This window comes from Micromonospora sp. Utrum1 (assembly GCF_057197805.1).
In genome coordinates this window covers 2357286-2468294 of sequence record NZ_CM170071.1, presented here as the reverse complement: position 1 = coordinate 2468294, position 111009 = coordinate 2357286, and the positions used below count along the sequence as shown (strand labels likewise).

Below are 111009 nucleotides of genomic sequence, written 5' to 3'. Positions count from 1 at the left end.
CACCGAGCAGCCCGCGGATCGCCGCGCCGAGCGCCGCCGGGTCGCGGGCGGGCACCAGGTCGCCGGTCCGGCCGGGCACCACCGTGTCGATCAGCCCGCCCACGGCGGTGCCGATCACCGGTACGCCGCACGCCATCGCCTCCAGCGGGGTGAGCCCGAACGGCTCGTACCAGGGGGCGGCGACCAGCACGTCGGCCGACCGGTACCAGCGCCCCATCTCCTCCCGGGGCACCGCCCCGATCACCTTCACCCGGTCGGCGATCCCGCAGGACTCGGCGAGCGCCCGCAGCCGCAGCGCGTACGGGTCGGTCTCCAGCAGCCCGGCCGGCGGGCCGCCGACCACCACGCACTCGGCGTCCGGCACCAGCGCGGTGGCCCGGATGACGTCCTGGAAGCCCTTGCGCTCGACCAGCCGCCCGACGGTGAGGATCCGGGGGCGGTCGCCGTCCCGTTCGGCGACCGGGCCGAGCGGGACGAAGGTGGACAGGTTCACCCCGGACGGCACGACGGTCATCCGGGACCGGGGCACCCCCATCCGGACCAGCTCGGCGACCTCGTCCTGGCACTGGGCGACCACCCGGTCCACGGAGCGGCCCAGCCGGCGCTCGTGCGCGACCCGGCCCGGTGGGCTGGTGTCCTGCGCGCCCTGGTGGCGGCGCTTGACCGTGCCGAGCGCGTGGTACGTCTGCACCACCGGCACCCCGGTGCGCCGCGCGGCGGCCAGCCCGGCCAGGCCGCTCATCCAGAAGTGCGCGTGCACCACCTCGGGCTGCCAGTCGCCGGTGCGCCACCTATCGGCCAGCCACTCCCCGAACGCCGGCATGTACGGCAGCAGGTCGTCCTTGGCCACCGGCTCGGCCGGCCCGGCGGGCACATGCACCACGTCGTACCCGTCCGGGGCGCGGACCCGCACCGGCAGGTCCACCGCGTCCAGCCGGGTGTGCACGCGGACGTCGTGACCGGCGGCCGCGAGCGCGGCGGAGAGCTCCGCGACATGCGTGTTCTGGCCGCCGGCGTCCTCGCCGCCGAGGACGGCGAGCGGGCTGGCGTGCTCCGAGATCATCGCGATGCGCATACTTCCTCCTCCAGCAGCCGGTCCCAGTCGGCGAGGAAACGCTCCAGGCCGTAGCGGTTCCGGGCGGCGGTCCGGGCCGCGGCGCCCGCCAGGCGGGCCGCCACCGGGTCGTCGAGCAGGCCCCGGGCCGCCTCGACCAGCACGTCCACCCGGGTGGAGAGGGCGCCGGCGGACGGCGGCACCGCCTCCACGGCCTCGGTGGTGGCCAGCGCGACCACCGGCATCCCCATGGTCATGGCCTCGACGAGGCTCAGCCCGAGCGAGGTCCACCGGCACAGGTGCAGGTACGCCCGCCGCTTCGCCAGCTCGGCGTGCATGGCGTGCTGCGGCACGTCGTCGTGGCTGGTCAGCCGGTCCGGCGGCAGGCCCAGGTGGTCGGCGAGCCCGGCCACCCTCATGCCGTAGACGTCCAGCGGCGCCAGTTCGGCGAAGCGGGCCAGCAGGTCGGTGCCGGTGACCCGCCAGCGGCGCACCGGTTCGTTGATGACCACGGCGAGGCGCTCCAGCTCGCCGGTCCACTCGACGGCGGGGGCGACCACCCCGTGCTCGACCACGGCGGTGCGGGTGCCGCCGTTGTCCCAGAACAGCTCGTTGAAGTGGGTCACGTGGGTGAGCAGCAGGTCGTCCCGGCCGGCCATCGGATGCCGGTTGTTCGGCACGTCGCCCTTCGGGGTGTTGTGCTCGACGTAGACGGCCGGCACCTCCCGGCCGACCCGCCGGCCCAGCCACTCGCAGGCCAGGTCGAACTCCTCGGGCCGCTGGAGCAGCACCACGTCCACGTCGGCCCGGCGCAGCTCCGGCGGGGTCACCTCGACGGCGCTGTCGGGCCACGGGTAGGTCCGCGCCCGGCCCAGCCCGTACGGGCCCCGGTCCGGGGTGACCGGCACCAGGTAGCGGTGCTTGCCGTGCACGAAGGACGTGGTCCAGGACCCGTGCACGTGCCACACCAGGACGTTCATCCGACCACCCCGCCGGGGACGGCGACCAGCGGCTCCGGCGCGCCGGCGGGCACCCCGAGCAGCCGCAGCGCCTCCAGCACCCGGCCCGGCTCGACCGCGGACAGGCAGGGGTGGCCGGGGACCGGGCAGCGCATGGCCCGGGTGTCCCGGCAGGCCGCCCCGGCGTTGCCGAGCCGCACCGTCGGCACCCGGTAGGGCCCCCACTGTCCGAACGGGACGGTCGGGGCGAAGAGGCTGACCACCGGCACGCCGAGCGCCGCCGCCAGGTGCGCCGGGCCGGTGTTGCCGACCACCAGCGCGCCGGCCCGGGCCACCACCGCGGCCAGCTCGCCGAGGCCGGTACGCCCGCCCAGGTCGAGGCCGCCCGCGGCGGCGACCTCGGCGGTCAGCTCCCGCTCGTCGGGCCCACCGGTGACCACCACCCGGTAGCCCGCGGCGCTAAGCACCCGGACGATCCGGGTGGCCAGCTCGAACGGGCAGGCCCGGGTCTCCGCCGAGGAACCGGGGTGCAGCACGACGTAGCCCGGCTCGCCGGCGGCGGCCGGGGCGGGGGGCAGCCGGTCGGCGCGCAGCCGCAGCCCCGGCTCGTCGCCGGCGGGCAGCGCGAAGCCGGCCGACGCGGCCAGCGACAGCGCCCGCTCCGGCTCGGGCACCCCGACGGGGACCCGGTGTCGCACGTCGAGCAGGGCGCCCGGGTAGTCGTCGCTGATCGCGCTGATCCGCGGCACCCCGGCCATCCGCAGCAGCAGCGCCAGCGGCAGCGCCGACTGGTGGAAGGAGGTGAAGACGACCGCCTCGTCCGCGCGTACGGCGGCGAGCCGGTCGACCAGGGCGCGCATGGCCGCCGGGTCGACCGGCGGGGCGGGTGCGTCGATCCAGGGCAGCGGCGACTCGATGATCTCGTCGACGCCGGGCAGCAGCTCCGCCGCCGCCCGGCCGCGTGGCCCGCAGAGCAGCACCACCCGTTCCGCCCCGGCCGCCACCGCGCGGATGCCGGGGCCGGTGACCAGCACGTCGCCGGCCGCGTCGCTGCGCGCCACCAGCACGGTGCCCCGCCGGGGCGCCGGCTCCGGCGCGGCCACCAGCCGCATCCGGCCGAGGATGGTGGCGACCGCGTCCGGCAGGTCGGCGGCGACGGTCGGCGCGGCGGCCACCTCGGCTTCCCGGGTCGCCGGGGTGGGCACCATGATCCCGGCGGCGCCGGCCGCCGCGGCGGCGGCCATGTCGGCGCCGATGTCGCCGACCAGGACGCAACGGGTCGGTGTGGTGCCGAGCGCCCGGGCGGCGGCGTGCACCAGGCCGGGGGCCGGCTTGCGGCAGGCGCAGCGGTCCGGCTCCCCGTGCGGGCAGACCTGCCAGCTGTCGAAGGGCCCGAGCAGCTCCTCCACCCGGGCGTTGACCCGGCGCAGGTCCTCGGCGGTGAAGCAGCCCCGGGCCAGGCCGGACTGGTTGCTCACCACGGCCAGGCGCAGCCCGGCCGCGCGCAGCCGGTCAAGCGCCTCCCGGGCGCCCGGCACCGGGCGGACCTTCCCCGGGTCGCCGTTGTAGGGCACGTCCTCGATGAGCGTGCCGTCCCGGTCCAGCAGCACCGCGTCGTACAGGCCGGACGGGAACCGGTCAGCACCCGGGTCAACCCGGGCTGACCTGCACTGATCCCGCTCGTGGTCCCGTCGCACGGGCGGCGGGTTCCCGACCCCCCGAGGAGTAAACATCAACTTCGGCGGAGCCGCCTCCGCCGGTGCCGTACGGCCGGTCCGCAACCCCGCTCGCGCCGGCCCGGTCCGGCGTTACCCGCCGCCGGAGAGAAGCTAACCCGGCCGCTGTTAGCGGTGGTCCGGGCGGGGGTATGGGGTTGCGGTGGCGATTGTGGAGAAAGTGATCGACGCGTCCCCGCAGCAGGTGTTCGCCGTGCTCGCCGACGGGTGGACGTACAGCGACTGGGTCGTCGGCACGGTGCACGTCCGGGACGTGGACGACTCCTGGCCCCGGGTGGGCAGCCAGCTGCACCACAAGGCGGGCCCGTGGCCGCTCTCGCTCCAGGACACCTCGACGGTGCTGGAGTGCGACGCCCCGCACAAGTTCGTGGTGCGCGCCGGGCTGTGGCCGGCCGGCGAGGCGATCGTGGTGTTCCGGCTGGAGCCGCTGGACGGCGGCCGGACCCGGGTCACCATCGGCGAGGAGTTCGCCGCCGGGCCGCTGCGCTGGGTCCGGAACAAGCTCAACGACCTGCTGCTGCACCAGCGGAACAAGGAGACGTTGCGCCGGCTCTCCGACATCGCCACCCGGCAGAAGGTGGACCAGTGACGCAGCGGGTGGCCATCACCGGGGCGAGCGCGGGCGTGGGTCGCGCGGTGGCCCGGGCGTACGCGGCGCGCGGCGCCCAACTTGCCCTGCTGGCCCGGGGCGCGGCCGGGCTGGCCGCCGCCGAGCGGGACTGCCGCCGGCGCGGCGCCGCCGACGTGCGCACCTACGAGGTGGACGTCGCCGACGCGGGCGCGGTGCAGCGGGCCGCCGACGACGCGGTGCACCACTACGGCGGGCTGGACGTCTGGATCAACGACGCGATGGTCTCGGTCTTCGCGCCGGCCTGGGAGATCACCGCCGCCGAGTTCCGCCGGGTCACCGAGGTCAACTACCTGGGCACCGTGCACGGCACCCTGGCCGCGCTGCGCCACATGCGCGCCCACGGCCGCGGGGCGATCGTGCAGGTCGGCTCGGCGCTGGCCTACCGGGGCATCCCGTTGCAGTCGGCGTACTGCGCGAGCAAGCACGCGGTGCAGGGCTTCAACGACTCGCTCCGGGCCGAGCTGCTGCACGACTTCCCCGGGGTGAAGCTGACGATGGTGCAACTTCCGGCCGTCAACACCCCCCAGTTCTCCTGGGTACGCACCCGGCTGCCCCGGCATCCGCAGCCAGTGCCGCCGATCTTCGCGCCGGAGGTGGCCGCGCGGGCGGTGCTCTGGGCCGCCGACCACGGGCCGCGCGAGCTGAACGTCGGGGGCCCGACCTGGAGGGCCCGGCTCGGCAACGTCCTCTTCCCCGGCCTGCTGGACCGGAAGCTGGCCCGGGACGGTTACGACAGCCAGCAGACCGACGCCCCGATCGACCGGGCGGCCTGGCGCGACAACCTGGACCGGCCGGGCGACGACGAGCGGGACCGCGGCGCCGAGGGGGTGTTCGCCGACCAGGCCCGCCGGCACTCGGTCGCACTGTGGGTGAGCACGCACAAGCCCGCGGTGTCCGTGCTGGCGCTCGGCGGGCTGGCGATGGCGGCCGGCGGGTTGGCCCGGCGGCTACGCTGACCGTCCGCAGCGGCGGACGTCCCGGAATCCGCCGGGCGGGCGTCTGTGCGGACCGCGCGGAGAGGACTGGCTACCCTCTCAGGTGAACCTGTCGGCCGACCGAGGATGTCCGTGATGATCGAACCCGTGCAGTTGCCCTCTCCGTGGCGCGACGCACGCCTGACCGTCGTCGTTCCGACCTACAACGAGGCGGGCAACCTCCCGGTGCTGGTCGAGCGCCTCCTCGCGCTGCCGCTGCCGGGGCTGAAGGTGCTCGTCGCGGACGACAACTCCCCGGACGGCACCGGGGAGGTCGCCGACAAGCTGGCCATCGAGCACCCGGACCGGGTGACGGTGGTGCACCGCCCGGGCAAGGAGGGTCTCGGCCGGGCGTACGTGGACGGCATCGGGCGGGCGCTCGACGACGGCGCGGAGTACGTCGCGCAGATGGACGCCGACATGTCGCACCCGCCGGAGGCGCTGCCCGGCATGCTCGGTGCACTGCTCTCCACCCAGGCCGGCGTGGTCATCGGCTCGCGCTACGTGCCGGGCGGCGAACTGGACGAGAACTGGCCGCTCTACCGCCGCGCGCTCAGCGGCTGGGCAAACCTCTACGTGCACACCCTGCTGCGGGTACGCATCCGCGACCTGACCGCCGGCTTCAAGATCTGGCGGGCCGACGCGCTGCGCGACATCGGCCTGCAGCGGGTGCAGTCCAACGGCTACAGCTTCCAGGTGGAGATGCACTACCTGGCCACCAAGCTGGGGCACACCATCCTGGAGGTGCCGATCCGCTTCGAGGAGCGCCGCGAGGGCGCCTCGAAGATGACGACCGCCACCAAGATCGAGAGCGCGCTGATGCCGTTCAAGCTGCGCACCCGGCACCGCAACCTGGACAGCTGACCCCACCGCCGCCTCCCGCACCGACTTGGCCTCACGCTGCGTCATGATGACGCAGCGTGAGGCTTTGTCATCAGGCCACCACAACGCGGCGCCGGCTTTCGGTCGGGCCGGGCGCGAACGGGGTGCGCCACCCCGGGCGGCCGGCAGCCGCGCGCGAACGGCCCGGCGATCGGGTCAGCGGTAGACCGTGCGGTGGGCCGCGCCGATCACGCCCGCGTACAGGTCGCCGGTGAGCGCCCGGTCGCGGGCCAGGGCGGCCCGGGCCGCGTTCGCGCCGGGCGCGCCGTGCACCCCGCCGCCGGGGTGCGCCGAGGCGCTGGCCAGGAAGAGCCGGTCCACCGGGGTGTCCGCGCGGCCCAGGCCGGGGATCGGCCGCAGGAAGAGCTGCTGGTACGCGGCCGCGGTGCCGCCGCCCACCGCGCCGCCGACCAGGCTCGGCTCGGCGGCCTCCAGGTCGGCCGGGCCGGCCACGTGCCGCCCGACGATGAGCGAGCGGAAACCCGGGGCGGCCTCCTCCAGCACCTCCTCCATCCGCGTCACGTGCCCGGTGATCTCCTCGGCCCGCCAGTGCCGGCGGAACGGCAGGTGGGTGTACGACCACAGCGACTCGGTGCCCGGCGGGGAGTGGCTCGGGTCGGCCACCGACATCTGTCCCAGCAGCAGGAACGGGTGCCGGGGCAGTTCGCCGCGGGCCAGCTCCCCCGCGTACGCGGTGAGCCCGTTCAGGTCGGCGCCGAGGTGCACGGTGCCGGCGCCGGCCACCGCCCGGTTCTTCCACGGCACCGGCGCCGACAGCGCCCAGTCCACCTTGACCGTGGAGCCGTCCCACTGGAAGTGCGCGAGGTCCTCGACCAGCCGGGGCGGCAGCGCCGCCGGGCCGACCAGGTCCAGGTAGAGCGCCGGGGCGGGGACGTCGGCGAGCACCGCCCGCCGGGCCCGCCAGTCGGCGCCGCCGGCGGTGCGAACCCCCATGGCCCGGCCCCGGGCGGTCAGCACCCGGTCGACCCGGGCGCCGTACTCGATCCGGCCGCCGCGCTCGACCAGCCGGGCCACCAGCGCGTCGGTGATCTTCTGCGCGCCGCCGATCGGCACCGGCCAGCCGACCTGCTGGCCGAGCATGGCGAGCAGCCAGCCGTACACCCCGGAGCCGGCCTCCTCGGGCGACAGGTCGGTGTGCAGGGCGCAGCCGGCCAGCAGCGCCGGCCCGCCCTCGCCGGCGAAGAGTTCGTCGCCGAGCTTGCGTACCGGCACCACGAGCCGACGGGCCAGCCGCAGCGCGCCGGAGACCTTGAGCCGGCGCAGCAGGGTCAGCCCGCCCCGCACCGGCGGGAACGGGCTGGTGATGGTATCCAGCATGGGCTCGGCCACCTGGCACCAGTCCGCGTACGCGTGCCGCCAGCGGTCGCCGTCGCCGGGGGCGAACGCCTCAAGCGAGGCCGCGGTGACGTCCAGGTCCCGGTTGACCACGGCCGCGCGGCCGTCCGGAAGCAGGTGGGCCAGCACGTCCGGGGCGTGGGTCCAGGACAGCCCGTGCCGCTCCAGGCCCAGGTCGCGCAGCACCGGGGAGGCGTAGCCGAGGGGGTAGAAGGAGCTGTAGAGGTCGCTCAGGTAGCCGGGGGCGGTCACCTCCCCGGAGCGGACCGCCCCGCCGGGGACCTGGGTGGCCTCCAGTACCAGCACGTCCCAGCCCGCGTCCGCCAGCAGGTTCGCGGCCACCAGCCCGTTGTGCCCGGCCCCGATGACGACGGCGTCCGCGGTGGAAATCATCCGATCCGCCTACCCGTCCGGTTACCGGGCGAAACGCGTTTGCCGGGCCGGGGTCGGGGCATCCACTGCCGCATGTACACGGTTGCGCAGCTCATAGGTGGAGTCTGGGGTGCCGGTGGTGCGGGGGGCGAGCTGGTCGTACACGATCCGGCCGACGGCTCCCCGGTGACCACCGTGCCGGTGGCGACGGCGGACGAGGTGGCCAAGGCGGTCGAGGCCGCCCGGGGCGCGGCGGCGGAATGGGCGGGGACCGCTCCGGCGGAACGGGCGGCGGCGCTGCACCGCGCGGCGGACGCGGTCGAGGCCGCCGCCGACGAGTTGGCGCAGGCCACCACGGCGGAGATGGGCAAGCCGCTGGACGACGCGCGCGGTGGCGTGGCGGCGGGCATCGGCACCCTGCGACAGTACGCCGAACTCGGCCCGGTGCGGGGCGGGCGGACCCTGCACGGCGCCCCGTCCGCCCTGGACTTCATGGCCCCCGAACCGCGCGGCGTGGTCGCCGCGATCACCCCCTGGAACGACCCGGTGGCGGTCTCCTCCGGCCTGCTCGGCGCGGCCCTGGTCACCGGCAACGTGGTGCTCTACAAGCCGAGCGAGCGCACCCCGGCGACCGGCTGGCTGCTCGCCCGGGCCCTGGACTCGGCGCTGCCGGCCGGGGTGCTGTCGCTGCTCACCGGTGGCGCGGAGGTGGGCGCGGCGCTGGCCGGCCAGGAGGTGGACGTGGTCGCCCACGTCGGCTCCACCGCCACCGGCCGGGCGATCGCGGCCGCCGGGGCCCGGACCGGCGCGAAGGTGCTGCTGGAGAACGGCGGCAGCGACCCCCTGGTCGTGGACGCGCACGTGGATCCGGTCTGGGCGGCCGAGCAGGCGGCGCTGGGCTGCTTCGCCAACGCCGGGCAGATCTGCGTCGCGGTGGAGCGGATCTACGTGCACCGGGACGTGGCCGAGGACTTCGTCGACGCGTTGGTCGAGCGGGCCGAGGAGCTCGCCGTGGGCCCGGGGCGGGACCCGGGGACCCAGCTCGGGCCGCTGGTCGACCGGCGGCACCGGGACCACGTGCACGGGCAGGTCACCGCGGCGGTGGCCGAGGGGGCGCGGGTGCGCACCGGCGGCGCCGTGCCGGACGGACCGGGCGCGTTCTACCCGGCGACGGTGGTCAGCGACTGCCGGCACGAGATGACGCTGGTCCGCGAGGAGACCTTCGGGCCGGTCGCCCCGGTGGTCGTGGTCGACTCGTTCAGCGAGGGGCTGCGCTGCGCGGCCGACTCCCCGTACGGGCTGGCCGCCACGGTGCTGACCGGCTCGATGAGCCACGCCCACCGGGCCTGGCGCGAGCTGCCGGTGGGCACCGTCAAGGTCAACGCGGTGTTCGGGGGCGCGCCGGGTGGTGCCGCGCAGCCGCGCCGCGGCAGCGGCCAGGGTTTCGGGTACGGCCCGGAGCTGCTCGACGAGTTCAGCACGACGAAGGCGGTGCACATCGAGGCTCCGGGCGGCGGCCACTGGTGAGCGGGCCGACGGGAGCCCGGGACCTGCGCGGTCCCGGGCTCCGGTGTCGTCGCCGGCCGGTCAGCGGCCGCCGCGGGCCTCGCGGGTGGCGTTGTTGTTCGCCTTCTCGATCGCCTTGACCAGCTCCGGCTTGGTCATCCGGGACCGGCCCGGCACGTCGAGCTTCTTGGCCACCTCCATGAGGTGCTCCTTCTTGGCGTTGGCGTCCACCCCGCCGGCCGTGGGTGCCCGCCGGGCCGGGCCGCCGCCGGCCGCCTGCCGGTCGCTCGGGCCCTTACGCCCCTTCGGCTCCCAGTGGTCGCCGACCTTCTCGTACTCGTGCTTCACCGCGGCGAAGGCGGTGCGGTGCGCCCGCTCCCCCTCGCCGTACGTCTCGACCGCCGAGTCGTGCGTCTTCTCCCAGGTTCGCTGCGCCTTCGCCGGGGAGCGCCGCAGCGTGCTGGGCAATACCTCGCGCCCGGGCATCTCGTCCTCCTCCGTCTGCATGGATTCCCTACTCGTTCCCGCCGGTCCGAAGCACAAACCGGCACCCGGTTTGTCGATTTGCCGGCCGGGGTACCGCCGGGCCACGTGCCGGTGGTGCGCCCGGCGCGCGGAGGAGGCGGTCATGACGGCGACGACGGACGCGGCAGCCGGTGGCCGGCAGCGGGCCCGGATCCCCCGCCGGGTACGCCAGTTGAGCTGGGCGACCTGGCGCGGGGTGCTGTTCCGCAGCGGGCGCAACTTCGTCAAGGACAACTGCGCCGACTGGGCCGCGGCGCTCACCTACTACGGCGTGCTGGCGCTCTTTCCCTCCACCATCGTGGTGGTCGCCCTGGTCGGGCTGGTCTCCGACGGGCCGCGCACGGTGGACACCGTGATCGACCTGGCCCGCGAGATCGGGGCCGGTTCGGTGGTGGGCAACGACGCCTTCGTCACCGTGGTGCGCAACGTGGTCGAGCAGCGGGGCTCGGCGAAGGTGCTGCTCAGCTTCGGTCTGCTCGGCGCGCTCTGGTCGGCGTCCGGCTTCATCGGCGCGTTCACCCGGGCCTCCAACGCGATCTACGGGGTCGAGGAGGGGCGGCCGTTCTACCGGCTGCGGCCGCTGCAGATCGGGCTCGCCGCGGTGTCGCTGGTGCTGCTCGCCGGGGTGGCGCTGGGGCTGATCGTCAGCGGCCCGGTCACCGACTTCGTGGGCGACCGGCTGCACGCCGGCGGGCTGACCCGCACGGTGTGGACGGTGGCGAAGTGGCCGGTGCTCGCGCTGGTGGCGATGATGCTGCTGTCGCTGCTGTTCTGGATCGCACCGAACGTCCGGCAGCCCCGGTTCCGCTGGCTCACCCCGGGCGGCGCGCTGGCCCTGCTGGCCTGGGTGGTGGCCTCCTTCGGCTTCGGCCTCTACGTGGCCAACTTCGGCTCGTACGACGTGACCTACGGCAGCCTGGGCGCGGTCATCGCCTTCCTGGTCTGGCTCTACCTGTCGAACTGCGCGCTCATGCTCGGCGTGCAGGTCAACGCGGAACTCCAGCGGGGCCGGGTGATGCAGGCCGGCGTCGAGGATCCGGGCGAGCCGGTGCTGGCGCCCCGCGCCCCGGCCGCTTCCTGACCGGCTTCGCCCGATTCGAGGGGCGATGACCGGCTCGGCCAGCCGCCGTCGGTTTACCGGCGGCCCTCTCGGGCATGTCTGTGGGCATGGAACGTGCCAGCAGCAAGCACTCACCCAGGCTCGACGAGCAGATGAGCAGCGAGGTGAATGGCCTGATCCAGGGGCCGGGTACCGGAGGCTCCCGGGTGGAGGAGCACCGCGTGCCGGAACCGGCCGGGGAGGACCAGCCCGAGGCCACCACGGCCCCGGCGGGCGAGCTGCGCACCGGCGCCCCGAAGGGGATGAGCTCGGAGGACGTGGAGGGCCGCAGCCGCCTCGGCCGGTTCATCACGATGTCCGCCCTGCCGGGCGACCGGGAGACGCTGGTGGCCAACGCCCGGGAGAACGAGGCGCCGGACGACATCGTGGCGGCGCTGCAGAGCCTGCCCGAGGGCACCCGTTACCAGACGGTTTCCGAGGTGTGGGCCGCGCTCGGGCACAAGAACGAGACGACGCGCTGGTGAGCGGATCGGCCCACGGTCCGGGAGCAGACACCGGCGGACAGGAGGAAGACTGACATGAGCGGCGTTATGGAACACGTGGACGTGGCCGTCCCGGTCCGCACCGCCTATGACCAGTGGACGCAGTTCGAGGAGTTTCCGCACTTCATGGAGGGTGTCCAGGAGGTGCGGCAGCTCTCCGACACGATGACCCACTGGACGGTGGAGATCGCCGGCGTGAAGCGCGAGTTCGACGCCGAGATCACCGAGCAGCTGCCCGACGAGCGGGTGGCCTGGCGCTCCACCGGGGGCACCGAGCAGGCCGGTGTGGTGACCTTCCACCGCCTGGACGAGGGGAACACCCGGGTCACCCTGCAGCTGGAGTTCGAACCGCAGGGCATGGTCGAGAAGGCCGGCGACAAGTTGGGCGTGGTGGACCGCCGGGCCAAGGGAGACCTGGCGCGGTTCAAGACGTTCATCGAGCGGCGCGGTCAGGAGACCGGCGCCTGGCGCGGCAAGGTCGACCGGCCGACTCCCTGAGTCGCCGACCCCCGGGTACGCGAACCTCGATGGCCGCCGGTGTTCCGGCGGCCATCGCCGCGTCCGGGGGCCGTTTGCGATCATCCGGCCCGGGTACCGCAGGGGAATGACCGACAATGACAGCCACGTGTGGCGCGACGAGGAACGCACTCCCCTGCGCGAGCTGGACCGGGCGATCGCCCGGTCGACCCTCGACGGGCAGGCGGACGATGTCACCGGCAACGACGCCGGCGAGGAGGCCGCGTTCGGCCACGGGCCGGAGGCGGTGGACCGGGGCGCCGGCCCGGAGGCCGAGCGGCGGGAGATGACCGACGCCGACCGGGCGTACCGGCCGTCGACCACCGGCCGGACCGGTCCGGACACCATGTGAGCCGTCCTTCGGGAGCCCGGAGGACGCGCGGTCGGCGGTCGCTCAGGAATCCGGGCGGCCCCGGCGGGCGCCGGCGGCGTGCAGGGCGATGAGCGCCAACGCGAGCGCCACCAGCGTCGGGCCGAGCGTGGCCACCGAGACCCGGGCCAGCAGCACCCCCACCGCGGCCGGCACCAGGGCGGCGCCGAGGCCGGCCGCGCCGATCTGGAGGCCGATGGCCCGGTCCGCGTGGTCGCGGCCCACCCGTTCCGCGGTGGTCAGGGTGAGCAGCGGGAAGACCGGTGCCGCCGCGAAGCCCACCACCAGCAGGCCGGCGACGGTGACCCAGCCCGGGGCGGGCAGCGCGATCAGCACCGCTCCACCGGCCATGCCGAGCAGGCTGCCCCGCAGCACCCGGGCGGTGCCGAGACGCTCCGCCACCACCCCCTGCACCACCCGTCCCACGAAGAGGCTGCCCCAGTAGCCGGAGACGCAGAGCCCGGCGACCGCGGCGGAGAGCCCGCGCCCCTCGGTGAGCAGCAGGAACGCCCAGAGCCCGGTGGACACCTCGATCGCCACGTAGACGGCGAAGGCGGCCCCGCCGAGCCAGACGGCCGGCAGCCGCAGCGTCGCGCCGATCGAGGCCCGCCGCGCAGCCGCGCCGGCGGGCTCGCCGGGCACCACCTGTGGGGCGATCGGGTCGGGCGGCAGGGTCGCGCCGGCCGGCGGGCCGCCCCGCCACAGCCGCACGGTGAGCGCGAACGCGGTGGCCAGGGCGAGCTGGGCGGCGGCCACCAGGGCGTACCCCCACCGCCAGCTCAGTCCGGCACCGAGCACCCCGGTCATGATCAGGGGCCCGATCGCCACGCCGAGCCCGAAGAACGCGTGCATCCAGTTCATGTGCCGGGGGCCGAAGGCGGCGGCCGCGTACGCGTTGAGCCCGGCGTCGATCGCCCCGGAGCCGAGCCCGAGCACCAGCGCGAAGCCGACCATGACGGCGAGCGCGGGGGTGGACGCGTACCCGGTCAGGGCGACGCCGGCCAGCAGGGTGCTGCCGGCGAGCAGCCAGCCGACGCCGAGCCGGGCCAGGGTGAACCCGGCGAGCACGCTGGAGGTCAGGTAGGCCACCGTGCCCGCGGTGAGGACCACCCCGACCGCCTCGGTCGGCACGTCCAGGTCCAGCCGGATCGACGGCCAGCCGACCCCGATCAGGCCGTCGGGCAGCCCCAGGCTGACGAAGGCGAGGTAGGCCAGGAGCAGCAGGGCCGGGCGGGGCGGGGCGGGGGCGCGGGACACGAGAGCCCATCCTGCCCAGCCCGCACCCGTGCCGGCGGACCGGGTGCGGCGGCGGTGACCTGATGCTCAGCCGAAAGGACAAAAAGGAAGATACGGACGGCCGGTAAAACGGACAGCCCATCCAGAATCGGCCGAACGGCTGACGGCGATGCCCCCACCCCGCGTAAGACTTTCGGGATGCAACAGGGCTCCGGTTTCCTCTCCCAGCGTCAGCGCCGCCTGGCGTGGCTCGGCTTCCTGCTCGCCGCGATCCAGGCGCCCGTCGCCGCCAAACTGGTCGACGACAGCTCCTGGCTGTTCAGCCTCGTGGTGGCGCTCATGGTGGCGACCGTGATCATCGCCGACGACGGCGCACGCCGCCGCCCGGCACAGGCCCGCTCCTCGGACTGATCAGCCCTCGGCGGGGCGCGCCTCGTGCCCCGGCCGCCCCTGGCTGCGGCGGCGCTCCTTCATCTCCGCCTCGTAGAGGTGCCGCCGGCCACCGACCAGCTCGTCGCGGGCCTCCCGGTCCAGCTCCCGGAAGAGCGCGTAGTACCCGTCGTCGAAGTCCTCGACGATCTGGAAGGTCCAGCGTCCCGCGATGACGTTGCGTCCGAGCAGGTCCTTCTCGATCCGCTCGGCGAGCTGCGGGTGCCCGGCGGAGCGGAACAGCGCCACGGCGTCGTCGAGCATCAGGTCGGCGTGCCCGATCAGCTGGTGCAGCGAGTAGAGGTGCCCGCGGACCCGCTCGACGCACTCCAGCGCCTCGCTGAGCTTGCCCAGGGCCTCGACCGTGGCGTCACTCACGCCCGCCGGCCGGCGGTGCGCCTGGTCCGGTCCGTCGACCTGCTGTCCCATTCCGTTCCTCCGCGGGGTCGGCTGCGCGGTCTGCGCGGTTTCCCTTCTGCCCCCGGACGCGCCGCTCAATCCCGGCGGGCGAGGCCGGCCGTCGCCCGGCCGACCCGGGCATCGGCCGGTCGGCCGAGGTCGGCCCGCTCGCGGCGGGACTAGCCTCGGTCACCATGCGCGTGCCGAACAACCGGGTGGCGACCCGTTCCGCGGCGGTGGCCGCGAGGTCCAGCCTCACCACGCTCACCGCTGCCGTCGGCACCGCCGGCCTGGCCGCGGCCGCCGCCAACCCCGGCCTGCTGGCCGCGGTCGACCAGCACGCCGCGGCCGTCCGCGACAGCCTGGACGGCGACCGCCGCCCACTGACCGTGGCGGCGCTCGCCGGCTACGCCGAGGGGGTGCGCGACGCGGCGCGGGAGAACGGCTGGCAGCCGCCGGTCGAGCCGATCGACTGGTCGGAGCCGGACTGGCTGCTCACCCGCCTGCTCGCGGTCTGCCTGCTGACCCGCGCGCTGGACCCCCGCGACCTGGCCTGAGACACGGCGGAGGGCGCCCGCGATCGCCCGCGGACACCCTCCTCGCCCTGTTCTCCTCAGCCGTTCGGCCGGCGGAACTGCTGGGTCTCGTCGCCCACGTTGCCGGACTGGTACGTGCCCTGCGCGCCGGACATCGACGACTGCGGCATGACCGGGGTGGGCTGGCCGCCCCGGTCGGCCATCTGCCGCTCGTAGTCGCTGCGACCGGCACCCTGCGCCTGGCGCTGCTCCTTGAACGCCCGGGACTCCTCGGCGGCCCGGTTGAGCCACCCGTCCCAGCGGGCCTGCATCGGCTTGATGAGACCACCCCCGACGCCGACCACCAGGATGCCGGCGATCGTGCCCAGGAACGCGATGAGCACCGGCGTGGTGACCGTGGTGGCGATGCCCACCTGGTTCAGCGCGGCGATCACGCCGAGCGCCAGGATGAAGACCGCCGCCAGGTCGGCCAGCACCCGGCCGTACGAGAGCCCGCCGAGCGCGCCCGAGACGAGGTCCCGGACCGCGTTGGCGATGGCCGCGGCGATGACCACGATGATGATCGCCACGAAGGCCCGCGGCAGCCACGAGACGATGCCGCGGATCAGGTCACTGATCGCGTTGGGTCCCCACACCCCGAAGGCGAACTGCAGGGTGAACAGCAGGACCGCGTAGTAGGCCAACTTGGCCAGGATGTCGCTGGCGTCGTACCTGGTGCGTTCGAGCGCGCGTTTGATGCCGCCGCGTTCGACGGCCCGGTCGAACCCCACCCGTTCCAGTGCCGCGTCCACGATTTTGAGGACGGCTCGGGCGATGAGCCAGCCCACCACGAGGATCGCGATGAACGCGATGGCCCTCGGGATGAAGAGCAGCACCGACCTCCAGAAATCGGTCAGGGCGTCACCGATGTCGGCCTGCCCGACCGCGAGGGTTTTCGGCATGTTGTCCCTCCTGTCGCGTGAACTGCGCCGCCCGCATACCCGGTGGTTTCGGCAGCACGCCGGGCCGACCCCGCCAATTTCCCGACATGCCCGACCGAACCGGCCGTGACCTGCCCTGGCACCCGCTCTGGGACCGGCCGGCGGTCGACGCGCGCGGCTGATGGAAACCTGACAGCCAGGCTCCGGTTAGGCTGCGGTCATGCCAGGCACCCTCGGGCGGGTCCCCACGCCATCTGCCCCCACCCCGGGAGCGCCCGCCGGGTCGGGCGCCACCGGGTCGGGCGCGGCCATCGTCCTGGCCCACCCGTGGGCGGACACACCGCTCGGTCCACCGGAGGGCTGGGACCCGGCGGTACGCGCCGTGGTCGACCTGGTGCTGGCCTCGCCGGTGCCGATGGCGCTGCTGTACGGCGAGGACCTGGTCCTGCTCTACAACGACGGGTACGCGGAGCTGATCGGCGAGCGGCACCCGGCGGCGCTCGGCCGGCCGGCGGCCGAGGTGTTCGCCGACCTCTGGCACGACCCGGTCGCCGGCGAGGTGGTCAGCCGGGTCTACCGGCGGGGCGAGCCCTACCTGGAGCGGGAGGCGGTGCTGCCGGTCGACCGGCACGGCGCCGGTCCCGCCGAGCCGGCGGTGTTCACCCGCGGCTACTCCCCGGTCCGCGACTCCACCGGCCGGATCATCGGCGTGCTCACCGTGGCCGCCCAGACCACCCAGGTCACCCGGCAGTTGCAGAGCCTGAGCGACTTCGCGGCCGCGCTCTCCGGCACCCTCACCCTGGACGACGTCGCCCGGGTCACGCTGCGCTACTGCCTGCACTCCTTCGACGCCGACCGGGTCTCGTTCCTGGTCGACGAGGGCTCCGCCTGGCGGATGGTCCGCCGGGTCCGGGGTGAGCTGCTGGACGAGGCCGACGAGCGGCTGCCGCCGCTGTGGCGGCGGCAGCCCGCCGACTCGGCCGTCCCGATCGTGGTCACCGCGCGCAGCGGCGTGTCGTCCTTCGTCTCCGACGGCCAGCCGCTGCGGGACACCGCGGCGGACCGGCACGACGAGAAGATCCGGGCGCTCGCCTCGCTGCCGCTGCGCTCGACGGTGATCCGCGGCGCGCTCACCGTCGGCTACCAGGCCGCGCACCCGTGGTCGCCCGCGGAGCGGGCGCTGCTCGCCGCCTCGGCGGAGCTGGTCGGCCAGGCCGCCGAGCGGGCCCGCCGCTTCGAGACCCAGCACGGCACCGCCCAGCTGCTGCAACGCAGCATGCTCCCGGAGCAGCTGCCCGACCTGCCCCGGCTGCGGATCGCCGCCCGCTACGACCCCGGCGTCGACGGCAACGCGGCCGGCGGCGACTTCTACGACGCGTTCGTGCTGCCCACCGGCGCGCTCGGCGTGGTGCTCGGCGACGTGGCCGGGCACGACGTGCAGGCCGCCGCCCGGATGGGCCAGGTACGCGCCGCGCTGCGCGCGCTGGCCCTCTCCGACCCCCGGCCGGACACGGTGCTCGGCGGGCTGGACCGGCTGGTCGCCAGCCTGGGCGTCGAGGGCGGCACCCACGAACTCTTCGTCACCGTGGTGTTCGGGGTGGTCGAGGCCGACCGGGAGCGGATCACGCTGGCCAGCGCCGGCCACCCCGCGCCGCTGATCCGGCGCTGCCCGCCCGAGGGCGAGCCGGTCGCCGAGTACGTCGAGGTGCCGCCCGCACCGCCGCTGGGCCTGGGCGGCCGTCCACGGACGGTCACCGTGCCGTTCCGCCCCGGCGACACCCTGCTGCTGTTCAGTGACGGGGTGGTCGAGCGGCGCTGGCAGGACCTCACCGCCGGGCTGGCCGGGCTCGGCACGGCGGTGACCGCCGCGAGCAGCGGCGACCCGCGGGCGCTCTGCGCGGTGGCGACCGCCGCCGTGCCGGGCGCCACCGAGGACGACGTGGCCGTGCTGGCGGTGGAGCACGCGGTGAAGCCGAGCCGGTCGGCCAGCATGGAGGTGCCGGCGGAGCCGACCGCGCCGAGCCGGGTCCGGCACTGGATGACCGCCCAGCTCACCGACTGGCAGGTGCCCGAGGCGGTGGTCGGCGCGGCGGTGCTCTGCACCAGCGAGCTGACCACCAATGCCCTGCTGCACGCCGGCACCGCCGCCCGGGTCGAGATCGACCTGAGCGCCGAGCGGCTGCTTGTCTCGGTCGCTGACTCCGGCACCCGCGGGCAGGTGACCCGGGCGCAGACCGACACGCTGAGCAGCCGCGGGCGCGGGCTCGGGCTGATCGAGGAGCTGAGCGACGCCTGGGGCACCGACCCCACGGTGCGCGGCTCGACGGTCTGGTTCGAAATCCTCATCCCCGCCGGGTGAGTCGCGCGTCGGCGCCGGCCCGGGCGGGTAGAAGGGGAGCCATGCCTGACGACAACCGCTGCGGCGTCCTCTTCGACGTGGACGGCACCCTGGTCGACACCACGTATCTGCACACGGTGAGCTGGTGGGAGGCGCTCCGCCAGGGTGACCACCGGGTGCCGATGGCGCGGATCCACCGGGCCATCGGGATGGGTTCGGACAAGCTCCTCGACCACCTGCTCGGCGCCGAGCGGGACCGGGACGCGGACGGCAAGCTGCGCGACACGCACGACGCCCTGTACGCCGAGTACTGGGAGCGGCTGGCGCCGCTGCCCCGGGCGGTGGACCTGCTGCGCGCCTGCGCTGCCCGCGGGCTGCGGGTGGTGCTGGCCACCTCGGCGGCCGAGCACGAGGTGGCCGCCCTCCGGGCCGCCCTCGACGCGGACGACGTGATCGACACGGTCACCTCCTCGGCCGACGCGAAGGAGAGCAAGCCGGCGCCGGACATCCTGGAGGCCGCGCTGGCCCAGTCGGGCCTGGCCGCCGAGCGGGTGGTGTTCGTCGGCGACTCGGTCTGGGACGTCGCCGCCGCCGGCAAGCTGGACGTCCCGTGCATCGGCCTGACCTGCGGCGGCACCAGCCGCGGCGAGCTGGCGGGCTCCGGCGCGGTGGCCGTCTACGACGACCCGGCCGGCCTGCTGGACGGCCTGGCCGACAGCGCCATCGCCACCCTCACCGATCCGGCGAGGTCGGTTCGCGCCCCGGGCCGGGCCGGTGACACGGTGACCGGTCCCACCGGGGAGAAGACGGACACGGAGGCATAGCCCACCCCGCTACGGGGCACTGGTGACCACCTGCCCGCACGGTGCGCGGCGGAAGGGTGGTGCCGTGGAACCGGTCGATGTCGCGTTCGCCCTGCTGGGCGTCGGCGCGCTGCTGGCGGGGATCCTGCCCCGGGTGCTGGAACGCCGGCCGCTGTCGATGCCGATCGCCTTCCTCTGCCTGGGCATGCTGGTCTTCCTGCTGCCCACCGGGCTGCCGACCCCGGACCCGCTGCGCTGGCCGGAGCTGACCACCCACCTCACCGAGGTCGGCGTGATCGTCGCGCTGATGGGCGCCGGCCTGAAGATCGACCGGCCGTTGAGCTGGGCGCGCTGGGCGTCGACCTGGCGGTTGCTGGCCGTCGCCATGCCGCTGTGCATCGTCGCGGTGGCGCTGCTCGGTTGGTGGTGGGCCGGCCTGGTGCCGGCCGCGGCCCTGCTGCTGGGCGCCGCGCTCGCCCCGACCGACCCGGTGCTCGCCTCCGACGTGCAGGTGGGCGAGCCGACCGACGTGGAGGACTCGGAGGACGAGGTGCGCTTCGCGCTCACCTCCGAGGCCGGGCTGAACGACGGACTGGCCTTTCCCTTCGTGTACGCGGCCATCGCGATCGCCACCACCAGCCTCGCGCCGGCGGACTGGCTGGCCCGCTGGCTCGCCGTCGACGTGCTCTACAAGCTCGCCGTCGGGGTGGGCGGCGGGCTGCTCATCGGCTGGCTGCTCGGCAAGCTCTTCTTCCGGGCCCCGAGCCAGCTGCGGCTGGCCCGGCACGCTGAGGGCTTCCTCGCCCTCGCCGCGACCTTCCTGGCGTACGGGCTGGTCGAGGTGGTCGGCGGGTACGGCTTCCTGGCCGTCTTCGTAGCCGCCCGGGCGATCCGGGCCGCCGAGCGCACCCACGAGTTCCACTCCGTGCTGCACGACTTCGCCGAGCAGGTCGAGCGGCTGCTCACCGTGCTGTTGCTGCTGCTCTTCGGCGGCGCGGTGATCGGCGGCCTGCTCGCCCCGCTGACCTGGCCGGCGGCGCTGGTCGGGCTGGCCCTGGTCCTGGTGATCCGGCCGCTGGCCGGCTGGCTGTCGCTGCGCGGGGCGCCGGGACGCCCGGCCGAGCACTGGGTGATCTCGCTGTTCGGCATCCGCGGCGTGGGCTCGTTCTACTACCTGGCGTACGCCACCAGCAGGACGGAGTTCCCGCAGGCCGAGCTGGTCTGGGCCACGGTCGGCCTGGTGGTGGTGGTCTCGGTGGTGGCGCACGGGATCGCCGCCACCCCGGTCATGCAGCTGCTGGACCGGGCGGGCGAACGGACCGGGGATCCCTCAGAGCGGGGCCGGACGGACGAACCCGCCCTGGGCGGCGTCGGCGGCTGACCGGGGCGCCGGCACCCGGGCGGCCGGCAGCTCCAGGCGCAGCCGCACGGTGGTCACCCCGTCGGCGACGTGCACGTCCACCAGGTCGCAGAGCCGGTGCACCAGGAGCAGCCCCCGGCCGCGCACGCTGGCCGGCGGCGGCGGGATCCGGCCGGCCAGGGGATCGGCCAGCTCACCCGGGCCGGTCACCTCGCAGACCAGCTCGCCCGCGGCGGCCCAGCACCGCGCGACGGCCGGTCCGGCGCCGTGGGTGAGCGCGTTGGAGGCCAGCTCGGTGACGGCGATCCGCAGGTCGTCGACCCGCTCCGCGGCGAGCCCGGCCGCCTCGGCGACGGCGGCGACCGCCGCGCGCAGCGCCGCGAGCCGGTCCGGCCGGACCGGCTCGGTGAGCGCGCCGCCGGGCGGCGGAGGCAGCGGGCGGGCCAGCCGGCTCAGCAGCGCCCGGGGCGGCCGGTAGCCGGCACTGGGCCGGGCCACTCCCCCGCTGACCAGCCGGGGATGGGTCCGGGCGACGTCGGCCAGCGCCCCGGCCGGCAGCCGGGACCGGTCGAACAGGCAGCGCGCGGTGAGCGGCTGGTCGGCGAGACCGAGATTGATCAGCACCTCGTGCTCGACGCAGTGCCGGTACGCGGCCGGCCGCCGGCCCGGCCAGAGCGCCTCCCCGACCACCCGGACCCGGCGGCCGGGGAACCGGTGGACGAGGTCGCGCAGCGTGGCCGCGATGATGGTCGCCGGGTTGCGCCCGATCACCGCCATGTCGGCCAGGTCGACACCGTCGAGCGGGTCGAGCAGCGGCCGGACCAGGGGCAGCCGGTGCGTGGGCACGGCGACCAGCACCGGCTCGCCGGCGGCCCGCCCGGCCTCGACGAACTCTTCGACGGCGGCGAGGTAGTCCTGGTCGTGGGTGTAGAGCAGGGCGTCGTGGCGCAGCCCACCGTCCGGGAACGGCGACCGGTCGAGACCGGTCCCGCCGTCTCCCGGCCGACCGCCGGCGCCGTTCACTGCGCGTACACCTCCCCGACGAACGATACCCGTGGGTGACGGGCCGCCTGCGCGCAGTGGGACCGGTCAGCCACGGTCCGCGAGCAGCCGGGTGGCCAGGGCCCGGCCCAGGTCCCGGCCGGAGCGCCAGGCGCCCTGCACCCGCGGCCGCCCGAAGGCGTCGCCGGCCAGCCCGATGCCGTCGTCGTCCAGGTGGTAGGCACCCTCGCCGCCAGCGGTCGGCTTCGCGTACGTCCAGCGGTGCACGTGGGTCAGCTCGGCCGGCTCGGGCAGGCCGAACAGGTCGCGGACGGCCTGCTCGACGGCCGGGGCGGCGGCGGTGGGCTGGAGCAGATGCCCGGCGGCGAACTCGGGGGTGGTGTGCGCGACCAGCACCGGGGCGGCGTCGCCACGCCGGTCGCCGTCGTCGCAGACCAGGCTCAGCACCGGGTGCCCGTTGACGAACGCGCCCCGGAAGTCCGGCCAGCGGCGCGCGGGGAAGCGCAGCACCGCGGCCAGCGCCGAGGACCAGCGCTGGACCGCCACCGCCCGGGTGGCCGCCGCCAGCGCGGGGTCGAGCAGCAGGGCGGCCTGCGGGCCCGGCATGGCCAGCACCACCGCCTCGGCCGCCCGCCCGTCCACCCGCGGGCCCGGCTCGACCGTCATGACCAGGCGGTTGTGGGCCACCGGCAGGTCCCGGGCCAGGTGTTCCACCAGCGAGCGGAGCCCGCGCGGGGCGGCCCACCGCATCGGGCCGGCCACCTCCTCGCGCCCCCGCGGCCCGTACGCCACCAGCGTGTCGGTCCACTCGCGGGCCAGGCCCGCGGCGCGCCAGCCCTCGACCACCGCGGCGAAGTCGGAGTCGTCGACGGTGAAGTAGGCGGCGCCCAGATCCACGGGACGGCCCGCGAAGCGCTTGCTGGCCATCCGCCCGCCGGTCACCCGGGCCCGTTCCCGGACCTCCATGGGGATGCCGGCCCGGGCCAGCTCGGCGGCGCAGGCCACCCCGGCGATGCCCGCGCCGACCACCACCACACCCGCCCGGTCCGCAGTCACCGGCTGATCGTAGGCGGCGGCCGGCATGAAGACCCCGGGACCGGGGTAGTGGTACACCTGTTCGAGGAGAGGTGATCATCATGGCCGACCGCAGCAACGGCAGCAAGGACCCCGTCAACCCGGACGCCGCCGTCAAGGACCCGGACGACTGGGTCACCGGCGACGAGCCACCGACCGCGGCGCAGGAGTCGTACCTGCACACCCTGGCCCGGGAGGCCGGCGAGGAGGTGCCGGAGGGGCTGACGAAGGCCGAGGCGTCCCGCCGGATCGACGAGCTCCAGGCCGAGACCGGCCGCGGCCGGTGAGTCAGCGCGGGGGCAGGCGGTGCAGCTCGACCCGGTCGAGCCGCCCCGCCGCCACCCGCGCCGTCAGGTAGGTCGCGTGCGGCTGGGCCCGCCGGTCGGTGGGTGAGCCGGGGTTGAGCAACCGCAGCCCGCCCGGGGCCACGCTGTCCCACGGGATGTGGGAGTGCCCGAAGACCAGCAGGTCGCAGTCACCGAAGGCGGCGGCGCAGCGCTCCTCCCGGCGGGTCTTCGGCCCGGTCTCGTGCACCACGGCCACCCGCAGCCCGGCCAGCTCGACCCGGGCCACCTCCGGCAGCCGGGCGCGCAGCGGCGGCCCGTCGTTGTTGCCGTACACCCCGACCAGCCGGCGGGAGCGGGCCTCCAGGGCGTCCAGCAGGGACACGTCCACCCAGTCGCCGGCGTGCAGCACCACGTCGGCGGCCTCGACCGCCGACCAGAGCGGCGCCGGCAGGTCCCGCGCCCGCTTCGGCACGTGCGTGTCGGCCATGATGACCAGCTCCATCCCCCGATCCTGCCCGCCACCGCGCCCGCTGTCGCGCGGGGGCGCGCCCCGTCAGGCGCCCCGGCCCCGGTTCCCCAGCAGGCCACCGTCCATGAGGTGGGTCGATCCGGTCACGTACTCGGCGTCGTCGCCGGCCGGGACGACGGCCGCGCCCGCTCCGCGGTGACCGCGCCGGCCGGCACGGCCGATCGGTCGGTCCGGCCGCGGAGCCGCTCGGCGGCCGCGGTGATCCGGCCCGCGGCGTTGATCAGGCCGATGTGCGAGAAGGCCTGCGGGAAGTTGCCCAGCTGCTCGCCGGTGGCCTCGTCGATCTGCTCGGCGTAGAGCCCGAGATCGTTGACGTGCGCGGCGACCTGGGCGAACAGCCGCCGGGCCCGGCCCAGCTCGCCGGCCTCGGCCAGGCAGGCGGCCAGCCAGAACGAGCAGATCACGAAGCCCGCCGGGTCGTCGTTCCAGCGCCGCAGCAGGCCGTCGCGGGACAGCCGGCGCTCGACCACGTCGATGGTGGCGCGCATCCGCGGGTGGTCGGCGGGCAGGAAGCCGACCAACGGCATGATCAGCACCGAGGCGTCCAGCTCGTCGGAGTCGAACGCGCCGGTGTACGCCCCGACGCGGTCGCTCCAGCCCCGGCCGAGCACCGCCGCGCGCACCTCGTCCCGGGCGGTCGCCCAGCGCGCCACGTCGGCGGGTTCGCCGATCCGCGCTCCGAACCGGACGGCCCGGTCCAGCGCGGTCCAGCACTGCACCTTGGACGACAGGTAGTGCCGCTCGGCGTCGCGCGCCTCCCACATCCCGGCGTCGGGCCGGCGCCACTCCTGCGCCGCCTGATCAGCCAGGGCGTGCAGCAGGTAGCGCACGTCGGCCGACATCGGGTCGAGGTAGTGGCGCATCAGCCACGCCGCGTCGAGGACCTCGCCCAGCACGTCCATCTGCCGCTGCTGCCAGGCGTCGTTGCCGACCAGGACCGGCCGGCTGCCGGCGTACCCGGCGAGGTGGTCGAGGCGGTGCTCGGTGAGGTCCCGCTCGCCCTCGACGCCGTACATGATCGGCACCGGCTCGTCGTCGATCCGGCCCATCGCCCGGGCCACCCAGGTGAACTGCCGATCCGCCTCGTCCGGGCAGGCGGCCAGCCAGAGCGCCTGGAGGGTGAGGCTGAAGTCGCGGAGCCAGACGAAGCGGTAGTCGTAGTTGCGGGCGCCGCACACCTCCTCGGGGAGCGAGGTGGTGGCCGCCGCGACCACCGCCCCGCTGGGCCCGTAGGTCATCCCCTGCACCACCATCGCGCTGCGGCGTACCAGGTCACGGTATTCGCCGTCGTAGTGGTGCAGGCCGGCCCAGGACCGCCAGCCGGCCACGGTGTCCGCCACCGCCTGGTCGGCGTCGGGCAGCGCCGGCGCGCCGTCGCGGTAGGTCGGGGCGTACCCCAGGGTGAAGTGGTGGGTGCTGCCGGCGCGGGCGGTGAACCGCCCGGACGCGCCGCCCGCGCGGCAGGTCATCGGCACGTTGGCGCGCAACTCCAGCCGGCATCCGCCGGCCGTCGCCCCGATCACCCCGTCGGCGTCGGTGAGGTAGGCGCGGACCCGGCCGTACTCGAAGCGGGGCGCGTAGTCGACCCGCATGGGCACCTCACCGGCGAGCCCCTCGACCACCCGGGCGAGCACCCGCGGCGATCGCAGCCCGATCTCGTGCCCGCGCGCGCCGGGCTCCAGCGCCAGCGCGTCGGTGACGGCCACCGTCCCGGTCGCGGTGCGGAAGACGGTACGCAGCACGAGCGCGTCGTCCAGATAGGACCGGGTGCTGGTGAACTCGCCCGCGGGCCGGATGCTCCAGTGCCCGGCGTCGTCGTCGAGCAGCCGCCCGAACACCGACGGCGCGTCGAAGCGGGGCGGACACCACCAGTTGATCGAGCCGGCCCGGTCCACCAGGGCCGCGCTGTGCCCGTCGGCGAGGAAGCCGTGCTCGCTGATCCATCCGGTCGGCACGGCGGTGGCTACCCGGCCCGGCGGCCACCATGCGCGCCCCATCCGTCCCGGCCGACGCGTTACCGCCCGACGGCGGTGGGAACGCGGCGGGTTGACGAAGGAGGATGCTCATGACCAATCCCTCGAGTCCGACCGCGGCCTGGCGGCCGGGGATGCCGGGCAGCGACAACCTCCCGTCCGGTCCGAGCGGCCGTCCGTTGCCGCCGAGCGGGGACGGACACGGGCCGCAGGCCGGCCCACCGACCGTCACGATCGGGTCGTATCCGGACTATCCGTCCGCACAGCGGGTGGTGGACTATCTGGCGGACAACCGGTTCCCGGTGGAGCGGACCGCGATCGTGGGGACCAACCTCACCCTGGTCGAGACCGTGATGGGCCGGCTCACCACGGGCCGGGCCGCCCTGCTGGGTGCGGGCACCGGCGCCTGGTTCGGCCTGTTCATCGGGTTGCTCTTCGGCATCTTCACCGCGGGGAACTGGTTCGCGGTGATCCTGGTGGGCCTGGTGATCGGCGCGATCTGGGGCGCCGTGTTCGGCGCCGTGGCCCACGCCATGACCGGGGGGCAGCGCGACTTCACCTCGGCCAGTTCGCTGCGGGCCAGCCAGTACGCGGTCACCGTGGACGCGGACGTGGCCGACCAGGCCCGGCAGCTGCTCGGCCGGATGCACCTGACCCCGACCGGCGCCACCGCCCGCTGACCGGTCGATCCCCGACGCCCCGGCGCACCGTCGCGCCGGGGCGTCAGCCGTTCAGTGGTAGGAGCGCTCGCCGGCGCGGATCGGGACGTCGACCCGGTTCTCCGGCGGGGCCAGCGGGCAGGCCCACCGGTCGTCGTAGGCGCAGCTCGGGTTGTAGAGGTAGTTGGCGTCGAGCCGGACCCGGTTGCCGGGCAGCACGGTCAGCCCTCGCCCGAAGGTCCCCTTCACCGTGTCGGTCAGGTAGCGCCCACCGCCGTACGCCTCGCTGCCGCAGGTGGCGTCGCGCAGCGGGACGAACAGCCCGCCCCCGTACGCCTCGATCCACCACAGGGTGAGCGGCCCCCACGGCGTCTCGGCGATGGCCACCCGCCGGTATCGCACCACCCCGTCGGGACCGCCGGTGTCAATGGTCTCGGTGCCCGAGGCGGGGCGCAGCGGCGCCTCCACCACCGCGGCCGGGTCGGGTGGGAACCAGCGCAGCCCGGTGAAGCCGGGCCGGTCGGCGGGCGGCAGCGGGCTGCTGGGGTGGCTGCGGAACAGCTCGTCCCGGGCAGCCCGGAAGCCGGCCAGGTCGAGGTCGGAGAGGTAGAGCCGGGCCACCCGCTCCCGCCAGTCCTGCACGTCGAGATCGTCCACCCCCCGACCCTAACCGGCCCGAGCCCACCGGGCCGCAGTTCAGATTCGAAAGTTGCCGCTCGCAAGCATCGGTGTCGCACGGGTCACCACCGCGCGGAGGCCCTTGTTTAAATTTTAAGTAGTGCTACTCTCATAGCCATGACGGAGAGCCTGGACGCCGAGCGGTCGGCCTGCTGGCGGGCGTACATCGAGGCGAGCCAGCGGTTGTTCACCCGGCTCGAGGACGATCTGCGCGTCGACAGCCAGCTGAGCTTCGCCGACTACCACGTGCTGGTGCTGCTCTCCGAGGCGCCGGGGCAGCGGCTGCGGATGGGCGAGCTGGCGGGCCGGCTGGTGTTCTCGCCGAGCCGGCTGACGTACCAGATCTCCTCGATGCAGAAGCGCGGCCTGGTGGCCCGGGAGTCCTGCCCCGAGGACCGGCGGGGCAGCGAGGCGGTGCTCACCGCCGCCGGGCTGCTGACGCTGCGCGAGGCCGCGCCGCACCACCTGCGCTCCGTGCGCACCCACCTGATCGACGACCTCGACGACGCCGAGGTCGCCTGCCTCACCCGGGTCTTCGAACGGCTCGGTCGGCGCCTGGGCGCCGACCGCGACGCGTCGTCCACCCCGGCCGACAACTAAGGAGCCCCGCGATGCCCGCGATCACCGTCGACGACGTCCTCGTCCTGCCCCGCCTGCCGGAGCTCGCCGAGTCCACCACCTACCGCCCGGTCCGCCGGGTGACCACCGCGCCGAGCGGCTACGAGGGCGAGGGCTTCCCGGTCCGCCGCGCCTTCGCCGGGGTCCCGCTGACCGAGCTGGACCCGTTCATCCACCTCGACCAGATGGGCGAGGTCGACTACGCGCCGGGTGAGCCGAAGGGCACCCCGTGGCACCCGCACCGGGGCTTCGAGACGGTGACCTACATGATCGACGGGATCATGGACCACCAGGACTCGCAGGGCGGCGGCGGCACCATCACCGACGGCGACACCCAGTGGATGACGGCGGGCCGCGGCCTGCTGCACATCGAGGCGCCGCCGGAGCACCTGGTGATGAGCGGCGGCCTCTTCCACGGCCTCCAGCTCTGGGTCAACCTGCCCCGGGTGGCGAAGATGAACCCGCCGCGCTACCAGGACATCCGCGGCCGGGAGTCGGCACTGCTGACCACGCCCGACGGTGGCGCGCTGGTCCGGGTGATCGCCGGCGAGGTCGCCGGCCACCGGGGCCCGGGCTCGACCCACACGCCGATCACCATCGCGCACGTGACGCTCCAGCCCGGCGCCGAGCTGAACCTGCCCTGGCGGCCCGACTTCAACGCGCTGGTCTACGTGTTGGCCGGCCGGGGCACGGTGGGCACCGACCGGCGGCCGATCCACCTCGGCCAGCTCGCGGTGCACGGTCCGGGCGACGCGCTGCGGGTCACCGCGGACGCGCGGCAGGACGCCAACACCCCGGCGCTGGAGCTCTACATCATGGGCGGCCAGCCGATCCGCGAGCCGGTGGCGCACTACGGCCCGTTCGTGATGAACACCCGGGCCGAGCTGGTCCAGGCGGTCGAGGACTACCAGGCCGGCCGGCTCGGGGTCATCCCGGCCGAGCGGCTGCCGCACAGCGGCGGCGAGGGCGACCGTCCCTGACCGCTCGAACCGACGGGCGTCCCGGTTCCCCGGGGCGCCCGTCGCCGGTCCTGCGGAGTCGGTGAGCTCAGGAGACGGCGAAGATGCCGGCCACCCCGAGGATCACCATCAACAGGACCGCCACCAGCGCCCCCCGCTCCCCCTCCACCGCCTGCTCGCGGTATTCGGTCACGGTGTTCGTCGTCTCGGCGGGCATGCTGTGGCCTCCTCGGTTTCGCGATCCAGGGGTCGGTGCACCCCCGCGCGAGCACCCCGCCGACCTGGGGCGGTCGGCGTGCGGGGTCGTGCCGGGGGTCCTACCGTGAGGACGTTGTCGACCTCGGGAGGCTGGAACGTGTCGATGCGGGACTGGTTCCTCTCCGCACAGGAACGCGCCAACCCACGGTCTGAGTTACCCGTCTGGACGAGCGGAAACCTCGCCGAGCCGTTGATTCACGGCGGCGCGTACTTTGACCGGCTGGTCAGCGAGGTGGAGCAGCTCCGGGCCGGCGACCACCTCTTCTTCACCGACTGGCGCGGCGACCCCGACCAGCGGATGCGGCCGGACGGGCCGACGGTGGCGCAGCTGTTCGCCCAGGCCGCCCAGCGCGGGGTGATCGTCAAGGGCCTGATTTGGCGCTCCCACCTCGACGCCCTCTCCTACAGCGAGGAGGAGAACCGCGACCTCAGCGAGGCGATCTGCGCCGCCGGCGGGGAGGTGCTGCTCGACCAGCGGGTCCGCCGCGGCGGCTCGCACCACCAGAAGCTGGTGGTGCTGCGCCACCCCGGCGCCCCGGAGCGGGACATCGCGTTCGCCGGCGGGATCGACCTCTGCCACAGCCGGCGCGACGACGCGGCGCACGGCGGCGACCCGCAGGCGGTCGCCATGTCCCCCCGGTACGGCCCGCACCCGCCATGGCACGACGTCCAGCTCGCGCTCCGCGGCCCGGTGGTCGGCGCGCTGGACACCACGTTCCGGGAGCGGTGGACCGACCCGATGCCGCTGGACTCGGAGAACCCGATGGCCTACCTGCGGGACCGGCTGCGCGGCTCCGACCTGAGCCCGGACCCGCTGCCCGACCAGCCCGCCGACCCGCCGGCCTGCGGGCCGCACCACGTCCAGGTGCTGCGCACCTACCCGGCGGTACGCCCGCGCTACTCGTTCGCCCCGCACGGCGAGCGGACCGTGGCCCGCGGCTACACCAAGGCGGTCCGCCGGGCCCGCCGGCTGATCTACCTGGAGGACCAGTACCTCTGGTCGACCGAGGTGGCCGACCTCTTCGCCCGTGCCCTGCGCGCGCAGCCCGAGTTGCACCTGGTGGCCGTCGTGCCCCGGCACCCGGACGTGGACGGCCGGTTGGCGCTGCCGCCGAACATGGTCGGGCGCGCACAGGCCCTCGAGCTCTGCGACCGGGCCGCACCGGACCGGGTGCACGTCTTCGACGTGGAGAACCACGAGGGCACCCCGGTCTACGTGCACGCAAAGGTCTGCGTGGTGGACGACGTCTGGGCCAGCGTGGGCAGCGACAACTTCAACCGCCGCTCGTGGACCCACGACAGCGAGCTGTCCTGCGCGGTGCTGGACGACACCCGGGACGAGCGGACCCCGACCGACCCGGCGGGGCTGGGCGACGGAGCCCGGGTGTTCGCACGGGACCTGCGGCTGCGGCTGTGGCGGGAGCACCTGGACCGGGACCCGGACGGCGGGGCGGACGACGACCTGCTCGACCCGGCTGACGCGGTCGCGGCGATCACCTCGGCGGCGGAGGCGCTGGAGCGGTGGCACGAGTCCGGGCGCACCGGGCCCCGCCCGCCGGGGCGGCTGCGACCGCACCGGCCGGAGCGGCTGTCCTGGCGGACCCGGCTCTGGGCGCTGCCCGCCTACCGGCTGGTCTACGACCCGGACGGCAGGCCGCTGCGGGCCCGGCGCGCCGGCACCTGGTGAGCCGTCGCGAGTTCATCCTCGGTCGGCAGCGGCGCGTCCAGCGCGTCCGGCCGGGCCGGGTACGCGAACGACACCCGGGGCGAGTAGTAGCCCCAGCAGATCTGTAGCGGGTTGGCCGGGCGGAGCGCGTAGACCGGGTGCTCCGGGGCGAGGAACTCCACCGACTCGACCTCGAACGGCGACACCGGCTCGGCCACGTACGGGTAGTCCGCGACGATCAGCTCGCCGTCGCGGGCGGTGACGTAGCGGTGGTGGCCGTTGTAGGCCGCGGTGCCGGTGTGCCCGACCTGGGCGGCGACCTGGATGAGCGGCCGGCCGTCGGCCCACGTCTCGGCGGTGAGCCGCCCGCCCCGGATTTCCACCAGCGTCTCCCCCGTCCCGACGGGGGCGCCCCGGGCGGACGCGTACTGCCGGACCCGCGGGCTGGAGGCGAGGTAGTGGGTCCACCAGCCGCCGGGGGTCTCTCCGTCGGGCGGCTCCATGTCCGCGAGTGAGACACCGAGGAAGGTGAGCGAGTACGCGCCGAACCCGGAGGTCTGGGACTCGTCGTCCACCACGTACTGGCAGAGGAAGACCTGGTGGTCGGGGCGCGGGCGGAGGCCGGCCGGGACGAGCGCCGCGACCGCGTCGGGGTCCGCCGGGAGCCAGCTGAACAGCAGGGTCCGGGCGTTGACGACGAGTTGCGGAGCGGCGGGATCCAGCACGGTGCCTCCGTAGACGTGTACACCTGGACGCTACGGGCGGTCCCGTCGGCGGGACAAGGACGGAAAGGCGACAGTCTGCGACAACTGTCGGGTTTCACGTTGACCGGTCGGTCCGCAGGTTCGTCCGTCCGGGCAGCCGAGCCCGACCGCCTCGCACCACAGCGCGCGTCGGCCATCCGAGGGGTATCTGCCCGGATTAAGGCCCTTCATGCTGTGACACGGCTTAAGTACATCGTACTTTCGGCTAGATTTCCTCAGACCGATCAGGTTAAGGTGGCTTCCGAACGGCCTAACTGAAGCTAAACCGAGGCGTCACGTCTTTTTGTATCGCGGACGAGGTGCAGGGAGGACCACCCATGACCGCGCACACGATCAGCGAGCCGGCGACGACAGCGCCGTCCACCTCCGAGAAGCTCGACCCGCGGGCGCTCACCGACAGCGCCGCCAACCTGCTCAACGCGATGGCGGCGCTGCCCGCCAACCACCCGTCGCGCCCCGCGCTGCGCGACCGGGCGATCGAGGCCTGGCTGCCGCTCGCCAACCACCTCGCCCACCGCTACAGCGGGCGGGGCGAGCCCACCGACGACTTGGCGCAGACCGCCGCCGTCGGCCTGATCAAGGCGATCGACAAGTTCGACCCCTCCCGCGGCGTCGACTTCGCCGGCTACGCCATCCCGACCATTATCGGCGAGCTGAAGCGCCACTTCCGCGACCGCACCTGGGACATCCGGGTGCCGCGTCGCCTCCAGGAGCTGCGGCTGGCCATCTCCGACGCCAACAGCTCGCTGCTGCAGACCCTCGGCCGCTCGCCGACGGTCGCCGACATCGCCAGCCACCTCAGCCTCACCGAGGAGGAGGTCCTGGAGGGCCTGGAGGGCGCCCGCGCCTACAACGCGGTGTCGCTGTCCACCCCGACCGGCGACGGCGACCGGGCCACCGAGCTGGGCGACATGCTCGGCGGCGAGGACGGCGAGTTCGAGCTGGCCGAGCTGCGCGTCGCCCTCGGGCCGGCGCTGGCCACGCTCGACGAGCGCGAGCAGAAGATCCTCACGCTGCGCTTCTACGGCAACCTGACCCAGTCGCAGATCGCCGAGCAGATCGGCGTCTCGCAGATGCACGTGTCCCGGCTGCTAGCCCGGGCACTGACCAAGCTGCGCGGGCAACTCGACGGAACGTACTAGGGGGTGGCGGCGGTGGCCGGGTCGGCGGGCCCGGCCACCGTTGACGTCCACTCAGGCCCGGCCGGCGGTGCGCCGGCCGGGCCGTTCCGCGCTCAGCGCAGCACGCGGTCGCCCGGTCCGACGGGCAGGTGCCGGGACACCGCGGCGCGCCAGCCGGCCAGGCCGTCGCCCGGCAGGTGCCGGGTCGCCGCGAAGGCGGCGGCGGAGGATTCGTCGTACGCCATCATCGCCATGACCGTCACTCCACGCGAGGAACCGGTCACGGTCAATGTGACAAGTGGAACAGGACCCCGCGCCGGCCGCCCCGTTGAGGGTGCGAGAGTGGGTCCGTGCTTGCCGACGTCTCCCTGGACCTGCCGGTCCGGCCGGTGCTGCCGGCGCTGGTCGAGGCGCTGGGCGCGGCCGGCACGGCGGTCCTCGTGGCGCCCCCGGGCACCGGCAAGACCACCCTGGCGCCGCTCGCGGTGGCCGCCGAGGTGCCCGGCCGGGTGGTGATCGCCCAGCCCCGCCGGGTGGCCGCCCGGGCCGCCGCGCACCGGATGGCCGCCCTGCTCGGCGAGCGGGTCGGCGAGCGGATCGGGTACGCCGTGCGTGGCGAGCGCCGGGTCGGTCCGCGTACCCGGGTGGAGGTGGTCACCACCGGGCTGCTGGTCCGCCGGCTGCACCGCGACCCGGAGTTGCCCGGGGTCGGCGCGGTGCTGCTCGACGAGGTCCACGAGCGGCAGCTCGACGCCGACCTGGCGCTGGCGTTCACCGTGGACGCCCGCGGCACGCTCCGGCCGGACCTGTGGCTGCTGGCCATGTCGGCCACCCCGCAGGCGGACCGGTTCGCCGGGCTGCTCGGCGGGGCCGCTCCCGCGCCGGTGATCCGGGCCGAGGCCGCCCTGCACCCGGTGGACCGGGTCTGGGCGCCGCCGCCCCGCCCGGTCGCCGCGCCCGGGGCGGGCCGGGTGGACCCGGCGCTGCTGGACCATGTGGCGGCGACGGTGCGCCGGGCGCTGCGCGAGCGGGACGGGGACGTGCTGGTCTTCCTGCCCGGCGCCGGCGAGATCACCGCCGTGGCCGGCCGCCTGGCCGACCTGCGGGACGCGGTCGCCGTGCTGCCGCTGCACGGCCGGCTCCCCGGCGCCGCGCAGGACGCCGCGCTGCGACCGGTCGATCGGCGCCGCGTCGTGCTGGCCACCGCCGTGGCGGAGAGCAGCCTGACCGTGCCCGGGGTCCGCGTCGTGGTGGACGCCGGGCTGAGCCGGGTGGCCCGCACCGACCTGGCCCGAGGGTTGGGCGCGCTGGTCACCGTGCCGGTGTCCCGGGCGGCGGCCACCCAGCGGGCCGGCCGGGCCGGGCGGGAGGCGCCGGGCGCGGTCTACCGGTGCTGGTCGGAGGCGACCCACGCCCGACTGGCCCCGCAGCCCGAGCCGGAGATCGCCACCGCCGACCTGACCGGGTTCGCGCTGGAGCTGGCTGCCTGGGGCACCCCGGACGGCGCCGGGCTGGCCCTGCCCGACCCCCCGCCGCCGGCCGCGCTGGCCGTCGCCCGCGAGACGCTGACCACGCTCGGCGCGGTCGACGCGGACGGCCGGATCACCGCCCGCGGGCGGGCCATCGCGGCGGCCGGGGCACATCCCCGGCTGGCCCGGGCCCTCCTCGACGGCGCGGAGCGGGTCGGCGCCGACCGGGCCGCCGAGGTGGTGGCACTCCTCGCCGACGAGACACTGGCCGGCGCCGGCGACGACCTGACCGCCCTCTGGCGCCGCCTGCGCACCGCCGCCGACCCGCCGGCAACCGCCCGCTGGCGCGCCGAGACCCGCCGCCTCCGCACCACCCTCCCCACCCCGCCCCGTTCCCGCGATCTTGCAGTTGGCGCCCCGACAGAAGGGACGAAAGCCCCAGGACGCGGGCACAAAGTGCAAGATCGCCGGGCAGAGGGGCTTCCTGATGATCTTGCGGCGGGGTTGCTGGTGGGGTTGGCGTATCCGGAGCGGTTGGCGCGGGTGCGGCGGGCGGGTGGGTCGGCGTACCTGATGGTTGGCGGGACCGCGGCGGAGCTGGTGGGCGGGTCGGGGCTGGTGGGGTCCGAATGGCTGGCGATCGCGGTGGCCGACCGCTCCCCCGGCGCGCCGGCCGCCCGGGTCCGGCTGGCCACCCCCGTTGACGAGGCGACCGCGCGGGAGGCCGGCGGGCCGCTGCTGCGCGCCGCGCGGGAGGTCGGCTGGTCCGGCGGTGACGTGGTGGCGCGGGAGGTGGTCCGGCTCGGCGCGATCGAGCTGGTCGACCGGCCTCTCGCCGCGCCGGACCCGGCGCGGCTCGCCGAGGCGGTGCTCGCCGGGCTGCGCCAGGACGGCCTGGCGCTGCTCACCTGGACGCCGGAGGCCACGGCGCTGCGCCGGCGGCTGGCCTTCTGCCGGCAGGCGCTCGGCGACGAGTGGCCGGACGTGTCCGACGCCGCGCTGCTCGCCGCCGCACCCACGTGGCTGGGCCCGGAACTGGCCCGCGCGCGCCGCCGGGCCGACCTGGCGCGAGTGGACGTGGCGGCGGCGCTGCGCCGGCTGCTGGACTGGCGGCAGGGGGCCCGGCTGGACGAGGTGGCGCCGGAGCGGCTCCCGGTGCCGAGCGGATCGCGGATCCGGCTGGACTACGCCGACCCGGCCGCCCCGGTGCTGGCGGTGAAGCTCCAGGAGACGTTCGGCTGGCGGGACGCGCCGCGGATCGCCGACGGCCGGGTGCCGGTGCTGCTGCACCTGCTCTCCCCCGCGGGCCGGCCGGTGGCGGTCACCGCCGACCTAGCCTCGTTCTGGCGGACCGGCTACCCGCAGGTGCGGGCGGAGCTGCGCGGGCGCTATCCCCGCCACCCGTGGCCGGAGGACCCGACCAGCGCCGAGCCGACCCGGCGCGCCAGCCCGCGCCGACGCTGACCCGGTTACTCGTCGATCACGTCGGCGATCACCACGGTGACGTTGTCGGGGCCGCCGGCCCGCAGCGCCAGGTCGATCAGCTTGGCCGCGCACGCCTCCCGGTCCGGGTAGCCGCCGAGCACCTCGGCGAGGGTGTCGGGGCGGACCACGTTGGAGAGGCCGTCGCTGCACAGCAACCAGCGGTCGCCGGCCCACGGCACCATCGTCGCGTAGGTCGGGGAGACCTCGTCGCCCTGCAACGCCTGGGTCACCACGGCCCGGCGGGGGTGGCTGCTCGCCTGCTCGGCGGTGATCACGCCCTGGTCGACCAGCATCTGCACGAAGGTGTCGTCCCGGGTGACCTGCTTCAGCACGCCCTCCCGGAACAGGTAGGCCCGGGAGTCGCCGACGTGGGCCAGCGCCAGGCAGCTGCCGGTGCGGGCGAAGAGCAGCGCGGTGAGGGTGGTGCCCATGCCCTGGCGTTCCGGGTCCTCTTCGACCGCCTGCCGGATCCCCGCGGTGGCCAGCTCGATGCCGCCCTGGAGGGCGGCGACCAACGCGTCCTCGGGGGTCTCGACGTCCAGCGGCGCGAACGCGTCCATCGCGATACGGCTGGCCAGGTCACCGGCGGCCATGCCGCCCATGCCGTCGGCGACGGCGACCAGCCAGCTGCCGGCGTGCTGGGCGTCCTGGTTGCCACTGCGGATCAGCCCACGGTCGCTCGCCCCGACGGAACGAAGCTTCAGGGTCATGGGAGGCAGCCTGCCAGTTGGAGGGCTCGGTTGTCTCTAGGAGATCAGGACCATGCTACGCGGCGCGGCGAATCTCACTGTCGGCGCGGCGCGCGGCCATCGGACCGGATCGATTGACAGCCGGCGACCGCGCTGGAACCATCGGCCTGATATTGGGAGCGCTCCCAGCTCTCGACCCGTCCCCTGCGCACGGAAGGAACCTCCGTGACCCCATACCGACGTCGGCTCATCGCCCTCGCCGCGGCCACCACCCTGGCGCTCACCGGCGGCACCGCCGGCCCGGCCCGCGCCGAGGTGCCGCCGGACGCCCCCGAACAACTGCGCAACGGCGACTTCAGCGCCGGCACGTCCCCCTGGTTCTCCTACGGCACCGGCGACCTCGGGGTCACCGACGGGCGGCTCTGCACCACCGTCGCCGGCGGCCTGGCCAACCCCTGGGACGCCGGCATCGGGCAGGACGCGGTGCCGCTGACCGCCGGCGCCGAGTATGAACTCTCCTTCGACGTCTCCGCCACGCCCGGCGCCGCCGTCCGGGCGGTGCTCCAGCTCGGCAGCGCCCCCTACACGACGTACGCCAGCGTCGACGCGACCGCGACCGACGCGGCCCGGCACGTCGTCACGACGTTCACCGCCCCCGCCGACAACGCCGGCGCCCAACTCATCTTCCAGGTCGGCGGCAGCCCCGACGCGCAGACGTTCTGCCTGGACAACGTCTCGCTGCGGGGCGGCGAGGCGGCGCCGCCGTACGAGCCGGACACCGGGCCGCGGGTGCGGGTCAACCAGGTCGGCTATCTGCCCGGCGGGCCGAAGAACGCCACCGTGGTCACCGACGCCGCCGAGGCGCTGCCCTGGCAGCTGAGATCGGCCGCCGGGACCGTGGTGGCCGACGGGACCACCACTCCGCGCGGCGTCGACCCGGCGTCGGGGCAGCAGGTGCAGACCGTGGACTTCTCCGCGTACCGCACCCCGGGCTCCGGCTACACCCTGGTCGTCGACGGCGAGACCAGCCACCCGTTCGACATCTCCGGCACCCTCTACGACCGGCTGCGCGCCGACTCCCTCCAGTTCTTCTACGCCCAGCGCAGCGGCACCCCGATCGACGGCGACCTGATCGGGGCCGCCTACGCCCGCCCGGCCGGCCACCTCGGCGTCGCGCCCAACCAGGGCGACACCGACGTGCCCTGCCAGCCCGGCGTCTGCGACCACCGCCTCGACGTGCGCGGCGGCTGGTACGACGCGGGCGACCACGGGAAGTACGTGGTCAACGGCGGCATCGCCACCTACCAGCTGCTCAACGCCTTCGAGCGGACCAGGACCGCGGAGACCGCCGCCGGCGGCGCGGCGCTGGGCGACGCCACCCTGCGGGTGCCCGAGCGCGGCAACCAGGTCCCGGACATCCTCGACGAGGCCCGCTGGGAGCTGGAGTTCCTGCTGCGCATGCAGGTGCCGGCGGGCCAACCGCTCGCCGGGATGGTCCACCACAAGGTCCACGACCGGAACTGGACCGGGCTGCCGCTCGCCCCGCAGGACGACCCGCAGCCGCGCGAGCTGCACCCGCCGTCCACGGCCGCCACGCTCAACCTGGCCGCCGTCGCCGCCCAGTGCGCCCGCCTCTTCGCGCCCTACGACGCCACGTTCGCGGCCCGCTGCGGCGCCGCGGCGAAGACCGCGTACGCGGCGGCCAAGGCCCACCCGGCGGTGTACGCCTCGGCGGCCGACGGCACCGGCGGCGGCGCGTACGACGACACGAACGTGACCGACGAGTTCTACTGGGCGGCCGTCGAGCTGTGGCTGACCACCGGCGAGTCGGCGTACCTGACCGACCTCACCGCCTCGACGCTGCACACCGCCGACGTCTTCGGCGCCGGCGGGGCGTTCGGCTGGCAGAGCGTGGCCGCGCTGGGCCGGCTCGACCTGGCCACCGTGCCGAACGGCCTGCCGGCCGCCGAGCGGACCCGGATCCGCGCCTCGGTGACCGCCGCGGCCGACCGCTACCTGGCCACCGTGCGGGACCAGGCGTACGGGCTGCCGCTGCCCGGTGCGGCCGACGCCTACGTCTGGGGCAGCAACAGCAACCTGGTCAACAACACGATCGTGCTGGCCACCGCGTTCGACCTGAGCCGGGACGCGAAGTACCGGGACGGGGCGGTGCAGAGCGCGGACTACCTGCTCGGCCGCAACGCGCTGAACATGTCCTACGTGACCGGCTGGGGCGAGCAGCACGCGCGCAATCAGCACAGCCGGATCTTCGCCCACCAGCTGGACCCGGACCTGCCGAACCCGCCCGCCGGTTCCCTGGCCGGCGGCCCGAACGCCGCCCTCCAGGACCCGTACGCGGCCAACCTGCTCGCCGGCTGCAAGCCGATGTTCTGCTACGTCGACGACATCAACTCGTACGCGACCAACGAGGTGGCGATCAACTGGAACTCGGCGCTGGCCTGGCTGGCGTCGTTCCTCGCCGACCAGGGCGACGCGGCGGCCGTGCCGGCGCCGACCTGCGCGGTCACGTACACCACCCACGGCAGCTGGCCGGACGGCTTCACCACCCAGGTCACCGTCCGGAACACCGGCACGGCGGCGGTGAACGGGTGGAGCGTGCGGTGGGCGTTCACCGGGGACCAGCGGGTGCGTAGCTGGTGGTCGGCGAAGGTCAGCCAGTCGGGGGCCACGGTCACCGCGCGGAACGAGTCGTGGAACGCCCGGATCGCGCCCGGCGGCACGGTCACCTTCGGTCTGAACGGCACCACGGCCGGCGGCCCGAACCCCAACCCCAACCTGATCACTCTCAACGGCGCCGCCTGCACCGTCTCCTGACCGGCCTGGTGGCCTCCCGGGCGATGGGAGGCCACCACCGCCGGACAGGCGTGATCATGGGGGCATGGCCTACCTTCTCCTGCTCGGCGCGATCGCCGCCGAGGTGATCGGCACCAGCCTGCTCAAGGCGACCGACGGTTTCACCGCGCTCTGGCCCACGCTCGGCGTCGCGGTCGCGTACCTGTCGTCGTTCGGGCTGCTCTCCCTGACGGTCAAGGACATCCCGGTCGGTGTGGCGTACGCGATCTGGTCCGGGCTCGGCACCGCGGCGATCATGGCGATCGGGGCCGCCTTCCTCGGCGAGCCGCTGAGTCTCGCCAAGGTGGTCGGCGCGGGCCTGGTGATCGCCGGGGTGGTGGTGCTCAACCTCGGCGGCGCGCACTGACAACGGAACCCGGCGGGACGCCCGCGGCGCGAGCCGGCGTCAGGCCACCGGCCGGCGCATGGCGACCCGGTCGGCCGGGTCCAGCCCCAGTGCGGCCTCGGCGGCCAGCAGCCCGGCCAGCCCCGGGGTCACCTCGGCCGCGGTCAGCTCCCGGAACCCGCAGCGGGCGTAGTACGGGCCGTTCCACGGCACGCTGCAGAATGTGGTCAGGGTCAGCGCCGGCAGACCCCGCCCGGCGGCCCACCCGGCCACCTCGTCGAGCAGGCCACGGCCGATCCCCCGCCGGGCGTACGCGGGATCGACGCTGAGCTGCTGCACGTGCGCGCAGCCGTCGACCAGCTCGACCACGGCGAAGGCCACGGGCCGGTCCGCGGCGTCGACCGCGACGCGGAGCCGTCCGGCCCGCTGGGCGGCGGCCAGCACCTCCCGCGGCAACGGCGGCATGTCGGCCACGTCCGCCATGCCGATCTCCCGGAACGGGGCGCCGGAGGCCACCTCGATCCGCTGCACCTCGGTCACCTCGTCGGCCCGGGCCACCCTGCTGCGCTCCACGGCCCCCGACCCTGGCAGAGCGACCCGTGCCCCGCGAGCGGATTTCCCGCCCGCACCGGTCGACCCGACGTGCCGCACGCCAGGTCGGCGAGCTGGCGGGGTCCGGGGCGTCCGGACACCGCCACCTCGGCGAGCCGGTGTCGATCGAGCACCCGTGTGACAGGGGTCGCCCGGTTCGGGGCCACGTGCCCGGAGGCGCCCTGCCTAGGGTCGAGGCCATGACCGTCAACGGGGACGTCAGCGTCGATCTCGCGGCGGTGCGCGCCGCCGTCGCCCGGCAGGCCGCCAGGGTGACCGAGGGCATCGCCGACATGGAGCGCTATCTGGCCGCGCAGGTGGCCGACGAGTCGCACCGCGAGGTGACCGGGCCGCTGCTGTCGGGCGCCGGGGCGAGCGGCGTCATCCGGCACCAGGGTGAGGTGCTCGCCACGTGGGGCGATCCGGCCACGCCGGAGATGCTGTTCAGCGGCACGAAGGCGGTCGTCGCCACCGTCGCCGGGGTGGCCTTCGACCGGGGCCTGCTCGACCCGGCCACGCCGGTGCTGGAGACCGTCGACCACCCGTTCCTCGCCGGTCTCGGTGTCGAGGGGATCACCTGGGCGCACCTGCTGCAGCAGACCAGCGGCTGGACCGGGGAGCTGTGGGGCAAGCCGACCGGGGTGGACGCGCAGAGCCGCCGCGAGGGCTTCGAACGGGAGGGGGCGCCCGGCACCGGCTGGGCGTACAACGACGTCCGGGTGAACCTGCTCTGCCTGGCGCTGACCCTGCTGTTCCGCCGGCCGCTCGGCGACGTGCTGCACGAGGCGGTGCTCGAGCCGCTCGGCGCCTCCTCGTCCTGGTCCTGGCACGGGTACGCGGACTCGGTGGTCCACCTCGACGGCGCCCGGGTGCCGGTGGTGAGCGGCGGCGCGCACTGGGGCGGCGGGCTCTGGATCTCCGCCGCCGACCTGGCCCTGATCGGCGAGGTCTACCGGAGTGGCGGCGCCTGGCGGGGCCGGCGACTGCTCAGCGCCGAGTGGATCCGGCGTGCCTGGTCGCCGTGCCGGCTGAACCCCGACTACGGCTACCTGTGGTGGCGCAACGACTCGGGCCGGGTCCAGCCGGGCGCGCCGCCGACGGGCCGCTGCGCGCGCGGCAACGGCGGCCGGCACCTCCTCTGGGTCGACCCCGACCGGGACCTGGTCATCGCCTCGCACTGGGGCGACCGGGTCGCCGAACTGATCACCGAGGTGTCCCAGGCCGTGCCGCCTGTGACGCGATGAACCTCTGGTCACGCGTCTCACCGATCCCGCCCGGGCGACTGCGCACGCTGTCCCTGGCCACGCTCGCCAACACCGTCGGCTCCGGGATGTGGCTCACCGGCGGCGCGCTCTACCTCACCCGGGACGTCGGCCTCTCCCCCGCCTCGGTCGGCGCCGGACTCACCCTCGCCGGCCTGGTCGGGCTCACCGCAAGCGTGCCGCTCGGCGCGCTCGCCGACCGGCGGGATCCGCGTACGCTCCGCGCGCTCGTGCAGCTGGGTCAGGGCGCCGCCGCGGCGGCGTACCTGCTGGTCGACGGCTTCCCGGTGTTCCTCGCGGTGGCGATCCTCGAGATGCTGCTCGCCTCCGGCAACCTGGCGGTCCGCGCAGCGCTGGTCGCCGCGGTCGCCGGACCGCAGGGCCGTGTCCACGCGTTCGCCACGCTGCGCGCGGTGGCGAACCTGGGCATCGCGGTGGGAGCCGGGCTGGCCGGGCTCGCGCTCGCGGCGGACAGCCACCTGGCGTACCAGGTGCTGGTGGCCGGCAACGCGCTCACCTACCTGCTGTCGGCGGCGCTGCTCCTGCGGCTGCCGGCCTACCCGCCGGCGGCCGGTGCTGGACGCGGGCCCGGCAGTCGGCGCCGGAACGGCGCGCTCCGGCCCGGCGCCGCGCTGCGGGATGTGCGGTTCCTCGCCGTCAGCGGCGCCTCGGCTGTGCTCGCGCTGCACTGGACGATGCTCGCGCTCGTGGTGCCGCTGTGGACGGTGACCCGGGCCGGGGCACCACCGCCGGTGGTGTCGGCGGTGCTCCTGACGAACACCGTGCTCACCGTGCTGCTCGCGGTACGGCTCGGCCGCGGGGCCGATGACGCCACCCACGCCGCCCGGTCGATGCGCCGCGCCGGGCTGGTGCTGGCCGCCGCGATGCTGCTGTACGCGGCCACCGCCGGCCTGCCGCCCGCCGCGTCGGTCACCCTGCTGCTGCTCGCGACCGTGGTCTACACGTTCGGCGATCTCTGGCACGGCACCGCCGGGGCCGGTCTGGCGTACGACCTGGCCCCGCCGGACGCGATCGGGGCGTACCAGGGGGTGGACGGCATGCTGGCCGGCCTGTCCCGCGCGCTCGGCCCGGCTCTGCTGACGCTGCTGGTGCTTGACGGCGGCAGGCCGGGCTGGCTGGCGGTCGGGGCGCTCTTCGCGGCCGTCGGCCTGGCAACCCCGGCGCTGACGCGGTGGGCGCTGGCGGCCCGAACAGCGCCGGACGGGGCCGCTTCGGCCCGCACCCCGGCCGGCCGCGCCGGCTGAGCGGGACGGCGGGGGTGAGCAGGTGCCGGTGGCGGATGGCAGCATGGCGGCATGACCGACCAGCAGACGATCGCCATCCGCCCAGGCGGCCCGGCCGACGCCGCCACCGTGCTGCGGTTGTTCGACACCGCCATCGCCTGGCTGGCCGCGCGGGGCCGGACCGGCCAGTGGGGCACCGAGCCCGCGTCGACCGATCTGCGCCGGATCGCCCAGGCCGACGCGTGGGCCATCGGCGGCGGGCTGCACCTGGCGATGCTCGGCGACCGGGCGGTGGGCGCCCTGGTGGTGGGGTCGGCCACCGAGTACGTGCCACCGGCCACCGAACCCGAGCTGTACGTCAACCTGCTGCTCACCGACCGGGCGTACGCCGGCCACGGGATCGGGGCGCGGCTGCTCGCGTACGCGGCGGAGCTGGCCCGGGATCGCGGCCTGGGGCTGCTGCGGGTGGACTGCTACGGCGGGGACGACCGGGCGCTGGTCCGGTTCTACGAGGGCTGCGGCTTCACCGCCACCGACCGGTTCACCGTCGAGCGCCCGGGTCGCGCCCCGTGGCCCGGTCAGGTGCTGGAACGCCGGCTGGCCTGACGGGTCAGCCGATCTCCTCGTCGACGAAGCACCAGCGCCAGGCCTCGCCGGGCTGGACCGAGCGCATCACCGGGTGCCCGGTCGACTCGAAGTGCTTTGTGGCGTGCTGGTAGGGCGAGGAGTCGCAGCAGCCCACGTGCCCGCAGGTCAGGCAGGCCCGCAGGTGCACCCAGTCGTCGTTGCCGATGGCCACGCAGTCCGGGCACTCGGTCGTGGTCGCAGGTTCGGCGTCGCCCGCCTCGGTCAGGTGCTGGCAGCTCACTCGTTGGCCTCCTGTCGCAGCAACGACTCCTCCAGGTCCAGGTCACGGTAGGCGCGGACCAGCACCTCCTCCGGGATCCGCCCGGAGTCGCGTGCGGCCCGGAACACCTCCCGCTCCGCGTCGATCATCTCCTGCCGCAACCGACCGTACGCCTGGGAGGGGGTTTCCCGTGCGGTGCCCCCGAGCCGTTCCCAGGCCACGTTGGTGCGGCTCTGCACCAGGCCGCGCAGCCGTTCCACGACGGCGTCCGGCGCCCCGCCGGCGAGTTCCTCCAGCCGCTCCCGCGCGGCCCGGCTGGCCTGCTGCTGCACGGCGGCGGCGGAGAGGGCGTCCTGCACCGGGTCGTCCGGCGGCAGTTTCGCCGCCCGCGCCACGGCCGGCAGGGTGGCGCCCTGCGCCACCAGGGTCACCACGATCACCGCGAACGCCAGCCAGATGAACAGCTGCCGCGGGTACGGCCGGTCGTCGGCCAGGGTGAGCGGCAGCGCGAGCGCGGCGGCCAGGGTGACCACGCCGCGCATCCCGGCCCAGCCGATGACGAAGGGGACCTGCACCGGGGGCGCCGTCTCCCGGCGGCGGTGCCGGGGCACCAGCCGGGCCAGGTAGGTGGCCGGGACGAGCCAGACGAACCGGGTCAGCACGACGGCGGCCAGCACCGCGGCGGTGATCCCGACCAGCCGGCCGACCGGCTCGTCCAGGTCCCGGACCACCTCGGGCAGTTGCAGGCCGACCAGGAGGAAGACCAACCCTTCGAGCAGGAACTGGATCAGCCGCCAGAACGCGCTCACCTGGAGCCGGGAGGCGGCGGACATCAGCAGCGCCTGCTTGTGTCCGATGCCCAGGCCGGTGACCACCACGGCGACCACGCCGGAGGCGTGGATCTCCTCGGCGGCGAAGACCACCGTGAACGGCACTATCAGCGACAATGCGTTGTCGAGCACCGGGTCGCTGATCCGCTTGTGCAGGTAGCCGAAGACCACCACGCCGAGCAGCCCGACGAGGACACCGCCGCCGGCCGAGACCACCACCTCGCGCGCCACCTCGCCGACCCCGACGTGACCGCCGGCCGCGGTGGCCGCGGCCACCGCCACCCGCAGCAGCACCAGCGCCGTGGCGTCGTTGACCAGGCTCTCCCCCTCCAGGATCGTCACGATCCGCCGGGGCAGGCCGACCCGCCGGGCCACCGCGGTGGCGGCGATCGCGTCCGGCGGCGCCACCACCGCGCCGAGCGCCAGGCAGATGGCGTACGGCACGTCGGGCAGGAGCAGGTGGACGACGGTGCCCACCACGAACGCGGTGAAGAGCACCAGCCCGACGGCGAGCAGCAGGATCGGCCGGAGGTTGAGCCGGAACGCCGGCACCGACGTCTTCAGGGCCGCCACGTAGAGCAGCGGCGGCAGGATGCCGACCAGCACCAGTTCCGGGTCGAGGCGGACCTGCGGGAAACCGGGCAGGAAGGACAGGCCGAGGCCGAGCACGACCAGCAGGATCGGCGCCAGCAGGCCGAGCCGCCGGGCCAGCGCCGCGCCGAAGGTCGCGATCGCGAGAAAGAACACGACCTCGATCAGAGCTTCCATGAGGTACGAGCCTAGGCGGCCCGCGACCTCGCCGTGATCACGCGGGGCTACGGAGTTTCGGCAGCACCTCGGCCCCGAACGTGTCGATGAAGGCGCGCTGCTCCTGCCCGACGTGGTGCAGGGCGATCTGGTCGAAGCCCAGCGCCACGTACTCCTCGAGCCAGCCGACGTGCCGGCCCAGGTCGGCGGAGACGTTGACCGCCGAGGTGACCCGCTCCATCGGCACGTCCTCGCTGACCACGTCGAAATGGTCGGTGAGCTCCAGGTCCCAGCAGACCGGCGGGGCGAAGACGTTGCTGCGCCACTGGTCGTACGCGATCGCCTCGGCCTCGGCCTGCTCGGGCGCCCAGCTCACGTGCACCTGGAGGTGCAGCGGCCCGCGCCCGCCGGCGTCCCGGTAGGCCTCGACCATCCGCCGCAGGTGCGCCACCGGCGCGTTGACGGTGATCAGGCCGTCGGCCCACTCGGCGCACCAGCGGGCGGTTTCGACGCTGACCGCCGCGCCGATCAGCGCGGGCGGCTGCTCGGGCCGGGTCCACAGCTTCGCCCGGTCCACGGTGACCAGGCCGTCGTGGCTGACCTCCTCGCCGGCGAGGAGTGCCCGGATCACGTCGACGCACTCGCGCAGCCGGGCGGCGCGGACGTCCTTGCGCGGCCAGCCGGCGCCGGTGATGTGCTCGTTGCTCGCCTCGCCGGTGCCGAGCGCGGCCCAGAACCGGCCCGGGTACATGGCGGCCAGGGTGCCGATGGCCTGCGCGACGATGGCCGGGTGGTAGCGCTGGCCGGGCGCGTTGACCACACCGAACGGCAGGTTGGTGGCCTGCAGGGCGGCGCCGAGCCAGGACCAGGCGAAGCCGGAGTGGCCCTGCCGGGCGCTCCACGGCGAGAAGTGGTCCGAGGACATGGCGGCGTCGAAGCCGGCCCGCTCGGCGTGGATCACCGCCGCCAGCAGCCGGGAGGGGTGGATCTGCTCGTGGGACGCGTGGAAGCCGAACACCGTCATGGGCGCACCTCCTACCCATGACGGTGTTCGGCCAATCGCGACTACTCGGAGTGCGCCCCGGCCCCGGCGCCGGCCTCCCCCTCGCCGACCCAGACGGTCTTGGTGTTGCAGAACTCCCGCATGCCCACGGCAGACAGCTCGCGGCCGTACCCGGAGTTCTTCACGCCGCCGAAGGGCAGCTCCGGATAGGACGTGGTCATGCCGTTGATGAAGACGTTGCCGGCGTCCAGGTCCACGGCGAAGCGCTCCTGCTCGGCCGGGTCGTTGGTCCACGCGTTGGAGCCGAGGCCGAAGTTGGTGCCGTTGGCCACCTCGATCGCCTTCTCGTAGGAGTCGACCCGGTAGAGGCCGGCGACCGGGCCGAACACCTCCTCGGCCCACATCCGCATCCCCGGCCGCAGGTCGGTGACCACGGTCGGCGGGTAGTACCAGCCGTCGCCGGCGGGCTTCTCGCCGCCGCACAGCACGGTGGCGCCGTTGTCGACCGCGTCCTGCACCTGGGCGTGGATCTCGTCCCGGCCGCCCTCGCTGGCCAGCGGGCCGACGTCGGTGTTCTCGTCCATCGGGTCGCCGACCCGCAGCGCCGACATCCGGGCGGCGAACTTCTCGGCGAAGGCGTCGAAGACGTCGGTGTGCACGATGAACCGCTTGGCGGCGATGCAGGACTGGCCGTTGTTCTGGCAGCGGGCTGTGGTGGCCACGTCGGCCGCCTTGTCCAGGTCGGCCGAGGGCATCACCACGAACGGGTCGCTGCCGCCCAGCTCCAGCACGGTCTTCTTGAGTTCCCGGCCGGCGATCTGGGCGATCGACCGGCCGGCCCGCTCGCTGCCGGTGAGTGTGGCGGCCCGGACCCGGGGGTCGCTGAGGATCCGGTCCACCGCCTCGGAGCCCACCAGCAGGGCGGTGAACGCGCCCTCCGGGAAGCCGGCCCGCCGGAACAGCTCCTCCAGGTAGAGGGCGGTCTGCGGGACGTTGGAGGCGTGCTTGAGCAGGCCGGTGTTGCCGGCCATCAGGGCCGGCGCGGCGAACCGCATGACCTGCCAGAGCGGGAAGTTCCACGGCATCACCGCGAGCACCGGGCCGATCGGCTGCTGGCGGACGTACGCCCGCTTCGCCTTGACCGCGGCGGCGTCGGCGGGCTCGTCGGCGAGCATCTTCGCCGCGTTGGCCGCGTAGAAGCGGCAGGCCGTGGCGCACTTGGTCACCTCGGCCTTCGCGGCCGCGTACGTCTTGCCCATCTCGGTGGTCATCAGCCGGGCGGTCTCGTCCCGTTCGGCCTCCAGCAGGTCGGCCGCGGCGAGCAGCCACCGGCCCCGCTCGGCGATCGTGGTCCCGTGCAGCTGCCGGAAGGCGAGGTCGGCCCGCTCGATGGCCGCGTCGATCTGCTCGTCCGACATCGGGTCGTACGTCTTGAGCACCTGCCCGGTGGCGGGATTGGTGGTGGCGATGGGCATGTCGTACTCCTGTCACTCGAACAGCGAGTGCCGCACGCCCGGCTCCTCGCGGCGGCGTGCGGCGCGGCGGCGCTGGATGACGATCAGGTCGACCACGGCCACCACGGCGAGGATCGCGCAGACGACGCCGAGCCAGGTCACGTCTGCGGCGAACGCGAGCACCGCGAAGACGGTCATGATCACCAGGCCGAAGAGGGCGAGGGCGAGCCGCAGGTTCAGCGCGCTGTACGCGTGGCCGACCGTGCCGCGGGCACGGCGGGGCTGTGATCGCGTCATTCCCTCGGGCTACCCCGGCACGGCCCCGGCTAACCGGTTCCGCCCGGGCGCCCGCGCCCGGCCGCCGGTGGACCACGTGGTCGAGACGCTCGCGGCCGGCGAGGCCGAGCCGGCCGCCCCGCGCCGTGGCGGCGCTGACGGGGTTCCCGAACCGGTCGTAACACGCTCATGTGAACGACGGTTGTCGATGCCGGAAAGGCGACAGAGTCCCCGCCCGGACGGCCGAGGCGCATAGGGTCGACCCGCCGCTTCACGCCACCGGACGGGGACGCTATGCCTCGACGTTGGATCGCCGCGCTGGCCTGCCTCGCGGCGCTGGTCGCGCTCGCCTGCGACGGCTCGGGCTCGGCGTCGTCCCGCCCCTCGGGCTCCGCGCCGGCCGGCGCCCCAAGGGTGCTGACCGCGCTCGGCGACTCGATCACCACCGGCTTCGGCTCCTGCCTGGTGCTGCTGAGCTGCGGACGCAACTCCTGGTCCAGCGGGGACGGCATCCGGGTGCGCAGCCTCTACCGGCGGCTACGCGAGGACGACCCGGGGCTGCGGGCCTACAACCGGGCGGCGCCGGGCGCCCGCGCGGCCGGCCTCGCCGACCAGGCCCGGGCCGCGGTACGGGACCGGGCCGACCTGGTCACCGTGCTGATCGGGGCGAACGACGCCTGCCGCGACGACATCGACGAGATGACGCCAGTGGCCACCTTCCGCCGGCAGGTCGACGCGGCCCTGACGGTGCTGCGCAAGGGCCGGCCGAAGGCGCGGGTGCTGGTGGTCAGCCTGCCCGACCTGCACCGGCTCTGGGAGATCGGGCACACCGAGTCCCGGGCGGTACGGGCCTGGTCGCGCGGGATCTGCCCGGCGCTGCTGGCCGACGCCACGTCGACCGCGCCGGCCGCGGCGGCCCGCCGGGCCCGGTTCCGGGACCGGATCGACGCCTACGACGCGCAACTGTGCGCCGCCTGCCGGGCGTACGGGTCCCGCTGCCGCTGGGACGGCGGCACGGTGCACCGGACCCGCTTCGACCTGGACGAGGTGAACGCGCTGGACTGGTTCCACCCGAACGCCGCCGGCCAGGACCGGCTCGCCGAGGTCACCTGGAAGGCGGCGGGCTGGGCCGACTGAGCGGCGCGGTCAGGGCCGGCGCGGGCCGGGCAGTTGGCTCGGGCCGCCCCGGTAGAGAGCGCGGGCCCGGTCGGCGAGATCCCTGGTGGCCGACGAGTTGGCCCAGGTGCCGAGGATGATCGCGGCGCCGGGGATGACCTTGGCGAACATCCGCTTGGCGGCGCGCACCCCGGCCATCCGGGCCAGCCGGACGCCGAGCTGGAGCATGACCCGGCCCAGCGGGCGCTGCCCGCCCATGCCGAACAGCGCGCCGGCCCGCTCCCGACCGGCGGCCACCCCGAGGGCCAGCCGGGCGCTCTCGGCGACCTTGTGCACCCGCTGGAGCACCAGCAGGTCGGTGGCCCGGTCGGGGTGCACCGGGTCGACGCCGTACGCGGCCGCCACGTGCAGCACCAGCCGGGCCTGGGTCCAGGCCAGCACGCCCACGTCGATCACCGCGCCGGGCAGGCCGGCCGCCCCGGAGACCGCGCCGGAGAGCCGGGCGTGGTTGACGAACTTGCGCACCGCCTGGTCGGCCAGCTCGTCGGCGGGGACGTCGGGCCGCTGCGCCCGCTCCCGCTCGGCCCACTGCGCCGCCTCCGGCCCGAGCCGGCGCACCGCCTCCAGGGCCAGGTGCTCCGGGGCGTACTGCGGGTCGTCGCGCATCCGGTCCCAGAGCGTGGCCGGGGGCGCCTCGGGCGCCTCCACCGGCGCGGCCGGCTTCGGGGGGACGGTGGGCTCGCCGTCGACGGGGGCGGGATCGGTCACGAGGGGGCTCCCGGGGGTCGGTACTTCGGGGGCGGAGCGGTCAGCGCCGGCGGGACGACAACCGGGTGGCGAGCTGCTTGAGCTTCGCCTGGTTCTCCGGCTTGGCCAGCTCGCGCCGACCGCGGTCGACCAGCTGCCGACCGCGGGGCGACCGTAGGAACGCGGTGAGCCGTTGCACCAGTGACATGACGTCCTCCCGTCCGCGGTCCTCTCATGTGTACCCGGGACCGGCAAGTCCCTGGTACCCGGGGCGGCCCTCCGGCAACCCGGCCACGGGTCAGCCCAGGATCTCCTTGACCACCGCGTTGGCGCGCCACTCGTGCTGGGCGTAGGCGTCGGGGAACGCCGAGACCTGGACGGCCTGGGCGGCGACGCTGAGCGGCAGGTCCTGCCAGCCGGGGATCTGCACCAGGACGGAGAGGAACGCCTTGGTGGCGTACTCGGGGTCCATCAGCTCCTCGACGGTGCCCCAGCCGCTGCTCGGCCGCTGCTGGAACAGCCCGACCGAGTCGTGGTCCCAGCCGATCGCCTGGTGCGGGTAGTCCTGCGACTCGGGCAGCACGCCGCTGGCGTAGTTGAGCAGGGTGCTCTCCTGCATGGCGGTGGCCACCGCGATGACCAGGCCGCGACGCGGCACGCCCATCTCCCGGCCGGCCTGCACGATCTTCTTGGCGTTGTTCATCTGGGTCTGGTCCAGGCCGGCGACCGGAACGATCCGGCGCGGCTTCGGCTTCGCCTTGGGCTTGGGCTTGGGCTTGGGCTTGACGCTCGCCGAGGGGCTGGCGGAGGGGCTGGCGCTCGGGGTGGCCGGGGCGGTGCTCTCCCGGGCCAGGCCGCGGGAGGCGGCGTCGACCTCCGCCCGCTGGGCGACCTCGGCCGAGGCGGCCGGGCTCGGGGTGTCGGCGGCCGGGCGGCCGCCGATCTGGGTGAAGCCGCCCACCAGGCCGAGGCAGCAGACCGCCCCGGTGGCCACGGCCATCTTCGTCCGGCCCGGCCGGGCGGCCAGGGGGTTCATCAGGGCCTCGAAGCGGGTACGCAGGAAACCGCGGGAGGTGCAGGGCTCCATGGAAGCGGTCGACTGAACGGTCGAGGGGGTATCGTCCGAACGGTCAAGCGAGCTGTCGAGGCCGTGCTGGTCGTCGAGGGTGCCGTCGTCACGCATTCGACGAGGCTAGGCAGGGCAAACCGGGATCACCCAGGCCCATCGGGTGGCCCTCGCCACACTTTGGGCCGATGGAATCGGACATCCGTCGGCGGCGCGGGGCGGCGGGTGACGCACCTCGCGACCCGGGAAAACCTCCGGTCCGCCCCGGGTCACGCCGCCCCGGGCAGGAACCTCGCACGCTCCCCGGAGCCACCCAGTGATCGACTAACTCGTACTTTCGGTGGATCAGGACCCGGCCCGACAGGGGGAGCTGGCCCGGTGCCGTCGCCGAATTGTGATCATCGTTCGGCCCGTAACGGAATGGACCACGACGGCCGGTACGTTGGCCGAACGGGACGCCGTGCGCGCACGGCCCACCCGTACGCGTCGACAGGAAGGTCCGAACCGGTGCTCGACCCACACGAGCTCTACGAACTCAGCGACGATCTGCCCGACCTCGGCCAACCGGTGCTGATCCAGGCGCTGACCGGCTTCGTCGACGCCGGCAGCGCCACCCGGCTCGCCCGGGAGCAGCTGCTCACCTCCCTGGAGGCGCGCCCGATCGCCCGCTTCGACGTCGACCAGCTCTTCGACTACCGCTCCCGGCGGCCGGTGATGACCTTCGTGGAGGACCACTGGGCCGACTACGACGCCCCCGCGCTGGAGCTGCACCTGCTGCGCGACGACGACGAGACCCCGTTCCTGCTGCTCACCGGCCCCGAGCCGGACGTCCAGTGGGAGCGCTTCGTGGCCGCCGTCAGCGCACTCTCCGCCCGGCTCGACGTCCGGCTCACCGTCGGGCTCAACTCGATCCCGATGGCCGTCCCGCACACCCGCCCCAGCGGCGTCACCGCGCACGCCACCCGCCGCGAGCTGATCTCCGGGTACGAGCCGTGGCTCCAGAAGGTCCAGGTTCCGGCCGGCGTCGGTCACCTGCTGGAGTACCGCCTCGGCGAGCAGGGCCGCGACGCCCTCGGCTTCGCCGCGCACGTGCCGCACTACGTGGCCCAGACCGAGTACCCGGCCGCCGCCGAGGCGCTGCTCGCCGCGGTGTCCCGCAGCACCGGGCTGCTGCTGCCCCGCGACGGCCTGGGCGCCGCCGCCGAGGTGGTGCGGGTGGAGATCGACCGCCAGGTCGCCCAGACCGAGGAGGCGGCCACCCTGGTCCAGGCCCTGGAGGAGCAGTACGACACCTTCGCCCGGGGCCGCGGGGAGAAGAACCTGCTCGCCCCGGAGACCGGCCCGCTGCCCACCGCCGACGAGCTCGGCGCCGAGCTGGAACGCTTCCTCGCCGAACAGACCCGCCCCGGAGACACCCCGGAACGCTGACCGGAAGGTGCGACACCCCGTCGGGCTGACCCGGCGGGGTGGCCGCCGATGCGGCAGGCTGGAGACATGCGCCTGGCGACCTGGAACGTCAACTCGGTGAAGGCCCGCCTCCCCCGGCTGCTCGACTGGCTGGCCACCACGAAGCCCGACGTCGTCTGCCTGCAGGAGACCAAGTGCCCCGACGGGGCCTTCCCGGTCGCCGAGGTGGGCGAGCTGGGCTACGAGGCGGCCAGCCACAGCGACGGCCGGTGGAACGGGGTCGCCATCCTGTCCCGGGTGGGGCTGGCCGACGTGGCGGTCGGCTTCCCCGGCGAGCCGGGCTTCCCCCTGCCGGAGGCCCGGGCCATCTCGGCCACCTGCGGCAACCTGCGGGTCTGGTCGGTGTACGTGCCGAACGGCCGCTCCCCCGACGACCCCCACTACGCGTACAAGCTGGCCTGGTTCGCCGCGCTGCGCGACGCCCTGGAGCCGGAGCTGGCCGGCGGGCTGCCGCTCGCGGTCTGCGGGGACTTCAACGTCGCCCCGACCGACGCCGACGTCTGGGACCCGGCGCTCTTCGTCACCTCCACCCACGTCACCCCGGCCGAGCGGGCAGCGCTGGCCGCGCTGCGCGACCTCGGGCTCAACGACGTGGTGCCCACCCCGATGAAGGGTCCGCACCCCTTCACCTACTGGGACTACCGGGCCGGCATGTTCCACCAGAACAAGGGCATGCGGATCGACCTGGTCTACGCCTCCGCGCCGTTCGCCCGCGCGGTCACCTCCGCGTACGTGGACCGGGAGGCGCGCAAGGGCAAGGGCCCGTCCGACCACGCCCCGATCGTCGTCGACGCCGACCTGGTGCCCGCCGTCGAGACCTTCTGACCCCAGGGCTCCCGGCCCGCGCGGCTCGTTAGGGTGGAGCCATGGCAGTCGTGAAGATCAACGCGATCGACGTCCCGCCGGGCGCCGGCGAGGAGCTGGAGAAGCGGTTCGCGGCCCGGGCCGGCGCGGTGGAGAACTCCCCCGGATTCCTCGGCTTCGAGCTGCTCCGCCCGGTCGCCGGGGAGAGCCGCTACTTCGTCTACACCCGCTGGGAGACCGAAGAGGCCTACCAGGCGTGGGCGCAGGGGCCGTCCCGGGCCGCGCACGCCGGCGGCGAGGGCGGCGAGCCGCGCAAGCCGGTCGCCACCGGCGCCACGCTGCTGGAGTTCGAGGTCGTGCAGCACGTCCCCGGCAAGGGCTGACCGCCTCCCACCTCCGGCACATCGTCGACCAGACGGCGCTCCCGACACGTCGCCGACGACATCGAGGCCAAGCGCCCATCGAGTCGTTGCCGAGGTCAGCTCAACACCCGCGCTACCGCGCGTTCGCGGTCGGCCGCCTTCCGGTCAGCGACTACGAACTTGATGTCGTAGGTGAATCACTCCGGCGGCCGCCGTGGCCGCCGTGGCCGCCGTGGCCGCACTGGCCCGGTCGAGTGAGTGAGTCATCCACGTCATCAAGTTCGTAGCGGCTCGTGGACCATGACCGGCCCCCCTGGGCAGCCGCCAACCCGCGCCGCCAAGCCGCGCCTCGACGCCGCGCCTTCCGGAACGCGCCCCGAGGTCCGGCGTCAGAGGGCATCCCGTTTAGATGTGTAGCGGTGTGTCCGTCTCGGGGTGGTCGTCGCGCCAGGATGGAGTCGTCTCGTGGGTCAATCGCCGGCTCATGTTGTCGATCATGGCCCAGTGGATGTGGGCTCGGGAGTGCTCTGGTGACGTCTCGTAATCGCGGACGAGTCGTCGGTGGAGCATGATCCAGCCGTTGGTGCGTTCGATGGCCCACCGCTTGGGCAAGGGTTGGAAGCCCTTCTGGCCTGGTGTTTTCGGCACGACTTGCACGTCGATGCCGTGGGCGGCGCCGCGGGCGATGGCAGTGGCGCGGTAGCCGGCGTCAACCCACACTGTGCTGATGTGACGGTGGGTCGCGGCGAGGCGGTCGATGACGTCGCGGCCGGCGGCGGTGTCGGAGACGCTGGCGGCGGTGACGATCACCACCAGCAGCAGACCGAGGACGTCGGTGGCCAGGTGCCGCTTGCGGCCCTTGATCCTCTTGCCGGCGTCGATGCCCTGGCTGGCTTCGGGCACGTTGCTGCTGGTCTTGACGCTCTGCGAGTCGATGATCGCCGCGCTGGGCTCCGGGTCACGGCCGGCTGCCTGCCGGACCTTGCCGCGCAGCAGGTTGTGGATCGTCTCGGTGGTGCCGTCAGCGGCCCAGCGAGTGAAGTACGAGTGCACGGTCTTGTACGGCGGGAAGTCGTGGGGCAAGTACTCCCACGCAATGCCGGTCCGGTTGACGTACAGGATCGCATTCACGATCTCCCGCAGGTCATGCACCGGTTTCTTCAGGCCCAGGCCGCCTTGAGCCGCCCGCCAGCCGGTCATGGTCGGTTCGATCAACGCCCACCTGGCATCAGACAGATCGGTGCGATACGGACGGCGAGGGGTCGTCATCCATCGATCATCACGGCGCAAGATCCTCGACTCCAGCAAGGCAGCAACCAGCGTGTATCAGATCAGATCCACACGAGATGCCCTCTCAGGGGTTGCGGGTGTCGAGGAGAGAGGCAAAGGCGATCACGTTGTCCTGGTAGCCGGTGCGGCCGCCGACCCACTCGCCGCCGCAGGTGATCAGCCGCAGCTCCGCCGGGCCGGAGTCGCCGTAGACCCGGTCAGCGGGAAGGTCGGCCTTGTCGAAGTACTCGACGGCGTCGACCTTGAAGGTGACCACGCTGCGGTCCGCCCGGGTCACCTCGATCCGGTCCCCCGGCTTCAGGTCGTGCAGCCGGTAGAAGACCGCCGGCCCGCTCTTGGTGTCGACGTGCCCGACGATGATCGCCCGGCCCGGCTCGCCGGGCACCGCCCCGCGGTCGTACCAGCCGGTCTGGTGGTGCTGGGTCAGCGGCGGGACCGCGATCGACCCGTCCCGCGCCTGGCCGACCGAGGTGACCGGGGCGGTGACCTTGATGGCGGGCACGGACAGGCGGACCGGGAGGCTGGCCGGCTCCCGCGCCCGGGTCGGCTCGGCGCTGCGCCGGCTCGACCCGGTCGCCGCGTCGGCCCAGTCGAACGGCCCGGCGGTCCGGCCCAGCCCGGCGCCGGTGGCGAAGACCCCGACCAGCACCAGCAGCACGGCCAGCGGCGCCGACCACGGGCTGCGACTACGAGCGCGGGCCGCTCGGGCGGTGGACTGGGGTGTGGGGTTCGCGGCCATGGCGGGGCTCAGCGCCGGGCGGCGCCACGGAGGGTGCGGGGCTGCCGGCGGGACGCGGCCACGCCGACCACCGCGCCGACCACGGTGATCCCGAGCCCGACCGGCACCAGCAGCCCGCCGAGGCCGCCGCCGGCGGTGCCGCCGAAGCCGGTCGCCGGCCCGCGGCTGGGCTCCACCCGCTTGACCACCTGGAGCATGGTGGACGCGGTCTGCCCGGCAGGGCACTCCAGCTTGACCCGGTAGTTACCGGGACGGGTGCGTTCCCGGACCATCGGCGAGGCGGTGAGCAGGCCGTGCTGCGGCTGCACCTGGATCCGGCCGAACGCGTCGGAGACGACCGTCGCCGGCACCGAGTTGTCCCGGCAGCTCGCCCGGATGCCGACCAGGAAGCCGGCCTCCACCGTGCTCGGGGTGACCTCCACGAAGATCACGTCGGCGGGCGACGGCTGCGTCCCCGGCTGGCCGGGCGCGGGCTCGGCGGCGCGCAGCGGGAGGGCGCGCAGCGAGACGGTGGGCAGTGAGACGGCGGGCGGGGCGGCCTGGGCGGGAACCGCGCCGACCAGCGGGGCGGTGCACGCGGCGGCCGCGACCAGCAGCGCCGCACGTCCCGTGACTGACCCCATGACCCCTCCCGGCACCCGCGCGGCGGTGTCGGGCGGCGGGCTACCCGTCCTGCCGTACAGGATGAATCCTCTCACCCCCGGCCGCACATCACATCCGATCCGCTCCGCCGGTCGCGTACGCTCGGGTCGCCGTGACCTCCACCGACTTCAGTGCCGCGCCGCCGGCCCACGCCGCCCGTATCCGCACCTTCCACCCGCGTCGCGGGCGGATGAGCGACCGGCAGCGCGACGCGCTGGCCCGGCTCTGGCCCGCGTACGGCCTGGAGATCGACGACCTGGACGGGCCGTGCGATCCGACGGCGCTGTTCGGACGGAGGGCGCCGCTGGTGCTGGAGATCGGCTCCGGCATGGGCGACGCCACCGCGGCGATGGCGGCCGCCGACCCGGACCGACACTATCTGGCGGTAGAGGTGCACACGCCCGGAATCGCCAACCTCCTCGAACTGGTCGAACGGCACGGCCTGGACAACGTCCGGGTGGCCAAGGGCGACGCGCTGGACCTGGTCCGGGCCATGCCGGAGGGCTGCCTGGACGCGGTGCACGTCTTCTTCCCCGACCCGTGGCCGAAGGCCCGCCACCACAAGCGGCGGATCATCCAGCCGGCGCACGTGGCGCTGCTGCGCTCCCGGCTGGCCCCCGTCGGGACGCTGCACTGCGCCACCGACTGGGCCGAGTACGCCGAGTCGATGCGGGAGACGCTGACCGCCGACCCGGGGCTGGTCGACGTGCACGGCGGTTTCGCGCCCCGCCCGGCGCACCGGCCGGTGACCAAGTTCGAGCGCCGGGCGCTGACCGCCGGGCGGGAGATCTTCGACCTGATCCACCGCCGACGCTGAACCCGGTTGGCGCGGCGGCCCATGATCCAGGCACGATGGGAGCCGCCATGACTCTCACCGCCGCGCTGCCGAAGAGCGCCGACCCCGACACCCTCTACGACGCGTTCGCCGGCTGGGCGTCCGAGCGCGGCCTCGACCTCTACCCCCACCAGGAGGAGGCGCTCATCGAGATCGTCTCCGGCGCGAACGTGATCATGAATACGCCGACCGGCTCGGGCAAGAGCCTGGTGGCGATCGCCGCGCACTTCGCCGCGCTGGCCGACGACCGGACCACCTTCTACACCGCGCCGATCAAGGCGCTGGTCTCGGAGAAATTCTTCGCCCTCTGCGAGGTCTTCGGCGCGGAGAACGTCGGCATGCTCACCGGCGACGCCAGCGTCAACGCCGACGCCCCGATCATCTGCTGCACGGCGGAGATCCTGGCCAACCTGGCGCTGCGCGAGGGCGCCCGGGCCGACGTCGGCCAGGTGATCATGGACGAGTTCCACTTCTACGCCGAGCCGGACCGGGGCTGGGCCTGGCAGGTGCCGATCATCGAGCTGCCGCAGGCGCAGTTCGTCCTGATGTCCGCGACCCTCGGCGACACCACCCGATTCGTGGACGACCTGACCCGGCGCACCGGCCGGCCGACCGCCGTCGTCCGCTCGGCGGAGCGGCCGGTCCCGCTCCTCTTCTCGTACGCGATGACGCCGCTGCACGAGACCCTGGAGGAGCTGCTGGCGACCAAGCAGGCCCCCGTCTACGTCGTGCACTTCACCCAGGCGGCCGCGCTGGAGCGCGCCCAGGCGCTGATGAGCGTGAACGTCTGCACCCGGGCCGAGAAGGACATGATCGCCGAGGCGATCGGCAACTTCCGGTTCACCTCGGGCTTCGGCAAGACGCTGTCCCGGCTGGTCCGGCACGGCATCGGCGTGCACCACGCCGGCATGCTGCCCAAGTACCGCCGGCTCGTGGAGACGCTGGCCCAGGCCGGCCTGCTCAAGGTCATCTGCGGCACCGACACCCTCGGCGTCGGCATCAACGTGCCGATCCGCACCGTGCTCTTCACCGGCCTGTCGAAGTACGACGGCACCCGGACCCGGCTGCTCAAGGCCCGCGAGTTCCACCAGATCGCCGGCCGGGCCGGACGGGCCGGCTTCGACACCCTCGGCCGGGTCGTGGTGCAGGCCCCCGAGCACGTCATCGAGAACGAGAAGGCCCTCGCCAAGGCGGGCGACGACCCGAAGAAGCGCCGCAAGGTGGTCAAGAAGAAGCCGCCGGAGGGCTCGATCGGCTGGGGCGAGCCGACCTTCCAGCGCCTGGTCGAGGCCGAGCCGGAGCCGCTAACCTCCAGCTTCCAGGTCAGCCACTCGATGCTGCTCAACGTCATCGGCCGCCCCGGCGACGCGTTCGCCTCGATGCGGCACCTGCTCACCGACAACCACGAGGACCGGGCCGCCCAGCGCCGGCACATCCGCCGGGCCATCGCCATCTACCGGGCGCTGCGGGCCGGCGGCGTGGTCGAGGAGCTGCCCGAGCCGGACGAGCAGGGCCGCCGGGTGCGGCTCACCGTCGACCTCCAGCTCGACTTCGCGCTCAACCAGCCGCTCTCCCCGCTCGCCCTGGCCACCATCGAGCTGCTCGACCGGGAGTCCCCGTCGTACGCCCTGGACGTGCTGAGCGTGATCGAGTCGATCCTCGACGACCCGCGCCAGGTGCTCTCCGCGCAGCAGTTCAAGGCCCGCGGCGAGGCGGTCGCCGCCATGAAGGCCGAGGGCATCGAGTACGAGGCCCGGCTGGAGCTCCTCGACGAGGTGACCTGGCCGAAGCCCCTCGCCGAGCTGCTGGACTCGGCGTACGAGATGTACCGGCAGGGCCACCCGTGGGTGGCCGACCACCAGCTCTCCCCCAAGTCCGTGGTGCGCGACATGTACGAGCGGGCCATGACCTTCCCCGAGTACGTCCAGTTCTACGGCCTGTCCCGCTCCGAGGGCCTGGTGCTGCGCTACCTCGCGGACGCGTACAAGACGCTGCGGCAGACCGTCCCCGAGGACGCCAAGACCGAGGAACTGGTCGACCTCATCGAGTGGCTGGGCGAGCTGGTCCGCCAGGTCGACTCCAGCCTGATCGACGAGTGGGAGCGGCTGCGCAACCCGTCCGACGTCGCCGAGGTGGCCGCGTCGCTGGACGACCGGCCGCCGGCGGTCACCCGCAACGCCCGGGCGTTCCGGGTGCTGGTGCGCAACGCGCTGTTCCGCCGGGTCGAGCTGGCCGGCCTGCGCCGCTGGGACCTGCTCGGAAAGCTGGACGGCGAGCACGGGTGGCACGCGGACGCGTGGGCGGACGCGCTGGACCCGTACTTCGAGGCGTACGACTCGATCGGGGTGGGACCGGACGCGCGCGGGCCGGCGCTGCTGATGATCGAGCAGGGCCGGGAGAAGTGGTCCGTACGCCAGATCCTGGACGACCCGGAGGGCGACCACGACTGGGGCATCAGCGCCGAGATCGACCTGGCCGCCTCCGACGAGGCGGGCGCCGCGGTCGTCCGGATCACCGACGTAGGGGCGCTGTAGAAACTCCGCGAAAACGGGCCGTCCGGGATGTCCGGGCGGCCCTTTTCGTACCCTGGGCGATGTCAGGCCCGTCGATTAGAATGTATGTACTAATCGAGCTTTTGACCTGGGAGGATGCTCGTGACTGCGCCCACCTCCGCCGCCCCTGTCACCCCCTACGCCACCCTCCTCGGGTTCACCCGCTACGTGGACCGCACCGGGCCCACCAAGGCCACCTTCGTCGGGGGCCTGCGCAAGCAGCGGGCCAGCCGGCACGGCTTCAACCCGCACGGCCAGTTCGTCAAGGCGCTCAAGGCCGACGTCGCCTTCCACACCGGCGGCACCCACCTGGCCCAGATCGCCGACCTGGTCAAGCCGCGCTGGCGCCCGCTCTACGAGGCACTGGTGCCCGGCGCGACCACCTGGCTGCACTCGCTCGGCGAGCCGGCCGGCGTCGACCTGGCCCAGACCCGCGACGCGCTGGCCATGCTGGGCGACCTGCCCGTGAAGATCAACCCGCAGTTCGGCGTGCGCTACGCCGACGGTCGCGCCGAGGCGATCCGGCTGCACTTCGACGAGACCCCGCCGAGCGAGGAGACCACCCTGGCCACGCTGCACCTGATGGCCCGGCACATGGACGCGGTCCTGCCGCACGCCGAGCCGGTGCTGGTCGACGTCCGGCGCGGCGAGGCCCACCGGATGCCGGCCGACGTCAAGCCGGAGCAGGTCGAGCAGTGGCTGGCCGGCGAGGCCGCCGCGTTCCGCGCCATCTGGTCCACCGCCGCCTGACCCGACCCGCCACGACGAGCGGCCGCCCTCCTTCCCGGGGGCGGCCGCTCGCTCGTGTCAGCGGTCGACCGGGGACGCCTCGTCGTCCAGCAGGCCGGCGCGCCCGGCCAGGGCGGCGGCCTCCACCCGGGTGGTCACCCGCAGCTTGCGCAGCAGCGCGGCCGTCATCCGCTTGACCGTGCGCTCCGAGGTGTGCAGGCGTTCGGCGATCTCCACCGTGCCCAGTCCGGCGGCCACCGCCCGGAGCAGCCGGCGCTCCTCGTCGTCGAGGTTGACCCCGGGCGTCCGGGTGGGACCGAGCAGCCGCCGCAGCAGGGCCCCGGGCAGCACGGCCCAGCCGTCCATGACGGCCAGCAGCGGCGGCAGCAGTTCCTCGGGCTCGCTGCTCTTCGGCAGGTAGCCCTCGGCCCCGCAGCGCAGCGCCTCCACCGCCGGCGCCGGGTCCGTCGAACCGGACATCGCGAGGACGCGCACCCGGGGGCAGGTCCGCCGGATGGCCGCGATCGCCCGCGCGCCCCCCGGTGGCGGCATGTGCAGGTCCACCAGGGCCAGGTCGGGTAGGCAGCGGCTGACCAGCGCGGCGGCCCCGGCGGCGTCGCAGGTGGAGCCGACCACCTGGGCCCGCCCGTCGGTGGTACTGGCCAGCAGCAGTTCCAGCCCTCGGACGAAGAGCGGATGGTCGTCCACCACGGCCAGCCGGACCGTCCCGTTGGTCATCCCGTTTCCCCCTCTTTCGGGAAGATACAGGGCAAATGTGAGCCGATGTCGGGAAGCTCGGTTCATGAGAGTGTCCCAGCCTGTCTCCCCACGACTGCCGAAGCCGCCCCGGCACGAGCCGCCGGAGCGGGACGAGCGGCTCATGGTCCGGGTGCTCTGTCACGAGCTGCGGACCCCCGTCCAAGCGCTGGCCGCGCTGACCCGGGCGCTCACCGAGGGCCGGCGGCCGCTGACCCCGCCGGAGCGCCGGTCGATCGCCGAGCTGGCCCACGAGCACGCCGTACACCTGCGGGACCTGCTGGACGACCTCGGCGACCCGCGTACCGCCCTCGGTGGCGGCGAGGAGCGGCTGGTCCCCCTGGCCCGGGTGGTCCGCGCCGTGGCGGGCGGCGCGCCCGGCCGCCGGCTGCGGACCCGGGTGAGCGGGACGGCCGCCCGGCTGGCGGTGCCCGAACGGCCGCTCCGGCAGATCCTCACCAACCTCGTCGACAACGCGGTGCGGCACGGCCCGGCGGGCGGCGAGGTGCTGATCCGCGCCACCGCGTGCCCCGGCGCGCTGACCGTCTCCGTGGTGGACCGGGGCGCGCCCGACGCCGCGCTGCTCACCGCGCTCGCCCATCCGGCACCGTCGCCCGCCGGGTCCGGTCTCGGCCTGTGGATCGTCCGCCGGCTCGTCGACTCCCTCGGGGGGACGCTGCGGGTCCGCCGGCCGCGCGCCGGTGGGCTGGCCGTCGAGGTCCGGCTGCCCGCCCCGCCGCGGGTCGGCCCCGCCGGGCCGCCGAACGGCCCCGGCGGGCCGCCGGATCGGGAACCCGGTGGCGACGACACCCCGTGACTCTGAGGAGATTCGATGTTCACGCACATGAAGGACCTGCAGTTCGAGGCGAAGCCGGACGGGCCGGACGCCGCGTTCGCCCGCCGGCTGCAGGAGATTCTGGGCGGCAAGTGGGGCGAGATGACCGTGGCCAACCAGTACCTGTACCAGGGCTGGAACTGCCGGCTGCCCGGCAAGTACAAGGACCTGCTGCTCGACGTCGGCACCGAGGAGATGGGCCACGTCGAGATGATCGCCACGATGATCACCCGGCTGCTGGAGAACGCCCCGCTGTCGCTCTCCGAGGCCGCCGAGGACAACCCGATGGTCGGCGCCATCTACGGCGGGTCGAACCCGGCCCACTTCATCCACGGCGGCGGCGGCGCGCTGCCCACCGACAGCAACGGCGTGCCGTGGAACGGCAACTTCATCACCGCCAGCGGGAACCTGATGGCCGACTTCCAGCTCAACGTCACCGCCGAGGCCCAGGGCCGGCTCCAGGTCTCGCGCCTGTTCAACATGACCGACGACCCCGGGGTCAAGAAGATGCTCCGTTTCCTGCTGGCCCGCGACACCATGCACCAGAACATGTGGATGGCGGCCATCGAGCAGCTCAAGGAGGACGGGCTGGAGGAGATGCCGGTGCCCGACGCGTTCCCGGACTCGAAGGAGTTCACCGAGAAGTTCAGCTACACCTACCTGGACTTCTCGCCGGGCCAGGACGCCGCCGAGGGCCGGTGGGCCTCCGGTCCCAGCCCCGACGGCAAGGGCGAGTTCCGCTACGACCACAGCCCGCGGGCGCACGCCCCGGAGCCGGTGCTGCCGCCCGGCGACCCGCGCCTCTACGGCACCAACCCGGGAATGGCCGGCAAGGTCGCCACCAAGGTCAAGAGCAAGCTCACCTGACGCCGCCGGCGCCGGGCCGACCCGCTCGGCCGGCCCGGCGCCGTCCTTCCGGGAGGTGCCATGTCCACCGCCAACCGCACCCGGCTGGCCGTCTTCGCCCTGCTGACGGTCGCCGCGGCGACCGCCGGGGCGGCGCTGCCGGCGGTCCTGGCGCTCGCCGGCGTCACGGTGCTGATCCCGGTCGCCGACGCGCTGGACCGGAATCCGGCGCCGGAGCCGGCCCGCCGGCCCGCGCCCGAGCGCGAACCCGCCTGATCCGTCCGCCCCGCCAAGGAGCAAACCGTGGTCACGAACGACATCACCATCGCGTCACCGCTGCGGACCGCCCGGGCCCGGGGCCGGGTACGCGGCCGCCTCATCCTGCTCGGGCCGGCCTTCGTGGCCGCCGTGGCCTATGTCGACCCGGGCAACTTCGCCACCAACTCCACCGCCGGCGCCCGCTACGGCTACCTGCTGGTCTGGGTCGTCGTGGCGGCGAACCTGGCCGCCATGCTGGTGCAGACGCTCACCGCCAAGCTCGGCCTGGCGACCGGGCGCAGCCTGCCCGAACTGTGCCGCGAGCGCCTGCCCGGGCCGGTCAACCGGGTCATGTGGGCCCAGGCCGAACTGGTGGCCATGGCCACCGACCTGGCCGAGGTCATCGGCGGCGCGGTCGCCCTCCACCTGCTCTTCGGCGTTCCGCTGCTGGCCGGCGGCCTCATCGTCGGCGCGGCCGCGTTCGCCGTCCTGGCGCTGCGCTCGCGCGGTTTCCGGGCCTTCGAGATCGCCATCGCGGTGCTGCTCGGGGTGATCGTCCTGGCCTTCGCGGTGAACCTGCTCACCGCGCAGCCCGACGTCTCCGCCGCGGCGGGCGGACTGCTGCCCCGGATGCACAACACCGACAGCATGCTGCTGGCCGCCGGCATCCTCGGCGCGACGGTGATGCCGCACGTCATCTACGTTCACTCGGCGCTGACCCCGAACCGCATCCCGGTGGCCGACGAGGCCGAGCAGCGGATCGTGGCCAAGGGCCTGCGGACCGACGTGCTGCTCGCCCTCAGCACCGCCGGCGCGGTCAACCTCGCCATGCTGCTCGTCGCGGCGTCCACCTTCCACGGCAGCGGCATCCCCGGCACCGACACCCTCGAAGGCGTCCACGCCGGCTTGGCCGGCACGCTGGGCGCGGTGGCGGCGCTCGGCTTCGCCGTCGCCCTGCTCTTCTCCGGGCTGGCCTCGACCAGCGTCGGCACCTACGCCGGCGAGGTCATCATGCAGGGCTTCCTGCGCCGCCGGGTCCCGCTGGTGGTGCGCCGGCTGGTCACCCTGCTGCCCGCGCTGCTGGTGCTGGCCGTCGGCGTCGACCCGACCCGGGCCCTGGTGCTGTCGCAGGTGGTGCTGAGCTTCGGCATCCCGTTCGCGCTGATCCCGGTGGTGGCCTTCACCCGTCGCCGGGACCTGATGGGCGGCCTGGTCAACCGCCCGGTCACCACCGCCGCCGCCGTGGTGATCACCGGTCTCGTGGTGGCGCTCAACCTCTTCCTGCTCTGGCAACTGGTCGCCTGAGCTCCGGGCTGCGCCCGGCGCCGTCACGGGTGCCGGGCGCGGTGCAGCAGGTACGCGGTGACCAGGCCGCCGGCCAGCAGGGCCGCCGCCCCCGCCGTCTGCCCGGTCTCCAGCGCCACCCGGAAGGCATCCCGGACCAGCCCGCGCTCGCCGTCCGAGCCGGCGGCGGCCAACGCGGCCGGAAACGAGCCGGCTCCGGCCAGCGCGGCCGGCAGGAGGGCGGCGAACCGCGCGTTGAGCACCGCGCCGAGCACGGCCACGCCAGCCCGGCGGCCAGCGAGCCGGCCCCGAACAGGACCAGCCCGACGAGCAGCATCCGCCGCCGCCCGTACCGGTCGGCCGCGCTGCCGGCGCTGATCAGCAGGCCGGAAAGGACCAGGGCGTACGCGTTGATGATCCACTGGATGTCGCTGGTGCTGGCGCCCAGCTCGGTGGTGAGCACCGGCACCGCCACGGTGAGCACGGTGTTGTCCAGCACCACGGTGACCTGGGCCAGGCAGAGCACGGCCAGGATCCACCAGCGGTGCCGCAGGACCTCCGGCCCGGCCGGGGCGACGGGCGCGGCGAGGGCGCTCACGGCCGCGGGGCGTACGGGGCGAGCGGGTTGGCCAGCGTCCCGACGAACTGGAGCGCCGCCGACGGGTCCGCCAGGTCGACCATCTGCTGGTTGTTGCGCAGTTGCAGCCGGTTCAGGCAGGAGAGCACGAACTCCGGGGCGAACAGGTCGTGTCGATCCGCCAGGTGGGGCACCGATTCCGTGTAGGCCCGGACGCACTCGGCCACGGTCCGCCAGAAGGTCTCCTCGTCGAGGACGCCCTCGATGACCAGGATCGCGTTGAGGTGCCGCAGGAACGAGTCGAACACGTCGGTGAAGACGCAGAGCACCTTCTCGTCCTCGGGCACGGCGGCGCGGATCCGGCGGACCGCCTCCGGCAGGTCGGCCTCCGGGTCCATCACCACGATCTCCTCGGCGATGTCCTTGAAGATCACCCGCTCCACCACGCCGTCGCGGAGCACCAGGATGACGTTCTCGCCGTGCGGCATGAACGCCAGGTCGTAGGCGTGGAGCGCGTGCAGCAGCGGCACCAGGTAGGCGTCGAGGTAGCGGCGCAGCCACTGCGCCGGGGCCAGCCCGGACCCGGCGATCAGCGCACCGGCGAACGAGCGCCCGGCCCGGTCGACGTGCAGCAGCGACGCCATGGTGGCCAGCCGCCGGCCCGGCTCCAGCCCGGGCACCGGGCTCTCCCGCCAGAGCGCGGCGAGCATCTTCCGGTACGGCGAGTACCGGTCGGTCGCCGCCTCGAACTGCCGGTGCCGGTAGCCGATCGCGGCCCGCTCCCGGATGATCGACAGCCCGGTCCGCCGAAACACCGGGTCGGCGGCGATCAGGTCGGCCAGCCAGTCGTTGATGGCCGGGGTGTGCTCCATGTACGCGGCGGACAGCCCGCGCATGAAGCCCATGTTGAGCACCGAGAGCGCGGTCTTCACGTAGTGCCGGTTCGGGTCGGTGACGTTGAAGAAGGTTCGCACCGACTGCTGGGCGAGGTGCTCGTCCGGCCCCTCGCCCAGCGGCACGAGGTGCCGCCGGGCCACCTCGCCGGCGAAGGTGACGGCCAGCTTGTTCCACCACTGCCAGGGGTGCACCGGCAGCAGCAGGTAGTCGGCCGGGTCGAGGCCGAGCCCGGTGAGGGTACGCGCGAAGCCCGCCAGGGTCTCCGTGCCGAGTTCGGCCCGCAGGTGGGTGTCGTAGTCCAGGTCGGCGGCGCAGGTGAAGGTGGTGTGGTTACGGTGTGCGGCGAGCCAGAGCAGCCGGACCGGCTGGCCGGCCTCCGGGGCGTACCGGTGGTGGTCGTGCACGCCGAAGCCGATCCGGCCGCTGTTGGCCACGAAGCACGGGTGGCCCTCGGTCATCGCCGTCTCGATCTGCTGAAAGTCCGCCCTGACCAGTTCGGCCGCGCCCAGCTCGGGCCGGGCCAGCTTGTAGGCGAGGGCGGCCAGGGTGGAGGTGATCTCCTCCAGGTAGACGGGCAGGACGGCGTCGGTGAGGCCGAGCGCGCGGCGCAGCTCCAGGCAGAGGTCGACGGCGTCCAGCGGCACCTCCCGCCCGTCGACGTGCCGGGTCAGGCCGGCGGGGTCGATCCACCAGTGGTTCAAGGTCAGCTGCCGGGCCGCGAAGCGGTACTCGGTGGTGCCGTCGTCGCTGCGTACCCGGTACTGGCCGGCGCCCTGCGGCTCGGGGGTGATCAGCCGTTCGTGGGCGAACTCGGCCAGCGCCTTGCGGACCAGTTGGCGGTTGGCGGCGGCCCAGAGCTCGGGGGTGAGGTGGTCGACGGCGGCGGAGGGGGTGGTCACGGGGTTACCTCTCAGCGGGTGGCGGCCAGGAACTGCTCGCGGGTGCAGACGCTGAGCAGGGCCGTCTTCTCGGGCTTGGTGATCGGGCCGACGACCGTGAAGCCGACGGCCGCGTTCAGCGCGTGCACGGCGGTGTTGCGCACGTCGGGCTCGACCACCACTCGGCGGGTGGCCGGGTCGGCGAAGAGCCAGTCCAGCACCGTGGTGATCACGGCGATGGTGAAGCCGTGCACCGGCGCCTCGGCGGGCGCGCAGAGAAAGTGCATCCCGACGTCGCCCTCGGCCGGGTCGTAGCGGCCGACCAGCTCGACCCGGGCCGGGTCGTAGCGCTCGGCGAGGAACGCCGGCCGGCCCTGCCAGCACCCGAGGTACGCGTCGTGGTGCGGGTGCGCGGCGATCCGCCGGTACTCCTCGGCCACCCGGTCGACGTCGGCGTCCTGCATCATCCAGAACACCGCCTTGGGGTGGGTGACCCAGCCGTGCAGCAGCGCGGCGTCGGTGTCCGGGTCGAGCGGGCGAAGGCTGAACTCGCCGAGGCGCGGGTCGTGCCGGCGGTGGGCGGGCGCGCTCACCGGGTCACCTTCCGTCCGCGACTGGGGGGTCACGAGGGCATCCCGGCGGGCGCGCCGAACTCCTGGAAGGTGATGCTCTTCTCGATCGGGTAGTGCTCGCGGCCGGCCAGCTCGCGGATGATCCAGGAGTTGCGGTAGGCGCCCATGCCCAGGTCGGGCGAGGTGACGCTGTGCGTGTGGGTGCCGGCGTTCTGGAGGAAGACGCCCCGTCCGGTGTGGTCGACGCTGTAGTTGCGGGCCACGTCGAAGCGGCCGTGGCCGTCGAAGCGGAGGCGGTCCCGGATCGGGTCGAGGAAGGCGGGCACCCGGTAGCGGTAGCCGGTGGCCAGCACCAGCCCCTCGGTCTCCAGGGTGAAGTCGCGGCCCTGCTCGACGTGGTGCAGCCCCAGCTCGTACGTCCCGCGCGCCGGGTCGTACGCGGCGTCGGCCAGCTCGGTGTTGGTGAGCAGCCGGGTGGGCACCGGGCCAGCGACGCTCTTCACGTAGAGCAGGTCGAAGATCGCGTTGATCAGCTCCGCGTCGATCCCCTTGAACAGCCCCTTCTGCTCCGCTTCGAGCCGGTAGCGGGTCGGCTCGGGCAGGGCGTGGAAGTAGTCCACGTAGTCCGGGGAGGTCATCTCCAGGGTGAGCTTGGTGTATTCGAGCGGGAAGAAGCGTGGCGAGCGGGTGACCCAGTTCAGCTGGTAGCCGTGGGTGTCGATGTCGGCCAGCAGGTCGTGGTAGATCTCGGCGGCGCTCTGGCCGCTGCCGAGCACGGTGATGCTCCGCTTGCCCCGCAGCGCCGCCCGGTGCTCCCGGTACCGGGAGTTGTGGATCACGTCGCCGCCCAGCCCCGCACAGGCCGGCGGCACGTGCGGCGGGGTGCCGGTGCCGAGCACCAGCCGGCGGGCCCGGTGGGTGACCTGCCGGCCGCCCACCCGGGCGTGCGCCACGTACCGGTCGTCGGTCGGGTCGTACTCGATCGCGGTGACCTGGTGTCCCAACCGGACGGTGGGCAGCTTGGCGGCGGCCCACCGGCAGTAGGCGTCGAACTCGCTGCGCAGCGGGAAGAAGTTCTCCCGGATGTAGAACGGGTAGAGCCGCCCGGTCTCCTTGAGATAGCTGAGGAAGGAGTACGGCGAGGTCGGGTCGGCGAGCGTGACCAGGTCGGCGAGGAACGGGGTCTGCAGGTGGGCGCTCTCCAGCAGCATGCCGGGATGCCAATCGACGTCGTCGCGGGCCTCCAGGAACAGGCCGTCGAGGTCGTCGATCGGGGCGGTCAGGCAGGCCAGGCCGAGGTTGTACGGGCCTAGCCCGACGGCGATGAAGTCGTGGGTCGACATGGGGTTCTCCAGGGGCGGGCGGCCGGTCAGCCGACCGGGCAGGACAGCTCGTCGGCGGTGCGGGTGCGGGCGTACCAGCCGGCGTGTTCGGCGATCAGGTCGAGGACCGCGGCGACGTCGTCCCCGGTGGTCTCCGGGTTGAGCAGGGTGAACTTCAGGTAGTGCTCGCCGTCGACCCGGGTGCCCGCGACGAGCGCGGCGCCGGAGGCGGCGAGCGCCTCGCGGGCGTACAGGTTGGCGTCGTCGACGAGCCCGGCGGCCAGGCCGGCGGGGCGCCAGCGGAACACCAGGGTGCTCAGCGTCGGCCGGGTCACCACCTCGAAGCGGGGATCGGCGGCGAGCAGGTGCCAGGCCTCGTCGGCCCGGTCGACCACCTCGTCGAAGAGCGCGCCGACCGCGTCCGCCCCCATGATCCGCAGGGTGAGCCAGAGCTTGAGCGCGTCGAAGCGGCGGGTGGTCTGCAGGCTCTTGTCGACCTGATTGGGGATGCGCTGCTCGACGGCGCGCGCCGGGTTGAGGTAGTCGGCGTGCCAGGTGGCGTGCCGCAGCGTCCGGCGGTCGCGGACCAGCACGGCGCTGGAGCTGACCGGCTGGAAGAAGGACTTGTGGTAGTCGACGGTCACCGAGTCGGCCCGCTCGATGCCGTCGAGCAGGTGCCGGCGGGTCGGCGAGACCAGCAGCCCGCAGCCGTACGCGGCGTCGACGTGCAGCCACACGCCGGCCGCCGCGCAGATGTCGGCGACCTGCGGCAGCGGGTCGATGCTGCCGAAGTCGGTGGTGCCGGCGGTGGCGACCACGGCCATCACGAGCAGCCCGTCCGCCCGGCAGCGGGCGATCTCCCAGGCGAGCGCGTCGGGGCGCATCCGCCGCTGCGCGTCGGTGTCGACCGTGCGCACCGCGTCGGGGCCGAGGCCAAGCAGCCGGGCGGCCTTCTGCACGCTGAAGTGGCCGGCGGCGGAGGTGAGCACCCGCAGCCGGGAGAGCGCCTCGGGTCCCGGGCGCAGGCCGGCCCGCGCCCGGGCCTCCTCCCGGGCGAGCAGCAGCGCCTGGAGGTTGGAGTGCGTGCCGCCGCTGGTGAACACCCCGTCGGCGGCGGGACCGAGCCCGATCCGCTCGGCCGTCCAGTCGATCAGCCGGCGCTCGATGAGCGTGCCGCCGGCGCTCTGGTCCCAGGTGTCCAGCGAGGAGTTGACCGCGGTCAGCACCGCCTCGCCGAGCAGCGCGGGGATCACCACCGGGCAGTTCAGGTGGGCCAGGTAGCGGGGGTGGTGGAAGTAGACGGCGTCGCGCAGGTAGACGTCGTGCAGTTCGTCGAGGGCCGCGCCGGGGTCGGGGAGCGGGCGGTCGAGGTCGACCGCCGCGACGCGCGGGGCGAGGTCGTCCGGGCCGACCCCGGTGAACGGCCGGTCGGCGGCGGCCACCCGGCGGGCGACCCGCTCGACCCCCTCGGCCAGCACGCTGCGGTAGCGGTCCAGCGAGCGGGCGGTGAACAGGTGGTCCCGGGGGGCGGCCGGGCCGGCGCCGGCCGAGGGGGCCGGAACGGTTGCTCCGGGCAGGCTCATGGGCAGTCCTCAGTGGTCGGAAGCGGACACGACGGCGACGGTGCGACGGCACGGGCGGTCCGGAGTCGATCGAAAGTTAGGCTACCCTAACCTAAACTTGCAGGGGTTAAGAGGTCGGATGCCGCCACGCCGAGATCGGTCCGGTCGGTGGCTGCCGACCGTGGCCCGGCGGGGAAGCGTCGCTGGTGGACCACGCCGGCCACGACGGCGAGACCCGACCAGCACGACGCAGGCGAGGGCGACCGCCGGGTAGCCCAGCCGGTCGGCCGCGGCCAGGCCGGCCGAGGCGGCCACGAACGAGCAGACCAGCCCGAACGAGGACAGCACGGGAGGCCAAGCCGGTCGAGGTGGCCTGGGTGGCGGTCTGCGCCAACGACCGCCGCGACGACGTGGTCGACGTCGGCGTCGACTTCGCGCCCCCGCACCGCGCCGGGCGGATCCGGGACCTGCTCGCCGCCGACGTCCCGTCCGACGCCGTACACGTCGACACCCGGCTGGCGGCCGGCCCGCTGCGGGCGCTGCTCGACCGGCTCGACCCGGCCACGCTCGACCCGGCCACCCGGACGCTGCTTCGGCGGCTGCGCGCCTGGGACGGCCGGATGGCCGCCGACAGCACCGACGCCGGCGCCTGGGCGGCCTGGCGGAGCAGCCTGGTCCGCCGGCTGCACGACCATCCCCGACTGCGTCCGCTGCGCACCCCGGCCCGCTACGATGCGCTGTTCGCGCCGTGGACCGACCCCCTCGCCCGGCTCGGGCACGCCCTCGACGGCCTGATCGCCGGGGCGGACCGGCTCGGTGTCGACCTCGACGCCTTTGCCGCGGCGGCGCTGGCCGAGGTGGCCGCGGCCGGTCCGGCCCCGGCGTGGGGCGCCCGGCACCGGCTGCACCCCGTGCACCTCGGCGTGGCGCCCGACGTCGACGCCGCCGTGGCCGCGATGCGCGACCGGGTGGCCCTCGGCGGCGACACCGACTGCGTGCTCGCCACCTCCAGCGCGCCCGGGGTCTCCGACGCCTGCTGGCGCGGCCCGGTGGCCCGCTACGTCTGGGACCTCACCGACCGCTCGCGCAGCCGCTGGGTGGTGCCGTTCGGCGCCTCCGGCCGGCCGGGCGACCCGCACTTCGACGACCAACTGCCGCGCTGGGCGGCCGGAGAGCTGATCCCGGTGCCCGACACCGACCTCATCGGAGAAGGAGACCCGTCATGACGTACCAGGAGAAGCTGCCCGACCTCGGCGAGCTGCGGCTCGTCCCGGTCGACCCGGCGGCGGACGCGGCGCTGCTGCACGGCTGGGTGACCCAGCCGTGGGCCCGGTTCTGGGGGATGGGCGACCACACCGAGGCCGACGTGCGGGAGGTCTACGCGTTCCTCGACGGCCTGGCCACGCACCACGCCTACCTGATCACCCTGGACGGGACGCCGGTCGGCCTGTTCCAGACCTACCAGCCCGAGGCCGACCCGGTCGGCGAGCGCTACCCGGTCCGCCCCGGCGACGTCGGCATGCACCTGCTGCCCGCACCGGGCCGACAGCTGCCCGGCCTCACCTCGGCGGTCGGGCCCGCCCTGGCCCGGTTCCTCTTCACCGATCCCACCTGGCGGCGCATCATCGTCGAGCCGGACGTGCGCAATGAGCGCGCGCTGCGCCGCCTGGAGCGCGAGGGCTTCACCTTCGACGCCGAGATCGACATGCCGGACAAGCGAGCTCAGCTCGCCTTCCTCACCCGCGAACGGTTCGAAACCGACCACCCGGTCCCGGCCTGACGACGACAGCGCCCGCCCGGCACGGGGCCGGGCGGGCGGGGACGGTGCGGTGGCTCAGGCGGCCAGGTACTTCTCCAGGTCGTCCAGGATCTTGTTGGCGGCGCCGACGCCGATGCCGGTCATCCACACCTCGTCGGAGACGACATGCGCCTTGCCCGCCTTCACCGCGGACAGGCCCTGCCAGAGGCTGCCGGCGGTCACCTTCGCCTGCTCGGCGGCGGCCTTCTCGCCGTACGCGGTCACGAAGACCACGTCGCCGTCGACCTCGTTGACCCGCTCGGGGCTGACCAGGTCGAAGCGCTTGTCCTCCTTGCCCTCCAGCAGCTGCCGCTGCGGGCGGCCCAGGCCGGTGTCACCGACCACGATGCCGGAGAACGAGTCCGGGCCGTAGACCCGGATGTTGCCCGGGATGAAGCGCACGATGGAGACCTTCCGCGACGACGCGTCGCCGAGCTTCGCGCCGAAGTCCTTCGCCCGCTTCTCGTAGGTGGCCAGCAGGTCCTTGGCCTGCTGCTCCTTGCCGAGGGCCTTGCCGTCGAGGAGGAAGTTCTCCTTCCAGGTGATGCCCACCTTCTCGGTGAAGACGGTCGGGGCGATGGCGGACAGCTCGTCGTAGAACTTCTCCTGACGGAACTTGCTGCCGAGGATCAGGTCCGGCTTGAGCGCGTTGATCGCCTCCAGGTCGGGCTCGGTGAGCACCCCGACCTCCTTGATGCCGGCGAGCTTGTCGGCGCCGAAGTAGGTGGGCCAGCTCTTCGCCTCGCCGGCGGTGGCCGCGCCGACCGGGGTCACGCCCAGCGACAGGGCGGTGTCGATCTTGTCGGTGTCGAGCACCACCACGCGCTTCGGCTCGGCGGGCACCTTGCTGGTGCCCATCGCGTGGGTGATCTCCCGGGTCTCCCCGGCGCTGGTGCCGGAGACGGGATCGCTCTTCCCGCAGGCGGTGAGGCCCACGCCGAGGGCGAGGGCCGCGGTGAGAGCGGCGGCGAGACGACGCATCAAAGGTCCTTTCCTTGACAGGTACGGGGTCGGCGCGCGGTCAGGCGTCGCCGACGGAGGTGCCGGCCGGGGCCGGCGTGGCGGCCGGAACGGCCGAGGTCTGGGTGAGGGCGGGCACGACCAGCGGGGCGCCGGTCACCGGGCAGGGCACGACCACGCAGTCGAGCCCGAAGACGTCGCGCACCAGGTCGGCGGTGAGGATCTCGCGCGGCGGGCCGGCGGCGACCACCGCGCCGGCGCGCATGGCGACCAGGTGGTCGGCGTAGCGGGCGGCCTGGTTGAGGTCGTGCAGCACGGCCACCACGGTCCGGCCGCGCTCGGCGCGCAGCCGGTGCAGCAGGTCCAGCACCTCCACCTGGTGGGCCAGGTCGAGGAAGGTGGTCGGCTCGTCCAGCAGCAGCGCCTCGGTGTCCTGGGCCAGGGTCATGGCGATCCATACCCGCTGCCGCTGCCCGCCGGAGAGGGTGTCCACCGGCCGGTCGGCGAGCTCGGCCACGTCGGCCATGGCCATGGCCGCCTCGACGGCCCGGCCGTCCTCCGCGGACCACTGCTGCCACCAGCGCTGGTAGGGCTGGCGGCCCCGGCCGACCAGGTCGGCCACGGTGATCCCCTCGGGCACCAGCGGGCTCTGCGGCAGCACGCCGAGCCGCCGGGCCACCTCGCGGGTGGGCAGGTCGCGGATCGCCGTGCCGTCCAGCAGCACCGCGCCGCGGCGCGGGGTGAGCAGCCGGGCCATGGTGCGCAGCAGGGTGGACTTGCCGCAGGCGTTCGGCCCGACGATCACCGTGAACGCGTCGGCGGGCAGGTCGAGGTCCAGCCCGTCCAGGACGGTCCGGGTCTCGTAGCCGACGACCAGGTCGCGGGTGGACAGCATGGCGGTCACGACCGCCTCCCTCGGGTCCGCAGCAGCAGGAAGATCAGGTACGGGCCGCCGATCGCCGCGGTGAGCACGCCGGCCGGGAGCTGGGTGGGGGCGAACAGCCGGCGCCCGGCCAGGTCGGCCAGCACCAGCAGCAACGCCCCGAGCAGGGCGGCGCAGAGCAGCGGCGGCCGCTCCGACCGGACCAGCCGCCGGGCCACCTGCGGGGCGACCAGCGCCACGAAGTCCACCGCGCCGACCTGCGCGGTGACGGCGGCGGCGGCCAGCACTCCGGTGGCGGCCAGGCCGACCCGTCGGGCCACCGGGCGCAAGCCGATCCCCCGGGCGGTGTCGTCGTCCAGCGCGGTGCTGCGCAGCGCCCAGCCGGCCCAGAGCAGCACGGGCAGCAGCACGGCGAGGGTGCCGGCGATCCAGGCCGCCTCGGACCAGCCCTTGCCGGCCAGGGTGCCGATCAGCCAGAGCTGGGCGCGCAGCCCGTCGATCGGGTCGGCGGCGAGCATGACCACCTCGGTCAGCGCCCGGAGCGCGAACGCCACCGCCACGCCGGCCAGCACGAAACGCTGCGCGGCCAGGCCGTGCCGCGCCCCGAGGGCGAAGACCAGGACGGCCGCCGCCAGGCCGCCGAGCAGTGCCGCCGGGGCCACCAGGACCGCGGCGGCGCCGCTGGTCAGGGCCACCGTGGCGGCCAGGCCGGCGCCCTGGGTGACGCCGATGACGTCGGGGCTGGCGAGGGGATTGCGGGCCACGCTCTGGATCAGGGTGCCGGCCACGCCGAAGGCCGCCCCGGCCAGCGCCGCGAGCACCGCGCGGGGCAGTCGCAGGTCGAGCACCACGAGGTCGTACGGGGTGCCGGCGCCGGAGAGCGCCCGCAGCACGTCGGCCGGGGCCACGTACGGGGTGCCGAGCGAGAGGCTGAGCACCATGGCGCCGACGAGCAGCACGAACAACGTGACGGCGACCAGCACCGGCCGCCGCCGCACCGGCATCGCCAGCGGCCCGACCCGCACCAACACCCGCCCCGGCAGGGCGGTGGTCGAGGTGCTCATGCCGTCACGACCTTGGCGCGGCGGACCAGGAAGGCGAGCAGCGGGGCGCCGACCAGGGCCGTGATGATGCCGGCCGGGACCTCGCCGGGCGGGGCGACCAGCCGGCCGACCACGTCGGCGCCGAGCACCAGGGCCGGGCCGAGCAGCGCGGCGACCAGCAGGGTCCACCGGTGGTCGGCGCCGACCAGGGCCCGGGCCAGGTGCGGCACGGCCAGCCCGACGAAGGCGATCGGCCCGGCGGCGGCCACGGCGGCGCCGGTGAGCAGCACCCCGCCGGCGCCGGCCGCGAGGCGGACCAGGGCGATCCGGTGGCCGAGGCCCCGGGCGACGTCGTCGCCGAGGGCGAGCGCGTCCAGGCCCCGGGCGGCCAGCGCCGCGAGGAGCGTGCCGGCGACGACGAACGGGAGCACCTGGCCGGCGACGCCGACGTCCCGGCCGGTGAGGCCGCCGACCACCCAGAACCGGTACTCCTCGAAGGTGCGGGCGTCGATGCTGAGCAACGCGTACACGACGGCGCCGAGACCGGCGTCGAGGGCCGCGCCGACCAGCGCGAGGGTGACCGGGCTGGCGCCCTCGCGGGTGCGGTTGGCGACGGCGAAGACCAGCAGGCCGGCGAGGAGCGCCCCGGCGATGCCGAACCAGACGTATCCGGTGAGCGTGCTCACGCCGAAGACGGCGATGGCGAGCACCACCCCGAAGGACGCGCCGGCGCTGACCCCGAGGATGCGCGGCTCGGCGAGCGGGTTGCGGGTGACGGCCTGGAAGAGCACCCCGGCCAGGGCCAGGGCGATCCCGACGACCAGCCCCAGCGCGGTGCGCGGCAGCCGCAGCTCGCGGACCACGGTGGTGGCGTCGCCGCCGTCCGGGGCGACGAGGGCGTGCCACACCTGGTCGACGGGGAGGTGGCGGCTGCCGAGCGCCAGGCTGGCCAGCAGCGCGACGATGAGCAGGAGCGCCGCCGCCAGGGTGACCGCGAGGCGGCGGGGCACGCCGCGGCGGATGGGGGCGTCGGCCCTGGCGGGCCGGACGGCGACGGTGGTCACTGGGGGTGTTCGCCTCTCGGATTAGGTACGCCTTACCTTAACCGAGCTGGTTAGGCAGGCCTAACTCGGCTTCGTCGATGCGGGGGTTGCGCCTCCACCAGGGGGAGGCGGCAGGGTGGGCGGCATGGACGGTGCGACGCGCTACTCGATCGGTGACCTGGCCCGGCGGGCCGGGCTGCCGGTGAAGACCATCCGCTTCTGGTCCGACCGCGGCATCGTGCCGCCGACCGACCGCGGCCCCACGGGCCACCGCCGCTACGGCCCCGACGCCCTGGCCCGCCTGGAGCTGGTGCGGACGCTGCGCGAGCTGGGCGTCGACCTGTCCACGGTGCGCCGGGTGGTGGAGCGGGAGGTCGGCCTGCCCGAGGTGGCCGCGGCGCATGCCGACGCCCTGGCCACCCAGATCCGGGTGCTGCGGCTGCGCCGCGCGGTGCTGACCGTGATCGCCCGGCGCGGGTCCGACGGCGCCGAGGCCGAACTCCTGCACCGGCTGGCCGGGCTCGCCGAGGCGGAGCGACGGCGGCTGGTCGACGAGCTGCTCGACGGCGCCTTCGCCGGCCTGACCGAGGCCGGATTCGCCGGGATCCGCCGCTCGCTCACGCCGGAGCTGCCCGACGACCCCGCCGACGAGCAGGTCGAGGCGTGGGTGGAGCTGGCCGAGCTGGCACTGGACCCGGACTTCCGGGCCGGCCTGCGCCGGCTCGCGGAGCAGCACGCGGCCGACCGGGCCGGCGCGCCGGGCGTCCGCCGGGACGCCGTCGCCGTGGTCCGGGAGGAGGTCGGCCCGGCGCTGGCCGCCGGCGTCGACCCCACCTCGCCCCGGGCCGACCCGGTCGTCGCCGCGGCCACCGGCCGGTACGCGCGACTCTGCGGCCACCCGGACGACGCCGACCTGCGCCGGCGGCTGCTGGACCGGCTGGAGTCCGCCAACGACCCGCGCCGGGAGCGGTACCTGCGCCTGCTCTCGGTGGTCAACGGCTGGCCGCCGGTGGAGAGCCTGACGCCGGTGCTCGACTGGTCGATCCGCGCGCTGCGGGCCCGGGCCACCGGCTAGCCCCTACCCTGGGGGCATGCGATTCGACCAGCACACCGTGGTGCTCCTGGTCCGCCCGGACGACGCGCCCGACCTGCCCCAGGACGCCCTCGACCGGCTCCAGGACGCGCACCTGGCCCACCAGGCCGGGCTGGTGGATCAGGGCGCCGTTCTCGCCGCCGGCCCGTTCCTTGGCGGCGACGACGAGCGGATCCGCGGCATCGCCGTGCTCTCGGTGGACCCGCAGATGGCCCGCGAGCTCTACGCCAACGACCCCGCGGTACGCGCCGGGCGGCTGGTCGCGCAGGTGCTGAGCTGGATGGTGCCGGAGGGCAACATCCGCTTCGAGCAGGTGCCGGTGCCCCGCTCGATGCTCGAGGCCGCCGCGGGCGACTGACCGGGCCGCCTCACTCAGCGCCCATCACCAGGCCCTCGATGGTGTGCTTCTGCCGGATGGGTTCGAGGGTGTCGACCACCGGGCAGCGCAGGTGGGCCCGGACGAGGTCCGGCAGGCGCGCCCAGTAGTCCCGGGTGACCGCCATGTCGTGGTGGGCGGCGTTGCCCGCGCCGGGGGCGTCGACGCCGAGCACCAGCACGGGCCGGGCCAGGTCGCTGACGTTCGGGGTGCCCCGGTGGATGGTGAGCGCGGAGCGCGCCGAGATGTCGCCGCGCTGCGGATACTTGCGCACCGCGCGGGCCTCGTAGCGGGGGTAGCGGTCCTTCGGCGGGAACATCTCGTGGTCGAAGTCGCAGCCGTCGTCCCACTGGGTGCCCGGGGCGATCTCGAAGGGACCCATCTCCTCCACCGTGTCGACCGTGGTGAGGTTGAAGGCCAGCGAGGTGAGCCGGCGCCGTAGCCGGGTCTCCTCGGGCATCGGGAAGTCCCGGTGCCACGGTTGCGTCATCGCGCCGGGGAACGGGATGTCGAAGCCCAGTTCGACGATCTCGTAGTCGGGGCCGAGCACGGCCCGGCACACCGACACCACCCACGGGTGGGTGACCAGGTCGACGAAGCCACGCAACTGCTCGGGGTGGATCTCGACGTACCACCGTTCGGGGCCGCGCCCCACCGCGCCGTCGGGCCGGGACCGGGCCTCCCGGAACGCCGCGTCGACGTCCTCGCCGACCTGCTCGACCCAGTCGACCGGGAAGGCGCCGCGGCAGGCGGTGATGCCGTCGCGGTAGAGGTCGCCGAGGGCCTCGACCGGGGTCTCGTCGTCGAGCACGTGGGATGTCATCGGGCCTCCTCGTCGGCGGACGACCCGAGTATTACAACGTTGTAGAGGGCTCGCAAGACCTACCGGCGCGGGCTCCTGCGCGGGCGATCAGTCCTCGGCGGCCTGGCGGCTGCCGGGCACCACCGGCATCGGCCACACCCCGGTCCGCGGCGGCCCGACCGGGACCTCCACCTGGTGGTCCGACCAGACATACGTCTCCGGCAGCAGGTCGGTCACCGGGACCGCGCGCAGCGCCTCCGGCGGGCCGACGATCACCCGGATCGACGGAAAGTAGTCGAGGAGCACCTGCCGGCACCGGCCGCAGGGCGGGATGACGCCCCGCCCCCTGCCCCCCACCGCGACGATGGTCTCCAGATCCCCGCCGCCCTGGGTGGCGGCGGCGCCGATGGCCACCACCTCGGCGCACGGGCCGCCGGTGAAGTGATAGACGTTCACACCGCTGAAGACGCGGCCGTCGGTGGTCCGCACGGCGGCGGCGACCGTGTGGTTGTCGCTGCGGCAACGCAGCTTGGCGACGGCCATCGCGGCCTGCACCAGTGCCCGGTCGGTGTCGCGCATGATCCATCCCGTCCCGTCGTCGGCCTCGCTCGGCGAAAACTCTAGCCGGGCGGGATGGCGCGACCCGGGACGGCACGCAGGGCGGACGGGCTTCCACCGCAGGTCGCCGCGGCGCGCGGCGCCCGGCGGAGCGCTGCCGGCGCGAACCGGCCCGCCGCCGGTAACCCGGGGGCGGTGCGGCGCGCGCCTGCCTATCCTTGGCGACGACATGCAGAATCCAGCCGCACCCGCCGTACCCGAGACCCTTCGCGACCTGCACCGCCGCCTCGCACCCCTGATGTTCCGTGACCAGCGCCGGCTCCAGCGCCGGCTGGACGGCGTCCGGAAGCTGCGCGACCCGCAGCGGCGGGAGTCCGCGCTCGCCGAGATCGCGGCCGAGGTGGCCCGCGCCGAGGCGCGGCTGGTCGCTCGGCGGGATGCGGTGCCGGCGATCACCTACCCGGCGCAGCTGCCGGTCGGCGAGCGCAAGGACGACATCGCCGCCGCCATCCGCGATCACCAGGTGGTCATCGTGGCCGGCGAGACCGGCTCCGGCAAGACCACCCAGCTGCCCAAGATCTGCCTGGAGCTGGGCCGCGGCATCACCGGCCTGATCGGCCACACCCAGCCCCGCCGGCTGGCCGCCCGGACCGTGGCGGACCGGATCGCCGAGGAACTCGGCACCGAGCTGGGCGACGTGGTCGGCTACAAGGTGCGCTTCACCGACCAGGTCGGCGACAACAGCCTGGTCAAGCTGATGACCGACGGCATCCTGCTGGCCGAGTTGCAGACCGACCGGATGCTGCGCCAGTACGACACGCTGATCATCGACGAGGCGCACGAGCGCAGCCTCAACATCGACTTCATCCTCGGCTACCTCCGGCAGCTCCTCCCCCGCCGCCCCGACCTCAAGGTGGTCATCACCTCGGCGACCATCGAGACCGACCGGTTCGCCAAGCACTTCGCCGACGCCGAGAGCAACCCGGCCCCGGTCGTCGAGGTGTCCGGCCGGACCTACCCGGTGGAGGTGCGCTACCGGCCGCTGGTCGAGGTCGCGGAGGCCGAGGAGGAGGACGAGGCCGACGAGGAGAACGTCCGGGACCAGATCCAGGCCATCGGCGACGCCGTCGAGGAACTGGCCGCCGACGGTCCGGGCGACATCCTGGTCTTCCTCAGCGGCGAGCGGGAGATCCGGGACACCGCCGACGCGCTCGGCAAGCTGGTGCAGAAGAAGCGTTCCCTGCTCGGCACCGAGATCCTCCCGCTCTACGCCCGGCTCTCCACGGCCGAGCAGCACCGGGTCTTCGCCCCGCACGCCGGGCGCCGGGTGGTGCTCGCCACCAACGTCGCGGAGACCTCACTGACCGTCCCCGGGATCAAGTACGTGGTGGACCCGGGCACCGCCCGGGTCTCCCGCTACTCCAGCCGGCTCAAAGTCCAGCGGCTGCCGATCGAACCGGTCTCCCAGGCCTCGGCCAACCAGCGCAAGGGGCGCTGCGGCCGGACCTCGGACGGCATCTGCATCCGCCTCTACGACGAGCAGGACTTCGCCTCCCGGCCCGAGTTCACCGACCCGGAGATCCTGCGCACCAACCTGGCCTCGGTCATCCTCCAGATGACCTCGATCGGGCTGGGCGACATCGGCGCCTTCCCGTTCATCGACCCGCCGGACCGGCGCAACGTCACCGACGGCGTGAACCTGCTGCACGAGCTGGGCGCGCTGGACCCGACAGAGACCGACCCGGCGAAGCGGCTCACCCCGCTCGGCCGGCGGCTGGCCCAGCTCCCGGTCGACCCGCGGCTGGCCCGGATGGTCCTGGAGGGCGAGCGCAACGGCTGCGCCACCGAGGTGGTCGTGATCGCGGCCGCGCTCTCGATCCAGGACCCGCGCGAGCGGCCCGCCGACAAGCAGGCCCAGGCCGACCAGGCGCACGCCCGGTTCGCCGACAAGGAGTCGGACTTCGTCGCGTACCTCAACCTGTGGCGCTACCTGCGGGAGCAGCAGCGGAACCTGTCCTCCAGCGCGTTCCGGCGGATGTGCAAGGCCGAGTACCTGAACTACCTGCGGGTACGCGAGTGGCAGGACATCGTCAGCCAGCTGCGCCAGGTGCTGCGTACCGCTGACAAGGGTGACGGCCGGCGCGGCGGCGGCGCGGACCTGCCCGAGGAGATCGACACCCCGAAGGTGCACCAGTCCCTGCTGCCCGGCCTGCTCTCCCACCTCGGCCTCAAGGACGCGCAGAAGCACGAGTACCTGGGGGCGCGCGGGGCGAAGTTCGCGATCTTCCCGGGCTCGGCGCTGTTCCGGAAGCCGCCCCGCTGGGTGATGGCCGCCGAGCTGGTCGAGACCTCCCGGCTCTGGGGCCGGGTGGCCGGCCGGGTCGAGCCGGAGTGGGTCGAGCCGCTCGCCCAGCACCTGGTGAAGCGCAGCTACAGCGAGCCGCACTGGGAGAAGAAGCAGGCCGCCGTGATGGCCTACGAGAAGGTCACCCTCTACGGCGTCCCGCTGGTCACCTCCCGCAAGGTCAATTTCGGCCGGATCGACCCGGCGCTGAGCCGCGAGCTGTTCATCCGGCACGCCCTCGTGGAGGGCGACTGGCAGACCCACCACCAGTTCTGGCGGGACAACCAGCGGCTGCTGGCCGACGTCGAGGAGCTGGAGAACCGGGCCCGGCGGCGGGACATCCTGGTCGACGACGAGACGATCTTCCACTTCTACGACCAGCGGATCCCCGCCGACGTGGTCTCCGGCCGGCACTTCGACACCTGGTGGAAGAAGACCCGGCGGGAGCAGCCGGAGCTGCTCACCTTCACCCGCGAGCTGCTGATCAACTCCGGTCGCGGCGGGGTGGACGAGTCCGAGTACCCGGACGAGTGGCGGGCCGACGGGGTCGCCCTGCCGCTGACCTACACCTTCGACCCGGGCACCCCCACCGACGGCGTCACCGTGGACATCCCGCTGCCGCTGCTCAACCAGGTGCCGGCGGAGAGCTTCGACTGGCAGGTGCCCGGCCTGCGCGACGAACTCGTGATCGCGCTGATCCGGTCGCTGCCCAAGGCGATCCGGCGCAACTTCGTGCCGGTGCCCGACTACGCCCGCGCGGCCCTCGCCGCGATCACGCCCGGCGAGGAGCCGCTGCTCGCCGCGCTCACCCGGCAGCTGCGCCGGATGACCGGGGTGACCGTGCCGCCGGACGCCTGGGACCTGGGCAAGCTGCCGCCGCACCTGCGGGTCACCTTCCGGGTGCTCGGCGAGGACGACAAACCGGTCGCCGAGGGCAAGGACCTGCCGGCCCTGCAACGCGAGCTGCGCCAGGAGGTACGCCAGGTCGTCGCCGCCGCCGCGCCGGACGTGGCCCGGACCGGGCTCACCGAGTGGAGCATCGGCACCCTGCCGCGCACCATCGAGCAGGTCCGCGCGGGGTACGCGGTGACCGCGTACCCGGCCCTGGTCGACGAGGGCACGAGCGTCGGGGTGAAGGTGTTCGACTCCCCCGCCGAGCAGGAGGCCGCGCACTGGGCCGGCACCCGGCGGCTGCTCCGGCTGACCGTGCCGTCCCCGGCGAAGTTCCTCCAGGGGCGGCTGAGCAACGAGGCCAAGCTGGCGCTGTCGCGCAACCCGCACGGCGGGGTGCCGGCACTGATCGAGGACGCGGCGGGCGCGGCGATCGACAAGCTGATGGCGGACGCGGGCGGCCCGGCCTGGGACGCCGAGGGCTTCGCCGCCCTGCGGGACCGCGTCCGCGCCGATCTGGTCGACACCGTGGTCGAGGTGATGGGCCGGGTGCGGCAGGTGCTGGCCGCCGCGTACGCCGTGGAGCAGCGGCTCGGCGCCACCCGGAACCTGGCCGTGGTGGCCGCGCTGGCCGACATCCGCAATCAGCTCGGCGGCCTGGTGCACAAGGGCTTCATCACCGAGGCCGGCTACGCCCGCCTGCCCGACCTGCTGCGCTACCTGACCGCGATCGAGCGGCGGCTGGACCGGCTGCCCGGCAATCCGCAGCGGGACAAGCAGCAGCAGGACCGGATCGCCGTGGTCGAGAAGGAATACCAGGACCTCCTCGCCGCGCTGCCGCCGGCGAAGCGGCAGTCCGCGGCGGCCCGGCAGATCCGCTGGATGATCGAGGAGCTGCGGGTGAACGTCTTCGCCCAGGCGCTCGGCACCCCGTACCCGGTCTCCGAGCAGCGCATCTACCGCGCCATGGACGACGCCGAGGGCCGCTGAGCGGCGGGCGGGGCCCGGTGTTTCCGGGCCCCGCCGTCGGTGCGGGCGTGCTCAGATGCCGTAGATGAATTCCGCGTCGTTGCCGCCGGCGCTGTTGGCGTTGCGCAGGTAGACGGTGTTGTTGCCCGGCCGGCGCACCCCCGGGGTGTCGATACCGTCCTCGTTCCAGTCACCCGGCACCGCCACGTCACCGGACGCGCCGTTACCGAACACGAACTCCTCATCAGTGGAGTTCGTCGCCGTCGACGTGCCGTTGGTCAGGTACCACGTCGAGTTGCCCGGCCGGAACACCCCGACACTGTCGTAGCCGTTGTTGTTCCAGTCACCGGCCACCGGCTGATCGCCGGACCCACCATGACCGAACATGAACTCGTAATTGGTCGAGTTCGTGGCCGACGACGTGCCGTCGGTCAGAAACCACGTCGAGTTGCCCGGCCGGAACACCCCGACACTGTCGAAACCGTTGTTGTTCCAGTCACCGGCCACCGGCTGGTCACCCGACGACCCGCTACCGAACTTGAACTCGTAATCGGTGGAGTTCGTCTCCGTCGACGTGCCGTCGGTCAGATACCACGTCGACACACCCGGCCGGAACACCCCGACACTGTCGAAACCGTCGTTGTTCCAGTCACCCGCCACCGGAATGTCACCCAACGACCCGCTACCGAACTTGAACACCCGCGTCGCCGCCCCACTGTTCACATCCCGCAGATAGAACGTCGACGTCGACGGCCGGTACACCCCCACCGTGTCCACACCATCCCTGTTCCAATCCCCCGACACCGGAATGTCCTCCGCCGACACGTCCTCGGCGATGTTGTCGTAGCGGACCGGGGTGTAGGCGCTGGGGTTGTTGCTGGCCGTCCAGTCGCGCTCGATGGTGCCCTTGCTGCCCGTCTGCTCGATGACCCTGGGCAGGGTGTGCGCGGAGTCGGCCCACCTCACGAACAGGGCGACGTGGTTCTCGTCGGGGTTTCCGGTGTGCCGCAGCAGGGCGTCACCCGGCTTGAGCTCGCTGCGGGCGATCTGGTAGGACCGCTCGTCCAGGTTGCCGGTCCAGAAGGCGCTTCCGCTGCCGCCGAGGCCCCACGCCATCGAGACGAAGCCGGAGCAGTCGGTGCGGTAGTCACCGTACTGGTTCCGGTAGCACCGCTCCTGGCTGTACGGGACACCACCGATGCTGAGCCAGCTCCGCGCCCGGGTGATCGCGTCCGAACGGCGCACGGTCTTGTCGGCGCCATTGTCGTCACACGGCACGGGCGTGGTGCTGACGGAGGCGAGGGACGGTCCCGACTGGTCCGACAGCCCCGGGTAGGCGGGCAGCGCCGGATCTCCCGGCACCTCCGCAGCGGTCGACACCACCGAGCCGGCCGGCGACATGTGCGGCGTGGCCGATGCCGTCGCCGGCGTCATCGCCGTGGCTGCGATCAGCACAGCGAGCGGTACCAGTGACCGGCGGGCCAACCAGCCGCCCCGTCGAGCGAATGAGTGCATGTGCTTCCTCCCGTTGTGACGGCGGCTCGGGCCGCGTCTGCCGAGAGTCTGGGGAGTGCGCCTGACGCCCGGCTGGAGGGTCAACTCCCGTAGTCGACCCCGTACCCACCGCTGGAGAATCGGCCGCGCCGGATCTAGGCTGACGATTCGTTCGGCACGGGGAGTAGTCGGTCATGGACGATCAGAAGCGCGAAGGCCTCGGTGAGCTGGTTCGGAGCGCCCGGATGAGCAACGGTCTGACTCAGGCGGATCTCGCGGATCGGGCCGGGGTCAGTGTGGGCCTGGTACGGGATCTCGAGCAGGGGCGCAGCGGGCGACCCCGCGCGCGTTCACTGCAGGCGCTCGCGGACGCGTTGGGTCTTCCCGACGACGAGCGTGCACGGCTCACGCGGCCGGCACGACTGCCGCAGCGGCAGCAGGTCGACGCCGCCGGTCCGGCACAGCTCTCGGTTCTGGGCCCGCTCCTGGTCACGCGCGCGGGTCAGCCCGTGACGCTGAACGCCGGACGGCACCGCATCGTGCTGGCACGGCTCGCGCTGACCCCGAACCGGCCGGTCAGCCGCGACGAGCTGATCCAGCTGCTGTGGGGGGACCGCCCGCCGCCGTCGGCCGCCAACGTGGTGCAGACACATGTGAGCCGGCTCCGTCGCCTCCTGGAGCCGAGGTCGCAGCCGGACCGGCCGCCGATGGTGGCGCTGGTGTCCGGTGGCTATCAGCTTCAGGTCGACGCCGACCAGCTCGACCTTGTGCGGTACCGGTCCCGCCTCGTCGAGGCGGGTTCGGCGGCCCTGCCGCCGCAGCGCGCCTTCGACCTGCTCCTCGACGCCCTGAGCCTGTGGCGCGGCGACGCCGCCGAGGACGTACCGGAACTCGGCGGCGATCCCCTGGTCACGGCGCTCGCCGAGGAGCGCGTGGAGATCACCGTCCGGCTGGCGCGCCTCGGCGAGGCACTGCACCACCAACGGCAGGTCCTTCCGCTGCTGCGCTGGCTGGCCGGGCGGCATCCGTGGCACGAGTCGCTGCACGCCCGGTTGGTGGTCGCGCTCACCGCGGCCGGGCAGCAGGCCGCCGCGATCGAAGCCTTCGACGGTATCCGTCGACGGCTCGCCGACGAGCTCGGCATCGATCCCGGTGCCGAGCTCGTCGAGGCCCGGCAGGCCATTCTCGCCGGCCCCGGCGACCGACACCACGGCGTGCCGTCCACAGGCGGCGGTGTCACGCCGTGGCAGGCACCCGCGCCGCCGGCGGACTTCTGCGGCCGCACCGACGAACTCCGTCGGCTCGAGCGGGCGTTGCGCTATCCGCGCAGGGATTCCCCGGTCGTGTGCGTGGTCGCCGGAATGGCCGGCGTCGGCAAGACCAGCCTCGCGCTCAAGGCGGCCCGGGGCGTACGTCGGGACTTCCCGGACGGGCAGCTCTACATCGACCTACGAGGAGACGACCGGCCGGTCGCGGTCGCGTACGCGCTCGCCCGGCTGTTGCGGGCCCTCGGTGTCGAGGTCCGCGCCATTCCCGGGGACGCGGACGAGGCCGGGGCGCTCTACCGCAGCGTGCTCAACGACCGACGGGTCCTGATCGTGCTCGACAACGCCCGCAACGCCGCCCAGGTCCGCCCGCTGCTGCCCGGTCCTGGCGGCAGCACTGTCCTGGTCACCAGTCGCAACCAGTGCGAGGAGCTGGACGGCGCGGTCCGTATGCTGCTGCCGGTCTTCGAGCCCGACGAGGCGTTGGACCTGCTGCGGGCAAAGCTGGGAGCCGCCCGGATGGACGCCGAGGGGAAGGATGCCGAGGCGCTCGTCGACGCGTGCGGCCGGCTGCCGATCGCGGTACGGCTGCTGGCCGGCCGGTTGGCAGGCCGCCGAGAGAGCACGATCGCCGACACCCTGCGGCGGCTCGCCGACGAGAGGTCCCGACTCGAACAGCTGAGGCTGGGCGACAGCACCGTGACGAGCAGCTTCGCGATCAGCTACCGCGACCTGCCGTCGCCGGCGGCCGAGGTCTTCCGGACGGCCGCGCTCATCCCGGGAGAGAGCGTCTCGGTCACCGCGGTCGCCGCGCTGCTCAGGGCCGAGCAGCGGTTCGTCGGCCCGGCGTTGGACCACCTCGTCGCGGAGAACCTGCTCCAACCCAGCGGAGCCAGCCGCTACCGGTACCACGACCTGTTACGTCTCTACGCGCTCGAGACTGGTGAGATTCATCAGGCACCGGGCGAACGAACGGCGGCTCTGGGCCGGCTCTATGAGTGGTACCTGACCCGGACGACAGCCGCAATGAACCTGGTCTACCCCGGCATGGTGCGGCTGCCGGTCGATGTCGACCTGACCGGAGCCGACTTTTCCGACGTCGACGCCGCCACGGCGTGGCTGCACGAGGAGACGGGAAACCTCGTGGCCGCAATCGAGGCCGCCCCGGTCAACGGGCACCCCGCGCGAGCCTGGCAGCTGGCCGACCAGCTGCGCGGATACTTCTTCGTCTCGGGAGACGCGGTTGCCTGGTTGGCGAGCGGCGCCGCCGGGTTGACCGCCGCGGAGGCCGAGGGCGACGTCCGCGCCCAGGCAGCCATGCACCAGACCATCGGTCAGGCGCACTGGGCAGCCGGGAAGCACGACCTCGCCGTCCAGTCGTACCGCGCCGGCATCGCGGCCGCACACCGCAGCGGTTGGCTCGTCGGTGAGGCGTACCTGTCACACAACCTCGGTCTCGTCCAAGCCGAGCTGGGCCACGTCGACGAGGCGCAGGAGCTCTACCGACGGGCCCTCGACTTCGGGACGGGCCCTGACTTCGACCACATCCGGGCGGTGACGTTCAACGACCTGGGCACGCTGTGCCACGAGCGGGGACAGCTCCTCGAGGCGGTCGGATACCTGACGGCGGCGCAACGACTGAACGAGAAGTCGGCGCGCCATCCCTCGGCCATGGTCAACCGGCACAACCTGGCAATGGTCTTCCGGCAACTGGAGGACTTCGAGGCCGCACGCGCCCACTTCGAGGCCGCTCTCGAGCACTACCGGCACACCGGATCCACCTTGAAGGAGTTGTCCGTACTGGACGAGCTGAGTCACCTCGACCGCCAACTGAACGAGTGGGTGCCCGCGGTGAACAACGCCGCCGAGGCGCTGCGGCTCGCCCGGCAGCTGCGCAACCTGCGGGCCGAGGCGGGCGTCCTCAACACCCTCGGCTACGCCCTGCTGGGCAGCCGCGCGCTCGAAGACGCCCGGGCGAGATTCACCGAGAGCCTGACGATCAGCCGGAGCAACGGCTTCCAGTACTTCGAATGCCAGGCGGGCATCGGCCTCGCCGACACCATGCTGTGGAGCGGTGCCGCCGAGGAGGCCTGTCGTACGGCGGCGGACGCCCTGGACATCGCCGTCCGCAAGACCTACCGGGCCTTGCACAGCGATGCCCTCATCGTGCTGGCCAAGGCGGCGCTCGAGCTGGGTGAGACGGATGCCGCCGCGCAGCACTGCCAGGCTCTCCGCGAACTGCTGCGGACGACCCACCTGCCCGACCGGAGGCGCGAGTGCGACGCCCTCGAGGAACGGATCGGCCACCTGGTCCCGGTGGCCTGACCGGCGTGACGGCGGGGCCCGGTGTTTCCGGGCCCCGCCGTCGGTGCGGGCGTGCTCAGATGCCGTAGATGAATTCCGCGTCGTTGCCGCCGGCGCTGTTGGCGTTGCGCAGGTAGACGGTGTTGTTGCCCGGCCGGCGCACCCCCGGGGTGTCGATACCGTCCTCGTTCCAGTCACCCGGCACCGCCACGTCACCGGACGCGCCGTTACCGAACACGAACTCCTCATCAGTGGAGTTCGTCGCCGTCGACGTGCCGTTGGTCAGGTACCACGTCGAGTTGCCCGGCCGGAACACCCCGACACTGTCGTAGCCGTTGTTGTTCCAGTCACCGGCCACCGGCTGATCGCCGGACCCACCATGACCGAACATGAACTCGTAATTGGTCGAGTTCGTGGCCGACGACGTGCCGTCGGTCAGAAACCACGTCGAGTTGCCCGGCCGGAACACCCCGACACTGTCGAAACCGTTGTTGTTCCAGTCACCGGCCACCGGCTGGTCACCCGACGACCCGCTACCGAACTTGAACTCGTAATCGGTGGAGTTCGTCTCCGTCGACGTGCCGTCGGTCAGATACCACGTCGACACACCCGGCCGGAACACCCCGACACTGTCGAAACCGTCGTTGTTCCAGTCACCCGCCACCGGAATGTCACCCAACGACCCGCTACCGAACTTGAACACCCGCGTCGCCGCCCCACTGTTCACATCCCGCAGATAGAACGTCGACGTCGACGGCCGGTACACCCCCACCGTGTCCACACCATCCCTGTTCCAATCCCCCGACACCGGAATGTCCTCGGTGCGGCCGCCTGCGGCATCCCAGAGGGCGTCGACGATGAGCTGGGCGTCCGGCACCATCGGCTGATACCTGTCGGGATAGGCGGACACCTGCACCGCCTGGCAGACCTCGCCGATCGGCGCGGTGGCCCAGCTGCCGTTCAAGTACTCCCGCTGCATGGCGTTGAGGAAGGCGTTCGTGGCATAGGCCGGGTCGAGCCGCTGGGCCCGCGTCCCCCACCACTCCTGCTGCTGGAAGAGGCCGAGGCTGGTGTGGTCCACCTCCGTGCTGACGTTCTGCAGACGGGATTCGACCAGCACGGTGGCGATCGCGATGACCCCGGCGCGCTGGGCCAGACCGCGCGCCCGCACCGCCTCGACCACCTCCCGTGCGCAGGAGACGCGGTACGCGGTCAGGTTGTTGCGCATGTCCGACGTCAGCTGCGGATCCAACCGGCTGGCCACCGCTGCGTCGGCCGCGGTGGGGCCGGCGGGATCGCAGGGGACGGTCTCGTAGACGGCGGTGACCGGGGCCAGCGCCGGTGGCAGATCCGGCTGCCCGGCGCCGTCCGCGGCCCACGCCGGTGCACTCTGGGGGACGGCCGTGGTGAGGACGACCGTGGCGCAGAGCAGCGCCATTCTCGACAGGCTGATGTTCATTCGTGCTGGTCCATTCGCGACACCCTCCAACTACCGCCCGGTCCCATCGGACGGGCTCGTGCGTCAGAGGCTGCTGCACGCTCCTGGAGGGCAGCTGAAGCACAGCCGACCGGACCAAACCCGTACCGGCAGCGCCTGATGGACCCGGGTCTGACTAGAGCGGTTCCACGCCGGCCGGGAGCTGGTCGGCGGCGGTGGCGTCGTGCACGTACTCCAGGAGGATGCGGCGCAGCTCGCGGCCGGCGTGGGTGGGCACCACGTCGCGGCGGCGGGCCACCGCGATGGTCCGGCGGACGCCGGGCGGGACGAGCCGGGTGACCCGGATGCCCGCCCGGCGGGCCACCACGATGCCGGGGACCAGGGCCACGCCGAGCCCGGCCTCGACGAAGCTGAGCACCGCGTCCATCTCGCCGCCGTCCACCGAGAGGGTCGGCTCGAAGCCGGCCGCCCGGCACGCCTGGAGGGTGGCGTCGCGGAGGTCGTAGCCCTCCCGGAACATCACCAGGGGCACGTCGCGCAGGTCGGTGATGCGCACCTCGCCCCGCTCGGTGACGGCCGGCAGCGGGTCGACCGAGGCCACCACCAGGCTCTCCCGCAGGATCGGGTCGGCGCGCAACCCGGGATCGGTACCGGTCGAGGGCATGATGATCAGCGCCAGGTCGAGGTCGCCGCGGAGCAGGTCGCGGACGAGGTCCTGCGAGCCGTTCTCCTCGACGCGCAGGTCGACGGTGGGGTGGGCGTCGCGGAACCGGCGCAGCACCGGGGGTGCCAGCGAGGTGGCCAGGCTGGGCGTGGCCCCGAGCCGGACCCGGCCCCGGCGCAGCCCGACCAGCTCCTGCACCTCGCGGGTGGCGGTCTCCACGTCGGCGAGGATCCGCTTGGCCAGCGGCAGCAGCACCTCGCCCGCCGCGGTGAGGGCGATGTTGCCCCTTACCCGTTCGAAGAGCGGGGCCCCGAGGTCGGTCTCCAGGGCGTGAATTTGCTTACTCAGTGAGGGTTGGGTGATGCCCACCAGATCGGCAGCTTGGGTGAAATGTCGTACTTCTGCGACCGCCACGAAGTACCGGAGCTGATGAAGCTGCATCCGTATAGCTTATGGCTATCAAGACTGCGAGGTCGATGCATTGGACGACTGATCAAACTGCTCCTAGCGTCGGGCGTGTGGTAATCACGAAAACTCGGTCGCCCATCCGCTCGAACGTCGGCCTCAAGACCGTCATGGCGGTGACGGGCATCATCCTCGTGCTGTTCCTGATCGCGCACATGCTCGGCAACCTGAAGATCTTCACGGGCGAGACGTCGTTCGACCACTACGCGCACTGGCTGCGCGAGATCGGGACGCCGCTGCTGCCGAGGACCTGGTACCTGTGGATCCAGCGCGGGGTGCTCACCGTGGCCGTGCTGGCGCACATCGTCTCGGCCACCGTGCTGGCGATGCGCTCCCGGGCCGCCCGCCCGGTGCAGTACGCGCACCGCAGGAAGATCCACGTCAACTACGCGGCCCGGACGATGCGCTGGGGTGGTGTGATCATCCTGCTCTTCGTGATCTACCACCTCCTGGACCTGACCACCGGTCACCTGAACCCGCAGGGTGACGCCGCCAACCCGTACGGCAACGTGGTCCAGGACTTCGCCCCGGACCGCTGGTACGTCACGCTCTTCTACACCCTGGCGATCGTCACGCTCGGCTTCCACCTGCGGCACGGCGCCTTCAGCGCGTTCCGCAGCCTCGGCCAGCAGACCCCCAAGGGCGAGCGCCGGGCGCGCGCCGCGGCCCTGGTCCTCGCCGTCGGTCTCTGCGTCGGCTACCTGGTGGTCCCGTTCGCCGTACTCACCGGATTGGTGGCCTGACATGGATCTCTACACCAACGGCGACCCGATCGCCGACACCAAGGCTCCGGACGGCCCCATCGAGACCCGCTGGGAGCGCCACCGGTTCCAGATGAAGCTGGTCAACCCGGCCAACCGGCGGAAGCTGACCGTGATTGTGGTCGGCACCGGCCTGGCCGGCGGCTCCGCCGCCGCGACCCTGGCCGAGCAGGGCTACCACGTGAAGTCCTACTGCTACCAGGACAGCCCGCGCCGGGCCCACTCGATCGCCGCCCAGGGCGGCATCAACGCGGCCAAGAACTACCGCAACGACGGCGACTCGGTGTACCGGCTCTTCTACGACACCGTGAAGGGCGGCGACTTCCGCTCCCGGGAGTCGAACGTGCACCGGCTGGCCGAGGTCTCGGTCAACATCATCGACCAGTGCGTCGCCCAGGGCGTCCCGTTCGCCCGCGAGTACGGCGGCCTGCTCGACACCCGCTCGTTCGGCGGCGCGCAGGTGCAGCGCACCTTCTACGCCCGGGGCCAGACGGGCCAGCAGCTGCTGCTCGGCGCGTACCAGGCGCTGGAGCGGCAGATCGGCCTGGGCAACGTGGAGATGAACACCCGGCACGAGATGCTCGAGCTGGTGATCGTCGACGGCCGGGCCCGCGGCATCGTGGTCCGCGACCTGGTCACCGGCGAGATCAGCACCGAGATGGCCGACGCGGTCGTGCTCGCCTCCGGCGGCTACGGCAACGTCTTCTACCTCTCCACCAATGCCAAGGGCTGCAACGTCACCGCCTCTTGGCGGGCGCACCGCAAGGGCGCGTACTTCGCCAACCCCTGCTACACCCAGATCCACCCGACCTGCATCCCGGTCTCCGGCGACCACCAGTCGAAGCTGACCCTGATGAGCGAGTCGCTGCGCAACGATGGCCGGGTGTGGGTGCCCAAGGCCAAGGGCGACCAGCGCAGCCCGCGGGACATCCCCGAGGACGAGCGGGACTACTACCTGGAGCGGATCTACCCCTCCTTCGGCAACCTGGTCCCCCGGGACATCGCCTCCCGGGCCGCCAAGAACGTCTGCGACGAGGGTCGCGGCGTCGGCCCGGGCGGGCTCGGCGTCTATCTCGACTTCGCCGACGCGATCAACCGGCTCGGCCGCAAGGCCATCGAGGCGAAGTACGGCAACCTCTTCGAGATGTACGAGCGGATCACCGGCGAGGACCCGTACGAGGTCCCGATGCGGATCTACCCCGCCGTGCACTACACGATGGGCGGCCTCTGGGTCGACTACGACCTCCAGTCGACCATCCCGGGCCTGTTCGTGATCGGCGAGGCGAACTTCTCCGACCACGGCGCGAACCGGCTCGGCGCCTCGGCGCTGATGCAGGGCCTGGCGGACGGCTACTTCGTGCTGCCGAACACCATCGCGAACTACCTGGCCTCCGGCCCGCTGGAGAAGGTCGACGCCAGCCACCCCGAGGCGGTCGCGGCGCGGACCGAGGTCGAGGAGCGGCTCCAGCGGCTGCTGGCGATCAACGGCGACCGGACCGTGGACTCGTTCCACCGGGAGCTGGGCCAGATCATGTGGGAGCACTGCGGCATGGAGCGCTCCGAGGCCGGCCTGCGCAAGGCGATCGACGAGATCCGCACGCTGCGCGACGAGTTCTGGCAGCGGGTCCGCGTGCCGGGCGACGGCGAGGGGCTCAACCAGTCGCTGGAGAAGGCCGGCCGCGTGGCCGACTTCTTCGAGCTGGCCGAGCTCATGTGCATCGACGCCCTGCACCGCGAGGAGTCCTGCGGCGGCCACTTCCGGGCCGAGCACCAGACCCCCGACGGCGAGGCGCAGCGCGACGACGAGCGGTTCTCCTACGTGGCGGCCTGGGAGTACGCCGGCACCGGTCAGCCCGTGCTGCACAAGGAAGACCTGACCTTCGAATACGTCCACCCCACGCAGCGGAGCTACAAGTGAACCTGACCCTGCGCATCTGGCGCCAGCAGGGCCCTGAGGACAAGGGTCAGATGGTGACCTACCAGGTGCAGGACGTGTCCCCGGACATGTCCTTCCTGGAGATGCTCGACGTGCTCAACGAGCGGCTGATCCTCGAGGGCGAGGAGCCGGTCGCGTTCGACCACGACTGCCGCGAGGGCATCTGCGGCATGTGCAGCCTCATGATCAATGGTGAGGCACACGGCCCGCAGCGCGGCACCACCGCCTGCCAGCTGCACATGCGGCAGTTCTCCGACGGCGACACGATCGACATCGAGCCGTGGCGGGCCCGGGCCTTCCCGGTCGTCAAGGACCTGGTGGTCAACCGGAACGCCTTCGACAAGATCATCGCCGCTGGCGGTTACATCACCGCGCCGACCGGCAGCGCCCCGGAGGCGCACTCCACCCCGGTGGCCAAGGCCGACGCGGACGCCGCCTTCTCCTCGGCCGCCTGCATCGGCTGCGGCGCCTGCGTGGCGGCCTGCCCGAACGGCTCCGGCATGCTGTTCACCGCCGCCAAGGTCACCCAGCTCTCGCTGCTGCCGCAGGGCCAGCCCGAGCGGTACACCCGGGTGATCGGCATGGTGGACGCGCACGACGAGGCCGGCTTCGGCGGCTGCACCAACGTCGGCGAGTGCGCGACGGCCTGCCCGAAGGGCATCCCGCTGAACACCATCGGCCGGCTCAACCGGGACTACCTCAAGGCGACCGCCAAGCGCGCCGGCACCCCGGGCTCCTGAGCCCCCGCCATCGCGCCAACCCGACCGCCGCGCCCCGCACCGGGGCGCGGCGGTCGGCCTTTTCCCCGGGTACGCGAAGCGCCGGGCGCCGGTTCAAGCCCTCCCTCGCGGGTAGCAGTCCGATGGACGGCACCCAGGAGGGGACATTCAGGCATGAAGGCACTGACCTGGCACGGCAAGCGTGACGTCCGCGTCGAGGACGTACCGGACCCCCGGATCGAGGAGCCGACCGACGCGATCATCCGGGTCACCTCGACCGCGATCTGCGGCTCCGACCTGCACCTGTACGAGGTGCTCGGGCCGTACCTGAAGCCCGGGGACGTCCTCGGGCACGAACCGATGGGCATCGTCCAGGAGGTCGGCTCCGGGGTGACCCGGCTCAAGCCCGGCGACCGGGTGGTCGTCCCGTTCAACATCTCCTGCGGCTCGTGCTGGATGTGCGACCGCCAGCTCTACGCCCAGTGCGAGACCACCCAGGTGACCAGCCAGGGCAAGGGCGCCGCGCTGTTCGGCTACACCTCGCTCTACGGCTCCGTCCCCGGCGGGCAGGCCGAGTACCTGCGGGTGCCGCAGGCCCAGTTCGGCCCCATCAAGATCCCGGAGACCGGGCCGGACGAGCGCTGGCTCTACCTCTCCGACATCCTGCCCACCGCCTGGCAGGCGGTGAAGTACGCGGACACCCCGCCCGGCGGCACCCTGGCCGTGTTCGGTCTCGGCCCGGTCGGGCAGTTCTGCGCCCGGATCGGCCGACACCTCGGCGCCGGCCGGGTCATCGGCCTAGACCTGGTGCCGGAACGGCTGGAGATGGCCCGCCGGCACGGCGTCGAGGTGCTCGACGTCAGCCAGCTGGACGACGTCCCCCGCGCGCTCATCGACCTGGTCGACGGGCGGGGCCCGGACGCGGTGATCGACGCGGTCGGCATGGAGGCGCACGGCGCGCCGCTGGGCAAGCTCGCCCAGACCGCCGCCGGGCTGCTCCCCGACAGGCTGGCGCAGACCATGACCGACAAGGCCGGCGTGGACCGGCTCGTGGTGCTGCACGCCGCGCTGAAGGCGGTCCGCCGCGGCGGCACCGTGTCGGTCTCCGGCGTGTACGGCGGCGAGCAGGACCCGATGCCGCTGATGGAGATGTTCGACCGGGGCGTCCAGCTGCGCATGGGGCAGTGCCACGTGAAGCGCTGGGTCGATGACATCATGCCGCTGCTCTCCGGTGACGACGACCCGCTCGGCGTCGAGGACCTGCGGACCCACCGGCTGCCGCTGGCGCAGGCGCCGCAGGCGTACGAGATCTTCCAGAAGAAGCAGGACGGCTGCGTCAAGGTCGTGCTCGAACCGTGAGCCGGACGGACGTGTCGCGGGCGGTCCGGTCGGTGGGCGGGGTGACCGCGGCGGCCGGCTCGGCGCTGCTGCGCCGGCTCCGCTGAGCGGCGCCGGCTGGTGTGTGGTCGCCCGGGCGGGGTGGCGGGTGGATGGCTACCGTGTACTGCGGGACACGGCGGAGGGACGGGACATGCGGGAACCGGACGACCGGCAACTGGACCGGGCAGTCGGCGGGCGGCTGTGGCGGATGGCGGGGCTGGCCGCGGTGGCCGGGCTGGCCTGGGCGGCGCGCGACGTGCCCGCCCAGCTCGGCGGCCGGCTCACCGGCGCCCGCGCGGAGCGGGCCGCCCGCTCGCCGCGCTTCCGGGACGGGACGTTCCGCAACCCGTCGGGCAGCCGCAGCACCATGGTCGCCGACCCGGGCCGCAACCTCGTCAAGGAGCTGATCTTCGGCAAGCAGAAGCGTCGGCCGGGCAGCGCCGTGCCGCTGCTGCGCCCGGCCGACCCGGCGCCGGCCGACCCGGCCCGGGAGCTGAACGTCGTCTGGTACGGCCATGCCTCCACGCTCGTCGAGATCGAGGGGCACCGGGTGCTGCTGGACCCGGTGTGGAGCGACCGCTGCTCCCCGTCCGCGCTGGTCGGCCCGCGCCGCATCCACGAGCCGCCGGTCCGCCTCGAGGAGCTGCCCCGGCTCGACGCCATCCTGATCTCGCACGACCACTACGACCACCTGGACATGGCGACCGTACGCGGGCTGCTCGAACACCAGTCGGCGCCGTTCCTGGTGCCGCTCGGCGTCGGCGCCCACCTGGACCGGTGGGGCGTGCCGGAGGACCGGATCGTCGAGCTGGACTGGTCGGAGAGCCACCGGGTCGGCGGGCTGACCGTCACCGCCACCGCCGCCCAGCACTTCTCCGGGCGCGGGCTGCGCCGCGACGGCACGCTCTGGAGCTCCTGGGTGGTGGCCGGCGCGCAGCGGAAGGTCTTCTACACCGGCGACTCCGGTTACTTCGACGGCTACACGGGGATCGGCGCCGACCACGGCCCGTTCGACGTCACGCTCATGCAGATCGGCGCGTACGACCGGGCCTGGCCGAGCATCCACATGTTCCCCGAGGAGGCGGTCGCCGCTCACCTCGACCTGCGCGGCGGGCTGTTCGTCCCGGTGCACTGGGCCACCTTCAACCTGGCCCTGCACGACTGGTCGGAGCCGGTAGACCGGCTCTGGGCCGAGGCGAAGGCCCGGGACGTCCGGCTGGCCGTGCCACGCCCCGGCGAGCGGGTGGTGGTGGACGACCCGCCGGCGGTGGACGGCTGGTGGCAGGCCGTCGCCTGATCCCGTCCGTCAGAGCACGAAGGCGTCCGTCCAGAGGGCGCCGGAGCGGCCGGAGAGCGCGTCCAGCATCGCCACCGCCTGCCCGTCGGTGAGCTGCGCGACGAAGTCGACGATGGCCCGCCCCCGGGCCCGGCCGATCCGGTCCGGGGTACGCGGATGCAGCTCCGCCTCGGCCAGCTCGACCAGGTCGTGCAGCCGGCGGGGCAGCCGGGACTCCTCCTCCGGGTCGAGCAGCCACTCCCAGAGCGCCTCCACCAGGGTGCCGAGCAGCCGCGCCTGGCCCCGCTGGTGCAGGGCCAGGTCCGGCCGGGCCAGCACGAACCGGTGGTGGACGAACTTGAGCACCTGCACCTCGTGCCACTGCGGCTTGGCCAGCTGCACGTACCCCGAGCGCACGTCCGGCTCCGGGGTCACGGTGATGGCCTCCACGAACCGGGTGGACCAGCGGGCGGAGAACCGGGCCACGTACTGTTCCGCCTCGATCGAGCCGTCGAAGGGCAGCGCCAGCAGCCCCTCCACCAACTCCTCGCGGACGTGCTCGACGGCGGCGGCGAACGCCTCGTCGTCGGCGACCCAGGCGTCCTTGCGGTGCAACTGGCGGCGCAGCCGCTCGATCGCCGCGCCCGGCCGCCGGCCCGCCGCGGCCAGCGCCGAGGCGGTGATCGCCCGGAAGTGCCCGCACTCGCGCTGCCAGGCCATCAGCTCGGCGGCCACCGCGCCCTGCTGGAGCACCCCGACCCGGTAGAAGTCCTCCACGTCGTGGATGGCGTACGCGATGTCGTCGGCGGTGTCCATGATCGACGCCTCCGGGGTCTGCTGCCAGTCCGGAATCCGGCCGGCGAACGGCTCCCGGGCCTGCCGCAGGTCGTCCATCTCAGTCCGGTACGCCCCGAACTTCGCCGACCCACTCTCCGGGTCGTCCGGCGGGGCGGCCGCGCCGCGCGGCGCCGGGTCCAGGTGCCGGGGATGCGGATCCGGGTGGTCCAGCCGGGTCCACGGGTACTTCAGCATCGCCGCCCGGACCGCCGCGGTCAGGTCCAGGCCGGTGGTCGCCGCGCCGCGGATCTCGGTGCTGGTGACGATCCGGTACGACTGGGCGTTGCCCTCGAAGCCGTCGGCCAGCCCGAGCCGCTGCCGGGCCAGCCGGTCCAGCACCCGCTCCCCCAGGTGCCCGAACGGCGGGTGGCCGAGGTCGTGGGCGAGCGCCGCGGCCTCCACCACGTCCGGGTCGCAGCCGCCCAGCTTCTCCAGCAGGTCGCGGTGCGCCGGGTCAGCGGTCAGCCGCTCGGCGACCGCCCGGGCCACCTGGGCCACCTTCAGGCTGTGGGTGAGCCGGTTGTGCACCAGCAGCCCCGACCCGCCCGGGCTGATCACCTGGGTCACCCCGTTCAACCGGGCGAAGAACGGCGACCCGACGATCCGGTCCCGGTCCGCCCGGAAGGGGCTGGCCGCCAGGTCGCCGAGCGCCCGGGCGCTCCCGCCGAAGAGCCGCCGGGCCCGCGGATCCGCAGCTTGTTCCATGATCGCCACGCTAGCGCAGGGTGCCGCAGGTCGTGATGCCCGTGTGCCGGTCGAGGCGGCTGCGCCGAATGAGGCCGGCGGGTGCCGCGCGTCCGGCCGTGGCGCGACCGGCACAATGGCTGCCGAACCCACCGGAGAAGGCGGATCAGATCGTGACCCAGTCTGTGCACCAGCGGATCGCCGAGGAACTCGGCGTCGCCGAACGGCAGGTGCGGGCGGCCGTGGAGCTGCTCGACGGCGGCGCCACCGTGCCGTTCATCGCCCGCTACCGCAAGGAGGCCACCGGCCTGCTCGACGACGCGCAACTGCGCACCCTGGAGGAGCGGCTGCGCTACCTGCGCGAGCTCGACGAGCGGCGCGCCGCGGTGCTGGAGTCCATCCGCGGCCAGGGCAAGCTCGACGAGGCCCTGGAAGCGCAGATCATGGCGGCCGACTCGAAGTCCCGGCTCGAGGACATCTACCTGCCGTACAAGCCCAAGCGGCGCACCCGGGCGCAGATCGCCCGCGAGGCCGGGCTGGAGCCCCTCGCGGACATGCTGCTGGCCGACCCGACGCGGGACCCCCGGGAGACGGCCGCCGGCTTCGCCGACGCCGACAAGGGGGTGGCCGACGCCGCCGCCGCGCTCGACGGCGCCCGGGCCATCCTCATCGAGCGCTTCGCCGAGGACGCCGACCTCATCGGCACGCTGCGCGAGCAGATGTGGTCGCGGGGCCGCCTGGTCTCCCGGGTACGCGAGGGGCAGGAGGCCGCCGGCGCCAAGTTCGCCGACTACTTCGACTTCGCCGAGCCGTACACCCGGCTCCCCTCGCACCGGATCCTCGCCATGTTCCGGGGCGAGAAGGAGGGCGTGCTCGACCTGACCATGGACCCGGAGGCCGAAAGCGACTCCGACGCCGTGGTCACCGGCCCCACCCGCTACGAGGCCGCCATCGCCGGCCGGTTCGGGGTCAGCGACCAGGGGCGGCCCGCCGACCGGTGGCTCACCGACACGGTGCGCTGGGCCTGGCGTACCCGGATCCTCATCCACCTCGGCGCCGACCTGCGGCTGCGGCTGTGGCAGGCGGCCGAGGAGGAGGCCGTCCGGGTCTTCGCCACCAACCTGCGCGACCTGCTGCTGGCCGCGCCGGCCGGCGCCCGCCCCACCATGGGCCTCGACCCGGGCCTGCGCACCGGCGTGAAGGTGGCCGTGGTCGACGCCACCGGCAAGGTGGTCGCCACCGACACGATCTACCCGCACGAGCCGCGCCGGCAGTGGGACGCCTCCGTACACACGCTGGCGACGCTCGCCGCGGCGCACGGCGTCGAGCTGGTCGCCATCGGCAACGGCACCGCCAGCCGGGAGACCGACAAGCTCGCCGGTGACCTGATCAAGCGACACCCCGAGCTGAAGCTGACCAAGGTGGTGGTCTCCGAGGCCGGAGCGTCGGTCTACTCCGCCTCCGCGTACGCGTCCCAGGAACTGCCCGGGCTGGACGTCTCGCTGCGCGGCGCGGTCTCCATCGCCCGCCGCCTCCAGGACCCCCTGGCCGAGCTGGTGAAGATCGACCCACGCTCGATCGGCGTCGGGCAGTATCAGCACGACCTGTCCGAGGTGAAGCTCTCCCGCTCCCTCGACGCGGTGGTCGAGGACTGCGTCAACGCCGTCGGCGTCGACGTCAACACCGCCTCCGCCCCGCTGCTCACCCGGGTCTCCGGCATCGGCGCCGGGCTGGCCGAGAACATCGTGCTGCACCGCGACGCCAACGGGCCGTTCCGCACCCGGGGCGAGCTGAAGAAGGTCCCCCGGCTCGGGCCGAAGGCGTTCGAGCAGTGCGCGGGCTTCCTGCGCATCCCGGGCGGCGACGACCCGCTCGACTCCTCCAGCGTGCACCCCGAGGCGTACCCGGTGGTGCGGCGGATCCTCGCCCACACCGGGCAGGACCTGCGCGCGCTGATCGGGAAGTCGGCCATCCTGCGCGGGCTCCGGGCGACCGAGTTCGTCGACGACACCTTCGGCCTGCCCACCGTCACCGACATCCTCGCCGAGCTGGAGAAGCCCGGCCGCGACCCGCGCCCGGAGTTCCGGACGGCCACCTTTGTGGAGGGGGTGGAGAAGATCAGCGACCTGACCCCGGGGATGGTGCTGGAGGGCGTGGTCACCAACGTGACCGCGTTCGGCGCGTTCGTCGACGTCGGCGTGCACCAGGACGGCCTGGTCCACGTCTCCGCCATGTCGCACACCTTCGTGAAGGACCCGCGCGACGTGGTGAAGTCGGGCGACGTGGTGCGGGTCCGGGTGCTCGACGTCGACGTGCCCCGCAAGCGGATCTCGCTGACCCTGCGGCTGGACGACGAGGCCCCGGCCGGCGGCGGACGCGCGCCGGGCGGCGACGGTCGCCGCGACCGCGGCGGCCAGGGTGGTGACCGGGGCGGCAGCGGCCGTCGCGGCGGCGAGGGCGGCAGCGATCAGCGCGCCGGCGATCAGCGCGGCGGCGATCAGCGCGGCGGCGATCAGCGTGGCCAGGGCGGCGGCGATCAGCGTGGCCAGGGCGGCGGTGGTCAGCGCGGCGGCGATCAGCGCGGCCAGGGCGGCGGCGGACAGGGCGGTCGGCGCGGCGACGACCGGGGCGGCTCGCGCGGCGGGCCGCAGCAGCGGCAGGGGCGCGGCGGCGGGGCTGCGGCGCCGGCCAACAGCGCCATGGCGGACGCGCTGCGCCGCGCCGGCCTGGCCTGAGGCCTCACGGGGACGGAGGGGCGACCCCACCCCCGCCACGGCCCTTGCCTCGCGGACGCCACGTCCAGCGTGCCGGCGGCACGGGCCGACGCTCGAGATCTTGGACAGTTGCCGTTCGCTCCGAACGACAACTGTCCAAGATCCGCAAAGCGGCGGTCGGTGGCGCGGCAGCGCCGGCTCCGCGACCGCTCGCTCGTCTTGACCTTGGCGACTCGGCGTCAGCTCCGAACGGCAACTCGCCAAGACCCGCACGTCCACCCCCTCTGAGGCGCGGGCGGGGCGCGTACCCTCGCGGGCGTGGGTGGGGACGACGGCCTGGAGTGGCGGGAGCGGCAGCGCCGGGCGGTGCGGGCGCACGCGGCGGCCGACGCCCGGCAGCGCGCCGCGGAGCAGGCGGAGGCCGCGGAGTTGGTGGCCCGGTTCGCCGCCGAGGCGCTGCGGCGCGGGCTGCGCACCGACCGGCTGACTGCGGCCGGCTACGACGGGCGGGGTCGCTACCGCACCCGGATCACCGGCTGGTACGTGGACCGGGCGCACAGCCGGGCCGTGGACACGGAGGGTCGCTTCTACCTGCTCACCGTGCCGCCGAGCCTGCGGTCACGCCTCTTCGGGGCGGACCCGGAGCCCGCCCCGCCGCCGCTGGTGGTCGGGCGGGGCGGCCGGGACGGCGAGTCGATGCCCCTGGCGACGCTGCTCAGCCTGCGTCTCGAGGCGGGCGACGACTGGCGCTGACCCGCGCCGGCCGGTGGTCGGCCCGCTGCCGGGGCACGCCCCGCGTCGAGCGCCGCTCCACGCGCCGCCACCAGCAGAGCTGCACGACCAGGGTGAGCAGGCCGGCCAGCACGATGGCGGCCAGGTTGATCACCAGTTGGAGGGCGGAACCGGCCGCCTCGGGCCAGACCCCGTAGGCCGCCGCGACCGCCACGTTCGCCGCCGCCGGCACGGTGGTCACCGAGATCAGCACGCCGACCAGGGAGCCGGACTTCTTCGAGGTCAGCGAGAGCATGCCGGCGACCCCGGCGAGCACGCCGACCACCCAGGAGAGCGCATCCGGGCGCCAGATGAAGTCGGTGAGCGGCCGGTCGGCCAGCAGCATGTCCCGGCTGACCAGCCCGGCGGCGGTGAGCGCCCAGGTGCTCAGCACGGTGACCAGCATGGCGGCGAGGAAGCCGACGAGCAGGGCCTGCACCGAGCGACCGATGACGCGCGGCTGCCGGCGCAGCAGCGCCACGCAGAGCGCGGCGAGCGGGCCGAACTCCGGGCCGACCACCATGGCGCCGACGATCAGGATGGGCTGGTCGAGCAGCACGCCGATGCCGGCGATCATGGTGGCCACGGTGATCAGCGCCAGGAAGGTGCCGGTGAGCACGGTCTGCTCGCCGGTCTTCGCGGCGATCTCGTCCCAGACCACGGCGTCCTCACCGTGCCCGGGGGCGTCCTCCGCAGCCTTGTCCGCCGCCGCGGACAGGGTCAGCTCCACGTCGTCCGCGGCGATCGCCCCGTGCGCCTCGACGCCCAGTTCCTGGAGCCCGCGCAGCACGCCGTCGGCGCTCTCCCGCACCACGTCGCAGGTGATGTAGTCACCGGCCGGCTGGCGGGCGGCCCCGGCCAGCACCACGAGGTGGGTGACCCCGGGATCGGCCGTCAGCAGGTCGACGACCGCCGACGAACGGTCGGTGGGCGCGATCACCCGCAGATGCAGCACGGTCTCCCCCATCCTCCGCCGGTGCGGCCGCGAGCACTCTACTGCGCGTTCGTCACGCGGACCGCGACCGCGTGCGGACGGTGACGCGCTGCGGCCGACCGTATCCGGTCTGTCGGAATCCCGACGGCACCGACCGTCACCGAGAGTCGCCTTCCTACGGTTCCCGTATGCGGGCCTTTGTGCGGAAGTCCGATCCGACGATGCGTGCACTTCTGGTCTTCGCGCTGGTCATCACGGCCGCCGGGGGCGCTACGGGAAAGCGGGCCGAGGCCGCCACGGCGGCGGCGCGGGCCGCGGCTGACGTGACGGGCTATGCCCGGGACGGTTTCCGACCCCAGCCCATGCCGGCCGCGGACCTGGCGTACAACGACAGCCCGCTGGCACCGCGCGTGGACCCCAACCTCCACGACGAGCAGGGCGTCCGGTTGTTCCAGTACAACGGCCAGACCTACGACCATCCCGTCGCGCAGGCCCAGTGGGGGCTGAGCAACCTGCGCACCTACCTGGCCAACCGGGACCCGTTGTTCCTCGACCGGGCGGTCGCCCAGGCGCAACGGAACCTCGACCGGAAGGTGGTGTCGCGGGGCGCCTGGTGGTACCCGTACGAGTTCGACTTCCCCCGCTGCGCGCAGATGCCCGTCGTCCACGCGCCCTGGTACAGCGCCATGTCCCAAGGGCAGCTGCTGAGCCTGTTCGTGCGCCTCCACGAGGTCACCGGCGACCAGAAGTGGCGCGAGGCCGCGGACCGCACCTTCGCCAGCCTGCTCCTCCCGCCCGGGTCCGGGCTGCCCTGGGCCACCTGGGTGGACGACGCCGGCTACCTGTGGCTCGAGGAGTACCCGGTCACGCCCGGGGTGACCGGTGAGCGCGTCCTCAACGGCCACATCTTCAGCCTCTACGGCGTGTACGACTACTGGCGGTTGACCGCCGACGCGCGCGCCGCCGCGATCTTCGACGGGGCCGCCACGACCCTGCGCCACCACGTACCGGTGGACTTCCGCGCGCCACAGTGGATCAGTCGGTACTCCATGGGGTGCCCCAACTCGTATGCGGGCTACCACCCGGTGCACATCGGGCAGCTGCTGAAGACGTACGAGATGACCCGGGCGCCGGTCTTCGCGGGCCTGGCCGATCTGTTCCGTGAGGACTACCCGACGCCGGCGGTCTCCGGCACCGTCGTGTTCTCCGGCGGTACGCACGTCGGCTACCGGTTCAACTCGGCGGGCACGATCCTCGAGCAGAAGTCGCTGACCCTCTCCCGGCAGTCCAATGCCAACGCCGACCAGCGCATCCGCATCCCGGGCCGGGGCATCCACTACCGCATCTACAACGGGGCACTGGCCGGCTTCCTCGTGTCCGAGGCGCCCGGTGAGCGGATACTGCTGGGCGCCGTGGTCCGGCACGTCTACAGGCCGCAGCGGACGTTGCGCTTCGGCACCGGCACCTACACCGGATACCAGTACGGACCGGGCTGGGCCGTGACCGCGAGCAGGACGTTCACGTTCTCCCAAGCCTCCGCGGCCCCCTTCGGCGCCAGCGCCTGGGTCAACGGAAAGCTCAGCTACCAGATCACTGCCGGCGTGTACGCCGGGTTCTGGCTGCCGGCCGCCGACGGCCTGCAGCCGGCTCCGTAGCCCGGACCGAACCGACCTGCCACCCGTGTCCTCCCACCGGCCTCGACGGTTGATCTGGCGGGATCAGCACTGACTGTTGCCGTCTGAGCTATATGTCGCTTCTGTTACTGTTACAACCAGTCTGGGCGGTTTGACGCATCGAGCGGGAGGTGGGAACGTGCCGGTTCCTGGTGTGCTGACACTCGAGAGCCCGCTTCGGCCACCGGACCGGCCGAAGCGGTCGGACCGGCCGAAGCGGGCCCTCGACGTCGTCGTGGCCGCCGTCCTGCTCGTGCTGCTCGCGCCGGTGCTGGCGATGGTCGCGCTGGTGGTCGCCGTGGGGCTCGGCCGCCCGGTCCTGTTCCGCCAGTGCCGCGTCGGCCGCCACGGCGAGCCGTTCGAGCTGGTCAAGTTCCGGACGATGCGCTCACCGGACCCGCGCCGCGGTCTGATCTCCGACGACGACCGGCTCACGCCGCTGGGTCGCTGGCTGCGCGCCACCAGCCTCGACGAGCTGCCCACGCTCTGGAACGTGCTGCGGGGTGACATGAGCCTCGTCGGCCCGCGTCCGCTGCTGCCGGTGTATCTGGCCCGCTACACGCCCGCCCAGGCCCGTCGGCACGAGGTCCGGCCCGGCGTCACCGGCCTCGCCCAGGTACGCGGTCGCAACAGCCTGGGCTGGGAGGAGAAGTTCGACCTCGACGTGGAGTACGTCGACAGCCGCTGCCTCCGGCTCGACCTCGCCATCCTCGCCGCGACTGTCCGTACCGTGCTGCGCCGCGAGGGCATCTCGGCGGCCGGGATGGCCACCGCACCGGAGTTCCTCGGTTCACCGGCCTCGTCTCCGCGCGCCACGGCGACGGGGCGCACGCCGGTCATGACGGTACGGCCGGGCGACCGGCGATGACGCGTACGGTTCACCTCTCGGCGCCCGACGTCGGGCCGCTCGAGGAGTCGTACCTGATCGCGGCCCTCCGCTCCGGCTGGGTCGCGCCCGCCGGTCCGGACCTGGAGGCGTTCGAGCGCGAGATCGCGAGCCGGGTCGGCACCCGCGGTGCGGTGGCGGTCAGTTCGGGTACGGCTGCACTGCACCTGGCCCTGCTCGGGGTCGGTGTCGGGCCCGGGGACGTGGTGCTGGTTCCCACGCTGACGTTCGTCGCGACCGCGAACGCGGTCCGGTACACCGGCGCCCGGCCGGCCTTCGTCGATTGCGACCCGCGGACCGGCAACGTCGACGTCCCGCTGGTCGCCGAGTTGCTGCGCCGGCTGCGCGCACGCGGCGAACGGGTCGGCGCCGTGGTCCCCGTCGACATGTTCGGCAGCTGCGCCGACTACACCGCGCTGCTTCCGCTGTGCGTGGAGGCGGAGGTGCCGGTGGTGGAGGACGCCGCGGAGGCGCTCGGCGCCACGCACCACGGCCGGGCGGCGGGATCGTTTGGCCGGGCCGGTGTGCTCTCCTTCAACGGCAACAAGATCATGACCACCTCCGGGGGCGGCATGCTCGTCTCCGACGACCTGGTGCTGCTGGCGCGGGCCCGGCACCTGGCCACTCAGGCGCGCGAGCCCACGCTGCACTATGAGCATCGGGAGACCGGCTACAACTACCGGCTGAGCAACCTGCTGGCCGCGCTCGGCCGGGCCCAGCTGGTGCGGTTGGACGGGATGATCGGCCGGCGCCGGCAGTTGCGCGACCGGTACGCGAAGCTCTTCGCCCCGGTGCCCGGCGTCGAGCTGATCGGTGCGGAGGACGGGGCGTCGAACTGCTGGCTGACCGTCATCCGGGTACGCCCGGACCGCGCCGGTTGGCGAGCCGCCGATCTGGCCGCGCACCTTCGTGAACAGGACATCGAGACGCGGCCGGTCTGGAATCCGATGCACCGGCAGCCCGCGTACGCCGACTCGGAGAGCCTGCTCACCGGGGCCGCCGACGACCTGTTCGCCGAGGGGCTGACGCTGCCCAGCGGCAGCGCGCTCACCGAGCGGCAGATCGCCGCGGTGCTGGGCGCGATCGACGACTTCCTGACCGTCCGGACCGGAGGGTCGTCCGCGTGACGCCACTGGTGATCGTCGGTTGCGGCGGTCACGGTCGCGAGATTTTGACCATCGCGCGGGCGGTGGTCGCCGCCGGCGGGCCACGCTGGCAGCTGGCCGGGTTCGTCGACGACCGACCGTCGGAGGAGAACCTGAAACGGGTCCAACGCCTCGACGTGCCGTATCTCGGTGGCGTCGCCTGGCTGCGCGACGCTCCGCCGGAGACCCACCACGTCATCGGGATCGGAGACCCGCGGGTCCGGCGGTCCGTCGCCGCGCGGGTCGACGCGTACGGTGTGCCGGCCGCGAGCCTCGTCCACCCGGACGCCACCATCGGCCCGGACAACCGGTACGGGCCCGGGTTCGTCGCCTTCGCCGGAGCGCGGGTCACCACCAACGTCGCCATCGGCCGGCACGTGCACCTGAACCAGAACGCCACCGTCGGTCACGACAGCTCACTCGCCGACTTCGTGTCGGTCAACCCGCTCGCCGCCGTGTCCGGTGACTGCCACTGCGCGGAGGGCGTGCTGATCGGCACCACCGCCGCGGTGCTGCAGGGCCTGCGGGTCGGGCGGGACAGCACCGTAGGGGCCGGCGCGTGCGTCGTCCGCGATGTGCCCGATCGGGTCGTGGTGAAGGGCGTACCGGCGCGCTGAAGCCGTTCGGACGGACGAAACGCCACCTGCTGCCTTAGCAAAACCCACCAAACGGAACAAAATACCTGTAACAAGGACAACGGGCGCAACGCTCCTTCTGCCATGCGGCGGAAGCGGTCAGGACGCGACAGGGGAGCCAATACATGCCGCAGGACACAGCGAGCACCGAACGCACGCAGCAGCGGGCGCGCCGGGCGAGAGCCCGCCTCCGCACCGCGGGTTTCCTCGCTACCGACACGATCGCCTGGGTCGGAGGGTTCATCGCGGCCGTCTGGAGCAGGTACGAGTTCCAGCTTCCCCCGGGTCAGCTCAGCCGGTCGGCGATCATCGGGGCCGGAGCCGCCGTCATGTACGTGGCGGTGGCATCGCTGCGCCGCCTCTACTCCGGACGCCACCCCTTGGGCAGCCTGCAGGAGGTGCAGGGGGTGGCCGGGACCACCATCACGACGGTCGCGATCGTGCTGCTGGGCCTGCTGCCCTCGGCCGAACGCCCCGTGCCGGCGAGCACCCCGCTGGTGGGCGGGGCCCTGGCCCTGCTGTTCATGCTCGGCGCACGGGTCACCTACCGGCACCGGCGGGATCTCGCCATGCGTCCGGACGTCCGGTCCTCGACACCCGTGCTGCTGTTCGGGATGGGCGACGCCGGCCAGGGACTGCTGCGGGCCATGCTGAGCGATCCGCGTGGCCGGTACCTGCCGGTCGGCGCGCTCGACGACGATCCGGACAAGCGTGACCTGCGGGTCGGCGGCGTACGCGTGCTCGGCGGCCGCCGCGACATCGCCACGGCCGTCGAACGTACCGGCGCCAGCACCGTCATCTTCTCGGTGGCGAACGCCGACGCCATGCTGATCCGCGAGATCCGCGAGGCGACCCTCCAGACCGGCGCGGCGTTCAAGGTACTGCCGCCGGTGCGGGACCTGGTCGACCACCGGATCACCGTCACCGCTGTCCGGGACGTGCAGATCAGCGACCTGCTCGGCCGGCGCCAGGTCGTCGGCGACCTGCCGATGAGCGCCACCAGCCTGACCGGCCGACGCATCCTGGTCACCGGCGCCGGCGGTTCGATCGGCTCCGAGCTGTGCCGCCAGGTGATGAAGGCCGATCCGGGCGAGCTGATGATGCTGGATCGGGACGAGTCCGCCCTGCACAGCCTCCAGATGTCGCTCTCCGGACGCGCCATGCTGGACGGGCCGGAGCTGATTCTCGCCGACCTGCGCGACGACGAGGGCATCCGGCGGATCATCCGGGAACGGCGTCCGGAGATCATCTTCCACGCCGCCGCACTCAAGCACCTCACACTGCTCGAGCGGCATCCCGGCGAGGCGGTCAAGACCAACGTCTGGGGCACGCTGTCCGTGCTGGACGCCTGCCAGGACGTCGCGAAGTTCGTGAACATCTCCACGGACAAGGCGGCCGACCCGATCAGCGTGCTGGGCTACTCGAAGCGGATCACCGAACGGCTGACCGCGCACGCCGCCTCCCGGTTTCCCGGGACCTTCCTCAGCGTCCGGTTCGGCAACGTGCTGAGCAGCCGCGGGTCGGTGGTGACGGCGTTCCAGCGGCAGATCGAGGCCGGGAAGCCACTCACCGTCACCCACCCGGACGTGACCCGCTACCTCATGACCGTCCAGGAAGCGGTCCACCTGGTGCTCCAGGCGGCCGGGATCGGGCGCGACGGGGAGGCCCTCGTACTCGACATGGGCGAGCCGGTGCGGATCCTCGACCTGGCCCGCCAGATGGCCGAGCAGGCGTCCAGTTCGGTGCCGATCGTCTACACCGGCCTGCGCCCCGGTGAGAAGCTGCACGAGGACCTGCTCGGCACGGGCGAGATGGACACCCGCCCGTTCCACCCCCTGGTATCGCACGTCGCCGTGCCCCCGCTGGACCCGATGGAGGTCAGCGGGCTCGACCCGTACGCCGAGCCGGCGGAGGTCGTCGAGCAGCTCGCGCTGCTCGCCGCCCAGCCGTTCGCGCCCGTGGCGGACGGGCCGCTGGACGTCCGGTTGTCGTCGCTGAGCACCGAGCGCTGACCCGGGACGGAGCCGGGCGGCGCACGACAGACGCAACGGGGCGGCACCGACCAGGTGCCGCCCCGCTGTGTGCCGCGGTCAGCGGCGGATGCCCGCCCAGTCATGGTGACGGCGGACGGTGGAGAGGATGAAGTCGACCACCCGGCGTGAGGTGTCCGGGACCTGGTAGTCGACCGGACAGGGAACGCCCTGCGCGGCAACCTGGTCCACGGTCACCCGCACCGCCTCGACCACGCCCTCCGGGTCCAGCCCGGTCATGATGATGCCGCCAGCGTCGAGCGCCTCCGGTCGCTCGATCGACTCGCGCAGCGTGACTGCGGGGAAGCCGAGGATGGCCGCCTCCTCGCTGATCGTCCCGCTGTCGGACAGCGTGCAGTACGCCTTCGTCTGCAGGTGCACGTAGTCGAGCAGGCCGAACGGTTCGTGGAAGGCGATTCCGTCCAGCACGCTCGCGTCCGGCGCCAGCGCCTCCAGCCTCTTGCGGGTCCGGGGGTGCGTGGAGACGAGCACCGGGTAGCCCCAGTGGTCGCGTACCGCGCGCAGGCAGTCCAGCAGCCGGGCGAGCCGGTCCGGACGGTCGACGTTCTCCTCGCGGTGGGCGCTGACCAGGAAGTACCGGTCCGCCGTGAGCTCCAGCTGGCGCAGAATCGTCGAAGCGACGATGCCCGTCCGATAGTGCTCCAGCACCTCGCGCATGGGCGAGCCGGTGTGCAGGATCCGACGCGGGTGCAGTCCCTCGGCCAGCAGGTTGCGCCGGGCGTGCTCGGTGTAGACCAGGTTGAAGTCGGAGACGTGATCGACCAGGAGCCGATTCGTCTCCTCCGGCACGTTGAGGTCGAAGCACCGGTTGCCCGCCTCCATGTGGTAGACGGGCACCTTCATCCGCCGGGCCATCAGCGCCCCGATGCAGCTGTTGGTGTCGCCGAGCACGAGCAGGGCGTCCGGTCGCAGCTCGGCGATCGCCGACTCCAGGCCGACGAGCACGCCGCCCAGTACGCGTCCCAGCGACGACGTGTCGACCCGGAGGAACCGGTCGGGCTCGCGGATCCGCAGCTCCTTGAAGAAGACGTCGGACAGCGAGCTGTCCCAGTTCTGCCCGGTGTGCACCAGCGTGTGGTCCACCGCGTCGTCGAGCCTGGCGATCACCCGCGAGAGCCGGATTATCTCCGGCCGGGTTCCCACCACCGTCATCACCCGCGTCATGTCGTGCCTCTCGCCGAGCCGGCCCAGCGTCTGCCGGCAGCTGCCAATCGTTGGACCAACGAACTCGGGCGTGCGACGGTCGCGGCCGTCTCACGGCCTCAGCCCCCCGGGCTCACATCACCTTCCTCCCTTATGTGCCCTTATGGGGGTTCTAATCGTTATTGGGCAGTAGTGTCTTATTCAATCGCGATGTGAACTCCCGTCACCGGGACGGGGGAGGACTGGAGGAGATGTGGCTTCCTCGCTCTCGGGTCGACGCTTCCTGATCACCGGCGGGACCGGCTCGTTCGGCCAGACGATGGTCACCCGCCTGTTGGACGCCGGGGCCGAAGAGGTGCGTGTCCTCAGCCGCGACGAGTCCAAGCAGGACGCCATGCGGCACCGGCTCCGCGACGACCGGGTCCGCTACTACGTCGGAGATGTCCGAGACCAGGACAGCGCCGTCAAGGCGACCCGCGGCGTCGAATACGTGTTCCACGCCGCCGCGCTCAAGCAGGTGCCGTCCTGCGAGTTCTTCCCGCTCGAGGCGCTCCGGACCAACGTCCTGGGCAGCGCCAACGTGGTGGATGCCTGCGAGCGCAACGGGGTCGAGGCTCTGGTGTTGCTGAGCACCGACAAGGCGGTCTACCCGGTCAACGCGATGGGGATGACCAAGGCACTCATGGAGAAGGTGGCCCAGGCCCACGCCCGCAACAACCCCGGCGCCCGTACGCGGGTCTGCTGCGTCCGCTACGGCAACGTCATGTACTCCCGCGGCTCCGTCATTCCGCTGTTCATCGAACAGATCCGCAACGGGGTCCCGCTCACCGTGACCGAGCCGGCCATGACCCGGTTCCTCATGTCGCTGGAACAGTCGGTCGAGCTGGTCGAGCACGCCTTCCACCACGGCCAGCCGGGTGACGTGTTCATCCGCAAGGCGGACGCCTGCACGATCGGGGACCTCGCCACGGCGCTGTGCAACCTGTTCGGGGTCCCGGCGAAGTTCGACGTGCTGGGGATCCGGCACGGCGAGAAGCTCTACGAGACGCTGGCCAGCCGCGAGGACCTGGCTCGGGCCGAGGACTTCGCCGACTTCCTGCGCGTGCCGGTGGACAGCCGGGACCTCAACTACGGCCTCTACTTCGACGAGGGCGACACCGACCGCGACCACCGGGTGGACTACCACTCGCACAACGCCCGCCGGTTGGACGTCGCCCAGGTCATGGCGCTGCTGTCGACCCTGCCGGAGATCCGCGCACAGCTCGACGCGATCGCCCTGCCGACCGTCGCCACCCGCGCGTGACCGGCGCGACCGGGCCGGGCCGCACCGTCAACGAGCGTGCCGACCGGGTGGCGCTGGTCAGTCAGTGGTTCCCCCCGGAGCCGACCGGGATCCCGCTGGGCATCGCCCGGGCGCTGCGGGGATACGGCTTCGCCGTGGACGTGCTGACCGGGGTGCCCAACTATCCGACCGGCACCGTACATCCCGGCTACCGGGCCCATCGCCGAACCGTGGAGGACCGGGACGGCCTGCACGTGCTGCGGTCCCCGCTGTACCCGAGCCACGACCGCTCGGCGGTCCGCCGCGCCGCCAACTACCTGAGTTGGGCCGCCTCGTCCACCCTCTTCGGTCGACGCCTCCTGCGCTCCGCCGACGTGTCGCTGGTCTACGGCTCGCCCATCACCGCCGCCAGCGCCGCGATGGCCGCCCGGCTGCGGTGGGGCACCCCGTACGTGCTCATGGTGATGG

103 protein-coding genes and 3 pseudogenes (2 of these 106 running past the window's edge) are annotated in these 111009 nt (G+C 73.7%); 57 read left to right on the top strand and 49 right to left on the bottom strand.

Going from position 1 to position 111009, the window contains the following annotated elements; genetic code table 11:
- The 3 genes in view from AC0OLQ_RS11845 to AC0OLQ_RS11835 are tightly spaced (each overlapping or abutting the next) and all read right to left on the bottom strand, a layout consistent with a single transcriptional unit that may run on beyond the window.
- A protein-coding gene (locus AC0OLQ_RS11845) for a glycosyltransferase (RefSeq protein WP_484531357.1) crosses the window boundary here: on the bottom strand, nt 1–1075 show its 5' portion. The gene continues 143 nt to the left of window position 1, outside the view; the window shows 1075 of its 1218 coding nt (coding positions 1–1075); it begins with the start codon at nt 1073–1075; its stop codon lies beyond the left edge, outside the window.
- A complete protein-coding gene (locus AC0OLQ_RS11840; protein ID WP_484531356.1) occupies nt 1060–2034 on the bottom strand; it encodes a glycosyltransferase in 975 nt (324 codons plus the stop codon). Before AC0OLQ_RS11840 ends, AC0OLQ_RS11845 begins: the two co-directional genes overlap by 16 nt.
- On the bottom strand, nt 2031–3746 hold the full coding sequence (locus tag AC0OLQ_RS11835; protein WP_484531355.1) for an HAD-IIIA family hydrolase: 1716 nt from the start codon (nt 3744–3746) through the stop codon (nt 2031–2033). Before AC0OLQ_RS11835 ends, AC0OLQ_RS11840 begins: the two co-directional genes overlap by 4 nt.
- Nucleotides 3747–3891: 145 nt before the next feature.
- On the opposite strand from AC0OLQ_RS11835, the gene AC0OLQ_RS11830 reads away from it, so the two are divergent.
- The 3 genes from AC0OLQ_RS11830 (at nt 3892) to AC0OLQ_RS11820 (ending at nt 6218) form a co-directional block, all read left to right on the top strand.
- Nucleotides 3892–4338, top strand: a complete 447-nt coding sequence (locus tag AC0OLQ_RS11830; RefSeq protein WP_484531354.1) for an SRPBCC family protein — start codon at nt 3892–3894, stop codon at nt 4336–4338.
- Nucleotides 4335–5336, top strand: a complete 1002-nt coding sequence (locus AC0OLQ_RS11825) for an SDR family oxidoreductase (RefSeq protein WP_484531353.1) — start codon at nt 4335–4337, stop codon at nt 5334–5336. The genes AC0OLQ_RS11830 and AC0OLQ_RS11825 overlap by 4 nt, the downstream gene beginning before the upstream one ends.
- 114 nt (nt 5337–5450) lie before the next feature.
- On the top strand, nt 5451–6218 hold the full coding sequence (locus tag AC0OLQ_RS11820) for a polyprenol monophosphomannose synthase (protein WP_357333004.1): 768 nt from the start codon (nt 5451–5453) through the stop codon (nt 6216–6218).
- A 174-nt stretch (nt 6219–6392) separates the two neighbouring features.
- On the opposite strand, the gene AC0OLQ_RS11815 is transcribed toward AC0OLQ_RS11820, so the two are convergent.
- Nucleotides 6393–7985 (bottom strand): phytoene desaturase family protein, encoded by a 1593-nt coding sequence (locus AC0OLQ_RS11815; protein WP_484531352.1) that lies wholly within the window; start codon nt 7983–7985, stop codon nt 6393–6395.
- Between the two features lie 72 nt (nt 7986–8057).
- Here AC0OLQ_RS11815 and AC0OLQ_RS11810 point away from each other — a divergent pair, with 72 nt between their 5' ends.
- The gene (locus AC0OLQ_RS11810; RefSeq protein ID WP_484531351.1) at nt 8058–9491 is read left to right on the top strand and encodes an aldehyde dehydrogenase family protein; all 1434 of its coding nucleotides are present in this window, start codon (nt 8058–8060) and stop codon (nt 9489–9491) included.
- 60 nt (nt 9492–9551) lie between these two features.
- Here AC0OLQ_RS11810 and AC0OLQ_RS11805 read toward each other — a convergent pair whose 3' ends face one another.
- Nucleotides 9552–9956, bottom strand: coding sequence for a ChaB family protein (locus AC0OLQ_RS11805; protein ID WP_357333327.1), 405 nt, complete (start codon nt 9954–9956; stop codon nt 9552–9554).
- Nucleotides 9957–10098: 142 nt separating this feature from the next.
- Here AC0OLQ_RS11805 and AC0OLQ_RS11800 point away from each other — a divergent pair, with 142 nt between their 5' ends.
- From AC0OLQ_RS11800 to AC0OLQ_RS11785, 4 genes are all read left to right on the top strand, one after another.
- On the top strand, nt 10099–11076 hold the full coding sequence (locus tag AC0OLQ_RS11800) for a YihY/virulence factor BrkB family protein (RefSeq protein ID WP_484531350.1): 978 nt from the start codon (nt 10099–10101) through the stop codon (nt 11074–11076).
- A gap of 86 nt (nt 11077–11162) precedes the next feature.
- The gene (locus tag AC0OLQ_RS11795) at nt 11163–11579 is read left to right on the top strand and encodes a DUF2795 domain-containing protein (protein WP_357333008.1); all 417 of its coding nucleotides are present in this window, start codon (nt 11163–11165) and stop codon (nt 11577–11579) included.
- A gap of 54 nt (nt 11580–11633) precedes the next feature.
- Nucleotides 11634–12095 (top strand): SRPBCC family protein, encoded by a 462-nt coding sequence (locus AC0OLQ_RS11790; RefSeq protein WP_357333009.1) that lies wholly within the window; start codon nt 11634–11636, stop codon nt 12093–12095.
- Nucleotides 12096–12201: 106 nt separating this feature from the next.
- Complete coding sequence (locus AC0OLQ_RS11785) at nt 12202–12465, top strand: hypothetical protein (protein ID WP_484531349.1); 264 nt, start codon at nt 12202–12204, stop codon at nt 12463–12465.
- 42 nt (nt 12466–12507) lie between these two features.
- Here the strand turns inward: AC0OLQ_RS11785 and AC0OLQ_RS11780 are convergent, their stop codons facing one another.
- A complete protein-coding gene (locus tag AC0OLQ_RS11780; protein ID WP_484531348.1) occupies nt 12508–13740 on the bottom strand; it encodes an MFS transporter in 1233 nt (410 codons plus the stop codon).
- 177 nt (nt 13741–13917) lie between these two features.
- Here AC0OLQ_RS11780 and AC0OLQ_RS11775 point away from each other — a divergent pair, with 177 nt between their 5' ends.
- Nucleotides 13918–14130 (top strand): hypothetical protein, encoded by a 213-nt coding sequence (locus tag AC0OLQ_RS11775; RefSeq protein ID WP_357333012.1) that lies wholly within the window; start codon nt 13918–13920, stop codon nt 14128–14130.
- Here the strand turns inward: AC0OLQ_RS11775 and AC0OLQ_RS11770 are convergent, their stop codons facing one another.
- Nucleotides 14131–14577 carry a hypothetical protein gene (locus tag AC0OLQ_RS11770; protein ID WP_484531347.1) on the bottom strand — a complete coding sequence of 149 codons (447 nt, stop codon included), beginning with the start codon at nt 14575–14577 and terminating at the stop codon, nt 14131–14133.
- A 164-nt stretch (nt 14578–14741) separates the two neighbouring features.
- Between AC0OLQ_RS11770 and AC0OLQ_RS11765 the strand changes: the two genes are divergently transcribed.
- Nucleotides 14742–15104 (top strand): DUF6401 family natural product biosynthesis protein, encoded by a 363-nt coding sequence (locus AC0OLQ_RS11765; protein ID WP_357333014.1) that lies wholly within the window; start codon nt 14742–14744, stop codon nt 15102–15104.
- Between the two features lie 56 nt (nt 15105–15160).
- On the opposite strand, the gene AC0OLQ_RS11760 is transcribed toward AC0OLQ_RS11765, so the two are convergent.
- Nucleotides 15161–16024: a membrane protein gene (locus AC0OLQ_RS11760; protein ID WP_484531346.1), complete on the bottom strand. Its 864-nt coding sequence runs from the start codon at nt 16022–16024 to the stop codon at nt 15161–15163.
- A gap of 199 nt (nt 16025–16223) precedes the next feature.
- Between AC0OLQ_RS11760 and AC0OLQ_RS11755 the strand changes: the two genes are divergently transcribed.
- The 3 genes from AC0OLQ_RS11755 (at nt 16224) to AC0OLQ_RS11745 (ending at nt 20525) form a co-directional block, all read left to right on the top strand.
- Nucleotides 16224–18362 (top strand): SpoIIE family protein phosphatase, encoded by a 2139-nt coding sequence (locus AC0OLQ_RS11755; RefSeq protein ID WP_484531345.1) that lies wholly within the window; start codon nt 16224–16226, stop codon nt 18360–18362.
- Between the two features lie 41 nt (nt 18363–18403).
- Nucleotides 18404–19165: an HAD family hydrolase gene (locus AC0OLQ_RS11750; protein ID WP_484531344.1), complete on the top strand. Its 762-nt coding sequence runs from the start codon at nt 18404–18406 to the stop codon at nt 19163–19165.
- Between the two features lie 64 nt (nt 19166–19229).
- Nucleotides 19230–20525, top strand: coding sequence for a cation:proton antiporter (locus tag AC0OLQ_RS11745; RefSeq protein ID WP_484531343.1), 1296 nt, complete (start codon nt 19230–19232; stop codon nt 20523–20525).
- Here AC0OLQ_RS11745 and AC0OLQ_RS11740 read toward each other — a convergent pair.
- A complete protein-coding gene (locus AC0OLQ_RS11740) occupies nt 20475–21527 on the bottom strand; it encodes an anti-sigma factor RsbA family regulatory protein (RefSeq protein ID WP_484531342.1) in 1053 nt (350 codons plus the stop codon). The two genes, AC0OLQ_RS11745 and AC0OLQ_RS11740, sit on opposite strands and share 51 nt — an antisense overlap.
- Before the next feature lie 66 nt (nt 21528–21593).
- Nucleotides 21594–22541, bottom strand: a complete 948-nt coding sequence (locus AC0OLQ_RS11735) for an NAD(P)/FAD-dependent oxidoreductase (protein WP_484532328.1) — start codon at nt 22539–22541, stop codon at nt 21594–21596.
- A gap of 101 nt (nt 22542–22642) precedes the next feature.
- Between AC0OLQ_RS11735 and AC0OLQ_RS11730 the strand changes: the two genes are divergently transcribed.
- Nucleotides 22643–22867: a DUF3072 domain-containing protein gene (locus AC0OLQ_RS11730; protein ID WP_148426973.1), complete on the top strand. Its 225-nt coding sequence runs from the start codon at nt 22643–22645 to the stop codon at nt 22865–22867.
- Between the two features lies 1 nt (nt 22868).
- On the opposite strand, the gene AC0OLQ_RS11725 is transcribed toward AC0OLQ_RS11730, so the two are convergent.
- From AC0OLQ_RS11725 to AC0OLQ_RS11715, 3 genes and pseudogenes are all read right to left on the bottom strand, one after another.
- Nucleotides 22869–23369 carry a metallophosphoesterase family protein gene (locus tag AC0OLQ_RS11725; RefSeq protein ID WP_484531341.1) on the bottom strand — a complete coding sequence of 167 codons (501 nt, stop codon included), beginning with the start codon at nt 23367–23369 and terminating at the stop codon, nt 22869–22871.
- 51 nt (nt 23370–23420) lie between these two features.
- A pseudogene (locus AC0OLQ_RS11720) lies at nt 23421–23525 on the bottom strand (short-chain dehydrogenase); the annotation flags it as partial.
- Nucleotides 23480–25351 (bottom strand): glycoside hydrolase family 15 protein, encoded by a 1872-nt coding sequence (locus AC0OLQ_RS11715; protein ID WP_484531340.1) that lies wholly within the window; start codon nt 25349–25351, stop codon nt 23480–23482. The gene AC0OLQ_RS11715 and the pseudogene AC0OLQ_RS11720, both read right to left, overlap by 46 nt.
- 110 nt (nt 25352–25461) lie before the next feature.
- Between AC0OLQ_RS11715 and AC0OLQ_RS11710 the strand changes: the two genes are divergently transcribed.
- Entirely contained in the window at nt 25462–26049 is a 588-nt protein-coding gene (locus tag AC0OLQ_RS11710; RefSeq protein WP_484531339.1) for a YflT domain-containing protein, read from the top strand.
- Between the two features lie 51 nt (nt 26050–26100).
- On the opposite strand, the gene AC0OLQ_RS11705 is transcribed toward AC0OLQ_RS11710, so the two are convergent.
- Nucleotides 26101–26685, bottom strand: coding sequence for a DUF1684 domain-containing protein (locus AC0OLQ_RS11705; protein WP_357333023.1), 585 nt, complete (start codon nt 26683–26685; stop codon nt 26101–26103).
- Between the two features lie 138 nt (nt 26686–26823).
- Between AC0OLQ_RS11705 and AC0OLQ_RS11700 the strand changes: the two genes are divergently transcribed.
- Both AC0OLQ_RS11700 and AC0OLQ_RS11695 read left to right on the top strand, forming a co-directional pair.
- Nucleotides 26824–27306, top strand: a complete 483-nt coding sequence (locus AC0OLQ_RS11700) for a MarR family winged helix-turn-helix transcriptional regulator (protein ID WP_357333024.1) — start codon at nt 26824–26826, stop codon at nt 27304–27306.
- 11 nt (nt 27307–27317) lie between these two features.
- The gene (locus AC0OLQ_RS11695) at nt 27318–28304 is read left to right on the top strand and encodes a pirin family protein (protein WP_484531338.1); all 987 of its coding nucleotides are present in this window, start codon (nt 27318–27320) and stop codon (nt 28302–28304) included.
- A gap of 67 nt (nt 28305–28371) precedes the next feature.
- On the opposite strand, the gene AC0OLQ_RS11690 is transcribed toward AC0OLQ_RS11695, so the two are convergent.
- Entirely contained in the window at nt 28372–28500 is a 129-nt protein-coding gene (locus AC0OLQ_RS11690) for a hypothetical protein (protein ID WP_255509960.1), read from the bottom strand.
- Between the two features lie 138 nt (nt 28501–28638).
- On the opposite strand from AC0OLQ_RS11690, the gene AC0OLQ_RS11685 reads away from it, so the two are divergent.
- A complete protein-coding gene (locus AC0OLQ_RS11685) occupies nt 28639–30228 on the top strand; it encodes a phospholipase D family protein (RefSeq protein ID WP_484532327.1) in 1590 nt (529 codons plus the stop codon).
- Here the strand turns inward: AC0OLQ_RS11685 and AC0OLQ_RS11680 are convergent.
- Nucleotides 30177–30932 carry a hypothetical protein gene (locus AC0OLQ_RS11680; RefSeq protein WP_484531337.1) on the bottom strand — a complete coding sequence of 252 codons (756 nt, stop codon included), beginning with the start codon at nt 30930–30932 and terminating at the stop codon, nt 30177–30179. The two genes, AC0OLQ_RS11685 and AC0OLQ_RS11680, sit on opposite strands and share 52 nt — an antisense overlap.
- 356 nt (nt 30933–31288) lie before the next feature.
- Between AC0OLQ_RS11680 and AC0OLQ_RS11675 the strand changes: the two genes are divergently transcribed.
- Nucleotides 31289–32113, top strand: a complete 825-nt coding sequence (locus AC0OLQ_RS11675; protein WP_357333027.1) for a SigB/SigF/SigG family RNA polymerase sigma factor — start codon at nt 31289–31291, stop codon at nt 32111–32113.
- A gap of 92 nt (nt 32114–32205) precedes the next feature.
- Here AC0OLQ_RS11675 and AC0OLQ_RS11670 read toward each other — a convergent pair whose 3' ends face one another.
- On the bottom strand, nt 32206–32346 hold the full coding sequence (locus AC0OLQ_RS11670; protein ID WP_484531336.1) for a hypothetical protein: 141 nt from the start codon (nt 32344–32346) through the stop codon (nt 32206–32208).
- Nucleotides 32347–32442: 96 nt separating this feature from the next.
- Between AC0OLQ_RS11670 and hrpB the strand changes: the two genes are divergently transcribed.
- The gene (gene hrpB / locus AC0OLQ_RS11665; RefSeq protein ID WP_484531335.1) at nt 32443–35025 is read left to right on the top strand and encodes an ATP-dependent helicase HrpB; all 2583 of its coding nucleotides are present in this window, start codon (nt 32443–32445) and stop codon (nt 35023–35025) included.
- Between the two features lie 5 nt (nt 35026–35030).
- Here the strand turns inward: hrpB and AC0OLQ_RS11660 are convergent, their stop codons facing one another.
- Nucleotides 35031–35756, bottom strand: coding sequence for a PP2C family protein-serine/threonine phosphatase (locus tag AC0OLQ_RS11660; protein WP_484531334.1), 726 nt, complete (start codon nt 35754–35756; stop codon nt 35031–35033).
- Between the two features lie 204 nt (nt 35757–35960).
- Here AC0OLQ_RS11660 and AC0OLQ_RS11655 point away from each other — a divergent pair, with 204 nt between their 5' ends.
- Both AC0OLQ_RS11655 and AC0OLQ_RS11650 read left to right on the top strand, forming a co-directional pair.
- A complete protein-coding gene (locus AC0OLQ_RS11655; protein WP_484531333.1) occupies nt 35961–38570 on the top strand; it encodes a glycoside hydrolase family 9 protein in 2610 nt (869 codons plus the stop codon).
- Between the two features lie 64 nt (nt 38571–38634).
- Nucleotides 38635–38955, top strand: coding sequence for a DMT family transporter (locus AC0OLQ_RS11650; RefSeq protein ID WP_484531332.1), 321 nt, complete (start codon nt 38635–38637; stop codon nt 38953–38955).
- A gap of 39 nt (nt 38956–38994) precedes the next feature.
- On the opposite strand, the gene AC0OLQ_RS11645 is transcribed toward AC0OLQ_RS11650, so the two are convergent.
- Nucleotides 38995–39585 (bottom strand): GNAT family N-acetyltransferase, encoded by a 591-nt coding sequence (locus AC0OLQ_RS11645; RefSeq protein WP_484531331.1) that lies wholly within the window; start codon nt 39583–39585, stop codon nt 38995–38997.
- Between the two features lie 140 nt (nt 39586–39725).
- Here AC0OLQ_RS11645 and AC0OLQ_RS11640 point away from each other — a divergent pair, with 140 nt between their 5' ends.
- From AC0OLQ_RS11640 to AC0OLQ_RS11630, 3 genes are read left to right on the top strand one after another with little or no spacing between them, the layout of a single operon-like run.
- The gene (locus AC0OLQ_RS11640; RefSeq protein WP_484531330.1) at nt 39726–40769 is read left to right on the top strand and encodes a serine hydrolase domain-containing protein; all 1044 of its coding nucleotides are present in this window, start codon (nt 39726–39728) and stop codon (nt 40767–40769) included.
- The gene (locus AC0OLQ_RS11635) at nt 40766–42052 is read left to right on the top strand and encodes an MFS transporter (protein WP_484531329.1); all 1287 of its coding nucleotides are present in this window, start codon (nt 40766–40768) and stop codon (nt 42050–42052) included. The genes AC0OLQ_RS11640 and AC0OLQ_RS11635 overlap by 4 nt, the downstream gene beginning before the upstream one ends.
- A gap of 51 nt (nt 42053–42103) precedes the next feature.
- Complete coding sequence (locus AC0OLQ_RS11630; RefSeq protein ID WP_484531328.1) at nt 42104–42637, top strand: GNAT family N-acetyltransferase; 534 nt, start codon at nt 42104–42106, stop codon at nt 42635–42637.
- Nucleotides 42638–42641: 4 nt separating this feature from the next.
- Here the strand turns inward: AC0OLQ_RS11630 and AC0OLQ_RS11625 are convergent, their stop codons facing one another.
- From AC0OLQ_RS11625 to AC0OLQ_RS11605, 5 genes are read right to left on the bottom strand one after another with little or no spacing between them, the layout of a single operon-like run.
- A complete protein-coding gene (locus AC0OLQ_RS11625; protein WP_357333037.1) occupies nt 42642–42899 on the bottom strand; it encodes a UBP-type zinc finger domain-containing protein in 258 nt (85 codons plus the stop codon).
- Nucleotides 42896–44476, bottom strand: coding sequence for a Na+/H+ antiporter (locus AC0OLQ_RS11620; protein WP_357333038.1), 1581 nt, complete (start codon nt 44474–44476; stop codon nt 42896–42898). The genes AC0OLQ_RS11625 and AC0OLQ_RS11620 overlap by 4 nt, the downstream gene beginning before the upstream one ends.
- Nucleotides 44477–44513: 37 nt before the next feature.
- On the bottom strand, nt 44514–45479 hold the full coding sequence (locus AC0OLQ_RS11615) for a TIGR03885 family FMN-dependent LLM class oxidoreductase (protein WP_484531327.1): 966 nt from the start codon (nt 45477–45479) through the stop codon (nt 44514–44516).
- Between the two features lie 41 nt (nt 45480–45520).
- Entirely contained in the window at nt 45521–46933 is a 1413-nt protein-coding gene (locus AC0OLQ_RS11610; protein ID WP_484531326.1) for an NADP-dependent succinic semialdehyde dehydrogenase, read from the bottom strand.
- A 12-nt stretch (nt 46934–46945) separates the two neighbouring features.
- Nucleotides 46946–47209 (bottom strand): DUF6343 family protein, encoded by a 264-nt coding sequence (locus AC0OLQ_RS11605; RefSeq protein WP_357333041.1) that lies wholly within the window; start codon nt 47207–47209, stop codon nt 46946–46948.
- Between the two features lie 273 nt (nt 47210–47482).
- Here AC0OLQ_RS11605 and AC0OLQ_RS11600 point away from each other — a divergent pair, with 273 nt between their 5' ends.
- Nucleotides 47483–48325, top strand: a complete 843-nt coding sequence (locus tag AC0OLQ_RS11600; protein ID WP_484531325.1) for a GDSL-type esterase/lipase family protein — start codon at nt 47483–47485, stop codon at nt 48323–48325.
- Between the two features lie 9 nt (nt 48326–48334).
- Here AC0OLQ_RS11600 and AC0OLQ_RS11595 read toward each other — a convergent pair whose 3' ends face one another.
- From AC0OLQ_RS11595 to AC0OLQ_RS11585, 3 genes are all read right to left on the bottom strand, one after another.
- Nucleotides 48335–49072 (bottom strand): EcsC family protein, encoded by a 738-nt coding sequence (locus AC0OLQ_RS11595; RefSeq protein ID WP_357333043.1) that lies wholly within the window; start codon nt 49070–49072, stop codon nt 48335–48337.
- Between the two features lie 40 nt (nt 49073–49112).
- Complete coding sequence (locus tag AC0OLQ_RS11590; RefSeq protein ID WP_357333044.1) at nt 49113–49259, bottom strand: hypothetical protein; 147 nt, start codon at nt 49257–49259, stop codon at nt 49113–49115.
- Nucleotides 49260–49349: 90 nt separating this feature from the next.
- The gene (locus tag AC0OLQ_RS11585; RefSeq protein WP_484531324.1) at nt 49350–50234 is read right to left on the bottom strand and encodes a peptidase M23; all 885 of its coding nucleotides are present in this window, start codon (nt 50232–50234) and stop codon (nt 49350–49352) included.
- A gap of 390 nt (nt 50235–50624) precedes the next feature.
- On the opposite strand from AC0OLQ_RS11585, the gene AC0OLQ_RS11580 reads away from it, so the two are divergent.
- From AC0OLQ_RS11580 to AC0OLQ_RS11570, 3 genes are all read left to right on the top strand, one after another.
- Nucleotides 50625–51545: a proteasome assembly chaperone family protein gene (locus AC0OLQ_RS11580; RefSeq protein WP_484531323.1), complete on the top strand. Its 921-nt coding sequence runs from the start codon at nt 50625–50627 to the stop codon at nt 51543–51545.
- A 66-nt stretch (nt 51546–51611) separates the two neighbouring features.
- Entirely contained in the window at nt 51612–52409 is a 798-nt protein-coding gene (locus AC0OLQ_RS11575; protein WP_484531322.1) for an exodeoxyribonuclease III, read from the top strand.
- A 41-nt stretch (nt 52410–52450) separates the two neighbouring features.
- Nucleotides 52451–52771, top strand: coding sequence for an antibiotic biosynthesis monooxygenase family protein (locus AC0OLQ_RS11570; RefSeq protein WP_107076513.1), 321 nt, complete (start codon nt 52451–52453; stop codon nt 52769–52771).
- Between the two features lie 384 nt (nt 52772–53155).
- Here AC0OLQ_RS11570 and AC0OLQ_RS11565 read toward each other — a convergent pair whose 3' ends face one another.
- The 3 genes from AC0OLQ_RS11565 to AC0OLQ_RS11555 form a co-directional block, all read right to left on the bottom strand.
- On the bottom strand, nt 53156–54019 hold the full coding sequence (locus AC0OLQ_RS11565; RefSeq protein ID WP_484532267.1) for an IS5 family transposase: 864 nt from the start codon (nt 54017–54019) through the stop codon (nt 53156–53158).
- Between the two features lie 85 nt (nt 54020–54104).
- Nucleotides 54105–54779, bottom strand: a complete 675-nt coding sequence (locus tag AC0OLQ_RS11560; RefSeq protein ID WP_484531321.1) for a class F sortase — start codon at nt 54777–54779, stop codon at nt 54105–54107.
- A gap of 8 nt (nt 54780–54787) precedes the next feature.
- Nucleotides 54788–55402 carry a hypothetical protein gene (locus AC0OLQ_RS11555; RefSeq protein ID WP_484531320.1) on the bottom strand — a complete coding sequence of 205 codons (615 nt, stop codon included), beginning with the start codon at nt 55400–55402 and terminating at the stop codon, nt 54788–54790.
- Between the two features lie 131 nt (nt 55403–55533).
- Between AC0OLQ_RS11555 and trmB the strand changes: the two genes are divergently transcribed.
- The 3 genes from trmB to AC0OLQ_RS11540 all read left to right on the top strand — a co-directional run bounded on the left by trmB (nt 55534) and on the right by AC0OLQ_RS11540 (nt 59558).
- Nucleotides 55534–56238 (top strand): tRNA (guanosine(46)-N7)-methyltransferase TrmB, encoded by a 705-nt coding sequence (gene trmB / locus AC0OLQ_RS11550; RefSeq protein ID WP_484531319.1) that lies wholly within the window; start codon nt 55534–55536, stop codon nt 56236–56238.
- A 47-nt stretch (nt 56239–56285) separates the two neighbouring features.
- Nucleotides 56286–58790, top strand: a complete 2505-nt coding sequence (locus AC0OLQ_RS11545; protein ID WP_484531318.1) for a DEAD/DEAH box helicase — start codon at nt 56286–56288, stop codon at nt 58788–58790.
- A gap of 120 nt (nt 58791–58910) precedes the next feature.
- Nucleotides 58911–59558 carry a hypothetical protein gene (locus AC0OLQ_RS11540; protein WP_357333052.1) on the top strand — a complete coding sequence of 216 codons (648 nt, stop codon included), beginning with the start codon at nt 58911–58913 and terminating at the stop codon, nt 59556–59558.
- A 57-nt stretch (nt 59559–59615) separates the two neighbouring features.
- Here AC0OLQ_RS11540 and AC0OLQ_RS11535 read toward each other — a convergent pair whose 3' ends face one another.
- Nucleotides 59616–60275, bottom strand: coding sequence for a response regulator transcription factor (locus tag AC0OLQ_RS11535; RefSeq protein WP_484531317.1), 660 nt, complete (start codon nt 60273–60275; stop codon nt 59616–59618).
- A 64-nt stretch (nt 60276–60339) separates the two neighbouring features.
- On the opposite strand from AC0OLQ_RS11535, the gene AC0OLQ_RS11530 reads away from it, so the two are divergent.
- The 4 genes from AC0OLQ_RS11530 to AC0OLQ_RS11515 are packed head-to-tail and all read left to right on the top strand — an operon-like array spanning nt 60340 to nt 63537.
- Nucleotides 60340–61110 carry a sensor histidine kinase gene (locus AC0OLQ_RS11530; protein WP_484531316.1) on the top strand — a complete coding sequence of 257 codons (771 nt, stop codon included), beginning with the start codon at nt 60340–60342 and terminating at the stop codon, nt 61108–61110.
- A gap of 15 nt (nt 61111–61125) precedes the next feature.
- A complete protein-coding gene (locus tag AC0OLQ_RS11525) occupies nt 61126–61995 on the top strand; it encodes a manganese catalase (RefSeq protein ID WP_484531315.1) in 870 nt (289 codons plus the stop codon).
- 60 nt (nt 61996–62055) lie between these two features.
- Nucleotides 62056–62250: a hypothetical protein gene (locus tag AC0OLQ_RS11520; RefSeq protein ID WP_357333056.1), complete on the top strand. Its 195-nt coding sequence runs from the start codon at nt 62056–62058 to the stop codon at nt 62248–62250.
- Nucleotides 62251–62277: 27 nt separating this feature from the next.
- A complete protein-coding gene (locus AC0OLQ_RS11515) occupies nt 62278–63537 on the top strand; it encodes an Nramp family divalent metal transporter (RefSeq protein ID WP_484531314.1) in 1260 nt (419 codons plus the stop codon).
- A 23-nt stretch (nt 63538–63560) separates the two neighbouring features.
- On the opposite strand, the gene AC0OLQ_RS11510 is transcribed toward AC0OLQ_RS11515, so the two are convergent.
- The 6 genes and pseudogenes from AC0OLQ_RS11510 to AC0OLQ_RS11485 form a co-directional block, all read right to left on the bottom strand.
- Nucleotides 63561–63797, bottom strand: coding sequence for a hypothetical protein (locus AC0OLQ_RS11510; protein WP_484532538.1), 237 nt, complete (start codon nt 63795–63797; stop codon nt 63561–63563).
- Nucleotides 63797–64114 (bottom strand): annotated as a pseudogene (locus AC0OLQ_RS11505) (MFS transporter); the annotation flags it as partial. The pseudogene AC0OLQ_RS11505 and the gene AC0OLQ_RS11510, both read right to left, overlap by 1 nt.
- The gene (locus tag AC0OLQ_RS11500; protein WP_484531313.1) at nt 64111–65889 is read right to left on the bottom strand and encodes an IucA/IucC family protein; all 1779 of its coding nucleotides are present in this window, start codon (nt 65887–65889) and stop codon (nt 64111–64113) included. The gene AC0OLQ_RS11500 and the pseudogene AC0OLQ_RS11505, both read right to left, overlap by 4 nt.
- Nucleotides 65890–65900: 11 nt before the next feature.
- The gene (locus tag AC0OLQ_RS11495) at nt 65901–66461 is read right to left on the bottom strand and encodes a GNAT family N-acetyltransferase (RefSeq protein ID WP_484531312.1); all 561 of its coding nucleotides are present in this window, start codon (nt 66459–66461) and stop codon (nt 65901–65903) included.
- Between the two features lie 29 nt (nt 66462–66490).
- On the bottom strand, nt 66491–67783 hold the full coding sequence (locus AC0OLQ_RS11490) for a lysine N(6)-hydroxylase/L-ornithine N(5)-oxygenase family protein (protein ID WP_484531311.1): 1293 nt from the start codon (nt 67781–67783) through the stop codon (nt 66491–66493).
- A gap of 26 nt (nt 67784–67809) precedes the next feature.
- Nucleotides 67810–69345: a pyridoxal phosphate-dependent decarboxylase family protein gene (locus AC0OLQ_RS11485; protein ID WP_484531310.1), complete on the bottom strand. Its 1536-nt coding sequence runs from the start codon at nt 69343–69345 to the stop codon at nt 67810–67812.
- A gap of 356 nt (nt 69346–69701) precedes the next feature.
- On the opposite strand from AC0OLQ_RS11485, the gene AC0OLQ_RS11480 reads away from it, so the two are divergent.
- Together AC0OLQ_RS11480 and AC0OLQ_RS11475 are read left to right on the top strand one after the other, a co-directional pair.
- Nucleotides 69702–70550 carry a penicillin acylase family protein gene (locus AC0OLQ_RS11480; protein ID WP_484531309.1) on the top strand — a complete coding sequence of 283 codons (849 nt, stop codon included), beginning with the start codon at nt 69702–69704 and terminating at the stop codon, nt 70548–70550.
- Nucleotides 70547–71104: a GNAT family N-acetyltransferase gene (locus AC0OLQ_RS11475; RefSeq protein WP_484531308.1), complete on the top strand. Its 558-nt coding sequence runs from the start codon at nt 70547–70549 to the stop codon at nt 71102–71104. The genes AC0OLQ_RS11480 and AC0OLQ_RS11475 overlap by 4 nt, the downstream gene beginning before the upstream one ends.
- A gap of 54 nt (nt 71105–71158) precedes the next feature.
- Here the strand turns inward: AC0OLQ_RS11475 and AC0OLQ_RS11470 are convergent, their stop codons facing one another.
- From AC0OLQ_RS11470 to AC0OLQ_RS11455, 4 genes are read right to left on the bottom strand one after another with little or no spacing between them, the layout of a single operon-like run.
- On the bottom strand, nt 71159–72103 hold the full coding sequence (locus tag AC0OLQ_RS11470) for an ABC transporter substrate-binding protein (protein ID WP_484531307.1): 945 nt from the start codon (nt 72101–72103) through the stop codon (nt 71159–71161).
- 40 nt (nt 72104–72143) lie between these two features.
- Nucleotides 72144–72986 carry an ABC transporter ATP-binding protein gene (locus AC0OLQ_RS11465; RefSeq protein WP_484531306.1) on the bottom strand — a complete coding sequence of 281 codons (843 nt, stop codon included), beginning with the start codon at nt 72984–72986 and terminating at the stop codon, nt 72144–72146.
- On the bottom strand, nt 72983–74029 hold the full coding sequence (locus AC0OLQ_RS11460) for a FecCD family ABC transporter permease (RefSeq protein WP_484531305.1): 1047 nt from the start codon (nt 74027–74029) through the stop codon (nt 72983–72985). Before AC0OLQ_RS11460 ends, AC0OLQ_RS11465 begins: the two co-directional genes overlap by 4 nt.
- Nucleotides 74026–75072, bottom strand: a complete 1047-nt coding sequence (locus AC0OLQ_RS11455) for a FecCD family ABC transporter permease (protein ID WP_484531304.1) — start codon at nt 75070–75072, stop codon at nt 74026–74028. The genes AC0OLQ_RS11460 and AC0OLQ_RS11455 overlap by 4 nt, the downstream gene beginning before the upstream one ends.
- 124 nt (nt 75073–75196) lie before the next feature.
- Between AC0OLQ_RS11455 and AC0OLQ_RS11450 the strand changes: the two genes are divergently transcribed.
- Both AC0OLQ_RS11450 and AC0OLQ_RS11445 read left to right on the top strand, forming a co-directional pair.
- Nucleotides 75197–76126 (top strand): MerR family transcriptional regulator, encoded by a 930-nt coding sequence (locus AC0OLQ_RS11450; protein WP_357333067.1) that lies wholly within the window; start codon nt 75197–75199, stop codon nt 76124–76126.
- 16 nt (nt 76127–76142) lie between these two features.
- Nucleotides 76143–76502, top strand: a complete 360-nt coding sequence (locus AC0OLQ_RS11445) for a YciI family protein (protein WP_484531303.1) — start codon at nt 76143–76145, stop codon at nt 76500–76502.
- Nucleotides 76503–76512: 10 nt separating this feature from the next.
- Here AC0OLQ_RS11445 and AC0OLQ_RS11440 read toward each other — a convergent pair whose 3' ends face one another.
- The gene (locus AC0OLQ_RS11440; protein WP_484531302.1) at nt 76513–77343 is read right to left on the bottom strand and encodes a phytanoyl-CoA dioxygenase family protein; all 831 of its coding nucleotides are present in this window, start codon (nt 77341–77343) and stop codon (nt 76513–76515) included.
- A gap of 87 nt (nt 77344–77430) precedes the next feature.
- Nucleotides 77431–77901 carry a cytidine deaminase family protein gene (locus AC0OLQ_RS11435; RefSeq protein ID WP_484531301.1) on the bottom strand — a complete coding sequence of 157 codons (471 nt, stop codon included), beginning with the start codon at nt 77899–77901 and terminating at the stop codon, nt 77431–77433.
- 208 nt (nt 77902–78109) lie between these two features.
- On the opposite strand from AC0OLQ_RS11435, the gene hrpA reads away from it, so the two are divergent.
- Nucleotides 78110–82105 (top strand): ATP-dependent RNA helicase HrpA, encoded by a 3996-nt coding sequence (gene hrpA, locus AC0OLQ_RS11430; protein ID WP_484531300.1) that lies wholly within the window; start codon nt 78110–78112, stop codon nt 82103–82105.
- 51 nt (nt 82106–82156) lie between these two features.
- On the opposite strand, the gene AC0OLQ_RS11425 is transcribed toward hrpA, so the two are convergent.
- Nucleotides 82157–83539 (bottom strand): NlpC/P60 family protein, encoded by a 1383-nt coding sequence (locus AC0OLQ_RS11425; protein ID WP_484531299.1) that lies wholly within the window; start codon nt 83537–83539, stop codon nt 82157–82159.
- A 233-nt stretch (nt 83540–83772) separates the two neighbouring features.
- Between AC0OLQ_RS11425 and AC0OLQ_RS11420 the strand changes: the two are divergent.
- Nucleotides 83773–83973: pseudogene (locus tag AC0OLQ_RS11420) on the top strand (helix-turn-helix domain-containing protein); the annotation flags it as partial.
- Between the two features lie 114 nt (nt 83974–84087).
- On the top strand, nt 84088–87168 hold the full coding sequence (locus AC0OLQ_RS11415; protein ID WP_484532326.1) for an AfsR/SARP family transcriptional regulator: 3081 nt from the start codon (nt 84088–84090) through the stop codon (nt 87166–87168).
- 55 nt (nt 87169–87223) lie between these two features.
- Here the strand turns inward: AC0OLQ_RS11415 and AC0OLQ_RS11410 are convergent, their stop codons facing one another.
- Nucleotides 87224–88399 (bottom strand): hypothetical protein, encoded by a 1176-nt coding sequence (locus AC0OLQ_RS11410; protein ID WP_484531298.1) that lies wholly within the window; start codon nt 88397–88399, stop codon nt 87224–87226.
- A 361-nt stretch (nt 88400–88760) separates the two neighbouring features.
- The gene (locus tag AC0OLQ_RS11405; protein ID WP_484532325.1) at nt 88761–89696 is read right to left on the bottom strand and encodes a LysR family transcriptional regulator; all 936 of its coding nucleotides are present in this window, start codon (nt 89694–89696) and stop codon (nt 88761–88763) included.
- A 29-nt stretch (nt 89697–89725) separates the two neighbouring features.
- Here AC0OLQ_RS11405 and AC0OLQ_RS11400 point away from each other — a divergent pair, with 29 nt between their 5' ends.
- The 5 genes from AC0OLQ_RS11400 (at nt 89726) to AC0OLQ_RS11380 (ending at nt 95807) form a co-directional block, all read left to right on the top strand.
- Complete coding sequence (locus AC0OLQ_RS11400; protein ID WP_484531297.1) at nt 89726–90457, top strand: succinate dehydrogenase cytochrome b subunit; 732 nt, start codon at nt 89726–89728, stop codon at nt 90455–90457.
- A 1-nt stretch (nt 90458) separates the two neighbouring features.
- Nucleotides 90459–92393: a fumarate reductase/succinate dehydrogenase flavoprotein subunit gene (locus tag AC0OLQ_RS11395; protein WP_484531296.1), complete on the top strand. Its 1935-nt coding sequence runs from the start codon at nt 90459–90461 to the stop codon at nt 92391–92393.
- Complete coding sequence (locus AC0OLQ_RS11390; RefSeq protein WP_357333074.1) at nt 92390–93151, top strand: succinate dehydrogenase/fumarate reductase iron-sulfur subunit; 762 nt, start codon at nt 92390–92392, stop codon at nt 93149–93151. Before AC0OLQ_RS11395 ends, AC0OLQ_RS11390 begins: the two co-directional genes overlap by 4 nt.
- 153 nt (nt 93152–93304) lie before the next feature.
- Nucleotides 93305–94489 (top strand): zinc-dependent alcohol dehydrogenase, encoded by a 1185-nt coding sequence (locus AC0OLQ_RS11385; RefSeq protein ID WP_484531295.1) that lies wholly within the window; start codon nt 93305–93307, stop codon nt 94487–94489.
- 172 nt (nt 94490–94661) lie between these two features.
- On the top strand, nt 94662–95807 hold the full coding sequence (locus AC0OLQ_RS11380) for an MBL fold metallo-hydrolase (RefSeq protein WP_484531294.1): 1146 nt from the start codon (nt 94662–94664) through the stop codon (nt 95805–95807).
- A gap of 9 nt (nt 95808–95816) precedes the next feature.
- On the opposite strand, the gene AC0OLQ_RS11375 is transcribed toward AC0OLQ_RS11380, so the two are convergent.
- Nucleotides 95817–97328: a deoxyguanosinetriphosphate triphosphohydrolase family protein gene (locus AC0OLQ_RS11375; RefSeq protein ID WP_484531293.1), complete on the bottom strand. Its 1512-nt coding sequence runs from the start codon at nt 97326–97328 to the stop codon at nt 95817–95819.
- A 152-nt stretch (nt 97329–97480) separates the two neighbouring features.
- Here AC0OLQ_RS11375 and AC0OLQ_RS11370 point away from each other — a divergent pair, with 152 nt between their 5' ends.
- Nucleotides 97481–100042: a Tex family protein gene (locus tag AC0OLQ_RS11370; protein ID WP_484531292.1), complete on the top strand. Its 2562-nt coding sequence runs from the start codon at nt 97481–97483 to the stop codon at nt 100040–100042.
- 297 nt (nt 100043–100339) lie between these two features.
- Nucleotides 100340–100774, top strand: coding sequence for a hypothetical protein (locus AC0OLQ_RS11365; RefSeq protein WP_484531291.1), 435 nt, complete (start codon nt 100340–100342; stop codon nt 100772–100774).
- On the opposite strand, the gene AC0OLQ_RS11360 is transcribed toward AC0OLQ_RS11365, so the two are convergent.
- Entirely contained in the window at nt 100737–101747 is a 1011-nt protein-coding gene (locus tag AC0OLQ_RS11360) for a DUF389 domain-containing protein (RefSeq protein WP_484532324.1), read from the bottom strand. The genes AC0OLQ_RS11365 and AC0OLQ_RS11360 overlap by 38 nt on opposite strands.
- A 200-nt stretch (nt 101748–101947) precedes the next feature.
- On the opposite strand from AC0OLQ_RS11360, the gene AC0OLQ_RS11355 reads away from it, so the two are divergent.
- The 5 genes from AC0OLQ_RS11355 (at nt 101948) to AC0OLQ_RS11335 (ending at nt 108077) form a co-directional block, all read left to right on the top strand.
- Nucleotides 101948–103381, top strand: coding sequence for a D-glucuronyl C5-epimerase family protein (locus AC0OLQ_RS11355; protein ID WP_484531290.1), 1434 nt, complete (start codon nt 101948–101950; stop codon nt 103379–103381).
- 157 nt (nt 103382–103538) lie between these two features.
- A complete protein-coding gene (locus tag AC0OLQ_RS11350; RefSeq protein ID WP_484531289.1) occupies nt 103539–104267 on the top strand; it encodes a sugar transferase in 729 nt (242 codons plus the stop codon).
- Complete coding sequence (locus AC0OLQ_RS11345; protein ID WP_484531288.1) at nt 104264–105412, top strand: DegT/DnrJ/EryC1/StrS family aminotransferase; 1149 nt, start codon at nt 104264–104266, stop codon at nt 105410–105412. The genes AC0OLQ_RS11350 and AC0OLQ_RS11345 overlap by 4 nt, the downstream gene beginning before the upstream one ends.
- Entirely contained in the window at nt 105409–106047 is a 639-nt protein-coding gene (locus AC0OLQ_RS11340) for a NeuD/PglB/VioB family sugar acetyltransferase (protein ID WP_484531287.1), read from the top strand. Before AC0OLQ_RS11345 ends, AC0OLQ_RS11340 begins: the two co-directional genes overlap by 4 nt.
- A gap of 143 nt (nt 106048–106190) precedes the next feature.
- Nucleotides 106191–108077, top strand: a complete 1887-nt coding sequence (locus tag AC0OLQ_RS11335) for a polysaccharide biosynthesis protein (protein WP_484531286.1) — start codon at nt 106191–106193, stop codon at nt 108075–108077.
- Nucleotides 108078–108155: 78 nt separating this feature from the next.
- On the opposite strand, the gene wecB is transcribed toward AC0OLQ_RS11335, so the two are convergent.
- Nucleotides 108156–109268, bottom strand: coding sequence for a non-hydrolyzing UDP-N-acetylglucosamine 2-epimerase (gene wecB, locus AC0OLQ_RS11330; protein ID WP_484531285.1), 1113 nt, complete (start codon nt 109266–109268; stop codon nt 108156–108158).
- 244 nt (nt 109269–109512) lie between these two features.
- Here wecB and AC0OLQ_RS11325 point away from each other — a divergent pair, with 244 nt between their 5' ends.
- Both AC0OLQ_RS11325 and AC0OLQ_RS11320 read left to right on the top strand, forming a co-directional pair.
- Nucleotides 109513–110562 carry a polysaccharide biosynthesis protein gene (locus AC0OLQ_RS11325; RefSeq protein ID WP_484531284.1) on the top strand — a complete coding sequence of 350 codons (1050 nt, stop codon included), beginning with the start codon at nt 109513–109515 and terminating at the stop codon, nt 110560–110562.
- A protein-coding gene (locus tag AC0OLQ_RS11320) for a glycosyltransferase family 4 protein (protein ID WP_484531283.1) crosses the window boundary here: on the top strand, nt 110559–111009 show its beginning. Its footprint extends 866 nt past the window's final position; only the first 451 of its 1317 coding nucleotides appear in the window; its start codon is at nt 110559–110561; its stop codon lies beyond the right edge, outside the window. The genes AC0OLQ_RS11325 and AC0OLQ_RS11320 overlap by 4 nt, the downstream gene beginning before the upstream one ends.

What these genes read in the sequence shown, in the direction of transcription:
- AC0OLQ_RS11530 (WP_484531316.1), top strand. Translation starts at nt 60,340, where the DNA reads ATGAGAGTGTCCCAGCCTGTCTCCCCACGACTGCCGAAGCCGCCCCGG.
- AC0OLQ_RS11345 (WP_484531288.1), top strand. Translation starts at nt 104,264, where the DNA reads ATGACGCGTACGGTTCACCTCTCGGCGCCCGACGTCGGGCCGCTCGAG.
- AC0OLQ_RS11725 (WP_484531341.1), bottom strand. Translation starts at nt 23,369, where the DNA reads ATGGAGCTGGTCATCATGGCCGACACGCACGTGCCGAAGCGGGCGCGG.
- AC0OLQ_RS11815 (WP_484531352.1), bottom strand. Translation starts at nt 7,985, where the DNA reads ATGATTTCCACCGCGGACGCCGTCGTCATCGGGGCCGGGCACAACGGG.
- hrpA (WP_484531300.1), top strand. Translation starts at nt 78,110, where the DNA reads ATGCAGAATCCAGCCGCACCCGCCGTACCCGAGACCCTTCGCGACCTG.
- AC0OLQ_RS11690 (WP_255509960.1), bottom strand. Translation starts at nt 28,500, where the DNA reads ATGCCCGCCGAGACGACGAACACCGTGACCGAATACCGCGAGCAGGCG.
- AC0OLQ_RS11650 (WP_484531332.1), top strand. Translation starts at nt 38,635, where the DNA reads ATGGCCTACCTTCTCCTGCTCGGCGCGATCGCCGCCGAGGTGATCGGC.
- AC0OLQ_RS11380 (WP_484531294.1), top strand. Translation starts at nt 94,662, where the DNA reads ATGCGGGAACCGGACGACCGGCAACTGGACCGGGCAGTCGGCGGGCGG.
- AC0OLQ_RS11585 (WP_484531324.1), bottom strand. Translation starts at nt 50,234, where the DNA reads ATGCGTGACGACGGCACCCTCGACGACCAGCACGGCCTCGACAGCTCG.
- AC0OLQ_RS11375 (WP_484531293.1), bottom strand. Translation starts at nt 97,328, where the DNA reads ATGGAACAAGCTGCGGATCCGCGGGCCCGGCGGCTCTTCGGCGGGAGC.
- AC0OLQ_RS11610 (WP_484531326.1), bottom strand. Translation starts at nt 46,933, where the DNA reads ATGCCCATCGCCACCACCAATCCCGCCACCGGGCAGGTGCTCAAGACG.
- AC0OLQ_RS11470 (WP_484531307.1), bottom strand. Translation starts at nt 72,103, where the DNA reads ATGCGTCGTCTCGCCGCCGCTCTCACCGCGGCCCTCGCCCTCGGCGTG.
- AC0OLQ_RS11525 (WP_484531315.1), top strand. Translation starts at nt 61,126, where the DNA reads ATGTTCACGCACATGAAGGACCTGCAGTTCGAGGCGAAGCCGGACGGG.
- AC0OLQ_RS11620 (WP_357333038.1), bottom strand. Translation starts at nt 44,476, where the DNA reads ATGGAAGCTCTGATCGAGGTCGTGTTCTTTCTCGCGATCGCGACCTTC.
- AC0OLQ_RS11805 (WP_357333327.1), bottom strand. Translation starts at nt 9,956, where the DNA reads ATGCCCGGGCGCGAGGTATTGCCCAGCACGCTGCGGCGCTCCCCGGCG.
- AC0OLQ_RS11560 (WP_484531321.1), bottom strand. Translation starts at nt 54,779, where the DNA reads ATGGCCGCGAACCCCACACCCCAGTCCACCGCCCGAGCGGCCCGCGCT.
- AC0OLQ_RS11785 (WP_484531349.1), top strand. Translation starts at nt 12,202, where the DNA reads ATGACCGACAATGACAGCCACGTGTGGCGCGACGAGGAACGCACTCCC.
- AC0OLQ_RS11335 (WP_484531286.1), top strand. Translation starts at nt 106,191, where the DNA reads ATGCCGCAGGACACAGCGAGCACCGAACGCACGCAGCAGCGGGCGCGC.
- AC0OLQ_RS11770 (WP_484531347.1), bottom strand. Translation starts at nt 14,577, where the DNA reads ATGGGACAGCAGGTCGACGGACCGGACCAGGCGCACCGCCGGCCGGCG.
- AC0OLQ_RS11450 (WP_357333067.1), top strand. Translation starts at nt 75,197, where the DNA reads ATGGACGGTGCGACGCGCTACTCGATCGGTGACCTGGCCCGGCGGGCC.
- AC0OLQ_RS11775 (WP_357333012.1), top strand. Translation starts at nt 13,918, where the DNA reads ATGCAACAGGGCTCCGGTTTCCTCTCCCAGCGTCAGCGCCGCCTGGCG.
- AC0OLQ_RS11400 (WP_484531297.1), top strand. Translation starts at nt 89,726, where the DNA reads ATGCATTGGACGACTGATCAAACTGCTCCTAGCGTCGGGCGTGTGGTA.
- AC0OLQ_RS11810 (WP_484531351.1), top strand. Translation starts at nt 8,058, where the DNA reads ATGTACACGGTTGCGCAGCTCATAGGTGGAGTCTGGGGTGCCGGTGGT.
- AC0OLQ_RS11535 (WP_484531317.1), bottom strand. Translation starts at nt 60,275, where the DNA reads ATGACCAACGGGACGGTCCGGCTGGCCGTGGTGGACGACCATCCGCTC.
- AC0OLQ_RS11695 (WP_484531338.1), top strand. Translation starts at nt 27,318, where the DNA reads ATGCCCGCGATCACCGTCGACGACGTCCTCGTCCTGCCCCGCCTGCCG.
- AC0OLQ_RS11670 (WP_484531336.1), bottom strand. Translation starts at nt 32,346, where the DNA reads ATGGCGATGATGGCGTACGACGAATCCTCCGCCGCCGCCTTCGCGGCG.
- AC0OLQ_RS11445 (WP_484531303.1), top strand. Translation starts at nt 76,143, where the DNA reads ATGCGATTCGACCAGCACACCGTGGTGCTCCTGGTCCGCCCGGACGAC.
- AC0OLQ_RS11520 (WP_357333056.1), top strand. Translation starts at nt 62,056, where the DNA reads ATGTCCACCGCCAACCGCACCCGGCTGGCCGTCTTCGCCCTGCTGACG.
- AC0OLQ_RS11570 (WP_107076513.1), top strand. Translation starts at nt 52,451, where the DNA reads ATGGCAGTCGTGAAGATCAACGCGATCGACGTCCCGCCGGGCGCCGGC.
- AC0OLQ_RS11800 (WP_484531350.1), top strand. Translation starts at nt 10,099, where the DNA reads ATGACGGCGACGACGGACGCGGCAGCCGGTGGCCGGCAGCGGGCCCGG.
- AC0OLQ_RS11385 (WP_484531295.1), top strand. Translation starts at nt 93,305, where the DNA reads ATGAAGGCACTGACCTGGCACGGCAAGCGTGACGTCCGCGTCGAGGAC.
- AC0OLQ_RS11545 (WP_484531318.1), top strand. Translation starts at nt 56,286, where the DNA reads ATGACTCTCACCGCCGCGCTGCCGAAGAGCGCCGACCCCGACACCCTC.
- AC0OLQ_RS11460 (WP_484531305.1), bottom strand. Translation starts at nt 74,029, where the DNA reads ATGAGCACCTCGACCACCGCCCTGCCGGGGCGGGTGTTGGTGCGGGTC.
- AC0OLQ_RS11605 (WP_357333041.1), bottom strand. Translation starts at nt 47,209, where the DNA reads ATGACGCGATCACAGCCCCGCCGTGCCCGCGGCACGGTCGGCCACGCG.
- AC0OLQ_RS11630 (WP_484531328.1), top strand. Translation starts at nt 42,104, where the DNA reads ATGACCGACCAGCAGACGATCGCCATCCGCCCAGGCGGCCCGGCCGAC.
- AC0OLQ_RS11795 (WP_357333008.1), top strand. Translation starts at nt 11,163, where the DNA reads ATGGAACGTGCCAGCAGCAAGCACTCACCCAGGCTCGACGAGCAGATG.
- AC0OLQ_RS11615 (WP_484531327.1), bottom strand. Translation starts at nt 45,479, where the DNA reads ATGACGGTGTTCGGCTTCCACGCGTCCCACGAGCAGATCCACCCCTCC.
- AC0OLQ_RS11640 (WP_484531330.1), top strand. Translation starts at nt 39,726, where the DNA reads ATGACCGTCAACGGGGACGTCAGCGTCGATCTCGCGGCGGTGCGCGCC.
- AC0OLQ_RS11730 (WP_148426973.1), top strand. Translation starts at nt 22,643, where the DNA reads ATGGCCGACCGCAGCAACGGCAGCAAGGACCCCGTCAACCCGGACGCC.
- AC0OLQ_RS11475 (WP_484531308.1), top strand. Translation starts at nt 70,547, where the DNA reads ATGACGTACCAGGAGAAGCTGCCCGACCTCGGCGAGCTGCGGCTCGTC.
- AC0OLQ_RS11765 (WP_357333014.1), top strand. Translation starts at nt 14,742, where the DNA reads ATGCGCGTGCCGAACAACCGGGTGGCGACCCGTTCCGCGGCGGTGGCC.
- AC0OLQ_RS11675 (WP_357333027.1), top strand. Translation starts at nt 31,289, where the DNA reads ATGACCGCGCACACGATCAGCGAGCCGGCGACGACAGCGCCGTCCACC.
- AC0OLQ_RS11790 (WP_357333009.1), top strand. Translation starts at nt 11,634, where the DNA reads ATGAGCGGCGTTATGGAACACGTGGACGTGGCCGTCCCGGTCCGCACC.
- AC0OLQ_RS11700 (WP_357333024.1), top strand. Translation starts at nt 26,824, where the DNA reads ATGACGGAGAGCCTGGACGCCGAGCGGTCGGCCTGCTGGCGGGCGTAC.
- AC0OLQ_RS11575 (WP_484531322.1), top strand. Translation starts at nt 51,612, where the DNA reads ATGCGCCTGGCGACCTGGAACGTCAACTCGGTGAAGGCCCGCCTCCCC.
- AC0OLQ_RS11840 (WP_484531356.1), bottom strand. Translation starts at nt 2,034, where the DNA reads ATGAACGTCCTGGTGTGGCACGTGCACGGGTCCTGGACCACGTCCTTC.
- AC0OLQ_RS11750 (WP_484531344.1), top strand. Translation starts at nt 18,404, where the DNA reads ATGCCTGACGACAACCGCTGCGGCGTCCTCTTCGACGTGGACGGCACC.
- AC0OLQ_RS11600 (WP_484531325.1), top strand. Translation starts at nt 47,483, where the DNA reads ATGCCTCGACGTTGGATCGCCGCGCTGGCCTGCCTCGCGGCGCTGGTC.
- AC0OLQ_RS11440 (WP_484531302.1), bottom strand. Translation starts at nt 77,343, where the DNA reads ATGACATCCCACGTGCTCGACGACGAGACCCCGGTCGAGGCCCTCGGC.
- AC0OLQ_RS11760 (WP_484531346.1), bottom strand. Translation starts at nt 16,024, where the DNA reads ATGCCGAAAACCCTCGCGGTCGGGCAGGCCGACATCGGTGACGCCCTG.
- AC0OLQ_RS11485 (WP_484531310.1), bottom strand. Translation starts at nt 69,345, where the DNA reads ATGAGCCTGCCCGGAGCAACCGTTCCGGCCCCCTCGGCCGGCGCCGGC.
- AC0OLQ_RS11435 (WP_484531301.1), bottom strand. Translation starts at nt 77,901, where the DNA reads ATGCGCGACACCGACCGGGCACTGGTGCAGGCCGCGATGGCCGTCGCC.
- wecB (WP_484531285.1), bottom strand. Translation starts at nt 109,268, where the DNA reads ATGACGGTGGTGGGAACCCGGCCGGAGATAATCCGGCTCTCGCGGGTG.
- AC0OLQ_RS11590 (WP_357333044.1), bottom strand. Translation starts at nt 49,259, where the DNA reads ATGTCACTGGTGCAACGGCTCACCGCGTTCCTACGGTCGCCCCGCGGT.
- AC0OLQ_RS11565 (WP_484532267.1), bottom strand. Translation starts at nt 54,019, where the DNA reads ATGACGACCCCTCGCCGTCCGTATCGCACCGATCTGTCTGATGCCAGG.
- AC0OLQ_RS11755 (WP_484531345.1), top strand. Translation starts at nt 16,224, where the DNA reads ATGCCAGGCACCCTCGGGCGGGTCCCCACGCCATCTGCCCCCACCCCG.
- AC0OLQ_RS11835 (WP_484531355.1), bottom strand. Translation starts at nt 3,746, where the DNA reads ATGTTTACTCCTCGGGGGGTCGGGAACCCGCCGCCCGTGCGACGGGAC.
- AC0OLQ_RS11490 (WP_484531311.1), bottom strand. Translation starts at nt 67,783, where the DNA reads ATGTCGACCCACGACTTCATCGCCGTCGGGCTAGGCCCGTACAACCTC.
- AC0OLQ_RS11395 (WP_484531296.1), top strand. Translation starts at nt 90,459, where the DNA reads ATGGATCTCTACACCAACGGCGACCCGATCGCCGACACCAAGGCTCCG.
- AC0OLQ_RS11635 (WP_484531329.1), top strand. Translation starts at nt 40,766, where the DNA reads ATGAACCTCTGGTCACGCGTCTCACCGATCCCGCCCGGGCGACTGCGC.
- AC0OLQ_RS11820 (WP_357333004.1), top strand. Translation starts at nt 5,451, where the DNA reads ATGATCGAACCCGTGCAGTTGCCCTCTCCGTGGCGCGACGCACGCCTG.
- AC0OLQ_RS11355 (WP_484531290.1), top strand. Translation starts at nt 101,948, where the DNA reads ATGCGTGCACTTCTGGTCTTCGCGCTGGTCATCACGGCCGCCGGGGGC.
- AC0OLQ_RS11710 (WP_484531339.1), top strand. Translation starts at nt 25,462, where the DNA reads ATGACCAATCCCTCGAGTCCGACCGCGGCCTGGCGGCCGGGGATGCCG.
- AC0OLQ_RS11660 (WP_484531334.1), bottom strand. Translation starts at nt 35,756, where the DNA reads ATGACCCTGAAGCTTCGTTCCGTCGGGGCGAGCGACCGTGGGCTGATC.
- AC0OLQ_RS11555 (WP_484531320.1), bottom strand. Translation starts at nt 55,402, where the DNA reads ATGGGGTCAGTCACGGGACGTGCGGCGCTGCTGGTCGCGGCCGCCGCG.